Annotated in this window: 111 protein-coding genes and 1 riboswitch (2 of these 112 running past the window's edge); of the genes, 62 read left to right on the plus strand and 49 right to left on the minus strand. The window is 58.8% G+C overall.

The features are described from left to right. Together ACR0CE_RS09295 and ACR0CE_RS09300 are read right to left on the minus strand one after the other, a co-directional pair. On the minus strand, window positions 1–15 hold the start of the coding sequence (locus tag ACR0CE_RS09295; RefSeq protein WP_480546093.1) for an SGNH/GDSL hydrolase family protein. Its footprint begins 708 nt before the window's first position; 15 of the gene's 723 nt are visible here — the first part of the coding sequence; the start codon lies at window positions 13–15; the stop codon falls past the left edge of the window. Window positions 16–51: 36 nt separating this feature from the next. Beyond that, window positions 52–645 carry an HD domain-containing protein gene (locus ACR0CE_RS09300; RefSeq protein WP_480482603.1) on the minus strand — a complete coding sequence of 198 codons (594 nt, stop codon included), beginning with the start codon at window positions 643–645 and terminating at the stop codon, window positions 52–54. Window positions 646–851: 206 nt separating this feature from the next. On the opposite strand from ACR0CE_RS09300, the gene ACR0CE_RS09305 reads away from it, so the two are divergent. From ACR0CE_RS09305 to ACR0CE_RS09320, 4 genes are all read left to right on the plus strand, one after another. Then, window positions 852–1166, plus strand: coding sequence for a hypothetical protein (locus ACR0CE_RS09305; protein WP_480506832.1), 315 nt, complete (start codon window positions 852–854; stop codon window positions 1164–1166). 102 nt (window positions 1167–1268) lie between these two features. Then, window positions 1269–2657 carry an adenosylhomocysteinase gene (ahcY, locus tag ACR0CE_RS09310; protein WP_480506831.1) on the plus strand — a complete coding sequence of 463 codons (1389 nt, stop codon included), beginning with the start codon at window positions 1269–1271 and terminating at the stop codon, window positions 2655–2657. Between the two features lie 13 nt (window positions 2658–2670). Beyond that, window positions 2671–3420 carry an extensin-like domain-containing protein gene (locus tag ACR0CE_RS09315; protein WP_480832067.1) on the plus strand — a complete coding sequence of 250 codons (750 nt, stop codon included), beginning with the start codon at window positions 2671–2673 and terminating at the stop codon, window positions 3418–3420. A 137-nt stretch (window positions 3421–3557) separates the two neighbouring features. After that, complete coding sequence (locus ACR0CE_RS09320; RefSeq protein ID WP_480482609.1) at window positions 3558–3899, plus strand: DUF2853 family protein; 342 nt, start codon at window positions 3558–3560, stop codon at window positions 3897–3899. 219 nt (window positions 3900–4118) lie between these two features. Here the strand turns inward: ACR0CE_RS09320 and ACR0CE_RS09325 are convergent, their stop codons facing one another. From ACR0CE_RS09325 to tsaD, 5 genes are all read right to left on the minus strand, one after another. Then, window positions 4119–5414: a hypothetical protein gene (locus ACR0CE_RS09325; RefSeq protein ID WP_480832070.1), complete on the minus strand. Its 1296-nt coding sequence runs from the start codon at window positions 5412–5414 to the stop codon at window positions 4119–4121. A 160-nt stretch (window positions 5415–5574) separates the two neighbouring features. Next, window positions 5575–5997 carry an EVE domain-containing protein gene (locus ACR0CE_RS09330; protein ID WP_480486854.1) on the minus strand — a complete coding sequence of 141 codons (423 nt, stop codon included), beginning with the start codon at window positions 5995–5997 and terminating at the stop codon, window positions 5575–5577. Next, a complete protein-coding gene (locus ACR0CE_RS09335) occupies window positions 5997–6266 on the minus strand; it encodes a YciI family protein (protein WP_480482615.1) in 270 nt (89 codons plus the stop codon). The genes ACR0CE_RS09330 and ACR0CE_RS09335 overlap by 1 nt, the downstream gene beginning before the upstream one ends. Before the next feature lies 1 nt (window position 6267). Further along, on the minus strand, window positions 6268–7230 hold the full coding sequence (locus ACR0CE_RS09340) for an NAD(P)H-dependent glycerol-3-phosphate dehydrogenase (protein ID WP_480482617.1): 963 nt from the start codon (window positions 7228–7230) through the stop codon (window positions 6268–6270). After that, complete coding sequence (gene tsaD / locus ACR0CE_RS09345) at window positions 7227–8324, minus strand: tRNA (adenosine(37)-N6)-threonylcarbamoyltransferase complex transferase subunit TsaD (RefSeq protein ID WP_480832160.1); 1098 nt, start codon at window positions 8322–8324, stop codon at window positions 7227–7229. Before tsaD ends, ACR0CE_RS09340 begins: the two co-directional genes overlap by 4 nt. A gap of 98 nt (window positions 8325–8422) precedes the next feature. Between tsaD and ACR0CE_RS09350 the strand changes: the two genes are divergently transcribed. The 12 genes from ACR0CE_RS09350 to ACR0CE_RS09405 all read left to right on the plus strand — a co-directional run bounded on the left by ACR0CE_RS09350 (window position 8423) and on the right by ACR0CE_RS09405 (window position 20964). Further along, the gene (locus ACR0CE_RS09350) at window positions 8423–9136 is read left to right on the plus strand and encodes a uroporphyrinogen-III synthase (protein ID WP_267366542.1); all 714 of its coding nucleotides are present in this window, start codon (window positions 8423–8425) and stop codon (window positions 9134–9136) included. 54 nt (window positions 9137–9190) lie between these two features. Beyond that, window positions 9191–10363 carry a COG4223 family protein gene (locus tag ACR0CE_RS09355; RefSeq protein WP_480832072.1) on the plus strand — a complete coding sequence of 391 codons (1173 nt, stop codon included), beginning with the start codon at window positions 9191–9193 and terminating at the stop codon, window positions 10361–10363. 10 nt (window positions 10364–10373) lie between these two features. After that, window positions 10374–11867, plus strand: a complete 1494-nt coding sequence (locus ACR0CE_RS09360; protein ID WP_480832074.1) for a heme biosynthesis HemY N-terminal domain-containing protein — start codon at window positions 10374–10376, stop codon at window positions 11865–11867. Window positions 11868–11952: 85 nt separating this feature from the next. After that, window positions 11953–13041 (plus strand): MHYT domain-containing protein, encoded by a 1089-nt coding sequence (locus ACR0CE_RS09365; RefSeq protein WP_480832076.1) that lies wholly within the window; start codon window positions 11953–11955, stop codon window positions 13039–13041. Window positions 13042–13180: 139 nt separating this feature from the next. Beyond that, entirely contained in the window at window positions 13181–14014 is an 834-nt protein-coding gene (locus tag ACR0CE_RS09370; RefSeq protein WP_480482629.1) for an FAD binding domain-containing protein, read from the plus strand. Window positions 14015–14028: 14 nt separating this feature from the next. Beyond that, window positions 14029–14523, plus strand: coding sequence for a (2Fe-2S)-binding protein (locus tag ACR0CE_RS09375; protein WP_480474462.1), 495 nt, complete (start codon window positions 14029–14031; stop codon window positions 14521–14523). Continuing rightward, window positions 14520–16937 carry an aerobic carbon-monoxide dehydrogenase large subunit gene (locus ACR0CE_RS09380; protein WP_480832078.1) on the plus strand — a complete coding sequence of 806 codons (2418 nt, stop codon included), beginning with the start codon at window positions 14520–14522 and terminating at the stop codon, window positions 16935–16937. Before ACR0CE_RS09375 ends, ACR0CE_RS09380 begins: the two co-directional genes overlap by 4 nt. A 105-nt stretch (window positions 16938–17042) precedes the next feature. After that, the gene (locus tag ACR0CE_RS09385) at window positions 17043–17909 is read left to right on the plus strand and encodes an AAA family ATPase (RefSeq protein WP_480832080.1); all 867 of its coding nucleotides are present in this window, start codon (window positions 17043–17045) and stop codon (window positions 17907–17909) included. Next, a complete protein-coding gene (locus ACR0CE_RS09390) occupies window positions 17909–19099 on the plus strand; it encodes a vWA domain-containing protein (RefSeq protein ID WP_480482899.1) in 1191 nt (396 codons plus the stop codon). Before ACR0CE_RS09385 ends, ACR0CE_RS09390 begins: the two co-directional genes overlap by 1 nt. A 13-nt stretch (window positions 19100–19112) precedes the next feature. Then, window positions 19113–19925 carry an XdhC family protein gene (locus ACR0CE_RS09395; protein WP_480587462.1) on the plus strand — a complete coding sequence of 271 codons (813 nt, stop codon included), beginning with the start codon at window positions 19113–19115 and terminating at the stop codon, window positions 19923–19925. Window positions 19926–20024: 99 nt separating this feature from the next. Continuing rightward, on the plus strand, window positions 20025–20477 hold the full coding sequence (locus ACR0CE_RS09400; protein ID WP_480487916.1) for an SRPBCC family protein: 453 nt from the start codon (window positions 20025–20027) through the stop codon (window positions 20475–20477). A gap of 262 nt (window positions 20478–20739) precedes the next feature. Then, window positions 20740–20964: a hypothetical protein gene (locus ACR0CE_RS09405; RefSeq protein ID WP_267367879.1), complete on the plus strand. Its 225-nt coding sequence runs from the start codon at window positions 20740–20742 to the stop codon at window positions 20962–20964. Between the two features lie 30 nt (window positions 20965–20994). Here the strand turns inward: ACR0CE_RS09405 and ACR0CE_RS09410 are convergent, their stop codons facing one another. From ACR0CE_RS09410 to ACR0CE_RS09430, 5 genes are read right to left on the minus strand one after another with little or no spacing between them, the layout of a single operon-like run. Further along, on the minus strand, window positions 20995–21537 hold the full coding sequence (locus tag ACR0CE_RS09410; RefSeq protein WP_480487914.1) for a DUF3833 domain-containing protein: 543 nt from the start codon (window positions 21535–21537) through the stop codon (window positions 20995–20997). Next, window positions 21534–22109 (minus strand): DUF3833 domain-containing protein, encoded by a 576-nt coding sequence (locus tag ACR0CE_RS09415; protein WP_480546947.1) that lies wholly within the window; start codon window positions 22107–22109, stop codon window positions 21534–21536. The genes ACR0CE_RS09410 and ACR0CE_RS09415 overlap by 4 nt, the downstream gene beginning before the upstream one ends. 38 nt (window positions 22110–22147) lie before the next feature. Further along, the gene (locus ACR0CE_RS09420) at window positions 22148–23371 is read right to left on the minus strand and encodes an MFS transporter (RefSeq protein ID WP_480832083.1); all 1224 of its coding nucleotides are present in this window, start codon (window positions 23369–23371) and stop codon (window positions 22148–22150) included. After that, window positions 23371–23916 (minus strand): hypothetical protein, encoded by a 546-nt coding sequence (locus tag ACR0CE_RS09425; protein WP_480832085.1) that lies wholly within the window; start codon window positions 23914–23916, stop codon window positions 23371–23373. Before ACR0CE_RS09425 ends, ACR0CE_RS09420 begins: the two co-directional genes overlap by 1 nt. Next, complete coding sequence (locus ACR0CE_RS09430; protein ID WP_480832086.1) at window positions 23870–25201, minus strand: NAD(P)/FAD-dependent oxidoreductase; 1332 nt, start codon at window positions 25199–25201, stop codon at window positions 23870–23872. The genes ACR0CE_RS09425 and ACR0CE_RS09430 overlap by 47 nt, the downstream gene beginning before the upstream one ends. A gap of 152 nt (window positions 25202–25353) precedes the next feature. Here ACR0CE_RS09430 and ACR0CE_RS09435 point away from each other — a divergent pair, with 152 nt between their 5' ends. Next, window positions 25354–26079, plus strand: a complete 726-nt coding sequence (locus tag ACR0CE_RS09435) for an SDR family NAD(P)-dependent oxidoreductase (protein WP_480832088.1) — start codon at window positions 25354–25356, stop codon at window positions 26077–26079. Window positions 26080–26082: 3 nt separating this feature from the next. Here ACR0CE_RS09435 and ACR0CE_RS09440 read toward each other — a convergent pair whose 3' ends face one another. Continuing rightward, on the minus strand, window positions 26083–27735 hold the full coding sequence (locus ACR0CE_RS09440; RefSeq protein ID WP_480832090.1) for a DUF6504 family protein: 1653 nt from the start codon (window positions 27733–27735) through the stop codon (window positions 26083–26085). A gap of 66 nt (window positions 27736–27801) precedes the next feature. After that, window positions 27802–28092: an I78 family peptidase inhibitor gene (locus ACR0CE_RS09445; RefSeq protein ID WP_267364411.1), complete on the minus strand. Its 291-nt coding sequence runs from the start codon at window positions 28090–28092 to the stop codon at window positions 27802–27804. A gap of 130 nt (window positions 28093–28222) precedes the next feature. Here ACR0CE_RS09445 and ACR0CE_RS09450 point away from each other — a divergent pair, with 130 nt between their 5' ends. After that, entirely contained in the window at window positions 28223–29335 is a 1113-nt protein-coding gene (locus ACR0CE_RS09450; RefSeq protein WP_480482655.1) for an S-(hydroxymethyl)glutathione dehydrogenase/class III alcohol dehydrogenase, read from the plus strand. A 59-nt stretch (window positions 29336–29394) separates the two neighbouring features. Here the strand turns inward: ACR0CE_RS09450 and ACR0CE_RS09455 are convergent, their stop codons facing one another. The 3 genes from ACR0CE_RS09455 to ACR0CE_RS09465 all read right to left on the minus strand — a co-directional run bounded on the left by ACR0CE_RS09455 (window position 29395) and on the right by ACR0CE_RS09465 (window position 33867). Continuing rightward, complete coding sequence (locus ACR0CE_RS09455; RefSeq protein ID WP_480487904.1) at window positions 29395–30333, minus strand: DMT family transporter; 939 nt, start codon at window positions 30331–30333, stop codon at window positions 29395–29397. A gap of 153 nt (window positions 30334–30486) precedes the next feature. Next, complete coding sequence (locus tag ACR0CE_RS09460; RefSeq protein WP_480832092.1) at window positions 30487–30900, minus strand: group III truncated hemoglobin; 414 nt, start codon at window positions 30898–30900, stop codon at window positions 30487–30489. 48 nt (window positions 30901–30948) lie between these two features. Continuing rightward, window positions 30949–33867 (minus strand): error-prone DNA polymerase, encoded by a 2919-nt coding sequence (locus ACR0CE_RS09465; protein ID WP_480832094.1) that lies wholly within the window; start codon window positions 33865–33867, stop codon window positions 30949–30951. Between the two features lie 110 nt (window positions 33868–33977). On the opposite strand from ACR0CE_RS09465, the gene ACR0CE_RS09470 reads away from it, so the two are divergent. Then, entirely contained in the window at window positions 33978–34442 is a 465-nt protein-coding gene (locus ACR0CE_RS09470) for a DUF1203 domain-containing protein (RefSeq protein ID WP_480519548.1), read from the plus strand. Here the strand turns inward: ACR0CE_RS09470 and ACR0CE_RS09475 are convergent. Beyond that, complete coding sequence (locus ACR0CE_RS09475) at window positions 34439–35431, minus strand: ABC transporter ATP-binding protein (protein WP_480506606.1); 993 nt, start codon at window positions 35429–35431, stop codon at window positions 34439–34441. The genes ACR0CE_RS09470 and ACR0CE_RS09475 overlap by 4 nt on opposite strands. 87 nt (window positions 35432–35518) lie before the next feature. On the opposite strand from ACR0CE_RS09475, the gene ACR0CE_RS09480 reads away from it, so the two are divergent. Both ACR0CE_RS09480 and polA read left to right on the plus strand, forming a co-directional pair. Continuing rightward, the gene (locus ACR0CE_RS09480; RefSeq protein ID WP_267364399.1) at window positions 35519–35698 is read left to right on the plus strand and encodes a zinc-finger domain-containing protein; all 180 of its coding nucleotides are present in this window, start codon (window positions 35519–35521) and stop codon (window positions 35696–35698) included. 126 nt (window positions 35699–35824) lie between these two features. Next, window positions 35825–38626, plus strand: coding sequence for a DNA polymerase I (polA, locus tag ACR0CE_RS09485; RefSeq protein WP_480832096.1), 2802 nt, complete (start codon window positions 35825–35827; stop codon window positions 38624–38626). A 43-nt stretch (window positions 38627–38669) separates the two neighbouring features. On the opposite strand, the gene ACR0CE_RS09490 is transcribed toward polA, so the two are convergent. After that, complete coding sequence (locus ACR0CE_RS09490) at window positions 38670–38900, minus strand: DUF2798 domain-containing protein (RefSeq protein ID WP_480772997.1); 231 nt, start codon at window positions 38898–38900, stop codon at window positions 38670–38672. Window positions 38901–38953: 53 nt separating this feature from the next. After that, a complete protein-coding gene (locus ACR0CE_RS09495; RefSeq protein WP_480482667.1) occupies window positions 38954–39718 on the minus strand; it encodes a hydroxypyruvate isomerase family protein in 765 nt (254 codons plus the stop codon). A 268-nt stretch (window positions 39719–39986) separates the two neighbouring features. On the opposite strand from ACR0CE_RS09495, the gene ACR0CE_RS09500 reads away from it, so the two are divergent. Beyond that, window positions 39987–40841, plus strand: coding sequence for a DMT family transporter (locus ACR0CE_RS09500; protein WP_480482669.1), 855 nt, complete (start codon window positions 39987–39989; stop codon window positions 40839–40841). On the opposite strand, the gene ACR0CE_RS09505 is transcribed toward ACR0CE_RS09500, so the two are convergent. After that, window positions 40824–41399 carry a DUF1285 domain-containing protein gene (locus ACR0CE_RS09505; RefSeq protein ID WP_267365918.1) on the minus strand — a complete coding sequence of 192 codons (576 nt, stop codon included), beginning with the start codon at window positions 41397–41399 and terminating at the stop codon, window positions 40824–40826. The two genes, ACR0CE_RS09500 and ACR0CE_RS09505, sit on opposite strands and share 18 nt — an antisense overlap. 64 nt (window positions 41400–41463) lie before the next feature. Here ACR0CE_RS09505 and ACR0CE_RS09510 point away from each other — a divergent pair, with 64 nt between their 5' ends. From ACR0CE_RS09510 to ACR0CE_RS09525, 4 genes are read left to right on the plus strand one after another with little or no spacing between them, the layout of a single operon-like run. Further along, a complete protein-coding gene (locus tag ACR0CE_RS09510; protein WP_267365919.1) occupies window positions 41464–42471 on the plus strand; it encodes an AAA family ATPase in 1008 nt (335 codons plus the stop codon). Continuing rightward, entirely contained in the window at window positions 42468–43343 is an 876-nt protein-coding gene (locus ACR0CE_RS09515; protein ID WP_267365920.1) for a DUF58 domain-containing protein, read from the plus strand. The genes ACR0CE_RS09510 and ACR0CE_RS09515 overlap by 4 nt, the downstream gene beginning before the upstream one ends. Continuing rightward, window positions 43340–46102, plus strand: a complete 2763-nt coding sequence (locus ACR0CE_RS09520; protein WP_480832099.1) for a DUF4159 domain-containing protein — start codon at window positions 43340–43342, stop codon at window positions 46100–46102. Before ACR0CE_RS09515 ends, ACR0CE_RS09520 begins: the two co-directional genes overlap by 4 nt. Continuing rightward, entirely contained in the window at window positions 46099–48141 is a 2043-nt protein-coding gene (locus ACR0CE_RS09525; protein ID WP_480832101.1) for a hypothetical protein, read from the plus strand. The genes ACR0CE_RS09520 and ACR0CE_RS09525 overlap by 4 nt, the downstream gene beginning before the upstream one ends. A gap of 20 nt (window positions 48142–48161) precedes the next feature. Here the strand turns inward: ACR0CE_RS09525 and pbpC are convergent, their stop codons facing one another. Together pbpC and ACR0CE_RS09535 are read right to left on the minus strand one after the other, a co-directional pair. Beyond that, on the minus strand, window positions 48162–50219 hold the full coding sequence (gene pbpC, locus ACR0CE_RS09530) for a penicillin-binding protein 1C (RefSeq protein WP_480832103.1): 2058 nt from the start codon (window positions 50217–50219) through the stop codon (window positions 48162–48164). 36 nt (window positions 50220–50255) lie between these two features. Further along, window positions 50256–55682, minus strand: coding sequence for an alpha-2-macroglobulin family protein (locus tag ACR0CE_RS09535; protein ID WP_480832105.1), 5427 nt, complete (start codon window positions 55680–55682; stop codon window positions 50256–50258). A gap of 115 nt (window positions 55683–55797) precedes the next feature. Here ACR0CE_RS09535 and ACR0CE_RS09540 point away from each other — a divergent pair, with 115 nt between their 5' ends. Then, the gene (locus ACR0CE_RS09540) at window positions 55798–58056 is read left to right on the plus strand and encodes a response regulator (RefSeq protein WP_480832106.1); all 2259 of its coding nucleotides are present in this window, start codon (window positions 55798–55800) and stop codon (window positions 58054–58056) included. 47 nt (window positions 58057–58103) lie between these two features. Here the strand turns inward: ACR0CE_RS09540 and yaaA are convergent, their stop codons facing one another. From yaaA to ACR0CE_RS09555, 3 genes are all read right to left on the minus strand, one after another. Further along, window positions 58104–58874, minus strand: a complete 771-nt coding sequence (yaaA, locus tag ACR0CE_RS09545) for a peroxide stress protein YaaA (protein ID WP_480506567.1) — start codon at window positions 58872–58874, stop codon at window positions 58104–58106. A 33-nt stretch (window positions 58875–58907) separates the two neighbouring features. Further along, the gene (gene recQ / locus ACR0CE_RS09550; protein ID WP_480832108.1) at window positions 58908–60947 is read right to left on the minus strand and encodes a DNA helicase RecQ; all 2040 of its coding nucleotides are present in this window, start codon (window positions 60945–60947) and stop codon (window positions 58908–58910) included. A 78-nt stretch (window positions 60948–61025) separates the two neighbouring features. After that, complete coding sequence (locus tag ACR0CE_RS09555) at window positions 61026–61313, minus strand: YggT family protein (protein WP_170382138.1); 288 nt, start codon at window positions 61311–61313, stop codon at window positions 61026–61028. Between the two features lie 129 nt (window positions 61314–61442). Here ACR0CE_RS09555 and ACR0CE_RS09560 point away from each other — a divergent pair, with 129 nt between their 5' ends. The 4 genes from ACR0CE_RS09560 to ACR0CE_RS09575 all read left to right on the plus strand — a co-directional run bounded on the left by ACR0CE_RS09560 (window position 61443) and on the right by ACR0CE_RS09575 (window position 65263). After that, a complete protein-coding gene (locus ACR0CE_RS09560; RefSeq protein ID WP_209598483.1) occupies window positions 61443–62810 on the plus strand; it encodes an MFS transporter in 1368 nt (455 codons plus the stop codon). Further along, the gene (mepA, locus tag ACR0CE_RS09565; protein WP_480832110.1) at window positions 62807–63670 is read left to right on the plus strand and encodes a penicillin-insensitive murein endopeptidase; all 864 of its coding nucleotides are present in this window, start codon (window positions 62807–62809) and stop codon (window positions 63668–63670) included. Before ACR0CE_RS09560 ends, mepA begins: the two co-directional genes overlap by 4 nt. After that, entirely contained in the window at window positions 63643–64527 is an 885-nt protein-coding gene (locus tag ACR0CE_RS09570) for an esterase-like activity of phytase family protein (RefSeq protein ID WP_480832111.1), read from the plus strand. Before mepA ends, ACR0CE_RS09570 begins: the two co-directional genes overlap by 28 nt. Window positions 64528–64618: 91 nt before the next feature. Further along, on the plus strand, window positions 64619–65263 hold the full coding sequence (locus ACR0CE_RS09575; protein ID WP_480487882.1) for a queuosine precursor transporter: 645 nt from the start codon (window positions 64619–64621) through the stop codon (window positions 65261–65263). Window positions 65264–65600: 337 nt separating this feature from the next. Here ACR0CE_RS09575 and ACR0CE_RS09580 read toward each other — a convergent pair whose 3' ends face one another. After that, window positions 65601–66467 (minus strand): LysR family transcriptional regulator, encoded by an 867-nt coding sequence (locus tag ACR0CE_RS09580; RefSeq protein WP_480546903.1) that lies wholly within the window; start codon window positions 66465–66467, stop codon window positions 65601–65603. 256 nt (window positions 66468–66723) lie between these two features. On the opposite strand from ACR0CE_RS09580, the gene ACR0CE_RS09585 reads away from it, so the two are divergent. Together ACR0CE_RS09585 and ACR0CE_RS09590 are read left to right on the plus strand one after the other, a co-directional pair. Next, window positions 66724–66972, plus strand: a complete 249-nt coding sequence (locus ACR0CE_RS09585) for an EF-hand domain-containing protein (RefSeq protein ID WP_480482695.1) — start codon at window positions 66724–66726, stop codon at window positions 66970–66972. Window positions 66973–66990: 18 nt separating this feature from the next. Then, a complete protein-coding gene (locus ACR0CE_RS09590; RefSeq protein WP_480832112.1) occupies window positions 66991–67356 on the plus strand; it encodes a hypothetical protein in 366 nt (121 codons plus the stop codon). Window positions 67357–67404: 48 nt separating this feature from the next. Here the strand turns inward: ACR0CE_RS09590 and ACR0CE_RS09595 are convergent, their stop codons facing one another. Genes ACR0CE_RS09595 through ACR0CE_RS09610 form a run of 4 tightly spaced genes read right to left on the minus strand, consistent with a single transcriptional unit; the run spans window position 67405 to window position 70131 of the window. Beyond that, entirely contained in the window at window positions 67405–68439 is a 1035-nt protein-coding gene (locus ACR0CE_RS09595; protein WP_480487875.1) for a succinylglutamate desuccinylase/aspartoacylase family protein, read from the minus strand. A 5-nt stretch (window positions 68440–68444) separates the two neighbouring features. After that, on the minus strand, window positions 68445–69350 hold the full coding sequence (gene rimK, locus ACR0CE_RS09600; RefSeq protein WP_209505176.1) for a 30S ribosomal protein S6--L-glutamate ligase: 906 nt from the start codon (window positions 69348–69350) through the stop codon (window positions 68445–68447). Continuing rightward, a complete protein-coding gene (locus ACR0CE_RS09605) occupies window positions 69350–69847 on the minus strand; it encodes an ATP-dependent zinc protease family protein (RefSeq protein ID WP_480832114.1) in 498 nt (165 codons plus the stop codon). The genes rimK and ACR0CE_RS09605 overlap by 1 nt, the downstream gene beginning before the upstream one ends. A 5-nt stretch (window positions 69848–69852) precedes the next feature. Continuing rightward, entirely contained in the window at window positions 69853–70131 is a 279-nt protein-coding gene (locus tag ACR0CE_RS09610; protein ID WP_480832115.1) for a hypothetical protein, read from the minus strand. 96 nt (window positions 70132–70227) lie between these two features. On the opposite strand from ACR0CE_RS09610, the gene mgtE reads away from it, so the two are divergent. Both mgtE and ACR0CE_RS09620 read left to right on the plus strand, forming a co-directional pair. Further along, the gene (mgtE, locus tag ACR0CE_RS09615) at window positions 70228–71592 is read left to right on the plus strand and encodes a magnesium transporter (protein ID WP_480832117.1); all 1365 of its coding nucleotides are present in this window, start codon (window positions 70228–70230) and stop codon (window positions 71590–71592) included. A 56-nt stretch (window positions 71593–71648) separates the two neighbouring features. Beyond that, entirely contained in the window at window positions 71649–72098 is a 450-nt protein-coding gene (locus ACR0CE_RS09620) for a CBS domain-containing protein (protein ID WP_480772982.1), read from the plus strand. 40 nt (window positions 72099–72138) lie between these two features. Here ACR0CE_RS09620 and ACR0CE_RS09625 read toward each other — a convergent pair whose 3' ends face one another. Next, complete coding sequence (locus ACR0CE_RS09625; RefSeq protein ID WP_480832119.1) at window positions 72139–72477, minus strand: YybH family protein; 339 nt, start codon at window positions 72475–72477, stop codon at window positions 72139–72141. Between the two features lie 182 nt (window positions 72478–72659). On the opposite strand from ACR0CE_RS09625, the gene arfB reads away from it, so the two are divergent. From arfB to smpB, 6 genes are all read left to right on the plus strand, one after another. Beyond that, on the plus strand, window positions 72660–73079 hold the full coding sequence (arfB, locus tag ACR0CE_RS09630) for an alternative ribosome rescue aminoacyl-tRNA hydrolase ArfB (protein ID WP_480832121.1): 420 nt from the start codon (window positions 72660–72662) through the stop codon (window positions 73077–73079). 60 nt (window positions 73080–73139) lie between these two features. Then, window positions 73140–73886, plus strand: coding sequence for an SDR family oxidoreductase (locus ACR0CE_RS09635; protein ID WP_480832122.1), 747 nt, complete (start codon window positions 73140–73142; stop codon window positions 73884–73886). A gap of 82 nt (window positions 73887–73968) precedes the next feature. Further along, window positions 73969–74985, plus strand: coding sequence for a P1 family peptidase (locus tag ACR0CE_RS09640; protein ID WP_480832124.1), 1017 nt, complete (start codon window positions 73969–73971; stop codon window positions 74983–74985). 113 nt (window positions 74986–75098) lie between these two features. Continuing rightward, window positions 75099–75512 carry a c-type cytochrome gene (locus ACR0CE_RS09645; protein ID WP_480832126.1) on the plus strand — a complete coding sequence of 138 codons (414 nt, stop codon included), beginning with the start codon at window positions 75099–75101 and terminating at the stop codon, window positions 75510–75512. Window positions 75513–75712: 200 nt separating this feature from the next. Then, window positions 75713–76255, plus strand: a complete 543-nt coding sequence (gene idi, locus ACR0CE_RS09650) for an isopentenyl-diphosphate Delta-isomerase (RefSeq protein ID WP_480487859.1) — start codon at window positions 75713–75715, stop codon at window positions 76253–76255. Window positions 76256–76313: 58 nt separating this feature from the next. Next, complete coding sequence (gene smpB, locus ACR0CE_RS09655; protein ID WP_267365868.1) at window positions 76314–76790, plus strand: SsrA-binding protein SmpB; 477 nt, start codon at window positions 76314–76316, stop codon at window positions 76788–76790. On the opposite strand, the gene glpK is transcribed toward smpB, so the two are convergent. The 3 genes from glpK to panB all read right to left on the minus strand — a co-directional run bounded on the left by glpK (window position 76787) and on the right by panB (window position 80021). Next, window positions 76787–78265 (minus strand): glycerol kinase GlpK, encoded by a 1479-nt coding sequence (gene glpK / locus ACR0CE_RS09660; protein WP_480832128.1) that lies wholly within the window; start codon window positions 78263–78265, stop codon window positions 76787–76789. The two genes, smpB and glpK, sit on opposite strands and share 4 nt — an antisense overlap. 68 nt (window positions 78266–78333) lie before the next feature. Further along, window positions 78334–79185 carry a pantoate--beta-alanine ligase gene (gene panC, locus ACR0CE_RS09665; protein WP_480832130.1) on the minus strand — a complete coding sequence of 284 codons (852 nt, stop codon included), beginning with the start codon at window positions 79183–79185 and terminating at the stop codon, window positions 78334–78336. Beyond that, window positions 79182–80021, minus strand: coding sequence for a 3-methyl-2-oxobutanoate hydroxymethyltransferase (gene panB / locus ACR0CE_RS09670; RefSeq protein ID WP_480832131.1), 840 nt, complete (start codon window positions 80019–80021; stop codon window positions 79182–79184). Before panB ends, panC begins: the two co-directional genes overlap by 4 nt. A gap of 168 nt (window positions 80022–80189) precedes the next feature. Between panB and ACR0CE_RS09675 the strand changes: the two genes are divergently transcribed. The 6 genes from ACR0CE_RS09675 to ACR0CE_RS09700 all read left to right on the plus strand — a co-directional run bounded on the left by ACR0CE_RS09675 (window position 80190) and on the right by ACR0CE_RS09700 (window position 88100). Continuing rightward, complete coding sequence (locus tag ACR0CE_RS09675) at window positions 80190–81677, plus strand: ABC transporter substrate-binding protein (RefSeq protein WP_209505161.1); 1488 nt, start codon at window positions 80190–80192, stop codon at window positions 81675–81677. 65 nt (window positions 81678–81742) lie between these two features. Beyond that, complete coding sequence (locus ACR0CE_RS09680) at window positions 81743–82804, plus strand: ligand-gated ion channel (RefSeq protein ID WP_480492766.1); 1062 nt, start codon at window positions 81743–81745, stop codon at window positions 82802–82804. Window positions 82805–83053: 249 nt separating this feature from the next. Next, window positions 83054–84304: a sarcosine oxidase subunit beta family protein gene (locus ACR0CE_RS09685; RefSeq protein ID WP_480546915.1), complete on the plus strand. Its 1251-nt coding sequence runs from the start codon at window positions 83054–83056 to the stop codon at window positions 84302–84304. A gap of 13 nt (window positions 84305–84317) precedes the next feature. After that, a complete protein-coding gene (locus tag ACR0CE_RS09690) occupies window positions 84318–84605 on the plus strand; it encodes a sarcosine oxidase subunit delta (protein ID WP_267366303.1) in 288 nt (95 codons plus the stop codon). Next, window positions 84602–87547, plus strand: a complete 2946-nt coding sequence (locus tag ACR0CE_RS09695) for a sarcosine oxidase subunit alpha family protein (RefSeq protein ID WP_480832133.1) — start codon at window positions 84602–84604, stop codon at window positions 87545–87547. The genes ACR0CE_RS09690 and ACR0CE_RS09695 overlap by 4 nt, the downstream gene beginning before the upstream one ends. Beyond that, on the plus strand, window positions 87540–88100 hold the full coding sequence (locus tag ACR0CE_RS09700) for a sarcosine oxidase subunit gamma (RefSeq protein ID WP_480832135.1): 561 nt from the start codon (window positions 87540–87542) through the stop codon (window positions 88098–88100). The genes ACR0CE_RS09695 and ACR0CE_RS09700 overlap by 8 nt, the downstream gene beginning before the upstream one ends. An 8-nt stretch (window positions 88101–88108) precedes the next feature. Here the strand turns inward: ACR0CE_RS09700 and ACR0CE_RS09705 are convergent, their stop codons facing one another. Beyond that, window positions 88109–89113, minus strand: a complete 1005-nt coding sequence (locus ACR0CE_RS09705) for a GlxA family transcriptional regulator (RefSeq protein WP_480482737.1) — start codon at window positions 89111–89113, stop codon at window positions 88109–88111. Between the two features lie 263 nt (window positions 89114–89376). Between ACR0CE_RS09705 and ACR0CE_RS09710 the strand changes: the two genes are divergently transcribed. From ACR0CE_RS09710 to ACR0CE_RS09725, 4 genes are read left to right on the plus strand one after another with little or no spacing between them, the layout of a single operon-like run. Next, window positions 89377–90324, plus strand: a complete 948-nt coding sequence (locus tag ACR0CE_RS09710; protein WP_480832137.1) for an ABC transporter permease — start codon at window positions 89377–89379, stop codon at window positions 90322–90324. Beyond that, a complete protein-coding gene (locus ACR0CE_RS09715; protein WP_209505153.1) occupies window positions 90321–91136 on the plus strand; it encodes an ABC transporter permease in 816 nt (271 codons plus the stop codon). Before ACR0CE_RS09710 ends, ACR0CE_RS09715 begins: the two co-directional genes overlap by 4 nt. Next, a complete protein-coding gene (locus ACR0CE_RS09720; protein WP_480487844.1) occupies window positions 91133–92731 on the plus strand; it encodes an ABC transporter ATP-binding protein in 1599 nt (532 codons plus the stop codon). The genes ACR0CE_RS09715 and ACR0CE_RS09720 overlap by 4 nt, the downstream gene beginning before the upstream one ends. A gap of 32 nt (window positions 92732–92763) precedes the next feature. After that, window positions 92764–94215, plus strand: a complete 1452-nt coding sequence (locus tag ACR0CE_RS09725; protein ID WP_480832139.1) for an aldehyde dehydrogenase family protein — start codon at window positions 92764–92766, stop codon at window positions 94213–94215. Between the two features lie 281 nt (window positions 94216–94496). On the opposite strand, the gene dxs is transcribed toward ACR0CE_RS09725, so the two are convergent. The 6 genes from dxs to ACR0CE_RS09755 all read right to left on the minus strand — a co-directional run bounded on the left by dxs (window position 94497) and on the right by ACR0CE_RS09755 (window position 99754). Further along, window positions 94497–96425, minus strand: coding sequence for a 1-deoxy-D-xylulose-5-phosphate synthase (gene dxs / locus ACR0CE_RS09730; RefSeq protein ID WP_480832141.1), 1929 nt, complete (start codon window positions 96423–96425; stop codon window positions 94497–94499). 16 nt (window positions 96426–96441) lie between these two features. After that, window positions 96442–97308, minus strand: a complete 867-nt coding sequence (locus tag ACR0CE_RS09735) for a polyprenyl synthetase family protein (RefSeq protein ID WP_480832143.1) — start codon at window positions 97306–97308, stop codon at window positions 96442–96444. Beyond that, the gene (locus ACR0CE_RS09740; RefSeq protein WP_267363166.1) at window positions 97309–97551 is read right to left on the minus strand and encodes an exodeoxyribonuclease VII small subunit; all 243 of its coding nucleotides are present in this window, start codon (window positions 97549–97551) and stop codon (window positions 97309–97311) included. Beyond that, window positions 97548–98474 carry a histone deacetylase family protein gene (locus ACR0CE_RS09745; protein WP_480487836.1) on the minus strand — a complete coding sequence of 309 codons (927 nt, stop codon included), beginning with the start codon at window positions 98472–98474 and terminating at the stop codon, window positions 97548–97550. The genes ACR0CE_RS09740 and ACR0CE_RS09745 overlap by 4 nt, the downstream gene beginning before the upstream one ends. 69 nt (window positions 98475–98543) lie before the next feature. Continuing rightward, window positions 98544–99245: a response regulator gene (locus tag ACR0CE_RS09750; protein WP_209506983.1), complete on the minus strand. Its 702-nt coding sequence runs from the start codon at window positions 99243–99245 to the stop codon at window positions 98544–98546. Further along, complete coding sequence (locus ACR0CE_RS09755; RefSeq protein WP_209598920.1) at window positions 99242–99754, minus strand: MarR family winged helix-turn-helix transcriptional regulator; 513 nt, start codon at window positions 99752–99754, stop codon at window positions 99242–99244. Before ACR0CE_RS09755 ends, ACR0CE_RS09750 begins: the two co-directional genes overlap by 4 nt. Window positions 99755–99913: 159 nt before the next feature. Between ACR0CE_RS09755 and ACR0CE_RS09760 the strand changes: the two genes are divergently transcribed. The 4 genes from ACR0CE_RS09760 (at window position 99914) to ACR0CE_RS09775 (ending at window position 102696) form a co-directional block, all read left to right on the plus strand. Then, the gene (locus tag ACR0CE_RS09760; RefSeq protein ID WP_480506925.1) at window positions 99914–100780 is read left to right on the plus strand and encodes a branched-chain amino acid aminotransferase; all 867 of its coding nucleotides are present in this window, start codon (window positions 99914–99916) and stop codon (window positions 100778–100780) included. 109 nt (window positions 100781–100889) lie between these two features. After that, window positions 100890–101840 (plus strand): AraC family transcriptional regulator, encoded by a 951-nt coding sequence (locus ACR0CE_RS09765; RefSeq protein WP_480538489.1) that lies wholly within the window; start codon window positions 100890–100892, stop codon window positions 101838–101840. 111 nt (window positions 101841–101951) lie between these two features. After that, window positions 101952–102317 carry an SPW repeat domain-containing protein gene (locus tag ACR0CE_RS09770; RefSeq protein WP_050604526.1) on the plus strand — a complete coding sequence of 122 codons (366 nt, stop codon included), beginning with the start codon at window positions 101952–101954 and terminating at the stop codon, window positions 102315–102317. 172 nt (window positions 102318–102489) lie between these two features. Next, window positions 102490–102696, plus strand: a complete 207-nt coding sequence (locus tag ACR0CE_RS09775; protein WP_267363171.1) for a hypothetical protein — start codon at window positions 102490–102492, stop codon at window positions 102694–102696. 34 nt (window positions 102697–102730) lie between these two features. On the opposite strand, the gene cobO is transcribed toward ACR0CE_RS09775, so the two are convergent. From cobO to ACR0CE_RS09800, 5 genes are all read right to left on the minus strand, one after another. Further along, window positions 102731–103330, minus strand: a complete 600-nt coding sequence (gene cobO, locus ACR0CE_RS09780; RefSeq protein ID WP_480474573.1) for a cob(I)yrinic acid a,c-diamide adenosyltransferase — start codon at window positions 103328–103330, stop codon at window positions 102731–102733. Window positions 103331–103386: 56 nt separating this feature from the next. Further along, window positions 103387–104322 (minus strand): DMT family transporter, encoded by a 936-nt coding sequence (locus ACR0CE_RS09785; RefSeq protein ID WP_480506921.1) that lies wholly within the window; start codon window positions 104320–104322, stop codon window positions 103387–103389. A 45-nt stretch (window positions 104323–104367) separates the two neighbouring features. After that, entirely contained in the window at window positions 104368–105030 is a 663-nt protein-coding gene (locus ACR0CE_RS09790; RefSeq protein ID WP_480506920.1) for an HD domain-containing protein, read from the minus strand. Then, entirely contained in the window at window positions 105014–106114 is a 1101-nt protein-coding gene (gene aroC / locus ACR0CE_RS09795; protein WP_480482762.1) for a chorismate synthase, read from the minus strand. The genes ACR0CE_RS09790 and aroC overlap by 17 nt, the downstream gene beginning before the upstream one ends. Before the next feature lie 127 nt (window positions 106115–106241). Beyond that, complete coding sequence (locus ACR0CE_RS09800) at window positions 106242–106682, minus strand: 6,7-dimethyl-8-ribityllumazine synthase (RefSeq protein ID WP_480494934.1); 441 nt, start codon at window positions 106680–106682, stop codon at window positions 106242–106244. 130 nt (window positions 106683–106812) lie between these two features. Next, window positions 106813–106960: riboswitch (FMN riboswitch) on the minus strand. Window positions 106961–107014: 54 nt separating this feature from the next. On the opposite strand from ACR0CE_RS09800, the gene ACR0CE_RS09805 reads away from it, so the two are divergent. After that, window positions 107015–107626, plus strand: a complete 612-nt coding sequence (locus ACR0CE_RS09805) for an FMN-binding negative transcriptional regulator (RefSeq protein ID WP_480772963.1) — start codon at window positions 107015–107017, stop codon at window positions 107624–107626. Window positions 107627–107645: 19 nt separating this feature from the next. Here the strand turns inward: ACR0CE_RS09805 and ACR0CE_RS09810 are convergent, their stop codons facing one another. Beyond that, window positions 107646–108092: a c-type cytochrome gene (locus ACR0CE_RS09810; RefSeq protein WP_480482769.1), complete on the minus strand. Its 447-nt coding sequence runs from the start codon at window positions 108090–108092 to the stop codon at window positions 107646–107648. Window positions 108093–108553: 461 nt separating this feature from the next. Between ACR0CE_RS09810 and petA the strand changes: the two genes are divergently transcribed. The 6 genes from petA to ACR0CE_RS09840 all read left to right on the plus strand — a co-directional run bounded on the left by petA (window position 108554) and on the right by ACR0CE_RS09840 (window position 112868). Beyond that, the gene (gene petA / locus ACR0CE_RS09815) at window positions 108554–109138 is read left to right on the plus strand and encodes a ubiquinol-cytochrome c reductase iron-sulfur subunit (protein ID WP_267363183.1); all 585 of its coding nucleotides are present in this window, start codon (window positions 108554–108556) and stop codon (window positions 109136–109138) included. Between the two features lie 15 nt (window positions 109139–109153). Continuing rightward, complete coding sequence (petB, locus tag ACR0CE_RS09820) at window positions 109154–110485, plus strand: cytochrome b (RefSeq protein WP_267363184.1); 1332 nt, start codon at window positions 109154–109156, stop codon at window positions 110483–110485. Window positions 110486–110502: 17 nt separating this feature from the next. Continuing rightward, window positions 110503–111294 (plus strand): cytochrome c1, encoded by a 792-nt coding sequence (locus ACR0CE_RS09825; protein ID WP_480482771.1) that lies wholly within the window; start codon window positions 110503–110505, stop codon window positions 111292–111294. Between the two features lie 199 nt (window positions 111295–111493). Continuing rightward, a complete protein-coding gene (locus tag ACR0CE_RS09830; protein WP_480832147.1) occupies window positions 111494–111745 on the plus strand; it encodes a PepSY domain-containing protein in 252 nt (83 codons plus the stop codon). 5 nt (window positions 111746–111750) lie between these two features. After that, window positions 111751–112326, plus strand: a complete 576-nt coding sequence (locus ACR0CE_RS09835) for a cytochrome b/b6 domain-containing protein (RefSeq protein WP_480474557.1) — start codon at window positions 111751–111753, stop codon at window positions 112324–112326. Next, the gene (locus ACR0CE_RS09840; RefSeq protein ID WP_480487822.1) at window positions 112323–112868 is read left to right on the plus strand and encodes a helix-turn-helix transcriptional regulator; all 546 of its coding nucleotides are present in this window, start codon (window positions 112323–112325) and stop codon (window positions 112866–112868) included. The genes ACR0CE_RS09835 and ACR0CE_RS09840 overlap by 4 nt, the downstream gene beginning before the upstream one ends. On the opposite strand, the gene mtaB is transcribed toward ACR0CE_RS09840, so the two are convergent. Then, window positions 112850–113745: the 3' portion of a tRNA (N(6)-L-threonylcarbamoyladenosine(37)-C(2))-methylthiotransferase MtaB gene (mtaB, locus tag ACR0CE_RS09845; protein ID WP_480832149.1), read on the minus strand. 361 nt of this gene lie beyond the right edge of the window; 896 of the gene's 1257 nt are visible here — the last part of the coding sequence; its start codon lies beyond the right edge, outside the window; its stop codon occupies window positions 112850–112852. The genes ACR0CE_RS09840 and mtaB overlap by 19 nt on opposite strands.

Consider the following 113745-nt stretch of genomic DNA (forward strand, 5'->3'; position numbering starts at 1 on the left):
CCGTTTCGCGCTCATTTCACCATTTCCTTTAGCTGTTCAGGTTGCAAGTCGCTAAAGTAGCGCGAGAAGCACTGTGTGCCGATCTGTGTAGGCTTTCCTTACTTCGACCGGTGGTCTCAACGTAATCTCCAATCCCTCCATCACCGCTTTATCCGGGCGACCAAAGAATTTCGTCGCCTCAGCCTCGGAAAAGCCCGCGATCTGGGTGGCCTCCATCCAGGCGCTGATCTTGTCGGCTTTCTTGATCTGCCGCTTCACCGTTTTCGGCACCGCGGCTGGCAGGCCGAAGCGGATGTGAATTGCTGCCGCCAGACGGTCATCCAAGGCGCCGTAACCGGGGCCCACAGCGGATTTGACCGGCGAAATCATGTCGCCGATCACGTATTCCGGCGCATCATGTAACAGGGCTGCCAACCGCCACTTGACGGGTGTCTTGGGGGCAATTCTGCCGAAGAGTTCCTCAACCAACAGGGAGTGTTCGGCCACGGAATAGGCGAAATCGCCGCGTGTCTGCCCGTTCCAGCGCGCCACAAAAGCAAGCCCATGGGCGATATCTTCTATCTCGATATCCACCGGGGTCGGGTCCAGCAGGTCCAGCCGACGCCCCGATAACATGCGCTGCCATGCCCTGGGTTGTGTTGCCATTTTGCTATGCCTCGCCTGACCGGACGCGATTGCGCCATATTTTTGTGTTATGATGTACCTGTCTGGATCACTTGCTGCCAACAGTTTCTTGAGCATTTGTGCTTTGAAACGGCGCGCCATGATCCCGACATCAAAACCGAGGGGGGCACATGCTTCTCCCGGTGTGCTCCTCTCGACCGTGAAACGCGAAACGATAGGAGTTTGTCATGTTCAAGCGTTTATTCGCCATTGCCTTGACCTTTGGTATGGCCGCGACCGCCCCACCAGCTTTTGCCCGGAGCTGTGCAGAACGCGACGATATTGTCGCCAAATTGCAGGAAAACTACGCCGAAGAATTGGCCTTTGGCGGTTTGCAAAAGACACGCAGCGCACAGTCGGTGATGGAGGTCTGGGCCTCGAAGGAAACGGGCAGTTATACCGTTTTGGTAACCAATGCGAACGGAATCAGCTGTATTGTTGCCGTTGGCACAGATTTTTTTGAAGCGATACCAAAGATAAAAATCGAAGGCACGCCAAGCTGAAAGCGGCCACCAGGCTTCCGGTAACAGTCTTCAAAGTTGCCACCTGCCCCAAGGAATGCTAGGGGCAGCCGGGACTATGACTTACCGAAAATGGAGCGCCTGATGGCCGTGGACTATATCGTTAAAGACATTTCGCTGGCCGGGTTCGGCCGCAAGGAATTGGATATTGCCGAAACCGAGATGCCGGGACTGATGTCCCTGCGTGCGGAATATGGGGACAGCAAGCCTCTGACAGGTGCGCGTATCGTTGGGTCGCTGCACATGACCATCCAGACCGGCGTTCTGATTGAAACGCTGGTTGCGCTGGGTGCGGATGTGCGCTGGGCGTCGTGCAACATCTTCTCGACGCAGGACCATGCCGCCGCCGCGATTGCCGAGGCGGGCATTCCTGTCTTCGCCATCAAGGGTCAGACACTGGAAGAGCATTGGGATTATCTGGATAAATCCTTCCTGTTCGAAGACGGTCCGAACATGATCCTTGACGATGGTGGCGACGCGACCCTGTACATCCTGCTGGGCGCGCGTGCTGAGGCAGGCGAAGACATCATCCCTGTTCCGGGTTCGGAAGAGGAAGAGGTGATCAAGAAGCAGATCGCCAAGCGTATGGCGGCCAGCCCCGGTTGGTTCACCAAGATGCGCGACCAGATCCAAGGCGTGTCCGAGGAAACCACCACCGGCGTGAACCGTCTGTATCAGCTGGTGAAAGACGGCCACTTGCCGTTTCCGGCGATCAACGTGAATGACAGCGTCACCAAGTCGAAATTCGACAACAAATACGGCTGCAAGGAATCGCTGGTCGATGGTATCCGCCGCGCCACCGACACCATGATGGCCGGTAAGGTTGCTGTGGTTTGCGGTTATGGCGACGTGGGCAAGGGCTCGGCCGCCAGCCTGCGCGGCGCGGGTGCGCGCGTGAAGGTGACCGAAGTTGACCCGATTTGCGCGCTGCAGGCTGCGATGGATGGGTTCGAAGTGACCTTGCTGGAAGACGAAGTTGCCAGCGCGGATATCTTCATCACCACCACCGGCAACAAGGACGTGATCCGCATCGAGCATATGCGCGAGATGAAGGACATGGCCATCGTTGGCAATATCGGTCACTTCGACAACGAGATTCAGGTGGCTAGCCTGAAGAACCACAAGTGGACCAACATCAAGGAGCAGGTGGACATGATCGAGATGCCTTCGGGCAACCGTCTGATCCTGCTGTCTGAAGGCCGTCTGCTGAATCTTGGCAACGCCACAGGTCACCCGTCTTTCGTGATGTCGGCCTCGTTCACCAACCAGGTTCTGGCACAGATCGAGCTGTTCACCAAAGGTGACCAGTACGAGAACAAGGTCTACATCCTGCCCAAACATCTGGACGAAAAAGTAGCTCGCCTGCATCTGGATCGCATCGGTGTGAAGCTGACCCAGATGGATGCGGATCAGGCCGCTTATATTGGCGTCAAGCCAGAAGGTCCGTACAAGCCGGAACACTATCGCTACTGATTGTCGTCTGACGATGACACAGAATAACGGACGCCGCCGGTTTCTTTACTTGGCGGCGTTCTTCGTTTTCAGGATTTTGGTTGTGATGATCGTGCTGGGCTGCGGCGGCTGGGTGCTGTTGGCGCATCCAGAGACACCTGTGCCATCGCACTGGAACCCGTTGCGCGACCTGAAGGTCAGCGCACCGGTGACGCCGGTCACCCGATATCAACTGAACCGCACCGTGGCGGATGAAACCCAGTGTCGGGCTACGTTGGCCGAAGCGGGTGTTCATTTCGAGGCGATGGAGGATCTGGTCGTTGATCAGAATTGTGGCATTGCCGCACGCGGCCTTCTGACCCGACTGGCCACTTCGCATATCGAAGCCGTTGAAACCAGTTGCGCCACAACATTGCGGCTGGCGATGTGGGAACACCATGTCGTGCTGCCGGCCGCGCACGAACTGCTTGGAACCGGTATTGCCCGATTGCGCCATGTTGGAAGTTACAACTGCAGGCGTATGCGCACCCTGAAGGGTGAAAACAACGGATGGAGCAGCCATGCCCGTGCGGACTCGATCGATATCATCGGTGTAGAGACGACCGATGGCCGCGTGCTGACCCTGTTAAATGACTGGCAGGGCTCTGGCCCTGAACCCGCGTTCCTGCGACAGATCTGGTGGGGCGCGTGCGACTGGTTTCGTGTGGTTCTGGGCCCGGACTTCAATCGCTTGCACGCGGATCATCTCCACCTGCAAGGTTCTGGCTGGGGGTACTGCAGATAGGTCTTGCATCCTGTGAATTCCAGTCCCGGTTAAGGGGGAGGAAACGCAGTTTTTTATCCTTTTTGGCAGACCTGTGACACGTCTAATCTCGGCTATCGGTGATTGGTGCCGGATTAACGGATTAAGGAGATTAGGACATGGGCAAGCGCGACGAGCTGATCGCCAAATACGCTGAAGATCTGAAAAACAAGTGTGGGATGAACCCCGATATGGACCTGCTGACCAAGGTCACAATCGGTTGCGGCCCGGCGATTTATGACGCAGATGCGGCAACTGTTGCAGCCAGCCAGGAGTCCGAATTGGAAACCGTCAAGAACAACTTCCTGATCAAGAAACTGGGCCTGTCCGATGGTCCCGAGCTGATGGCAGCGATCAACAAAGCCATGGAAACCTATGGCATGTCCGAGCGCAACAAATACCGCGCCGTGGTCTATTACATGCTGACCAGGCATTTCGGAAAAGAAGCCGTTTACGGCTGATCTTTCCGCGCATTCCTGAAACGCCTGTCGCCTTCCCGGCGGGCGTTTTGTATTTGAGTTGTTTTTTAAGGACTTGGCGTTTGAAATGCTGGGCGCGGTTGGGCTAAGGTCAAACCGTGACCAGGACGGTCAGAACCAGACATTTCCATACGCGTGTGGTGAGTAGGGAGCACGCGGGGGTAGGGAAGGTTCTGTATCGTCAGAACCTTCCCTCATTATTCATCTGAACTCTTTTAGGATACGCGCGATAAGGTTTTCTGCGCTGTCAGGCTGAACGGTTGAATTATCGTCCGCATTTCCGCCGCTGCCTTCCAGATAAACCTCGATCCGCCCCGGGCGCGTCTTGCTGCCCGAGCTTGTGAAGTCCCGTGCGATACCCCCAAGTGCATCGGCGGCCATCGCGGCGTTTTCGGCGTCATCGGGATGGTAAAACCGGACCTGGGTTTCTCGGACCCGGTATCCCACCCGAGCTGTTGCCACCACCGTTGCCTGACCTCGGGCAAGCAGTTCCAATGCCCGGTTGCTGGTCTCTTGCGAAACTCTCGACGGTACAAAAAGCGAGACCTCCAGACCAATGGCTGGCGCCAAAAGAAGCGGTTTCACCTCGGTGTAGGGTCGATTGGCGGGTGTGTCGATCTCTTGCGGAACGGGATCATGGGCTATCTGCGACATTTGCGATAACCCGTCCTTGTTCAGCGGATTGAGATTGCGAAATCGTGGATCATACCAGGCTGGAATCGCGGCTTGAATGTCTGAAGCAGTTGCGACGGCCAACATGGGTTCCATCTGGGCAGGAATGAAAATCTTGGGCGGCGTTAAGGAAACCTCCGGCTTCGCTGTTGCCGCTTCAGGATTCGGGCCGGTTGCAAACTCGCTTTCCGGCAAGACAGCGTTTTCCGGTTCCTGGGAAGGGGTTGCACTGGATTGATCCAAAATAACCGGATCGACTGACCGGCTATTTGGCTCGTCCAAGGGTTTGCTGACGTCAGCGGGTATTGAGAGAGGCTCAGGCTCAGGGGGCCCTGAAACAAACAGATCCTCTGGCGTAGGGGTGTCTTTCGGGTCCGGCAGGCTGGTGGTTGCAGCCTCAGGCGGTTCTTCGGGGACCAAGAAGGCTTCAGAAAGCACATTCAGAACGGCCTGGTCTTCTGCGTCTGCGGATGGCCAGTCATTTAAAAGATTTGCAGCGACCCATTGCAAGGCCGCCCCACACAAAAGGGCAAACAGTACTAACGCGACCCAAGTTTTCCGTTTTTTTCTGACGCGCGGTTTGTCCAGATTTAGCGAGCGGACCCGCTCGGAAACGATCTGCTCTGTATCTGTATCATCCGGCGGGGGTGGTTCGTCTGTCTGGACAGACGTCGAAACAGGTTCTTCCGACGTCTCTTCTTGCGCCTTCGCAAGCACCGACGCGCGCTTTTCCCGCGCCTCTTTCAGGCGCGCTTCCCAGGTTTTCGTGCTTTTCGCAGCAACGGTGTTATCGAGTGTCCCGTTGCCGTTTTCAGTGTCAGACACGGGGTTCAAACTTTCAAAACATATCGAATTTATCCGAACAACACCAAGCGGTTACGACCAGAGCAATCATAACCTTCAGATCCCTACCCGGCGTAGCCCTTGGAAACATAACACCTTGCCGGACGTTTGAGAAGTTTTGCACCTGATACAGGACGGCAGGTTAATCCGGCTGCGTTTCACCCAAGGCGCAAACCACTTTCCATTGATCGTCTGTTACCGGCTGAACCGACAAACGAGAGTTTTTCACCAGCACCATGTCGGAAAGCCGTTCGTCGGCCTTGATCTGGTCCAGTGTCACGGGTTTGGAAAAGGGTCGGACGGCCTTGATATCCACGCATTCCCAGCGCTCATCATCGGTGGAACTGTCGGGATGTGCCTCGGCGCATACTTCGACAATACCCACAACCGATTTGTCCTTTTGAGAGTGGTAGAAGAACCCCCAATCCCCAATGGCCATCTGACGCATGAAATTGCGCGCCTGATAGTTGCGCACACCGTCCCATTCCTCGCCCGTGTCCCCCTTGGCCATTTGCTGTTCCCAGCTCCAGGTCGAAGGTTCGGACTTGAAAAGCCAATATGCCATCAGCCGATCACCTTTTTCCAGGGAATCAGTTCAACCGACTGGAACAATCCAGCCTTCGCATAGGGGTCATTATCTGCCCAGTTTTGCGCAGCAGCCAGATCTTCGACGTCGAGCACAACCAGCGAACCGATCATGGCGTCGCCATCCAACAGCGGCCCTGCCTGCGATACAACACCCGTTTCTTCGATATAGGCCAGATGGGCCGCGCGATTGTCCAACCGGGTCTGCAGTGCCCCGGCTTTGTCACGGGCGATGAGTGCGATCAGCATGTTATTCCTCCTTGAGTGGGCGATTGAGCAGGTTTTGGATGGCCTCGGTCACACTGTAGGCACCATGGCTCAGATCCGCCACAGTTGTACTGATGGGCATGTCCAGCCCTTCCTTGACGGCAATCTCTGACATGGCGCGCGCGGTGGCGACGCCTTCGACGGTAGTATGTTGGTCAAATGGTTGGCTCAGACCCAAACTAAGGCCAAAACGGTAGTTTCGGGACAGTTCTGAGGAGCAGGTCAACACCAGATCCCCAAGCCCGGACAAACCCATCAGGGTGTCAGAGCGCGCGCCACGCAGGGTGGCAAAGCGCTGCATTTCCGCAAAACCGCGAGTCATCAACGCGGCCCGGGCGCTGTCCCCCAGCCCCGCGCCGATTGCTGCGCCGCAACCGATGGCCATGATGTTCTTCAGCGCCCCACCAAGTTCAGCACCTATGGTGTCAGTGGTCCGATAGAGGCGCAGGTTTGCAGTGGCCAGTTTGGTCTGCAATGCTTTGCCAAGATTCGTATGACCGCAAGCCAGCGTTAACGCAGTGGGCAAACCGCGCGCTATGTCATCAGCAAAACTGGGCCCTGTCAGCAAAGCGATCGGGGCGTCGGGGACAACATCCCTGATGACCGCAACGGGCCCGAGGCCAGAATCCAACTCTATCCCCTTACAGCAAGCGACCAGTGTCTTGCCGCGCAGCACCGGGGCGTGATCCTGCAAGGCGCTTCGCAATTGCTGCATGGGAACGGCCAAAAGCAGAATGTCAGCCTTCGACGCCTCAGCGATATTTGCGGTTACGGCGATGTTCGTGGGTAAGGAAACCCCAGGCAGCCGGGTGGAGTTTTCGCGCGTCTCGTACATCTGCCGCGCCTGATCGGCGTTTCTGGACCACAGCGTTACTGGCCCGTTGCCTGATAGCGAGATCGCCAAAGCGGTACCAAACGCGCCGGATCCCAGGACAGATATGTTCATGCCTTGGCCCCTTTCTTACCGCTGCCCAGCATGGCCGGGCTGCGTTGATCCAGCGGCCAGCGGGGGCGGGCAATCAGGTCCAGACCGTCGCGCGCGCCGGTGCGAAAGCGTTCAAGACCCGCATAGGCAATCATCGCGGCATTGTCCGTGCACAAAGCCAGCGGAGGTGCAGTAAACCGAGCGCCTTGCTGGGCACAAACAGACTCTAACGCTGTCCGAATGGCCGAATTCGCTGCCACCCCACCTGCGACCGCGACAACGGGATCAACAGGGTTGTGATCAAGGTACAGATCAATCGCGCGGCGGGTTTTCTCGGCCAATGTGTCCACTATGGCCTGCTGGAATCCTGCGCATAGATCAGCACGGTCCTGACGGGTCAGCCCACCCTTGTCGGCCACGATCTGGTCGCGCATCCGCATCAACGCTGTTTTCAGCCCCGAAAAAGACAAGTCACAGCCGGGCCGGTCCAGCAGTGGCCTGGGAAAGCGGAACCGCTGGGGATTACCATCACGGGACTCAGCCTCGACAGACGGGCCGCCGGGTTGCGGCAGGCCCAGCAGGCGAGCGGTCTTGTCAAAGGCTTCCCCTGGCGCATCGTCGATGGTGCCGCCCAGGCGGGTAAACTGCTCGGGGCTATGGGCGATCAGGTATTGGCAATGGCCGCCCGACACCAGAAGCATGAGGTAAGGGAAGGCGATGCCGTCCGTCAGGCGGGGTGTCAGGGCGTGACCGGCAAGATGATTGACGCCAATCAGCGGCAGGCCCGTGGCGGCGCTCAGCCCTTTGGCACACATGACACCGGACATGACCCCTCCGATCAGACCGGGCCCGGCGGTGACAGCAATGGCGTCCATGTCGCGAAGTGACAGACCGGCGGCCTCCAGCGCCTGCACGACGCAGACATCCAGCTTTTCGGCATGCGCACGGGCTGCAATCTCGGGCACGATACCGCCAAAGGCGCTGTGCAGATCGGTTTGACCGTGCACCACAGAAGACAGGATTTCGGCTTTGGCACCTTCGGTCTGGCGCACGACGGCTGCGGCTGTGTCGTCACAGCTGCTTTCCAAACCCAATACGGTAAGTGTTTGCACCATCACCCTGATCCGTTGCATCATGTATATACGGCGGGGTATCACCCTGCGCGGATGCAAACAATCCTGAAGGGTCAAGGCGCCAAACGTTGTTTTTGTTGATGACCCGCCCTCGCTCCGCCTCGGAAAGGTTTGTCGAGCAGCTGCCAACCGGCGTCAGATCCCGGGTTCAGGTCCTCTATTCGCCGATCATGGAAATCCGGCCTCTGCCAGTTGCGGTGGATACCAAAGGTGTAAAGGGGTTGATCTTTACATCGGCCAATGCGGTGAATGCGGCGGTCTCGAAAGGTGTTGATCGCACTCTGCCGGCCTATTGCGTGGGACCCGCAACAACCGGTACCGCGAAAGGGTATGGGTGGCAGGCCAAGATGGTTGGAACCACGGCAGAAGAATTGGTCGGGCATCTGCTCAAGCATCGGCCCAAAAGCCCCCTTTTGCACCTGCGGGGTGAGCATACACGGGGCAATGTCGCTGGCAGCCTGACCGAATCTGGTCTGACCGTTCGGGAACAGCCGGTCTATCAGCAGCGATTGTTGCCGCTAACACCCGAGGCAACCGAGGCCGCCAGAGGAGATCTGCCTATTATTGCTCCGCTTTTCTCGCCGCGTACGGCGCGACATTTTGCCGATATCTGGGCCGGATCAGCCCCCCTTTGGCTGGTTGCGATCAGCCAGGCTACGGCTGATCCCCTTTATTCCTTGGGCTATGAGCACTTGAAGATCGCAAAACATCCGACACCGAAGAAAATGCGTAAAGCTGTTAAAAAGCTTGTGAAACATGTGTTGCGGGTTGAGGGAGGCGAGGTCCCCGATTAACTTAGCCTGGGCTGTTATTCATCTGAATTTGGATTCGATAAGGGGAATATTGCGGTGGCTGGTAAGAAGAAATCCGATCAAAAGCCGGTGGAACCCCTCCTAGCGGATGATGCAGTTGAAACTGATCTGCGGCAGGACGATACGCCTGTTGACCCGGCTGAACCTGTAGAAGAAGACCTGTCCGAAGCCGAAGCCGAAGCCGAAGCCGAAGCCGAAGCCCCGGTCGCTGAAAAAACCGTCGAACGCGTAGTTGAAAAACGCGGCGGTTTCGTTCCGGCCCTGTTGGGGGGCGCGCTGGCTGCCGTTGCAGGTTTCGCGCTGGGCAACGGAGGGCTGTTGCCAACCAGCCCGGACACCTCGGGAGCGCTGGCAGAGCTGGAAGCAAAGCTGACGGAACAGTCGGACCAGATCGCCAAGCTGTCACAGGCGCTTGCAAACGGCTCTGATGTGTCTGGACTGGCAGATCAGGTCAAAGCATTGTCGGACAAGCTGACACCGGTTGAAGGTGACCTGAGCACGGTAAAATCCTCGGTTGATGCGCTGTCCGGTGAGGTCGCGCCATTGACGGACCGGATCGCCGCGCTGGAAAAAGCCCCGATCGCCTCTACGGCCTCACCCGAGGCAACCGCCGCGTTTGAGGCGGAACTGAAGAAACTTCAGGACTCGCTGGCCGCTCAACGGGCTGAAGTCGAAAAAATGGTTTCGGACGCTCAGGCTCTTGAAGCGAAAGCCTCGGCAGAAGCACAAGCCGCAACGAATGCTGCCATTCTGGCGCGTCTGCGTGGGCAGCTGGACACCGGCCAGCCTTTTTCGGAATTGGTTGCTGAATTGAAGGCGGGCGGCGTGAATGTGCCGGACGCTCTGTCCGGCCCGTCGGAAAAAGGCGTGGAAACTCTGACCGCGCTTCGGGCGTCGTTCGAGCCTGCGGCGCGATATGCATTGGCTGAGGCGCGCGAGGCTGACAAAGGAACGGGTTTGGTCGCCTTCCTGCAACGTCAAACGGGTGCCCGTTCCGTCACGCCTCAGGAAGGTGATGGTCCAGACGCTGTTTTGTCGCGCGCGCAGGCTGCGCTGGCAGATGGCGACCTGACCAAAGCGTTGAACGAACTGAAATCACTTCCCGAAGTGGCGCAGGCTGCGATGGCCGATTGGGAGCAGGCGGCCGGGGTACGAGCCGCCGCCGTTGACGCCGTGAATACGCTGGCTTCCAGCCTGAACTCGAACTGAAGGACCTGCCATGCTGTGGTCATTGTTTAAGATCCTCGTTTTTGTTGCGATTATCGGCCTGCTGGCGCTGGGCGGTCACTTCCTGATGCAAACCAGCGGTGGGGTGCAGATCACCGTCGCGGGCACGGAATTCACCCTTGGGCCGCTTCAGTCGGTGATTGCGTTGGGTGTTCTGGTGCTTGCCGTCTGGCTGTTCTTCAAACTGCTCAGCCTGTTGGTTGCGACGCTCAAATTCCTCAACGGCGACGAAACCGCCTTGTCGCGTTATTTCGACCGCAGTCGGGAACAGCGCGGCTATCAGGCGCTGGCCGATGGGTTGATGGCGTTGGCCTCGGGCGAAGGGCGCATAGCCATGACCAAGGCCAGTAAGGCCGAAAAGCTGTTGAACAAGCCGGAACTGACGGATCTTCTGGTGGCCCAGGCTGCCGAGATGACGGGTGACACCAAGAAAGCTTCGGACACCTACAAGAAACTGGTGACAAACAGTGCGACCCGGTTTGTCGGGGTGCGTGGTATCATGAAACAGAAGCTTGCCGAAGGGGATGATGAAACCGCCCGCAAGCTGGCCGAAAAGGCACTGGCCATCAAACCGCGCCACGAAGAAACACAGGACGTACTGCTGAAATTGCAGACCAAGGCGCAGGATTGGGCTGGTGCCCGGTCGACGCTGACTTCCAAGTTGAAAGCAGGGTATCTGCCGCGCGATGTTTTCAAACGCCGCGATGCGGTTCTGGCGCTGTCCGAAGCCAAGGGAATCCTGGATGAAAGCGCATCTGTAGAGCAACAAGAGCGCGCGATCGAAGCCAATCGCCTGTCGCCTGATCTGGTTCCCGCCGCCGCCATGGCAGCCCGCGCGTATATCGCCAAGGGCAAGTCGCGGGCAGCGACAAAGATCCTGAAAAAAGCGTGGGAGGTTCGCCCACATCCGGATCTGGCCCATGCCTTTGCCGAGATCGCGCCGGATGAAACTCCGGAACAACGGGTCAGACGATTCACGGCACTGACCCGCACCCATCCTGAAAACATGGAAACTCGTTTGATCCTGGCCGAGCTGAACATTGTGGCCGAAGACTTTCCCGAAGCCCGCCGTGCCCTGGGTGATGTTGTCGAAAGACAAGGTGATGCGCGCGCCTATACATTGATGGCTGCTGTTGAGCGCGGCGAGGGTGCCACGGACGCCGTTGTTCAAGGTTGGCTTGCCAAGGCACTGAACGCGCCGCGCGGCCCGCAATGGGTGTGCGACAACTGTCATGACATTCAACCCGAATGGGGACCTGTCTGTCAGAACTGCCACAGCTTCGATACGCTCAGCTGGCAGACACCACAGACACCCGAGATTGCAACAGCAACCGGGGTTCACATGTTGCCGCTGATCGTCGGCGCACTTGAAAACCAGACCGAAGAACCCGAAGCAGTCGAGCCTGCGGAGGACGATGATGTGGTTGAAGTCTCAGTGGATGCCGTAGAGGTCGCGGACGACGCAGAGGCTCAGAAACAGGTCTGAGCCCTGCTGTTGCTAACTGTGAATTGTCGCAATCAATTCGGTTTGCTAACGTCATCCTCGCGTCGGGGAGGGCGTTCAAATCCAAATGCTGGACTACTCTCACAACACTTGGTTGGTGGTGGCTTCGCTTGCCGTGGCGCTCATGGCCGGGTTCACGGGTCTGTACCTGACACACGGCGCGTCAAGGCTGGATAGCCAGCGGCGCAAGTTCGTGGTGGCATTGGCCGCTGTCATTCTGGGCGGCGGCATCTGGTCGATGCATTTCGTGGCGATGCTGGGGCTGCAACTGCCAATTCTGTTTTACTATGATGCCCTGATCACTCTGATGTCGGCACTGGTCGCGATCCTGATGGTCGGGCTGGCGTTGCTGCTGCTGCATTTCCGGCCTCGCTCGGTTCAGACGATGATCGGATCTGGTGTGATTGTCGGGCTGGGCATCGTCGCGATGCACTTTGTCGGGATGGCTGGTATGCAGCTTTGCCGCCCCGTCTATGACATTTTCGATGTTGCTCTGTCAGCACTGGCATCAGTAATCTTGTCGGTGGCTGCAATTTGGGTGGCTTATGGCAACCGGACACAACGGAACATCCTGCTTGGCACGGTTTGTTTCGGGCTGGCGGTGTTCACCATGCATTTTGTTGCCACGGGCCTGACTGATTTCGTCGCGAGCGACAGCCTCGGCGGGGCGGGTCCAGCGCTGGATAATCAGGTTTTGGCAATGGGGGTGACGGTATCCGTCTTTCTGATCTGTGGTGCTTTCCTGTTGACCGGTATTACGTTCATAGAGCCAAAGCCCGTGACTGCACCTGCCTCAGGACCTGTGTCGGAACCCACCCCAATGCGCGCTGGTGTTCCGTATGAGCGCGAAGGCCAGACTTTTTTTGCGCATCCCGCGCGGATCGCCGCAATTCGGGCCGAAGGGCATTACACGGTACTCTATATGGATGCAGAGAAACTGTTCTGCCCCTGGTCGATCACCGATGCGGAAACGCGGCTTTTGCCCGAAGGGTTCCTGCGGGCGCATCGCAGTTATCTGGTGAACCCGAAACACGTCTCGCGATTTGAACGTCACAAGGACAACGGCACCTGTTATTTCGATGGTGTTGACGCGCTGAGCAAGGTGCCGGTCAGCCGGTCCCGCCTGACAGATATTCGCGAGGCACTGGGGGTCTAGGCGCAACTCGTGCAGTTCTTTCGCATTTCGTGAAACAAGCCGCGCGCTCCGTTTTCCTTAACTGGATCAGTTAAATCCGCCGTTCTTTCCTTACCTCAGGTCCCCCAAGGCATATCGCCCGGACCCAGGGAGGAAAAACATGATACCAGCCGGCTTTGAGTATCACCGGCCAGGCGACATTGCCTCGGCCATCGGCATTCTACAGGAATATGGTGACGAGGCGCGCGTGATCGCGGGCGGGCATAGCCTGATCCCGATGATGAAGCTTCGCATGGCCGAGATGGGTCATCTGGTCGATCTTCAGGCCATTGAAGAACTCAAGGGGATAGAGGTCGGGCCTGACACCGTTACTTTGGGTGCGATGGTCACGCAGCACGAGCTGATCACCCACAGCGGTCTGGCCGAAGCCATTCCGTTGATCCGCGAGGCGGCGCTTCAGATTGCGGATCCGCAAGTGCGGTACATGGGCACTGTCGGTGGCAATGTAGCCAATGGTGACCCGGGCAATGACATGCCGGGTCTGATGCAATGCTTGAACGCCGCGTTCGAGTTGTCCGGCCCGGACGGGAACCGGACAGTTGCCGCGCGTGATTTTTATGAGGCCGCGTATTTCACCGCCCGCGAAGACGAAGAAATCCTGACCCGGATTTCGATCCCTGTACCGGGTGCAGGCGTGGGGCAGGCCTATCAAAAGCAAAAGCGCAAGATAGGAGATTATGCGACCGCCGCCGCGGCTGTGATGGTTGGCAACGGTCAGGCCTCGGTTGCGATGACCAATCTGGCCGACACGCCCATCTGGTCGGATGAGTCCAGCACCGCGCTGGCCGGGGGTGATGTCGAAGGGTGCGTTGCCGCAATGCTAGACGCAATCGATCCGGTCGCTGATAACCGCGGCCCCGTCGAATTCAAGAAACACGTGGCAGCCGTGGTGCTGCGCCGCGCCATCGACCGTGCGCAAAGCCGCGCGGGCTGAGGGGGAGGGAACCAATGTCGAAAATGCATGTCAAACTGACCGTAAACGGCAAGCAGGTTGAAGGTCTGGCCGAGCCGCGCACGCTGCTGATCCACTTCCTGCGGGAAGACCTGAAAATCACCGGCCCACATATCGGGTGTGAAACCAGCCACTGCGGTGCCTGCACCGTGGATATCGACGGCAAGTCGGTCAAATCCTGCACCGCCTTTGTAGCGCAGGTAAACGGTGCTGAGATCACAACCGTTGAAGGCCTGACCAATGATGATGGCAGCCTTGGAGTGTTGCAGGAAATGTTTCGCGAACATCACGGGCTGCAATGTGGGTTCTGCACGCCGGGCATGATCACCCGGGCGCATCGTCTGCTTCAGGAAAACCCGAACCCGACCGAGGAGGAAATCCGTTTCGGCATGGCCGGAAACCTGTGCCGCTGCACCGGATACCAGAATATCGTCAAGGCGATCTCGGCCTCGGCTGATTTGCTCAATGCTCAGAAGGAGGCCGCGGAATGAACGACCAGACTCTGACCCCCGAAGAACGCGCTGCCAACCTCAAAGGTATGGGCTGCGCCCGAAAGCGCGTCGAGGACGTGCGTTTCACCCAAGGCAAGGGTAATTACGTTGATGACATCAAGCTGGACGGGATGCTGTTTGGCGATTTTGTGCGCTCTCCCTATGCTCATGCCCGTGTCGTCAGCGTGAACAAAGAGGCCGCTTTGGCACTGCCCGGCGTGATCGCCGTTTTGACCGCCGAAGACCTGTCGCCTTTGGGATTGCACTGGATGCCGACATTGGCCGGTGACAAGCAGATGGTGCTGGCCGATGGCAAGGTGCTGTTCCAGGGCCAGGAAGTTGCCTATGTTGTCGCCGAAGACCGCTATGTCGCGGCGGATGCCGTTGAATTGGTCGAGGTCGAATACGAAGAGCTTCCTGTCATCACTGACCCGTTCGAATCGTTGAAGTCGGACGTGGTGCTCCGCGAAGATCTGGAAGGTCAGACCGAAGGCGCACATGGGCCGCGTAAGCATCACAACCACATCTTTACGTGGGAACAGGGCGACAAGGACGCGACCGAAGCTGTGCTGGCCGAGGCAGACGTGGTCGCCGAAGAGATGATCTATTACCACCGCACCCACCCGTGCCCGCTTGAGACCTGCGGTTGCGTGGCGTCGATGGACAAGGTGACTGGCAAGCTGACTCTGTACGGGACGTTCCAGGCTCCGCACGCGATCCGCACGGTTGTGTCGCTGATTTCGGGGTTGGCCGAGCATAATATCCGCGTGATCAGCCCCGATATCGGTGGTGGGTTTGGCAACAAGGTGGGGGCCTACGCAGGCTATGTGTGCTCGGTGGTGGCCTCGATCGTTACCGGCAAGCCGGTGAAATGGGTCGAGGACCGGATGGAAAACCTGATGTCCACTGCCTTTGCGCGCGACTACTGGATGCAGGGGAAGATTGCCGCCACCAAGGATGGAAAGATCACTGGATTGTGGTGTCATACCACGGCAGATCACGGCGGTTTCGACGCGTGTGCCGACCCGACCAAATTCCCTGCCGGGTTCATGAATATCTGCACCGGGTCTTATGACATCCCGACTGCCTATTTGGCGGTGGATGGCGTCTATACCAACAAGGCGCCGGGCGGTGTGGCCTATCGCTGTTCCTTCCGCGTAACCGAAGCCGCCTATTTCATCGAACGCATGATCGAGGTTCTGGCCATCAAGCTGAACATGGACGCGGCCGAGTTGCGTCGGATCAACTTCATCAAGGCAGATCAGTTTCCCTATCAATCCGCGCTGGGCTGGGAATATGACTCGGGCGATTATCACACGGCCTGGGACAAAGCGCTGAAGGCTGTGAACTATGAGGGTCTGCGGGCGGAACAGGCGCAGCGGATCGCGGATTTCAAGGACGGAAAAACGCGCAAGCTGCTGGGCATCGGCCTGACGCATTTCACGGAAATCGTCGGAGCCGGACCGGTGAAGAACTGCGATATCCTCGGGCTGGGGATGTTCGACAGCTGCGAGATTCGCATTCATCCGACCGGATCAGCGATCGCGCGGCTGGGGACGATCAGTCAAGGGCAGGGCCATGCCACAACCTTTGCCCAGATCATCGCCAGTGAAATCGGCCTGCCCGCCGATGACATCACGCTGGAAGAGGGTGACACGGATACCGCGCCTTACGGGCTTGGGACCTATGGATCCCGGTCCACTCCGGTCGCTGGCGCGGCCACGGCAATGGCGGCCCGCAAAATTCGGGCAAAAGCCCAGATGATCGCGGCCTATCTGCTGGAGGTACACGACAATGACGTCGAATGGGACGTGGATCGCTTTGCTGTCAAAGGCGCGCCGGAGCGGTTCAAGACCATGAAGGAAATCGCATTCGCCGCCTATAATCAGGCCATTCCTGGGCTGGAGCCGGGTCTGGAGGCCGTCAGTTACTATGACCCGCCCAATATGACTTATCCGTTCGGAGCCTATATCTGTGTCATGGAGATTGACGTGGATACTGGTGAATGGGAAGTCCGGCAGTTCTATGCGCTGGATGACTGCGGTACTCGGATCAACCCGATGATCATCGAGGGTCAGGTCCATGGCGGTGTGACCGAGGCACTGGCTATCGCGATGGGGCAAGAGATTGCCTATGATGATATGGGCAATGTGAAGACCGGTACGCTGATGGACTTCTTCCTGCCAACCGCGTGGGAGACGCCGAACTATACCACCGACCATACGGTGACCCCGTCCCCGCACCATCCGATTGGGGCAAAGGGTGTGGGGGAAAGCCCGAATGTCGGCGGTGTGCCTGCGTTCTCGAACGCAGTGCATGACGCGTTCCGGCATTTTGGCTTGGTGCAGAGCCATATGCCGCACGACCACTGGCGGATCTGGAAGATTGCCAATGGTCTGGGGATGCATGGGTGAATGGGGTCGGACCGGCTGTTGCCGGTCCGACCGGACGGAGCGGACTCTGCCCCCTCCGAACCTCCCCCGGGATATTTATGGCCAAATGAAGATAGGATCCTGGTTTTGACCTTTAAAGATGTGCAGAACGGGCTGGCCGCGCAGGGCTATGTTGCCGATGATCGGTTGGCCATGGCGCTGCATCTGGCGCAGCAACTTGGGCGCCCTTTGTTGCTGGAGGGGCCGGCGGGCGTGGGGAAAACCGAAGTGGCCAAAGCGGTGGCAGCATGGCGCGATACACGATTGATACGTCTGCAATGCTACGAAGGTCTGGACGCCAGTCATGCCATCTATGAATGGAATTATCAAAGACAGCTATTGGCGATAAGGGCGAGCGAAGCGCAAGGCGGCGTCGCGGAGGCGCAGCTGTTTTCGGATGAATTTTTATTGAAAAGGCCTTTGTTAGAGGCGATTTTGGAGGCGAAACCGCCGGTTCTGTTGATTGACGAGATAGATCGGGCGGATGAGGAATTCGAAGCCTATCTTCTGGAAATCCTGTCAGACTTTCAGATCACCATACCCGAGTTGGGAACTGTGCAGGCACATGTGCGGCCTGTCGTCATTCTGACGGCCAACGGGACGCGGGATTTGTCGGATGCGCTGCGCAGAAGGTGTTTGTACAGCTTTCTTGACTATCCTTCGAAAGAGACCGAACAGGCAATCCTGCGGGCGCGACTGCCTGAAATCGAGGGGATTCTGGCGCGTCAGATCATCGGGGTTGTACAGGCGCTGCGTCAGGAAGATCTTGAGAAGAAACCGGGCATCGCAGAAATGCTGGATTGGGCAGCGGCCCTATCCGGGTTGGGTGTCAATGATCTGGTCAAATCCCGCGAAGACGTCCAGGCGACGCTGGTGTGTTTGCTGAAAACTGCCGCAGATTACAGTGTGGCACCGCCCGAGGTGATGGATCGCCTGATCGGAAAGGTCGCGTGATGCAGGTTACCCGCTTTCCTGCCCGGGCTTTGGGCCTTACCGACCGCATGTCGGGTTTCATAGCGCATCTACGCATGAATGGCATGCAAATGGGGGCGTTGGACGCGGGGGACGCGCTTGCCGCCCTGTCCGAAGTGGATGCAACGGATGCCAATCAGGCCCGACAAGCCATGTGCGCGGTATTGACCGGAGAAGCGGAAGATTGGCGCCGGTTTGATGAACTGTTCGATGCTTATTGGTTCAACGCTGGCGTACAGCGTTCGGGAACAGCGAAAAACAAGCATGTGCGGGTGCAGTCAGCCAAGCCAATGATCTGGCAGACCAGAACTCAGGGTGAGGACGAACCACGATCCGGGTCGGCGCAAGTGACCACTACGCCTGACTGCGGTGAAGGGGAAGCCGAAGGGGTGGACGGCAAGTTGATCGCCACGCGAACGGCCAACCTGTCACGCCGGGACTTGCGAGAGTTGATGGATGAAGAGGCCCTAAAACAGGCTGAAACAGCCGCGCTGACCTTGGCGCGGGCATTTCGGGACAGGCGATCGCGCCGCCGGAAACGGGCGTTGCGCGGGGCTGTTCTGGATATGCGCCGAATACAGCGCGCCAGTCTGGCGCGTGGCGGTGAGCCGCTGGACCTGTATCGCCGAGCGCGGCCACCGCGCCCGATGCGGATTGTGGCATTGTGCGACGTGAGTGGTTCGATGACCGCGTACTCACGCGTGTTTCTGGCCTTCCTGAAAGGGTTGATCGGCAGCGGGATCAAGGCGGATGCGTATTTGTTTCACACACGATTGATGCGGGTTACAGATGCGTTGCGCGACCATGACACCCTCCGGGCTGCGGGGCGATTGTCGCTGATGGCCGAAGGCTTCGGCGGCGGTACCGATATTTCCGGCAGTCTGGAGCGATTTCTGTCGGGATACGGCGCGCGGGCACTGAACGGGCGTACTGTCGTCCTGATCCTGTCGGACGGATATTGCAGTTCTGATCCGCAGGCTCTGGGGGATATGCTGGCGCGTATCAGGCGCAAGGCACGCCGGATCGTCTGGCTGAACCCCTTGAAGGGCTGGAAGGACTATCAACCTATTGCGGCAGCGATGCAGGCGGCTGAACCCTATCTGGATGCGCATTTGCCGGCCAATACACTGGATGCATTGGCAGCGCTTGAGCCGCAGTTCCAAAAGCTGTGAAAGGAGTCTGACCTTGGCGAATTTCGACATTTTTGACACCATCGATCAGCTGCGCGGAACCGGAGAGGCCTTTTGTGTGGCGACGGTTTTGCGCACGGCGGATGCGACCTCGGCCAAAGCTGGGGGGAAGGCGGCGATTACCCAGGCGGGTGAAATCCTGGGGCATCTAGGCGGGGCTTGTGTGCAGCGCGCAGTCCGGGCCGCGGCGCAACAAGCTTGGGCGTCCGGGGCACCGCAGATTATCCGTGTCAAACCTTCGGAAAAGGTGGTGAACATGACGGATCCCGATGGTGTTCAAACGTTCAAAAGTGGGTGCCCGTCCGGTGGTACAGTCGATCTTTTGGTCGAACCCTATCAACACGCGCCCCGGCTGGTGATTTTCGGCGAGGGGTTGATTGCCAAAGCTCTGGCAGCGCATGGATCGCTGGCCGGATTTCGCACGGCTGTCGAGGATGGGCTTGATATTGCTGGAAACCATGTGCGGTTTGCCTTGGCACATGTCGATGCGCTGGGTGTGGAGCCGCGGGACTTTGTCGTGGTGGCTGCGCAGGGGCGCAGCGATGCATCCGCTTTGAAGGCTGCATTGGAAACCGATGCGGCACGCGTGTCGATGGTGGCCAGTCGCCGCAAGGCAGCTACGCTGACTGCAAAGCTTATCGCCCAGGGATTGGACCCTTTGAAAGTTGCGCGCCTGAAATCCCCGGCGGGGTTGGACATACATGCCATAGATCCGCATGAGATCGCCCTGTCGATTTTGGCCGAGATTGTGATGTGGCGGAACGGTGAAAAGGCAGCAAAGGTGTCGCATGATGAAAAGCTTGCTTGAACACCTTTGCCACATGTGGCCTGCGTGGCTGGCTCAAAGGATAGAAACGGCTGCAATGCGCCTATTTCCAAGATGTTGTTGAACAAAGGAAAGACCTGAATGGAACTGACTGATGAAATCCGTATCGCAGCGCCACGCGACGTCGTTTACCGCGCGCTTAACGATCCCGACATTTTGATGGAATGCATCCCGGGATGTGAGGAACTGACGCAGAAATCACCAACCGATCTTGAGGCGAAAGTTGTTCTGAAAATTGGCCCGGTCAAAGCGCGCTTTGCGGGTGAGGTCACATTGGACACGGCCAATGCACCAAACGGGTTCTCTTTGATGGGTGAAGGCAAGGGCGGGGCGGCTGGATTTGCCAAAGGCGGCGCAGACGTTTCGTTGACCGAAGAAGGTGACGAAACCGTACTGAAATACACGGCGAAGGTTGATGTTGGTGGCAAGATCGCTCAGCTCGGCAGTCGGCTGATTGCGGGAACCGCCAAGAAGTTGTCGGCAAAGTTCTTTACGCGGTTCGGAGAGATCGTGTCAGAGCAGTCGACTGCATGATCCGGGGCGTTCCATAGCCGAGAGGTTGTCAAAGCATGGACCACTGACGACAAGGCGGGGGAACCCGCCATCAACCGAAGTGTGGCAATCGGCGGTGACTGCAAATACTCAGTCAGGACAACACCCTTCAGCGAGAGCTGCGAGCACCCCTGTCAACGGGGGGTTGAAAATCGGGTTTTGCCCATAAAAAATTGGCTTTTCCCGAAATAACCGGTAGATTTTCTGCAAAAGGTGGAAAACACCGGAGGCAGTAAGAGAGCAGATGTCACAGGCAAAAACTCGTGTTTTGCGGACCACGATACCTGCCGGTCTTGTCGGCAAACGGGACGGTCTTTTTTTCTTGTGGGGCGAGATTGAGCGCGCCCGTTTGAAAATTGAAGACGGAGCCCACCACGACTCTGCAACGCCAGATGGGCCAAATGTAAACATGGCAGACGCAGCAAGGCGTCTGGTACAGGTGCCGGTGGACGAGTTCATATTTTATTGATGGGCAACGTCTGGATGGAAATAGCGGAATCTATTCTTTTTCAAAGATCAGGATAACTTCGCCGAGGCGTATGCCAAAGCGTGAGACGTAAGCGCGGTTTAACAGACGGTCCTCGGTCAGCAGCCACATCCAATCGTCAAAACTGACGCGCATCGTGCCATCCTTGACAGGCAGGTCAATCTTGTATTTCCAGTTGAAGGTGTCGCCCCTCTCGGTCCCGCTGGCGGTTCCCAGCACACCGGGCGCAGTACCAGTCCACGTGTCATCGCCAGTCTTTGTCAGCGTCCAGATGCGCTGTTCGGTTGCGCCGTCGTCGTAGATAAAATCCTCGACCAGTGTCAGGGTTTCCCCGTCCCATGTGCCGTCGATATCGACTTCAAATCTGCGTGGAACATTCCCCAGTACATCCTGAAACTGCCCGTAAGCCACGGTCTTTCCGTCGAAGAATTCCTCGAGGTTCAGCTGCCGTTCAGACAGAAAGGTTGTCGGAACCTTCGGTTTGCCAGAGCAGGCAACCAGAAGTGCAAAGCTTGCGACGGAAACGCATGTAATCAGAGAGCGACCTGTGATCATTGCACCAGCCGCCTTTCTGAAGTGGTGCTATACTCATTTGCGCCACCTACGTGGATCGGATGTGATTTGGGGGTCGGGCGCATTGTTGCAACGAGCTCAGCAACCTTGATGCCAAACTTACGCATCTCGGAACGATTCATGATGACGCCCTGTTCTGTCAAATACATCCAGTCTGTAACATCCAGCGTGTGTCCTCCTGCGTCCTTGGGCAGAATGATCCTGTAGGTCAGCTTGATCGTTGCGCCGGATATCGTGCCGTGACCTTCGCCAACGATATCCTCTGCCGTTGCCGTAAACGTATTTCTGGTGTCCAGCGTCAGATACCACTTACGGTTCATCTTTTTGCCGTTTGAGTACGTGAAGAACTCGGAAAGTGTGCCTGTGTTCCCATTCCACTCACCAACCATGCGGGCCACAAAGCTGTTCGACATCCTGCCATTGGGGCCATAGATCAGACCTTCGGACAGGATTTCACCGTTCAAATGCTTCTTCAGCGAAAAAGTGGGCCCGGTACCGGCATAGTCTGACGGGCTCTGCGCACGAAAGCTTAGCAGTCGGGCGCGGACAAACATTGCAATCAGCAGAGCCAGCAGGATGATGGCGAAAGCATTCACTTGCTTGTGACCTCGGTTGGCAGGGTCAGGACCATTCCAAAGGCCCCAAGTTTCAGGATGCAGGGCAGCACCGCGTAGGCGAGATTGAGTGTATCAAGCGCTTGGGCGGAATTGGTTTGACCGGGGGTGAAGCCACTGCGCTCCAGCAATGGCAGGGTAAAAAAGGCTGCCAGGGCCAGGCCCAGCTTGCCAGCAAAGGACCAGATACCAAACGCTGTGGACGCGTTAAGACCGGCTCGGGTCAATGTGACCGAAAACATGGCGGGCAGCACGACCATATCCGCGCCCAGAGCGGCACCCGAGGCGAGGCAGATCACCGCAAAACCGGTGAGGTTCCCAGCGCTCAGTGTGGCGGCACCGATAAACCCCGCGATGGAAAGCGGCATTGCAATCATCAGTGTCTGTTTCGAGCCAATTTGGTTACTGAGCTTTGCCCAAAGCGGCACGCTTACGCCTGCGCTGAGGAAAAACAGGATCAACAGCGGCCCGGCTTTACCCGGCAATTGCAATCGGTCCTCTACGAAAAATAGAAACAGGGTCGATGTAATGGCCACGGGTAGGCTGTTGATCAAAGCCAGCACCAAAAGGCGCAAACCTCCGGCCTGGCCCAGGCTTGAGAAAGACAGGCCGGATCCGGTGATTGCGGGCCGCCGCCAGATCGGAACGGTCAACAAAAGGGTTGCGACTGATAGCAGACCCAGAAACAGACCAAACGCGGGATAGCCTTGCGCGTGAGCTCCGGCAGCAACAAAAAGGGCAGGGGCACTTGCCGCGATGATAACGCCTGTCAGTTGTCCGCCTTCCCGATAAGCGGCGAGTGTCATCAACTCCTTCGCGTCAGCGCGTTTCGCCAGCGTCGCACTTCGCCCGTAGAGCAGGATAGTCCCCAGGCTATAAGCCGAAAACAACAGCATCAGAAGAACAACCAGCGTCAGCACATCTGTTCCCTGTTGCAGGCTGAACAGCACCGGGAATCCAATGGCAAGGCCGAGTGCTGCCATGGACGCAAAGACAAGCTGGCCACCGGGCCATCTGTCTATCGCCCAACCGATCAGTGGGTCCTGTACCAGATCGACCAATCGGATCATCAGCAAGACGGTGCCAATCACCCCCAGTCCAATGCCCAGATTCACCGCCGCAAAACGCGGTAGATGAATGTATAGCGGGATGCCCGCCGCAGCGAGCATCAGCGCGTATAAGCTGACCCGAGGGTAAAGCATCAATTTCCCTGAAGCATTTGGGTGAAGGACGCCGACCGCGTGTTTTCGCCAAGAAAAACCGACATGAAACTGCGTTTGATGCCCGGATATGCCATTGTGCAGGTCTTTCGACCGTTCAGCCAGAAACTGACCTTGTCTGGCCCGTCGGACACCGCCAGATAGCTGTCACCCTTGGTGACACCTTTAAAACATACATCCAGTTGGTCGCCAATCGGGGCAGGGTGGCCGACGCGTTTCATCTCGTCGAGCGTCGAGTTGACCAGCGCATTCTTCTTGATGCTTTTACGGTATGTCAGCTGAAGCCCGAAATCTTCACTCCAACTAAATGACGCACCTTTGGGTGTGTAAAGTTTGGCGTCGTAGATCGGAAACCCGAGATAGCGGAAGGTTGCAGTGCCAAGAAGCTGTGCACCATCCAACTCTTCCGTCACAGGCGAGGCAATCAACCCAGTGGGGGCCAGCAAGGAAAGGCTCAGAAGGCTCGCGCGCAACATCCCGCTATTCGGCGGCAACAGAGATGGCCGGATCTTGTCCAAGAATGGCATATTCAGCTCCGATCGTTTGCGGGGTGCCATTTATCCGCTCAACAACATGCATCGCGCTGGCGATCCCGTCTTCGTGAAATCCGTGCCGGTTATACGCACCGGCGAACCAGGTTCGGTTCTGTCCTTGTATTTCGCGAATATGCCCCTGTGCTTTCAGGGCGGTTTTGTCGAATACCGGGTGGGCAAATTCGACCTGATCATAGATTTTATCCTCAGGAACCTCTGTCGAGGCGTTCAGCGTCACAAAAAGCGGGTCGTTGTCCGGTATGTTCTGCAGTCGGTTCATCCAATATGTAACGCCTACGTCTCCGGCCTGTGATCGATAGGTCCAGCTGGACCAGCACGCACGCCGCTTTGGCATCTGGCCAGGATCACAATGCAAGGTGGCAGTGTTGGGTTGGTACCGAATTGCGCCCAGCGCAGCGGTTTCCGCCGGGGTGGCATTCCCGCCCAAAATGGCAAGCGATTGGTCAGAATGGGTGGCCAGGATGATCTCATCAAACTGATCCACCGCACCCTGACTGCGAACCGTAACACCTGTCTCACTCCGGGAAATGTTCTGAACCGGACTAGCCAAACGGATTGCTGCCCCGCGTGCCCGTAGGGCGGCATCGATCCGGCGGACATATTCGATACTGCCACCTTTTACTGTGTACCACTGGTGTTGATTTGCGCGGCCACTGGCCAGAAGGGCGTGATTTCGAAAGAACTGTACCAATGAGCGTGCAGGGAACTGATCCACCAGCTCAACCGGAGTTGACCAGATCGCCCCACACATGGGCATCAGATAGTTGTGGCGGAACCAGTGTCCCAGCCGAAGCTGATCCACCAGCTCACCAATCGTGGTGTCGTCGTCTCTTGCAGCCTCCGGAGCCTTTTTGCCAAAGCGCAGAATGTCGGCAATCATCTTGTAATAGGCGGGGCGCGCAAGATTGCGTCTCTGCGCGGTCAGGGTGCGCAGATTGTTCAACCCATATTCGATACGACCATTGTCGATTGTCGCGCCAAAACTCATTTCGCTTTCGATCACGGGAACATTGAGCTGATTAAAAAGTCGGGTCAGAAAAGGATAGGTTGCGTAGTTGAAGACGATGAAACCGGTATCCACCGGTTGATCGCCGTTCTTCCCGGCCATGACAGTGCGGGCATGGCCACCTAAACGCGGTTCCGCCTCATAGAGGGTCACGTCGTTGTTTTCTGAAAGGTAGTAGGCGGCTGAAAGGCCTGAAATACCTGCACCAATAACCGCGATTTTCTTCCGTACACCCTGGGTTTCGTCGAACATTCCAGCCTCGTTATGTGGTTCTTAGAATGAAATACGCGGGGTAGGTGCAGTTGGATCAATCCGGTTGGAAGTTTTACCAGAGGTGCGATCCCGTTTGATCCAATTGCGTCACGGGCCCGTAGAATATGAAACATGACTGAATCGGCCCGCGCATGAGCAGCATTGACGGAAAAACCTATTGGATCATCGGCGCAAGCGAAGGTTTGGGTCGTGCTTTGGCTAAGGCGCTAAGCGACAGGGGCGCGCATTTGATCTTGTCGGCGCGTAGTTCTGAACGTTTGGCCGACATCTGCTCCGAGCTTCCCAATGCCCGTGCGATCCGGTGCGATGTCACTGATTTAGACTCTGTTCGCGGGGCTGTGGCCGAGGCGGGTCTGGTCGATGGGCTGGTTTACAATGCCGGCGCGTATGACCCCGTGCGCTCGGCGGATTGGGATACAGAGGCGTCGCTCAGGATGGGTGATGTAAACTATCTGGGTGCTTTGCGTGTGTTGGGTGAAACCGTCCCGGACCTTGTTAAGGCAGGTCGGGGGGATATTACGCTGATCGGGTCGCTCGCGGGCTATCACGGGTTGCCAGCGGCCATCGGATATGGGGCCAGCAAGGCGGCATTGATTTCCCTGGCGGAAACGATGCGCCATGATCTGGCGGGCACCGGCGTGACCGTGCGGATCATTAATCCCGGCTTCATCAAGACCCGTCTGACTGAGAAAAACAGCTTCAGGATGCCCATGCTGATGAGCCCCGAGGATGCGGCGGGTCGTGTGGTCAAGGCGATGTCGCGGCGCCGTTTTCGTACGGATTTTCCTGCACCATTCTCGTGGTTTATCCGTCTGATTGACTATCTGCCGGATCTGTTGGTGTACCGAGGGAAATAGACCCTAACCAAACTGCCCGTGACAGAACCAGCCTGCAGACATGGTTCCGCCATGGCCGTAAAACAGCCACAACCGCTCGCCCTGCTGTGTCACCACAACCCAGTAGTCCCGCACGCCGCTGCGCCAGTTCGGGTCATCCAGCCACCATTCCGGTGCGATCCGTTCCGGGCCGGTGGCCTGCGCCAGCTGCCAGTTACGCCCGCGCCAGCGAAAGGCACTGGGCACGTCAGGGGTTTCCGGTGCCATCACCGGCTCAGGCTGCCACATCAGCAGGGGGCGGGGGCGTGGCGGCGCAGGCCAGTCGCGGGCAGGTTCCGACCATGCCGCCGCCAGCGTTTGCGCCGTTTTCTCAGGGATGTGCGAGGCCGCGGGATGGCGCCGGGTGATCGCCTCAAGCCCCACCCGCGCGCCCAGCTTGCCGATCAGGTCATCCACGGCGGTATTGCCCGCCAGCCGGTTACGGGCCACACGGCGGGCTTCGGCATGGCCGGCTACGGTGCGGGCGTGGATGGGTTCCGTCTGAACCGCCTCAAGCCGCAGCATGTCGATGCCGTAGCCTGCGTCGATCTTGTCGATTTTCATCTCTAACAAAGGGCGAATGCGATACTTATCGTAAGTTGGGCGGGCCAGACCGACCTCGATAATCTCAGCCGCCTGATCGGCGCGGTGCGCCTCCAGCCGCAGGGTGCGGGCACCGCGCCCCTTTTCTTCCAGCTTGGTGCAAAGCGTTGGCAGAACCCGATCAACCGCAGCCATGACATCCTCAACCAGACCAATCGGGTTGGGCAGGGTCATCCGCACCGCGAAATGGTGCGGCGGGCGGGCGGGCGAGACAGGCTCGGGCGCGCTGCCCATGGCCTGATCCAACCGCAGAACCAGCCCGCGTCCAAACCTCCGCGCAAGGCTGGCGCGGGGTTGACCCAGCAGATCGCCGATGCGGCGCAGGCCCAGACGGTTCAGCTGCACGACAACCTGATCTTCCAATCGCAGCGCGGCGATGGGCAGAGGGCTGAGTGCGCCATAAGATTGCCCCGGCGGCGCGATCCGCGCGCCTCCACCCAGGGCCCTCACTTGCGGCGCGGTGCCGCCTTTGGTCCAGTGCCGCCGTTTGCCCGCCCGGGCGCGGGTGGCACGGGCCTCCTGACTGATGGCGTCGCCATTGCGGTCGGATGTGGCCGCCTGCCCCGCATAGCGCGCCAAAGCCCAGGCTGCGCCCAGCGTGTCGGCGATACCCATTTGTACGCTGAGACCCATATCCGCGCAGTCGGTTTCAAGAACGTTCAGCAACGCCTCCTCTCCGCCAAACAGATGGGCGCAACCTGACAGATCGACGATCAGCCCGTCCGGGGCCTCTTCGGCCACCCATGGGCTGAACTTTCCCGCCCAGCGACGCAACGCGGCCAGGAACGCGGCTTCGGCCGGGGCGTTACGGTGCCGCGTGATCAGGTTGGCACACATGGCATGAGCATCCCGCACCGGCTGGCCGATACGCAGCCCGGCAGCCTGCGCATCGGCATTCACCGAGGTAATAACCTGCATGTTCGACTGTTCGGCCACGATGGCCAAAGGCCCGGTATGCAGCCCCCGCGCAGCGCGGATCAGCCGTTCAGCCCCCAGACGGGGGAACCATAGCGAAAGTATTCGGCGTTTGGGCATTTGCAGGCATCACAATGTTCTTACTTTGTTCTTAAATGAGAATCGATGCCTGAGTCGAGTCCGCCCTTATCCGCAGGTCAGCCGCAGGATGATCCCGTCGCCATTCACGTACACGTTCAGCCGGTCGATGCGGTAATCCTGTGTGGCGATGCCATCCGGGCCCAGCACGCGCGACCGTGCGGGCAGGTTTGCCTGAATGTTCGAAACCGGCTGGCCAACGGTATCGGAAAAATCTTCTCCCTGACAAAAGGCCAGATCGACCGGGGCAGGTTCCGGCGGCAGCAAAGCGTCTTCGGGCGCGGGCGGGGTTTCAGCACAGGCCGCCAGAAAGAACAGGATCGGGAAAAATCGGTGCATTGGCGTTCCTCATTCTGGCAATGTCGTTTCTGCAATATCAATTAATTAGCCAACCTGCCATGAAAGCACGGTTGAAAACACCCTGTAATTGACGCAGGGTCGGGGCAAAAGTGACAGGGAGATAAGTAGCATGCGTACCCGTGCCGCCGTCGCCATTCAGGCAGGCAAACCTTTGGAAGTGATGGATGTGAACCTCGAAGGCCCCAAGGCGGGCGAGGTTCTGGTCGAGATCAAGGCCACCGGTATCTGTCATACCGACGAATTCACCCTGTCGGGTGCCGACCCCGAAGGCTTGTTCCCGGCCATTCTGGGCCATGAAGGCGCAGGCGTGGTGGTCGAAGTGGGTCCGGGCGTAACCAGCCTGAAGCCGGGCGATCATGTGATCCCGCTTTACACGCCGGAATGTCGCGAGTGTGAATACTGTCTGCACCCCAAGACCAACCTGTGTCAGGCGATCCGGGAAACCCAGGGCAAGGGCCTGATGCCCGATGGCACCTCTCGTTTCTCGACCTCGGATGGCGATCCGATCCTGCACTACATGGGCTGCTCGACCTTCTCGAACCACACAGTTCTGCCTGAAATCGCCCTGGCCAAGGTGCGCGAGGACGCGCCGTTCGACAAGATCTGCTATATCGGCTGTGGTGTCACGACCGGTATCGGCGCGGTCATCAACACCGCCAAGGTGGAAATCGGCAGCCGCGCAATCGTGTTTGGTCTGGGCGGTATCGGCCTGAACGTCATTCAGGGCCTGCGTCTGGCCGGAGCAGACCAGATCGTCGGCGTCGACCTGAACCCCTCCAAGGTGGAAATGGCCACCAGGTTTGGCATGACAGACTTCGTGAACCCGTCTGAAGTTGAAGGCGATCTGGTGCCGTATCTCGTCAACCTGACCAAGGGCGGAGCGGATTATACGTTTGACGCCACAGGCAATGTCGGCGTGATGCGCGCAGCACTTGAAGCAGCGCATAAGGGATGGGGTGAGTCGATCATCATCGGTGTGGCACCTGCAGGGGCCGAAATCTCGACCCGGCCATTCCAGCTGGTTACCGGTCGTTCATGGCGCGGTACCGCGTTCGGCGGCGCGCGTGGGCGCACGGATGTGCCCAAGATCGTCGACTGGTACATGGAAGGCAAAATCGAGATCGACCCGATGATCACCCACACCATGGGTCTAGACGACATCAACCACGGCTTTGACCTGATGCATAAGGGCGAAAGTATCCGTTCGGTGGTTATCTACTAAGAGAAAATCCACAGTTTTCCAACCAAGGCGCGCTGATCGGCGCGCCGTTTTTGTTGGACCTACTTTCCAGGCCGTGACGCCCCGGTATCTGAACGCGGCGACCGAACCCGCAGAACCGGGGTGTTGACCGAGGTGGTGTTGGCCCGGCTTTCTCGCCAAACAACATAGACGCCGGACGCGATGATGATGCTGGCACCGACGGCGACCCAGATGTCAGGGCGCTCGTCGAAGAAGATCATTCCAAACAGTGTTGCCCAGATGATCTGGCTGTATTGGCTGGGGGCGACGACACCGGCGGGTGCGGCGCGGTAGGCCAGAATGATTAGGTGTTGCGCGATGACCGAGAACACCCCAACCAGCGCCATCATCGCCAGATGAAGCAGGGAAGGCGGCTGGTATACAGCCGGTTGGGCAAGGCTCATCACGACGATAGCCAGCAGCATCGGATAGAGGATCAGCACGGCCGAGCGCTCCTCCTTCCCGATCTTGCGCACCAGGACCGAGGCAAAGGCGCTGCAGAAGGCGGCCATCAGGGCGGCCATGTGGCCCAGTGTGATATCCGTTGCACCGGGGCGCAGAACGATCAGGACGCCGATCAGGCCGACACCAACCGCAGCCCAGCGCTGGACGCGGACCACTTCACCCAGTATCGGGATCGACAGCACCGTGACGATCAACGGGAATGAAAACAGCAGGGAATAGACCTCGGCCAGTGGCAGAACCGAAAACGCGTAAAACGCGCAGGACATGGCCGTAACCATCAGGCCCGAACGCAGCAATACCAGCCATGGGTGATGCGGCAGAAAGTTTCCCGTCGTGCGGTCGGTCAGGATCGTGACGGCCATTGGAACGAACGAAAACAGCGTGGCAAAAAAGATGATCTGCATCACTGAATAAGTGCCGCCCAGCACCTTGATCAGCGCGTCGTGGCTGGCAAAGACGGCAAATCCCAGAAATGCATAGCCAAGCCCCCGCAGGGTGTTGTTTTGAGCACTCATCGATCCGGCCTCGGCCTATGTTGGTATGGTGACGATACATCATAGCAGCGCAGGCAGGGTTCCCGGCTGTCCGTAGTGCTGCTTAACCCTATTCCGAGGGCGCGAATAGCCCTTATTTTATCGCTAACATCGCATGGCCGCCATGATCCGGGATCATCGCAGGATCGGCGGCGCGTCTTTGGGCTGTCGCGCGGATTGGACACCTGCCTTCATGCCGACACCGATGCGGCGGGCCAAGGCGACCCACGGGGTGGCCGTTTCAGCGGGCAGCGTTCGGGTGGCAACCTCTTCGAACAGATCCAGCCAATGGGCAAAAAATTCCGGTTTCACATCGGGCCGTTCGATATGGACCCGTTGCGGATTGCCGTCATAGCAGCGCTCATACAGGATGGCATTGCGCCAGAAGGCGGCGATCTTGTCCTCATGCGCGGGCCAGTCGGTGACGTGGTTTGCGAATACGGGCCCAAGAACCGCGTCTTGCCGGATACGGGCATAAAAGGCGCGAACTTGCGCGTTGATCTGCTCGGGCGTCGCGGGAAAGCGCGGGGGAAGGATGGGTCTGGTCATGACGGCCTGAATTTCGACTCTGTTTTTGGCAGATAGGGTGTTCCGGCGTTACGGAACAGAGGTGGTTTTGTCGCGCCCATCCGGTGTCAGCAGATGCCGCAGCAGGGCCACCGGGTGCGCCCGCAGGCTGAGGCGGGTGGCGACGTAATCTTCGACCACCTGCTCGCCCAGCGCCATCTGTGGCAGGTAAGCCTTGGGTTCATCCAGCGCCTCGCCCTCCAAGTCCTGCGAGAACAGTGGCAGAGGTTTGGCGGTGGCAATTGCCTTGGCTTGCCACAGCGCCTCGCGCCGGGTCAGATCGCAAGCGGCGAAGGCATCAGCCTCGGCCAGCCGTTCGGTCACCGATGGCCCAAGGCCTGCGCGGCGCCAGACATCGTCGACCTGGGTGTAGCCGTTGCCGCGTGCGGCGGTCAGCCAGCTGGCGTCTTCTTCGCTAAGCCCCTTGACCTGGCGAAAGCCCAGCCGCAGGGCCAGCCCGCCATGGCCATCAGGCTCCATCACATTGTCCCAAAAGCTGGCATTGATGCAGACCGGGCGCACCTGTACCCCATGTTCGCGCGCATCCCGCACAATCTGGGCCGGCGCGTAGAACCCCATCGGCTGCGAATTCAGCAGGGCGCAGGCGAAGATGCCCGGATGGTGGCATTTGATCCATGCCGAGGCATAGACCAGCAGCGCAAAACTGGCCGCGTGGCTTTCGGGGAAACCGTACGAGCCGAAGCCTTCGATCTGGGAAAAGCAACGTTCCGCGAAATCCTGTTCATACCCGTTGCGCTTCATCCCGCGCAAAAAGAGCGCGCGGAACTCGCTGACATTGCCATGTTTCTTGAAGGTCGCCAGCGAGCGGCGCAGCCGATCGGCCTGTTCCGGGGTGAAGCCCGCGCCGACAATGGCGATCTGCATCGCCTGTTCCTGAAACAACGGCACGCCCAGCGTTTTGCCCAGCACCTCGCCCAGCGCGTCCGAGGGGAAGCTGACCTCCTCCTCTCCGTTCCGGCGGCGAATATAGGGGTGGACCATGTCGCCCTGAATGGGGCCGGGGCGGATGATGGCAACCTCGATCACCAGATCATAGAAATTACGCGGCCGCATCCGGGGCAGGAAGTTCATCTGTGCACGTGATTCCACCTGAAACACGCCGATGCTGTCCGCCTTGCAGAGCATGTCATAGACCACCGGATCCTCGGGCGGCAGGGTGGCAAGGGTGTAGCTGGTCTGATGATGCTGGCCGATCAGGTCAAACGCCTTGCGGATGCAGGTGAGCATCCCGAGGCTGAGGACATCGACCTTGAGGATGCCAAGGCTGTCGATATCGTCCTTGTCCCAGCAGATGACCGTGCGGCCCTCCATCGTGGCGTTTTCGATGGGGACAAGCTCATCCAGCCGACCCTCGGTGATGATAAATCCTCCCACATGCTGCGAGAGGTGGCGGGGAAAGCCGTCGATCTCATAAACCAGCATTAGAGTCTGTTTCAGGCGCCGATCTTCGGGGTCGAGGCCAATTTCGCGCATCCGTTGTGCCTCAAGCCCCGAGGCCGAGAAAAAGCCCCAAAGCTGTGAGGAAAGCGCCGAGATCGTATCTTCGGTCAGGCCCATGGCGCGTCCAACCTCGCGAATTGCGCGTTTGCCGCGATAATGCACGACAGTGGCGCAAAGGCCTGCGCGTTCGCGGCCATAGCGGTCATAGATGTGCTGGATCACCTCTTCGCGGCGTTCATGTTCGAAATCGACGTCTATGTCTGGCGGTTCATCGCGCGCCTCGGAGACGAAGCGTTCAAACACCATGGTGCCCATCTCGGGGCTGACCTCGGTGATGCCGAGGCAAAAGCAGACGACCGAGTTGGCCGCTGACCCGCGCCCCTGGCAGAGGATGCTGCGAGAGCGGGCGAAATGGACGATATCGCGGACGGTCAGGAAGTAGGGTTCGTATTTCAGCTTGCCGATCAGCGTCAGCTCATGCGCCAGCATTTTTTTCGCCTTTTCGGACGCCCCGGCGGGATAGCGCCATTTGAGCCCCTCATGCGCCAGACGGTGCAGGCGCTGGGTCGGGGTTTCCTGTTCGCTGCCCTCGCTGGGGTATTCATAACGCAGCTCATCCAGCGAGAACTTCAACTCTTCGCTGAGCACATGGGAGCGGGCAACGGCACCTTCATGACCCTTGAAGATGCGTAGCATCTCGGCCTCGGAGCGCAGGCGCTGTTCACCATTGGCCAAAGCGTCCCGGCCCAATGCGTCCACTTTGCGGCGCAGGCGGATGGCGGTCAGCACATCGCCCAGTTTGCGGCGGGTGCCGTGATGCATCATCGGTGTCGCGCTGGCGAGCGTGAGGATGCCAAGCTGTTTTGCCTCAATCTCTAATAAAGAGAAATACGAACCATCGGCGCCATCATACCGAGGGTGCATCAACAGATGCATCCGCCCGGCAAAGCGGCGCGTCAGCTGCTGCGCCTGTGTCCGCCACGCGCCCGCGCCGCCTGGAGAGCCCGCTGTCTGTGGCCACAGCAGCAGGTGGAGGCCATCGGAAAATTCGAGCAGGTCAGACAGGTGCAGGATGCAATCGCCTTTCTCGGCGCGCAGGCGACCCCTGGACAGGATGCGGCACAGGTTGGCCCAGCCCTGTCGGTTCAGGGGTAAGGCGGTGACAGTGGGCGCATCGGTGAAGATCAGCCGCGCCGCCGGGATCAGGCGGGGAACCGCGTGGATGGGATAGGAGGGCGGCTTGGGGATGTGATCGGGGCAGGGTGGACCGATGGATGTGTTCTGCGCCTCCCACGCCAGCCGTTCGCGGACCTTGCGGGTGATCTCGCGTGCTTGAGTATGGGCGCGGACGATCCCGGCGACCGAGTTGTCATCGGCAATCGCAATGGCAGGCAGACCCAGGGTGACGGCACGCTCCATATACTCCTCGGGGTGCGAGGCCCCGGTGAGGAAGGTAAAATTCGACGTGATCGACAGCTCGGCATACATGGCGATTCCATATTATATTCACGTTTTGTTCTTTTTCGAGTCCTTTGCGCAGGAAACGGGTCGATTGGGTCCGGTCACACGGGCATGGTCAGCAAAAAAGGAGATCCGAGATGTTCAAAATCACCGCTTTGCCCACAAACGATGTACGCGCTCTTCAGGCGGGTGGCCCGGATGCATATGGTTCAACGCCGGAGCGCGCTGTGTCGACGGGTACAGGTAACCCGTGCCGCCACTGCCTGCGACATATTCCAGAGGGCGATGAGATGCTGATATTGGCGCATCGGCCCTTTTCAGAGACACATCCCTATGCGGAAACCGGCCCGATCTTTCTGTGTGCAACACCGTGTGAACGGTACGAGGAAGACGCGCTGCCCGAAATTCTGACCAACTCGCCCGACTATCTGATCAAGGGCTACGGTGCGGATGACAGGATCGTCTATGGCACCGGGGCGGTCACGCCGACGGACCAGATCGGCGCAAAAGTCAGGGAAATCTTTTCCCGATCCGACGTCGCCTATATTCACGTGCGGTCTGCGCGGAATAACTGCTATCAGGCGCGAATAGACCGCGCCTAAAGCTTGACCCGGTGGATGCCCCGGCGTGGCTGATCCTGATCATCCGCCGGATGATCCTCGGTACGGGACGAGGTCAGGGCAAGGAATACATCCTCAAGATCGGCCTCTTCGGTGCGGACGTCGCGGATGCGGATATTCGCGGCGCGCACCGATTCCAGAACCTGCTCGGCGCTGGTCTGGATGTTGCGGTATTGCAGGACAAGGCTGCCATCATCGCGGAGAGCTGCCTCGACGCCTTCTGACACAGGCAGATCAATGATCGGGCTGTCGGGCACAATCACCATGGTGCGGCTGTCCATGCGGCCCAGCAAGTTGGCCGTGCTGTCCTGCGCGACCTTTTCGCCGTGGTTGATAATGGCGATCTCGTCGCACATCTCCTGCGCTTCTTCCAAGTAGTGGGTGGTCAGGATGATGGTCATGCCCCGTTCGTTCAGCTTGCGCACATTGGCCCAGAGCATCTGGCGCAGTTCGATATCCACACCTGCTGTGGGCTCATCAAGCACAAGGATTTTCGGGTGATGCACCAGTGCTTTGGCCAGCAGCAACCGCCGCCGCATCCCGCCCGAAAGAGTGCGTGCATAGGCCTCGGCCTTGTCGCTTAGACCGACCAATTCCAGAATCTGATCACTGCGCCGTTGGGATTTCGGAACGCCATAGAGACCGGCCTGAACCTCAAGCGCGCCGCGCGGGGTGAAAAACGGGTCGAGGTTGAGCTCTTGTGGCATTACACCGATGGCCGATCGCGACTGGCGTGGACTCTGATCCTGATCGAAGCCCCAGATCGCCACGCGACCCGCCGATTTCACCACCAGACCAGCCAGGATATTGATCAGGGTCGATTTTCCGGCACCGTTCGGACCCAGCAGACCAAAAACCGAGCCGCGCGGGACGGTCAGGTCAATGCCTTTCAGCGCATGCTTTTCGGGCTGACCCTTGCCACCGCGATAGGTTTTGCGCAGCCCTTCGATCCTGATTGCCGCGTCGCACATGTGGCACTTGCCCCCGGTTTGATCATCGCTCATAAACGCACCTAATACATGCCCGCGTGGCCGACAACCGAAGAAGGATCGCCAGCCGTGACCATCGAAGCGCCGGAAACCAAGATCGTCGAAACCGCCCGTGTTGCCTGTGATGGCGGCGAAGGTGCGTTGGGCCATCCGCGCGTGTGGCTGCAAATTCCAGAAGACGCAGGCTGGGTTGAATGCCCCTATTGCGACTGCAAATATGTTCTGGCCGGGCATCAGACTGACGCCTGAGCCTGTGTTGCCCTGTGTGGGCATTGAGTATTTATGAAAAGATGAAGTTTGCGGCTGCGGTGCGGGTGGCTCTATCGTTGCGCCCGTGGCATTAGTGTTTTCGCAAACGATCAGAGAGGGCGCGAAATGACCACGAATTTCGGAAAAGGGTGTCACCTGCATCTGATCGACGGATCGGCCTTTATTTTCCGGGCCTATCATGCGCTGCCGCCACTGACCCGCAAGTCGGATGGGTTGCCGATTGGGGCTGTTTCGGGCTTTTGCAACATGCTGCAGAAATATGTCGAGGGAAACACCGGGGCAGATGCGCCGACCCATGTGGCGGTGATCTTTGATAAAGGTTCTCATACTTTCCGGAACGATCTTTACGACCTCTACAAGGCCAACCGCGAGGCGATGCCCGAGGATTTGCGCCCACAGATGCCGCTGACCCGCGAGGCGACAAAAGCGTTCAACATCGCCTGCAAGGAGATGGAGGGTTATGAGGCTGACGACATCATTGCGACGCTCGCCGTTCAGGCGCGGGATGCAGGTGGCCGTGTGACCATCGTGAGTTCCGACAAGGACTTGATGCAGCTGGTCGGGGACGGCGTCGAAATGCTGGATGCGATGAAGAACAAACGCATTGACCGGGATGGCGTGGTCGAGAAGTTCGGGGTCGGACCGGAACGTGTGGTCGATGTTCAGGCGTTGGCCGGTGACAGCGTCGACAATGTTCCGGGGGCGCCGGGAATCGGGGTCAAGACGGCGGCTTTGCTGATCAACGAATTCGGCGATCTGGAGACCCTGCTGGACCGGGCAGATGAGATCAAGCAGCCTAAACGCCGCCAGACCCTGATCGAAATGCGAGACCAGATCGAGCTTTCGAAGAAACTGGTTCAACTGGACGAGAATACTCCGCTGGATTTCACCTTGGACGACCTTGAAGTGAAGGACCCCGATGCGGACACGCTGTTGGCGTTTCTGGCTGAGATGGAGTTCCGCACCCTCACCAAGCGTATCGCTGACAAGCTGGGGGTTGAGGCTCCGGTGATTGCCGACGCCCCTGCGCCAGCGGTGGAAGCGGCCGAGGCCGAGGTGATCCCGTTTGACAGCTCGAAATACGAATGCGTGCGTGATGCAGCGGCCCTGCAAAAGTGGATTGACCAGGCCTATGAGCGTGGTTGGGTTGCTGTAGACACAGAGACCACGGGCCTGAACGAGATGATTGCCGGTCTGGTGGGTATTTCGCTGTGTGTCGAGGCCGGAGAAGCCTGTTACATCCCGTTGACCCACCGCGATGGATCAGCGGATGATCTGTTTGGGTCGGATGCTTTGGCCGAGGGGCAGATGCCATTGGAAGAAGCCCTGAGGCTTTTGAAACCGATGCTCGAGGACCTGTCGGTCCTCAAGATCGGGCAGAACATGAAATATGATGCCAAGATCTTCAGGCGGTATGGCATCGACGTGGCACCCATCGACGATACGATGCTGATGTCCTACGCCATGCATGGCGGTGAGCATGGGCATGGGATGGACACCCTGTCCGAGCGTTATCTGGGCCACACACCAATCCCGATCAAACCGCTGCTGGGGTCGGGAAAATCGGCAATTACCTTCGACAAGGTCGCGATTGACGAGGCCACGGCTTATGCCGCCGAAGATGCGGACATCACCTTGCGTTTGTGGCAGCTGTTCAAGCCGCAATTACACCGGGCGCAGGTGACCACGGTCTATGAGACGCTGGAACGGCCGCTTGTGCCGGTGCTGGCCGAGATGGAGATGCATGGCATCAAGGTCGACCGTGATGTCCTGAGCCGAATGTCCAACGCATTTGCCCAGAAAATGGCCGGGTTAGAGGCTGAAATTCACGAGTTGGCCGGAGGAAGCTTTAATGTCGGGTCGCCTGCTCAGCTGGGCGAAATCCTGTTCGACAAAATGGGTCTGGAAGGTGGCAAGAAAGGCAAGACCGGCAAATACTCGACCGGCGCTGATATTCTGGAAGACCTCGCAACCGAGCATGAACTGCCGCGCCGTGTTCTGGACTGGCGGCAGCTGAGCAAGCTGAAATCGACCTATACCGACGCGCTGCAGACCCATATCAACCCCGACACAGGTCGGGTGCATACGTCTTATTCGATCACCGGAGCAAATACAGGGCGTCTGGCCTCGACCGATCCGAACCTGCAAAACATTCCGGTGCGGACAGAAGAAGGGCGGCGTATTCGTGAGGCTTTCATCGCCGAGCCGGGCAATGTGTTGGTAAGCCTCGACTACAGCCAGATCGAGTTGCGGATTCTGGCCCATATCGCCGATATTTCGGCTCTGAAACAGGCATTTTCGGACGGTTTGGATATTCACGCCATGACCGCGTCCGAGATGTTTGATGTGCCGTTGGATGAGATGACGCCTGATATCCGCCGTCAGGCAAAGGCAATCAATTTCGGTGTGATCTACGGCATCTCGGGCTTTGGTCTGGCCCGAAACCTGCGCATTCCGCGGGCTGAGGCGCAGGGCTTTATTGATCGTTATTTCGAACGTTTCCCAGGCATTCGCCGTTATATGGACGACACAGTCGAATTCGCGAAAGAGCACGGCTATGTGCAAACTCTGTTCGGGCGCAAGATTCACACGCCCGAGATCAATGCCAAAGGGCCACATGCCGGGTTCTCGCGCCGCGCAGCGATCAATGCGCCAATTCAAGGTACGGCGGCGGATGTGATCCGGCGCGCGATGGTGCGAATGCCCGATGCGATCAACGGGTTGCCTGCCAGGATGCTGTTGCAGGTTCACGACGAGTTGCTGTTCGAAGTGGCCGAAGATGCAGTGGATCAGGTGATCGACGTGGCCCGAGACGTGATGGAGGGCGCTTCGGATCCTGCGGTCAAACTGGATGTGAAGCTGGTCGTGGATGCCGGGAAGGGTGCAAACTGGGCCAAGGCGCACTAGCGGCGTTGTTCATCAGTCCTCGGCGGGCTGTCCTTGCAGCGGGTCAGCCCTGCGGCCTGACCATACGGTTCACCATTCGTTGCACGGACGGGCCAAACAGCAGGATTACGGTGAAGGCAATGGGCCAGCAAAATGCCCAGGACGCCATCCAGTCGCCAACTGTGCCGGGGTTAAACCCGATTGCTTTGACCGTCGCGATCCCCGTTACAATCAAGGACATGAGGCCGGACATGATCAGGCTGAAAATGGCACGGGCATAGCGGGCTGGTATCAAGGCAGGCATCCTAATGGTCGCAATGCCCTTGATGTGCGGTATCTGAATGAAAATTACCAGTGCAAGTCCCGCATCCAGTCGAGTGTGTCGCAGGTGCGTTGAGTTGAGGGTGTGTATTCCGCGCTGATCCAGCCGCTATAACCTGCCGCGTCCATGGCCGAGAACAAGGCCTTGAAATCCGTTGGTCCGCGACCCGGTTCCGTGCGATCCGGGGCTGCGCCAACTTGGGCATGGACCACCTGCGGATGAAAGCGGTCCCAGACAGCCAGCGCGTCGCCATGGATCATATGGGCGTGAAAGCTGTCATATTGCAGGCCGACATTCGGGCGATCCACCTGGTTGAGCACCTCTGCTGCCAGATCGTAATCGTTCAAAAAATATCCGGGCTGTGAAACCGGGTTGAGCGGCTCGATGGTGAATTGTTGCTGTGGGGCGAAATCGGCGGCCCATTGCAGATTTTGCACAAAACAACTCAATGCATCCGGCCCGGTAGCGTATCCGGACATGATGTGGATCAGGCCGGGGCGTAGCACCCTTGCATATCGCAGGACACGGCGAATGTCCGACTGGAACCGCGATTGACCATCGGGGATTGCTGCGTAACCCGGCGCACCGCCGGTGTAGTTGGGCGGTGGTGCGTTGATCAGCACAAGCTCCAACCCGTTGGCAAGCAAGGCGCGGCGGGTTTCCGTCGCGGCGATGTCGTAAGGAAACAAGACCTCGACCGCTGTGAACCCGGCATCTGACGCAGCCTGAAACCGCTCCAGGTAAGGCATTTCGGTAAATAGCAGTGAAAGGTTGGCAGCAAATCTGGGCATGAGCGGTCAGTGGTTGTGTTGATCCGACCATAACCAAGGGATGATTTTCGGGGAAGGGATCGAAAACGACAGATTGTCGAAAATCGACCAGATCGCTTGCTCCGAATCAGCAAGGGTCCGCACAGCGCGGCGCGTCATTACGGGTGCCGCATTAACAAAAGGTCCGAATCCAATGGCGATGAGCCCGGAACCCGTACGCGGGGCAACTACCGCTATGTCTGGTGGCCGAAACCCTGCGTTGTCAGGGAATGGGTTGGCGGTTGCCTCCATGATTACCTGGGCGGCGGGGTTCCCGGCGGCGGAAGTTTTGCTGCAAACCTGGCCCCCTGTTGCATTGCTGACCGCGCGCCTGGCGCTGGCGATCGCCGTTCTGATACCGGTCTGGATCCTGCTGGATGGCCCCAGCAGAGTGTTACGCGCAAGATGGGGCCGGGCGATGGTTGTCGGCGGCTTTGGTTTTGGCTTTGCCATGTTTCTGCTGATCGTTGCGCAGAAAATGACGGACCCGGTGACAGTCGCGATCATTGCATCCTGCGCGCCTTTGCTGGCAACGGTACTGGAGCTGATGGCAGGAACCCGACGGCTGAAGTGGACCTTTGCGTTGGGTGTTCTGGTGTCGGTTCTGGGTGGGCTGATTGCAACCAGCACCGCCGCGCCCGAACAGCTGGGGCTGGGCGCGGTTCTGGCGATCCTTGCAACGGGCCTGTTTTGCTGGGGCAGCATGGCCACTGCGCGCGACTTCCCCGAACTCAGTCAGATCGGGCGCTGTACAATTACTTTCGTCGGTGGGTTGCTCATGGCCGCAGTGCTGAGTTTTGGGGCGGCCCAGCTGGGCATGGATGTGCTGCCAACCGCCGCCATTGATGGGCAGCAATGGGGGATGCTTGGGATCTATGCCTTGATATCACTGGGGCTCAGCCAAGTGTTGTTCATCTCGGCCGTGGGAAAGCTGGGCGTGGCGCTGGCTTCGTTTCACATCAATATCGCCCCGTTTTACGTGATGCTGATCATGCTGATGCTGGGGGAAGACTGGAACTGGACCCGTGCGCTGGGCGCGGGCGTAGTCGCCTTGGCCGTCGTGCTGGCCCAGGATCGCGCTCCACGGTCAGCCAAGATCGGCTGAAGGGATCAGCGGGAAGAATTGCCCACCTGACCAGACACCAAACCAGCCCTCATGGTGGCCGCCAATCTCGACAAGGCGATAGAAGCTTTTGCGATCTATGCGCGCTTCGAGGTTCGTGCGGATCAGTATGTAGGGTGACGGTTCTTCTGTTTCAGGATCGATTACAATCCGGATTGGATGCGCGGGCCCTGCAACAGCGATGTCGTCCACTTGTGTGCGAAAGGTCAGGTCTTGCGTCCGACCTTCGCCGGTTTGCTCGAAATCCACGGCGATGAACGGCGCGTCCTCGACAGTGATTCCCACCTTTTCAACCGGCGTGACCAGATAGTATTTCCCGTCTTCTTTCTTAAGAATTGAGGAAAAAAGCTTCACAAGCTCGAACCGATTGATGGGCGAGCCTAAATAACTCCATGTACCATCTTTTGCGACACGGATGTCCAGATCGCCACAAAACGGAGGATTCCACAGGTGAACGGGCGGTAAACCCCGGGTTTTGGCGGCTTTTACCGATGCGGCCAATCCGTCGGGCGAGGGTTTCACAGGTTTTTGTCCGCTCATTGCTTTTGCCATTTCCTCTCAGCGCGATACACTTCAATCATATTCGTCCACGGAAGGGAAAGTCATGAACGAACCTGCCGACCTCGTAGCCGAGATCGAAGCGCTGGAAAACAAGCTGCAAGAGGCCAAGGCCTCGATCACCCGCCGCTTCATCGGGCAGGAAAGGGTCGTTGACCTGACCCTGGCTGCGCTTTTGTGCGGTGGTCACGCCCTTCTGATCGGTCTGCCGGGCTTGGGCAAGACGCGTCTGGTTGAAACCCTGTCAACGGTGATGGGGCTGCATGGCAATCGCATTCAGTTTACGCCCGACCTGATGCCAGCCGATATTCTTGGATCTGAGGTGCTGGATACGGCCGATGATGGCAGCCGCCATTTCCGTTTCATTCCAGGCCCGATCTTCTGTCAGCTGCTGATGGCGGATGAAATCAACCGCGCAAGCCCGCGAACGCAATCTGCGCTGCTGCAGGCGATGCAGGAGCGTACGGTGACAGTAGCCGGTGAGGACCGTTCCCTTGGTGTGCCATTCCACGTTCTGGCCACGCAAAACCCGATCGAACAGGAAGGCACCTATCCCCTGCCCGAAGCGCAGCTGGACCGGTTTCTTGTGCAGATCGATGTAGAATACCCCGACCGCCAGACCGAGCGGGATATTCTGCTGGCCACGACCGGTGTTGACGAAGACGAAGCACATCAGATTTTCAGCAAGGAAGAGTTGCTGGCTGCGCAGGTCCTGCTGCGTCGGATGCCGGTCGGGGACTCGGTTGTCGAGCTGATCCTTGATCTGGTGCGGGCCTTCCGCCCAGAAGAAGCGGGTGTATCCGAACGGGTTGCTGAAACCGTCGCGTGGGGTCCTGGGCCACGCGCTGCACAGGCGCTGATGATGACGGTTCGGGCACGTGCGATGTTGCAGGGGCGTCTGGCACCCAATGCCGAGGATGTGCTGGATATGGCGCGCCCGGTGCTTAGTCACCGGATGGCTCTCAACTTTGCGGCACGGGCACGCGGCGACAGTTTGGCCGACCTGATCGACTCGACTGCTGTCGGGTTGATCCGGACCGAGGCGGCAGCGTGAATGCCGCGCTGACCCTTCGCGAAAGATCCGAGGCCGAGGCATCGCGGCTGCCGCCCCTTTTGGCGCGGGCCGAGCATCTGGCGGGCACCGTTCTGCTGGGTGACCATGGACGGCGGCGCTCTGGCATGGGGGATGATTTCTGGCAATACCGCCCAGCACAGATCGGGGACAGTCGCCGGATGATCGACCACCGCCGCTCGGCGCGTGGAGATCAGCAATATGTGCGGGAACGCGAATGGCAGATCGCGCAATCGGTAATGCTTTGGGTCGATCAGGGGGCGTCGATGCGGTTTGCGTCCGACAAATCGTTGCCGACCAAGGCGGATCGCGCCCGGCTATTGGGACTGGCAACGTCCATCCTGCTGGTCCGCGGTGGAGAGCGTGTTGGCCTGACAGGCACGACCTTGCCACCCCGGCGTGGCAATGCGCAGATCATCCGGCTCGCGCAAGCCTGGTCCGAGGATGATCAAACGGATTACGCCCCGCCTGAACATCGCGCCATGATCCCGCATGCCCGTGCCGTGTTCATTTCGGATTTTCTTGGTCCAATGGACGAAGTTGAACTGGCCCTGACCAAAGCCGCAGACCGTGGTGTTCGCGGCGTAATCCTTCAGGTGCTGGACCCGGGCGAAGAGACATTTCCTTATCGTGGGCGTACGATTTTCGAAAGCGTCGGGGGGTCCGTCCGGCACGAAACGCTCAAGGCGGCAGAGCTGCGGGACCGCTATCTGCAACGCCTCGCCCACCGTAAGGATGCGCTGACGCAGCTTTGCCGGGCGACTGGCTGGCAAATGGGCCTGCATCACACGGGCGATAGCGCGCAAGCGGCTCTGTTGTGGATATATCGTGCGCTGGACGGGGGAACGCGATGACGGTTCTGGCGGGCATCGGCTTTACCGCTCCATGGGTGCTGCTGGGTCTTCTGACCCTGCCGATCCTGTGGCTGATCCTGCGCGCGGTGCCGCCGGCGCCGATCCGTCGGATGTTCCCGGCGGTGACGTTGCTCTTGGGCCTGAAGGATGACGAAAGCGTTTCGGACCGCACGCCGTGGTGGCTGTTGCTGCTGCGGATGCTGGCAGCTGCGGCGGTGATCATAGGTCTGGCCGGTCCGGTTCTGAACCCGTCGCGGGATGAGATCGGGTCCGGGCCGCTGCTGATGGTGCTGGACGCCAGTTGGGCAGGCGCGACCCGATGGCCCGCCACGCTGGATCAGATCGATGCGCAACTGACCGAGGCTGGTCGCGCGGGGCGCACAGTGGCTATCCTGCGCCTGACCGAACCAGAAACACCCGTTTTTCAGGCGGCCGAGGCATGGCGAGGGCATTTGCCGGGATTGATGCCCAACCCATGGCAGCCGACCGAACCTCAGATCGCACAGACCATTGCGGCACTAAATTCAATTGATGGCGGGTTTGATACCCATTGGTTCAGTGACCGGCTGGATTACGCGGATCATGCGGCGCTGGTCTCCAGCTTGCAGGCTCGTGGCGATGTGGTGGTTTATCAGGCGGCGTCCCGGCCCATGGCGATCCTGCCTGCCGCTTATCAGGACGGGTTGATCCAATTGACAGTGCAGCGCGCAGGCCCCGGACCCGAGGAACGTGTGACTGTATTGGCACAAGGGCGCGACCCGGCCGGAACGGCGCGTGTGCTACATTCAGTGGAACTGACCCTGGAAGCCGGGAACGCTTCGGCGCAGGTCGATCTGGCGCTGCCATCCGAACTCCGCGCGCGGATCACGCGGTTCGAAATCCAGGGCCAAAGGTCTGCCGGGGCCGTGACCCTGACCGATGACAGCCTGCGTCGGCGCGAGGTCGCGCTGATTGCCGGGAGTTTGAACCGCGAAGGTCTGGAGCTGCTGTCACCCCTGCATTATCTGACTCAGGTCCTGAGCCCCACGGCGGATTTCGTCGATGGTGGCCTACCCGAAGTTCTGCCCGCCAATCCGGATGTCATTGTTCTGTCAGATGTGGCCCAGATGTCGGAACCGGAAAAGGCGGACCTGATTGAATGGGTCGAACAGGGCGGTTTGTTGCTGCGCTTTGCCGGCCCGCGCATGGCGGCCAGCGATCTTGGGCGTGACACCGAAGACACCCTGCTGCCTGCACGGCTGCGCAGCGGTGGGCGATCTGTCGGCGGCGCGATGAGCTGGGGTGAGGCCAAGACCTTGGCACCATTCCCCGAAACCTCGCCCTTCTATGGACTGGACATCCCTGATGACGTGGTCGTTTCCACTCAGGTCATGGCACAACCAGACCCTAACTTGGCGGATCGCGTAATTGCCTCACTGTCTGACGGCACGCCTTTGGTGACTCGTAAGGCGTTGGGGTTGGGGCAGGTGGTGTTGTTCCATGTGACCGCCGATGCAGAATGGTCGAGCCTGCCACTGTCGGGCCTGTTCGTTGAAATGCTGGATCGGCTGGCCGTGGCTTCGGCTGCAAAGTCCCGGCAAGAGGCTCAGTTACTGGGAACAACATGGGAGCCGGTACAAATCATGGACGGATTTGGCACCTTGTCAGATGCCGGAACCCTGGCAGGTGTCGACGGGGTTGAACTGATATCGGGCCAGATCGGGCCGGAACTGCGTCCGGGTCTTTATGAAAGTGGCAAGCAGAAGCTGGCGTTGAACGTCGTTTCGGAAGAAACTCAGCTGCGCCCTGTTGTCTGGCCCGCGAATGTGCCGATCAAAGGGCAGGAGGTCAGTACGGAAACGCCACTGGGCGGTCTGTTGCTCAGCCTTGCACTGATTTTGCTGACAGTCGATGTTATTGCATCGCTTGCTTTGTCGGGCAGGTTGGGTTTGGCCCGAACAACGGTCTTGGCGTTGACCGGTGTCCTGTTGGTACCCGAAGGTCACGCGCAAACGCCTGAGGACACCGAGTTTGCATTGGCTGCGACCCACGAACTGGTATTGGCGCATGTCCTGACTGGCGATGCGCAGGTAGATGATATTGCGCAAGCCGGGTTGCGCGGGCTTGGCCAAACCCTGCTCTATCGCACATCGGTTGAACCCGCAGACCCCATCGGTGTTGATCTGGAACGGGATGAGCTGGCGTTCTTTCCGTTGCTTTATTGGCCGATCTCAGCGAACCAGTCGCAACCTTCAGCCGAGGCCTATGTCAAGCTGAACGCCTATCTGCGGTCCGGAGGGATGATCCTGTTTGACACACGTGATGCGGATATCGCCAGTTTCGGTGCCTCCAGCCCAAATGGCCGCAAACTGCAACAACTGGCCGGACCGCTGAATATCCCTGCATTAGAGCCGATTCCGCGTGATCATGTTCTGACACGCACGTTCTACCTGTTACAGGATTTTCCGGGCCGATATTCAGGCACCGAGGTTTGGGTTGAAGCCGCGCCGCTGGATGCAGAACAGATCGACGGGATGCCTTTCCGCAATCTGAACGACAATGTGACGCCGGTGGTCATCGGCGGCAATGACTGGGCCGGTGCCTGGGCGGTGGATCGCAACGGGCAGGCGCTGTTACCCGTCGGGCGCGGTTATGCCGGGGAACGGCAACGCGAGTTGGCCAATCGTTTTGGTGTCAATCTGGTGATGCATGTGCTGACGGGGAACTACAAATCCGATCAGGTTCACGTGCCCGCCCTTCTGGACAGGTTGGGACAATGACAGGAACCGTCATCTTCGATCCGCTGATCCCGTGGGCGATGCTGCTTGTCGTGGGTATGATTGCCGTGGCCGGAGTCGTTCTGGCTTTGTGGCGTGGATTGTCGGGATGGGCCTTGCGTGGGTTGGCGGCGCTGGTGATCATCGCTGCGCTGTCCGGCCCGGTCTATCAGATCGAGGATCGTGCACCTCTGACAGATATCGTTCTGATGTTCGAGGATGAAAGCGCCAGCCAGGCGCTTTCAGACCGGGTGGAACAAACGGCTATGGCCGCAGAGGATTTGGCCACCGAGATCGAGGCACGCGACAATACAGAACTGCGCCGCATCCGGGTCGGCGATGGTGAAGGCGATGAGGGCACGCAGATCATGGCAGCCCTGAACGAGACCCTGGCCGAAGAGCCGCGTGCGCGTATTGCCGGTATCCTCGTGGTGTCCGACGGGATAGTGCATGATGTCGATCAGGCCCCGGATCTGCCCGCACCGATGCACCTGCTGCAAACCGGGCGGGAAAGCGACTGGGATCGCAGGCTTATTGTCCGAAACGCCCCTGCTTTCGCCATCATTGGTGAATCGGTGACCTTGACCCTGCGCGTCGAAGACAGCGGAGCTGCCCCCGCAGGTGCAACATCTGCACCGTTGGAAATTTCGGTGGATGGGGGCGAGCCCGAGCAGTTCAGCATTCCAATCGGTCGCGATGTCGAACTGCCCGTCACATTGCCCCATGGCGGGCGCAACGTGATCCAGTTTTCCGTTCCTCAGGCTGAGGGCGAGTTGACCGACCGCAACAACACGGCCCTGATCCAGATGAACGGCGTAAGGGACCGCCTGCGCGTGCTGCTGGTCTCGGGTGAACCGCATCCGGGTGGTCGCACGTGGCGTAACCTGTTGAAATCCGACAGTTCTGTTGATCTGGTGCATTTCACCATCCTGCGCCCGCCTGAAAAGCAGGATGGTGTGCCGGTGGACGAGCTGTCGCTGATTGCCTTCCCGACGCGTGAGTTGTTTCTGGAAAAGATCAACGATTTCGACCTGATCATCTTTGACCGCTACAAGCGGCGCGGGATTCTGCCTGCGATCTATCTGGACAATGTCACAAGCTACATCAACGAAGGCGGCGCGGTCCTGGTTGCCGCCGGACCTGATTTCGCCGGTGCCGACAGCATCTTCCGCTCGCCCCTGGCGCCAGTTCTGCCAGCTCAGCCAACCGCGCGGGTGATCGAGGAACGATATGTGCCGATGGTCAGTGATCTGGGGCATCGTCACCCGGTCACGACCAACCTTGGAGAATCCGAGGATTGGGGGGCGTGGTTGCGACAGATCGACGTGAAACATCGCTCGGGCGACGTGCTGATGACCGGGGTCGAGGATCGTCCGCTGCTTGTCCTGAACCGTGTCGGCGAAGGGCGCGTTGCGATGCTTGCGTCTGACCATGCCTGGCTTTGGAGTCGTGGCTTCGAAGGAGGGGGTCCGCAGCTGGAGCTGTTGCGCAGGCTGGCCCATTGGATGATGAAGGAACCGGAACTGGAAGAAGAGGCGTTGTGGGCCGAGGCCAACGGTCAGTCCATGCGCATCATTCGTCAGACGCTCGGGACAGAAGTCGGCCCGGTAACAGTCACCTTGCCGAATGGCGAGACGTTGGAGATTACTTTGAAAGAGGTTTCTCCGGGTCGGTTTGAAGCGCAGTATTACGGCCCCGAGATCGGCCTTTATCGTTTGCAGGAAGGCGACCACATGGCTGTGATCGGCCTTGGCCCTGCTGCACCGAAGGAGTTCGAGCGCACCATCGCGACTGGTGATGTCCTTGAACCGGTGCTGGCCAGGTTGCGGGGCGGTGTGATCCGGTTGGAAGATGGGCTGCCGTCGATCCGCAACGTACGCGCCGGACGCCCCGCCGCCGGTCGGGGTTGGATCGGTCTGACCCCACGCAACGCGTATGAGACGCGGGATGTCACGCAGGCCGGGTTGCTGCCGCCCTGGCTTGTCTTGCTGCTGGCTGGAGGCTTTCTGCTGGGCGGTTGGCTGCGGGAAGGGCGGCGTTAACGCTGGCCCATTGCTGTTCTTTAACGGGAACCGGGCGCGCTCTGGTCGATCCGGAACGAGGCCCGGTCGGATTGGCCCTGTGCATCCACCACCACAAGTGAGGTAAATCCGGGTCCGGGATTGGGAATTTCGAATTCTCGCTGCCGTTGCCCGGTCAAGACAGGCACGCCGTTGGTCAAAACGGAAAACGGCCCGACACCACCGCGTAGTTTCACCGTGAGAGGGCTCCCGAAAGTCTCTAACACAGCGTTTTCTGGTGGAAACAACAGATCAGGTGCGGTTTGGTCCGTTTCGAAAGCCGCCGCGCGGGGCCGGAAACGTTGCAACGGTTGCGGCAATTGCGCCGCGCCAACCAACAGTGTTGATGGTGGCGGTGGGCGCAGGGGCGTGAGTTCGGGTTTCAGCAGGCCGAAAGCCTCGGTCAGAAGCGGCGCGGCAACGTCCCCTCCGAATGCGCCGGGAACAGGTGTGCCATCCGCGCGTCCCAGCCAGACCCCGATGACATGCTGCCCGTCAAAACCAATGGCCCAGGCATCGCGGTGCCCATAAGAGGTTCCCGTTTTGAAGGCCAGCGCCCCTGAAGTGCTGCCCGTGGGTGGTGTGATCCCGGATAGGATATCCGCAATCTGCCATGCTGAGGTTTCGGACAAAACACGAGAGGTGAGCCGTGCATCAGCCAGGGCGTCATGGCGCAGAATCGGGCCTTGCCCACCAGCGGCCAGCGTCACGTAGATCTGCACAAGATCATGCAAGCTCAGACCGACGCCACCCAAGGATATTGCCAATCCGGGTGTACCACTGCTCAGGCGCGGTTCTGATCCTGCTGTCCGCAGTGCTGCCATCACGCGCGCAGGGCCCAGCTCGTGCGTCAGGCGCACGACAGGGATATTCAGCGACAATTGCAGCGCGTCCCGAACCCTTACATCGCCCCGGAAAACGCCATCGAAGTTTCGCGGGGCGTAACGCCCGAACATCACCGGGCTATCGCGGATCAGGGTTTCCGGATGGGCCAGCCCCTGATCGAATGCCAGCCCGTAAACCAGAGGTTTCAGCGTCGATCCGGGCGACCGCACGGCTTGGGTCATATCCACGAACCCTTGTCGTGCATCCTGATACCCGGCTGACCCGACCGAGGCCAAAATCTTACCGTCGCGATGATCTGCCACGATCAGCGCAGCGGACACGTGCGGCCCGACGCGCGCGGCGGCCCGAGCGACCACAGTTTCCAACCGGGCTTGCACCCCTGCATCCAGGGTCAGATCAAATACACCGGTTGCACGGGTTTGGCCTTTCACGCGGTCGGTCAGATGGGGTGCAAGGCGCGGAAACGGGATCATTTGATCAGGAATGGTTTCCGTCAGGGCTGCGTGCGTCTCAGCCTTGGTCAATACGCCGTGGCGCTCTAACCTGCGCAAAATCCGATCACGGGCAATTTGGGCTGTCTCGGGTCTGCGATCCGGGCGCCGCGCCTCCGGGGATTGCGGCAAAGCGACCAGCAGGGCCGCCTGTGCGGCGGTCAAACGGGTTGCTTCTTTGCCGAACCAGGCGCGGGCACCGGCACGGATACCTTCCAGATTGCCGCCATAGGGGGCATGGGTCAGGTAGAGGTTCAGGATCTGTGTCTTGCTCAGCTGCCGTTCCAGCGCCAATGCGACCCTAATCTGGCGAAATTTGCCACTCCAACGCCCGGTCGACCCATCTTCGATCAGCCGCGCGACCTGCATGGTCAGGGTTGACCCACCCGAAACCGCGCGCCCATTCCAAAGGCTTTGCCCGGCTGCGCGCAGCAACGCGACACGGTCCACGCCCGCGTGGGTCCAGAAACGTTTGTCTTCGTACCGGACCAGCATAGCGGTGAAGTTGGGATCGACCGAACCGGGCTGTAGCCTCCAGATGCCATCTGCAACCGGAAACACGCGCAGGAGGTCACCGTTACGATCCCGCATCTCGACCGAAGTTTCAGTCAGAACGGGCGGCAGCACCGTGGCGTCGACCCAGCGGTCGACACCATCCCGCGCCAACGCCGCCAGATAGAGAGCACCGGCCAACGCAAATAACAGGCGCGGCACCCTAGGCATGAGAGCCGCCCAAACAGGGGTATGAACGATGTCCGGTCACTGCACCTCGACCCGTCCCGTCGCCGTTCGCGCACGGTTCTGGGGGCGGTACATATCTTCGACCGAGGCCGCCGGATGGTGGAACACGCCCGGTGTGACGGCACGGGCGACATAAGCCAGCGTCACGGTCTGGCGTCCAGACAGGTCAACCGCAGCCAGGAACCTGTCCGAGCGGAACTCGGTATGCGTGGCATCAGACAGATCCAACCAGTCCAGCGACCGTACATCGCCCGATCGCAGCAGGTTCGGGTTGTCGATCTCGATCCCGGCGGCAAGAGGATCGTCTACCATCAGACGCGCCCCACCGCTTTCAAACGGCGTGACCGTCAGAACCGTGACAAACCGATCCCCTACGGCAAAGCGGCTTGCGTCAATCAGATCACCGTCCATCGAATAATACTGCCGTTCGATAGCATAGCCGGTGCCACCTGCCTCAGGCGGATCTTCGGGGATTCCGGTCACCGTCAGGGTGATATCGGTGGCCTGACCGTCGGTCGCAGTGATGTTGACCTCTTCCGCCTGCCCGGATTGCAGAACCTGAACAAAGGGGCCGGAAACTGACACGCCGTTGACCGTCAAGCCGGACCCGGAAGGGTCTGACACTAGCGCGTGCGCTGCTAGCAGGGACCACGCGGCCTCTTGTGTGGACAGGGGCGTTCGGCCCGTGCTTACCCGTTGGATCAATGCGTTGCGGTCAATCGCCTCGCTGCCTGCATCTACGGCCAGGGTCAGCAGGCCCGCCGCATCCCGCAGGCGGGTGCCGTAATCCGCGCGCCAGTGGTTTTCCTGATCGTTCGGCTCCTGTTGCAGCATCCGCGCCGCACGGGCGAACATCGCGTCTGCGCGGGTCTGGTCCCCGTACGACGCCAGCGCAGCGCCCAGTTGTGCGGCGGCCAACGGCGTGTCGAAAGCATCCCCTTTGACATCCGCATAATAGCGCAGATCGCCCATCGCCGCCGCGCCTTCCCGCGCCAGAACCATCAGGGCATAGGCAATATCCTGACCACCTTCGTCGAAGTCCGGCGCATAGTTGACCCGATTGCGCAGGTTATCCATGGCCTGCGCAAAAGCCCGATTCGGCACCGGGTTCCCCTGCGCACGAGCGCGCGACAGGAAATCGGTCACATAGGCGTCCAGCCAGAAATCACCGCTGCCTGCGCGCCACAGGCCAAAGGCACCGTTTGCAGCCTGACGAGTCAGAATGCTTTGGATCGAATCCGTGATGCGCTGATCCACCTCCGGGCCATTCCCCAGCCCCGAGGCCTGCGCGACGGATGACAGGTAAAGCAGCGGCAGTGCCTTGCTGGTGATCTGTTCGGTGCAGCCATAGGGGTAATGGTTCAGCTGATCCAGCAGGCCTGGCGTGTCAAATTTGGCCAACGCTCCGGCTGACAGAATGGCCTTGGCCGAGCCAGGTTGAAACCCATCAAAAACATCCTGCGAAAACAGAAAGCTGTCCCCCGCACCCAGCGCAAAGCGCCGCGTCCGGGCAATTACGGGATCGTTGGCCCGCACCGGCATCCGCAGGGTTTGCGACAGATCGCGCCCGTCTGGCGTGGTGATGGAAACGCTGATCTCTGGATCGCCAATGACATGGGCTGTAACAGGGATGTCGAACACCGCTTTACCACCATCCTCCAGCTGAAAGCGTGCTGGTACCGGGCCTAGTTCCAGCCCACCAGTGGTGGTCAGGCCAAGCGCTATGTCTCCGGATGCGCCATCCGCATGGACGATCTCAAGACGCATCCGGCTTTGATCGCCTGGGGCCAGAAACCGCGGCAGACTGGCCGTAACCACCACCGGGTCGCGGACGATCATGTCCGCCTCGGCCTGCCCGACGGCTTTTTGTGACCACGCGACGGCCATCAGTCGGACCGTACCATTGAAGGCGGGCAGGGGGATGTCGACCTCAACCTTTCCATCCGCACCGACCTGAACCGGGCCGCTGAACACCGCCATCAGATCTTGCGTCGGTGGCGGGGATTGGCGGCGCATCCCGTTGTCATTGTCGCCGCCAGAGCGAACCGTACCCATCGCTCCGTTCATGCCGTCGATCAGCCGCCCGTAAACATCTCGCAAGTCCACGCCCAGCCGACGTTGCCCGAAATAGTACTCTTGCGGGCTTGGACTTTCGAACCCCGTCAGGTTGAGGATGCCCACATCCACAGCAGCAAGGGTCAGCCAGACTGGATCATCGCTTGCAACATTTTCGACCCTAACAAGGGCCTTCTGTGTTTGACGGGGCGAGGTAACCTCGGGCACCTCAATGGCAACCGACAGCGTGCGATCCGAAGGATCAATGGCAGCATAGGCGACGCCCATGGCGCGTGCCGGGTTCTGACCGGCCGCAACATCCATCGGTCGGATCACCGTGGCTGTGACATAGGCACCTGCACCCCAATCTTCTGTCACCTCTATCGGGATAACTGTCTCGCCCTCCTTTACGGCAACCATCTGGCGATGGATCAGTCGGTTCGACAGCACTTCGACTTGGGCGATACCTGCCATGCGCGGAACGATGCGCAGCTGTGCGGTTTCCCCGGCGCGATAGCTGTCACGATCCAGCGACATCTCAAGCCGGTCAGGCGTGGCCGAAGCATCTGCGGCCTGATACCAGCCTGCGTGGAAATCGACAGCGGTTTCCGTAAAGGGGCCATCAATACGTTGGACCACCAGTTCATAACGGCCCCAGTCTACGGGCTGGGACAACGTCAAAGGATCAGTGGCGGCGTCAATCTCTCCGGTGGCAACGCGAGTGCGTCTGGTTGTCGGTTCCCAATTCCAGTTTCCGTAAAGCTGATACCATTGATACCGCGTTTCGATCTTGTTCAGCGTCCAGCGCAGGCGCATCGGGCTGGGGCTCAGGTCGGGTGCAAGGCCAATGATCTGAAACGCTGCCTCGGTACCTTCGGGGATTACGTCCTCGAACAGGGGTTTGACACCGATCACAGGTTGCGGCGGCAGGACAGGAACGCTCAGGCGACGTTCAACAGGGCGGCCCGAGCCGTCAGCCAGTCGCGCAATAACCTCGGCTTCAATTGGTTTCCCTTCCGTCTCTAACAAAGGGATTTCAACGGCAATAGATGCTTTGCCGTTTGCATCTGTGCGCATGTCACCAAGATAGGTGCTTTTGATCGATGTCTCGGCGTCATAGCGGCCAAAGCGATACCCGTCGTAGCCCGGCACTGTGTCCGCCGGGCGTGCGATAACCTGACCGTCGATGCTCAGGTCCGACCCCGGCGCACCAAACAGATAGCGCGCGTCGATCGAAAGCGGAGGGCTGTCGCCAGGACGCAGGGGCGCGTCCGGCAGGGTCAGCTCAAAATCTATACGTTCCGGCAGGAAGTCTTCTACCAGCACTGTTTGTCGCGCCAGCGCATCGCCTTTGGGATCAGACTTGATCTCGATCCGCCAAGCGCCGCGTGGTGCATCCTCTGCAACAGGCAGGGCAAAGATATGCCCCCCGGCGACGCCGCCATCCGAGACGGTTCGGCGGTATTCCACGCCGTCAGGGCGATACAGGATCGCAATCAGGGGCAGGCCCTCGATAGCCTGCGCCTCACCATCGCGCGACAAGGCGGTGAGGTGGATCACCTCTCCGGCTCGATAAGCGCCGCGACCCGTGGCTAGAAAAACATCAACCGGCCCCGCAGGTGCACGCCCTTCAACACCACGATCTGACAGGTCAAAGGCAGGATCGGTCAAGGATAGAAAGCTGAAGTCACTGTCCCCGGTCGATGCCATCACCAGCGCGGGCGCACTGGCACCCTTGCCCCGCGTCAGGCCGGGATCGAACCGGACATAACCCGATTCATCCGTTCGCGCTTGGGCGATGACCGCATTTGCGCTTGTGACCAGTGAAACCTCGACACCTTCACGGGGTGCCGCGTCGCTCAACCCGCGCACCGTGACGTGCAACCCGTCGGTGCCAAGCACGCTGCTGATCCCAAGATCGGACAGAACAAACCATTGCGTCGCGCCCGGGTCGTCATAGGGATCAGCCCCCGGAACACGGGCGGTCAGAGCATAAATACCGGCGGGCTGATCCGCGATCGCCTCGGCCATGGGCAGGCGCGCCGTCATGGTCTGGTTCAGTTCGTTGGCCACTTCGGCGATGCCAGTCCAGATATCCTCGGCAATTTCATCGGAAAATTCTGCTTCCTGCCATTCACTAAGCGGACGACCGAAGAAATCCTGCTGCACCGCGCGCAACAGGTTCCGGTCGCTGACCCTCCGCAGGATCAGGTTCAGCTCGGTGACGTTGACCGTTTCAACGGGCAACGCAGCATCAGCGGATTTCGGCAGAACGTAGCTGCGCCCGGGAAACCGGACCGAAGGCGCCCGGTCGCGCACGTAATGGGCAAGCTCAACATTGCGGTTCAGCGCCTCGCCCGAGGCGGAGGGCAAGCCTTCGCGTAGCGTCAGGCGATAGCGCTGACCATGGGCGACACCGCCAACGCACAGCTGCCTGCCCTCAGCCTGTACCACCAACCCGTCATCGTTGCGCTGGACAAACGGATCATAGTCGACCCCCGCCTTGACCAACGGTTCCGAAAACTCGACGCAGATCCGCGGCGCGGCGGCGTCGCTTTCGACAGAACTGTCGACCACGCGAAACCCGTATTTCCCGATGGCATCATTCAGTGCGGCCAGTACATCCTCGCGCGGTTGGATTTGCTCGGCCAGCCGCAGCACCGGGATCATATCGCGCCCACGCTCGACCTCCTCCAGGGCGCGGGCCAATGTCATCAGGGCGGCAATCTGCGTGCCGGGAGCGTCCGCGCGCAGATAGCCATTGGTTGCGGCATTCAGCGCACGGTTGCGCAGGTCGCGCCTTTCACTCCAGTCCGAAGAGTTTGTCTGCAACAACAGGCGCGCGTATTCCACCCACAGATCAGGCGCATCGCTGAGCGATACGGCCACACCAGTCCAATTCATCACCTGCCGCGGGCTGCTCGCGCTGCGCGCCGCGTCCAGAACAGCCTGCAGGTCGTTACCCTGTGCCATATGCAAAAAGCCCAGATCGCGTGCCTGATCTGCGGCCTGCTTCAGGTCAGCAGTACCAAGTACATTCAACGCATTTGCGCGCGTTTTTGCCAATGTTTGGATCTGATCTGGAGTAAGCACCTTCTGAGCAGACACAGCCCCCTGATAGGTCTCTTGCCGGTTTACACCGCTTTTTGGAAAACAGGCATTGGATCGGGTGTTGTAGGTGAACGCGGTGCAAAGTGTATTGGCGGAACAAGCCTGAATGCAGGACTTCAGATCGGTATCGAAAAGGGCGTCCAGATCCGAGCCATAAAAATCTGCGTCCCGTGTCGTGATGTAGCGGAAATCAGGCACTGCATCTTGCGCCTGGGTGGCGCCGGGCAGGACCAAAAGTGAAAAGACGTAAGTTATTGAAATAAAAACAAAGCGGCGCATGGTGCCCTCCTCTTTGGGCACAGCGTTGCATGGTGTACGCCTGTTGTGCAACGGCTTAAACAGTTTTTCATCTTCCATCGGGATGCTGGGAGCAGAGCGTTCTGGAATCAATCAAATGAGTCTTGCACATAAATTGGCACAGGAACGGCGCGCGCGTTTGGCAGCTGAACGGATGCTGGCCCTGAAACAGGCCGAGCTTTCGGCAGCCAATCGCAAACTGGGTCAACATGCCATGGCGTTGACCAAACGAATTGGCGAAACGCAGGCTGAGGTTGAAACCGTTCGGGATGAAAACGAAAAGGTCAAATCCGATCTCTGCGTGGCCAACGCCAAGATCGAGGTTGCCGAACGCCGTTTGTGGCACTCGATTCAGACAATTCAGGACGGATTTGCCTTTTTTGACGGTGACAACCGGCTGATCGGCGCAAACACCGCGTATCTGAGCGTTTTTGAAGGCCTGGACGAGGTCGCGCCGGGGATATCATACCCGCGTATTCTGCATTTGCTGACGTCAGAAGGTATTGTCGATATCGGGGATGAATCTGCGGAAGACTGGCAGGACAGAATGCTGGCCCGCTGGAGCCGCGCCAACCCGCCACCAATCGTCATGCAGCTTTGGAACGGTCACTATATCCGCCTGATCGACCAGCGCGGCAGCGGTGGCGATATGGTGAGCCTTGCTCTCAACATCACGGCGTCGGTCCGGCACGAAATCGAGCTTAAGGCGGCGCGCGAGAGGGCCGAAGCAGCAAACCGGGCCAAGTCGGCCTTTCTGGCCAATATGAGCCATGAAATCCGCACCCCGATGAACGGCATCGTTGGCATGTCCGAATTGCTGGACGAGACACCGTTGGACGAAGAGCAGCGGCTATACGTCAACACGATCCGCAATTCGGGTGAGGCGTTGCTGGTCATCATCAACGACGTTCTGGATTATTCCAAGATTGAGGCGGACAAGCTGACTCTGCACCCCGAACAGTTCGATCTTGAACGTTGCATTCTTGAAGTTGCGATGCTGCTACAGCCCAGCGTGCGCGATAAGGGGCTGACATTGCTGGTGGATTACGACTTGTTCTTGCCAACCCTTTTTGTGGGCGATCCTGGTCGGATACGGCAGGTTCTGACCAATCTGGTCGGCAACGCCGTCAAGTTCACCTCCGAAGGCTACGTGCTGGTCCGGGTGACAGGGGTGCCCAACCCGGATGTGCAGATCTGCGACATCCATATCGCGATTGAAGACACCGGAATTGGCATCGACGCCGAGAAAATCGATCACATATTTGGCGAGTTCAATCAGGTCGAAGACGAGCGCAACCGCCAGTTTGAAGGCACCGGGCTTGGCCTTGCCATCACCAAGCGGCTGATCACCTTGATGGGCGGCTCGGTCTGGGTTGAAAGCGAACCGGAACAGGGATCCTGTTTCGGTTTTCGCGTGACACTGCCCACGGTAGAAGGCCCGCAACCCGAGCCTCCGAACCTGGCGGATTGTTTGAAACATGTCCTACTGGTCGAAGATCTTGCCGTGAACCGGGCCATTCTTGCCAAACAGCTTGGGCGACTGGGGGCTGAGGTGACGGTTTGCACGTCGGGGACCGAGGCGCTGTCACAGATGAATGATCAGATTGATTTGGTTCTTTGTGACCACGATCTGCCGGATATGGATGGCCTGGATCTTGCGGTCGCGCTCAGGGATCGCGGGTGGGGTGACATTCCGGTGGTCGTGATGTCTGCAAGCCCCGGTTTGATTCACGCGCATCCTGCCCGTGACCTGATCGACGGTGTCTTGCAGAAACCCATCCCTCGGTCCGAGTTGTATGGCAGGTTGATGGCCCTCGACGGCTCATCGTTGGAAAGGGGCCCTTTGGATGTGGTTAAAACAGTCTCTAAAAAGCGAGATTCTGAATCTGCGCACCCCCGACGCATGAGGATTCTTGCCGCAGAAGACAACCGCACCAACCAATTGATCCTGAAGAAGATGGTCAAGGATCTGAATATCGATCTTCGCTTTGCCTCGAATGGGATTGAAGCGGTTGAGATCTATCAGGCGTTCGAGCCAGATCTGATCTTCATGGATATTTCAATGCCGAAGATGGACGGCAAACAGGCAACAGCGGAAATTCGCAGGCTCGAGGTTGCAACCGGTCGCCACGTCCCCATCGTTGCCCTGACGGCTCATGCCATGGCCGGGGATGATCAGGGAATTCTGTCAGCGGGCTTGGATCACTACCTGACCAAACCGCTACACAAGAACCGCATTCACCAGATGATCCTGCAACACCAACCCGATTGCGTCTGCGCGGTCACAGACACCATACCCAGCGTCAAAATCCGGCGTGAGCGGGACGAAATCCCGGATCCGACCTCGTCAGGCTGACACTTCAGGCGTTTGCCATCGGGATGCAAGTTCAAGTGACCTGGGTTTCAGGCCGAATATGGTCTGACGAAAACGGGCTTATCCACTTCCGACAGATCAGGGCGGTATTCATAGCCGCCACTGTCGAAGTCCAGCAGTCCCTTAGGATCGGTCAGGCGGTGCTGGATGATATACCGCGCCATGGCGCCGCGTGCCTTTTTGGCAAAAAAGCTCACGATTTTGGGTGTTCCGCCCTTATCTTCCATGAAGACCGGTGTGATGACGCGCAGGTTCAGGGCGTTCATATCCACCGCACCGAAATACTCCTGACTGGCACAATTCACCAGAATGTTGCTGTTAATCTCGGCACCTTGTGCATTCAGTGCCTTACTCAGCTGATCGCGCCAGTATTCATAAAGGTTCTTCCCTCTTCGGGTTTTCAGTTTGCTGCCCATCTCAAGCCGGTAGGGCTGGATTGCGTCGAGTGGCCGCAACACACCATAAAGGCCGGAAAGGATGCGCAAGTGGTCTTGCGCCCATGACAGCTCGTCTTCGTCCAGCGAAGCAGCTTCAAGCCCTTGATATGTGTCGCCAGCAAAAGCAAGCGCGGCCGGGCGTGTGGCCTTGGCGTTAGGTGCATCCGAAAAAGCGCGATACCGTTCGCGGTTCAGGCGTGCCAGATCGTCGCTCAGGTCCATCAGCTTTTTCAGATCACCCAGTGTCAGGTTGCGGGCGGTTTTGGACAGCCGGATCGCATCATCCTGAAAGTCGGGCTGCGTTACCCCTACACTCCGCTCGGCCCAGTCCAGCCGTTTGGCCGGGGAAATCACGATCAGCATATCCGCCCTCTTTCTTGCCTGCTTTGGGGGTATCTAGCCCGCCTCACGCAGCACGTCCAGAAAAGCAGCGCCAAACCTTTCGTGACGCCGATCACCCAGCACCTGCGCAATCCCACGGGGATCGTCTGGGCGCAGTTGCGCGACCTTTGCCAATTGTGAGGCCGAGCAGGTCAGGGGCTTGTCGATCCCGTCCGGTCCGCGCGACAGCAAGGACTGAACTTCCATCAAGCGGTCGTAAATCTCACCCTGATTGCGGCCAGCCAGCTTTCGCCGCGCCGGATGAACGTTTTTTACCGCCCCTGCGATCACTTCAAGGAACGTGTCGCCATAGCGTTCCAGCTTTTTGGCCCCAACACCGCCGATCCGGGCCATATCGTCCAGCGTTACAGGGCGCTTTTCCGCCATCTCGATAAGCGTACGGTCCGGAAAGATGACATAGGCCGGAACACGTGCAGCTTCGGACAGGGCACGGCGTTTGGCCTTGAGCGCGGATAGCAGCGGGGCGTCTTCTTCGGACACCATTGCCTTGACCGCAGGCCGACGGACCGCATTGCGCAGCGTATCCTTGCGCAGGTTGATTTGCGTCTCGCCTTTCAGAATTGGTTTGGCCGCTTCGGTCATGCGCAATGCGCCGTGACGTTCGGGGTCGGGGCGCACCAGATCGTGGCCCATCATCTGGCGGAAAATGGCTTGCCATTGCGGGCGCGTCCAATCCTTTCCGATGCCAAAAGTGGACAAATCCTCGTGGCGGCGGGCGCGGGTTTTGTCGGTCTCGTTTCCCAGAAGGATGTCGATCAAATGGCCTGTCCCGAACCATTCCTCGGTCCTAAGGATCGCGGACAGGGCCATGCGTACCGGAGTTGTGCCGTCGAAAACTTCGGGCGGGCTGTCGCACAGATCGCATTTGCCGCAGGGTCCTGTGGCCTCGCCAAAGTAACCCAACAATGTCTGGCGGCGGCATTCCAATGCCTCGGCCAGACCCAGCAAGGCGTTCAGGCGCGCATGATCGGCCATGCGCCGCTCGGGCGGCGCCAAACCCTCGTCAATCTGTGATCGCCGCAGGCGAATGTCATCGGGGCCAAACAGGGTCAGCGTTTCGGCCGGGCCGCCATCGCGTCCGGCGCGTCCGATTTCCTGATAATAGGCTTCGATTGATTTCGGCAGGTCCGCATGGGCGACCCAACGGATATCGGGTTTGTCGATGCCCATGCCAAAAGCCACGGTTGCGACCACGATCAACCCGTCCTCGCGCGCGAAACGGGTTTCGACAATGCGGCGATCTTCGGGGTCCATCCCGCCGTGATAGTGGCAAGCCGAGTGCCCCTCGGCGCGCAGGGCCTGAGCAATCACCTCGGTTTTATTTCTGGTGCCGCAGTAAACGATACCGGACTGGCCTTTGCGCGCATCTGCGAAATCAAGGATCTGCTTGCGCGGTCCGTCCTTTGCGGCGAAAGCCAGATGAATGTTAGGCCGGTCAAATCCGCGCAGAAATTTGCGTGGCTCAATGCCATCGAACAGTTTTTCGACAATCTCATCCTGCGTTTCGGCGTCCGCCGTGGCGGTAAACGCGGCCAGCGGAACCTTCAGGGCGCGCCGCAACTCTCCGATCCGCAGGTAATCAGGGCGAAAGTCATGCCCCCATTGACTGACACAATGGGCTTCGTCCACGGCGATCAGGCTGACGTTGATCCGACGGAGCATCCCAAGCGCAGACCCGGCAGCCAGACGTTCGGGTGCCATGTAAAGCAGCTTTAGCCGCCCGTCCTCCAGAGCGTCCCAGACGGCCTCGGTTTCCTCGGGCGTGTTGCCGGATGTCAGCGCACCGGCCTCGACCCCGGCCTCTTGCAGCCCCCGCACCTGATCACGCATCAGGGCAATGAGCGGAGATATAACGACCGTCACGCCATCGCGGAGCAGTGCAGGGAGTTGAAAGCAAAGAGACTTCCCGCCACCTGTGGGCATGATCGCCAGCACGTTTTCACCTGCCGTCACGGCGTCGACAATCTCTTCCTGCCCGGGGCGGAAGGCGTCGAATCCAAAGACATCTCGCAGCAAGGGTGCGGCGTCGAACATATGCGGGGGTGCCCTGTTTTAAGGTTTATCTGCTCTTAAGACAGGACAATCACATACTAAGATTCAGTGAACAAGTGGTCAGTAGAAATAGGGCGCGTTGTTGATAAGGATGATCCGCAAGGCATAGACGCCGATCAGCACCACCAGCGGGGTCAAATCCAACCCACCCATATTGGGTAGAACGCGGCGGATCGGCCCGTAAATAGGCTCTAATATCCGATTTAATCCGTACCAGATTTGTGCAACCAGTTGTTGGTGGAGGTTGAGCACCTGAAAGTTGATCAGCCAGCTCATGATCACATGGGCCAGAATGATGAACCAGACAATGTCCAGGATCAGCAGCAGGATTTGGATCAGCGACAGCATGGGATCTCCGTTTTCTTGTTGGACGAGACCTAAGCACCCTTTCAGCAAAGAGCAAGTAGGCTGAACTCTGCGCTTGCGAATTGCCCCAAAGCCCCGTCTTATGACCGCAACAAGAAAACAGGGGCAGAAATGGCAGAAATATCCAAGCGCAGGCGTATCTGGGGCTGGTGGTTCTTCGATTGGGCCAGTCAGCCCTATCACACTCTTTTGGTAACGTTCGTGTTCGGCCCTTACTTCGCGGGCGTCGCTGCGGAATATTATCTGGCATCCGGCCTGGACGCGGGGTCTGCGGATGCACAGGCGCAGGTGGTCTGGGCCAACTGCATGACCATAGTTGGTTTGATTATTGCCTTCGGTGCACCGCTGATGGGGGCGATGGCCGATGTGTCTGGTCGGCGCATCCCCTGGATATTCGCCTTTTCCGTGATGTACGCAGTAGGTTCCGGCGCGCTTTGGTACACGATGCCCGATGGCTCGAACATGTGGTTGATGCTGTCTGCCTTCGGTCTGGGTTTCATCGGCGCGGAATACGCCCTGATCTTCATCAATTCCCAACTGCCCGATCTGGGTGATGACAGCGAAGTGGGCGAAATCTCCGGCTCGGGCTTTGCCTTCGGCTATTTCGGCGGCCTGATCTCGCTGGCGATCATGCTTGCGCTGTTTGTGGAGCAGGCCAACGGCAAAACGCTGATCGGGATGGACCCCTTGTTTGGGCTGGATGCGTCGCAACAGCAGGGTACGCGCTTTGTTGGGCCGTTTACCGCCGGATGGTTCATTCTGTTCATGGTGCCCTACTTCCTTTGGGTCCATGACGACGAAACGACAAACAAAAAGGGCAGCGTTGCCGAGGCGCTGCGGCTGTTGGCAAAATCAGTGTCTAACCTGCGCCATCGCACCAGTTTGGCCAGTTACCTGGGCTCATCCATGTTCTATCGGGATGCGCTGAACGGGCTTTACAGTTTTGGCGGCGTCTATGCCCGGCTAGTGTTGGAATGGGACCTGATCAAGATCGGTGTTTTCGGCATCGTCAGCGTTCTGGCTGCAGCGGCATTTTCCTGGGTGGGCGGCAAGCTGGACAAGAAATATGGTCCCAAGCCCGTGATTATCGTTGCGATCTGGGTGTTGATCCTTGTCTGCATCACCATCGTTTCAATGGACCGGTCCCAGATATTCGGTATCGCCATGTCCGAAGGGTCGGGCTTGCCGGATATGGTTTTCTTTGGTTGCGGTATCCTGATCGGAGGCATGGGCGGCATTCTGCAATCCTGTAGCCGGTCGATGATGGTCCGGCATACGGACCCGGCAACCCCCGTCGAAAGCTTTGGCCTTTATGGTCTGTCGGGTCGTGCCACCGCCTTTGCTGCGCCACTTCTGATCGGGATCGCCACCACGGTGACAGGAAGTGCTCGTCTGGGGGTGTCACCCATCGTTCTGTTGTTTATTCTGGGTCTATTCCTGATGCGCTGGGTGAGACCGGAAGGGGATCAGAGCAGATGATAATAAAACGTTTTTTGGTAATTTTGGCGGCGCTTGCTTTTGCAGGCACTGCGACGGCAGAACCGCTGGCAAAGCAGTTGTTCGGGGCGCAGAAACAAGGTTCACAGCAAAAACCGGCCGCTTTCGGCAGTTATTCGCGCGGATGTGCTGCGGGGGCAGTTCAACTGCCTGAAACGGGGCCTACTTGGCAGGCGATGCGCCTGTCGCGTAATCGCAACTGGGGGCATCCGCAGACGATTGACTACGTGCAGGACCTCAGCAGGTTTGCAGCCAGTCAACCGGGATGGAACGGTCTCTATATAGGGGATATCAGCCAGCCACGCGGCGGGCCGATGACCTCGGGCCATCGCAGCCATCAGCTGGGGCTGGACATCGATATCTGGATGCTGCCGGGCGAAAACATGCGCCTGAGCCGCAAGTCACGCGAAAACATCTCGTCCATCTCTCTTCGTCGTTCCAATGGCGCTTACGTCAACGGCAACTGGACCAAGCAGCATCATGCACTGTTGCGTGAAGCGGCAAAAGACAAGCGTGTGGCCCGGATTTTCGTGTTTCCCGGGGCCAAGGTTCAGATGTGCGATGACGAAAAAGGCAATCGCGCCTATCTGCGGAAAATCAGGCCCTGGTGGGGGCATCACTATCATTTCCACGTGCGCCTGAACTGCCCCAGAGGGTCAAAGGGTTGCGTGAATCAGGACGCCCCCCCCAAGGGCGATGGCTGCGCCGAGGCCCGGCAATGGGTGCAAAACATTTTGAACCCGCCGCCACCCGATCCGAATGCACCGCCGCCGAAGAAACGCCGGGAATACGTTCTGGCCGACTTACCGCAACAATGCTCCGCCGTTTTGCAATCCAACTGAGTGCTGCGCTGATCCTTGCCCAGGTGGCTGCTGCGCTGGATGTGAAATCTGCGGCCCACCTGAACAGTTTCGCGTGGCACTATCCAGCAAGTTGGTTTGGCGGATTTTCTGCGCTTCACGTCTCGGATGACGGACGCCAGATGATTGCGCTTAGCGACCGGGCGCGGATCGTGACTGCGCGGATTGAGCGGCGCGAAGGCCGGATCGCGGATATTCACGTACTTGGTCAATGGCCGGTTCTGTCCAGCAATGGGCATGTCATGAAAGGCGGCGTCGGCGATTCCGAAGGCATCGCGGTGACGCCGGGTGGCAGCATTTTCATCTCGTTCGAAGGGGTGCATCGTGTCGCGTTTTACGCCGCCCCAGGCTCCAGCGCGCGCGTGTTACCACGCCCGAATGCGTTTCGGGACCTCGCCGACAATGGTTCGTTTGAAGCTCTGGCCATTGATGGGCGCGGCTGGCTTTACACTTTGCCGGAAAAGAACCGAACCGCAAAAGGGGACATTCCGGTTTACCGTTGGAATGGCGACACATGGTCGACCCCGTTTGTTCTGCCACAGCGCGGCGGTTTTAAACCCGTTGCCGCGGATTTCGGTCCCGATGGGCGGTTTTACGTTTTGGAACGCAAGGTATCCTTGGTCGGTTTCCGATCACGACTGCGGCGATGGGACGTGGTGAACGAGAAACCAGGCGCCGAGGAAACCCTGTTCGAAACCGGAACGGGCGCGCATGACAACCTCGAGGGATTGTCGGTCTGGCGCGACGGGCAGGGCCGGTTGCGCGCCACAATGATTTCGGATGACAACTTTCTGGCGTTGCAGCGGACCGAACTTGTGGAATACCTGCTGCCCGATTGACAGGGCGCAGGCAAAGGTCTAAAGGCACGGCTTGCCTTGGGACGGTCCCTTGGCCAAGTCGCCGCTACCTTGTCAAAACGGGCATCAAAACATGCAACGTAACTTCATTCCCGGCATTATTGCCATGGCCACCATTGTTGTGGCGTCGAACATTCTGGTCCAGTTCCTGATCCTTGACGGGCTGCTGACTTGGGGTGCTTTCACCTATCCGCTGGCCTTTCTGGTCACAGACATCATGAACCGCGTCTATGGCGTGGGTCCGGCCCGCAAGGTCGTGTTTGCCGGCTTTGTCACCGGTGTTATCTGCTCGCTCATCGGCAGCCAGATCATGTTGCAGGGTGACGGGTTCACCTATGCTGCTGTACCGCTGCGCATCGCCGTTGCATCGGGAACCGCCTTCCTGATCGCGCAACTGACGGATGTCACCGTGTTCAATTCCCTGCGCGGTGGTCGCTGGTGGCGTGCGCCGCTGGTGTCGACGCTGGTGGGATCTGCACTGGATACCGCGATCTTCTTCACCCTCGCCTTTTCGGCCTCGGTCGCCTTCTTCGGTGCCAATGCTGACGCCGCAATTAATTGGGCGTGGGAGCCGGTACCCTTCATGTTGTCCGGCCCGGTGGCACCGCTTTGGGTGACGCTGGCTTTTGCGGACTGGTTGGTGAAGCTTTCACTGGCCCTGATCGCCCTGATCCCGTTCAAGGTGATCGTTGCGCGGCTGACTGCGCAGCCTGTGTAAAAAAACGCTTTGAGAATGGCACAACTTGTGGCACGCTTCTTTTCAACCGCAACAGATAGAAAAGGAGGTGATCCAGTGTCAAGAAAGAGATTGGAGAGAGGTGTCGGAACAACCGGGGGGATCGCCCGTTAGGGCAGCCCTTGGCGGAGCGCTCGCTCCGGCTGGTCGATTGATCTAACCGACCCGACCTCCTGAACTTTCGAAGGGCCGTCCCGCTGGGGCGGCCCTTTTTGTTGCCGTCACCCACTGGGGGTGTTCAATACTTACCATGCGCGGAGGCTGGCTGCGTTTGACGCAGCATAAAGCTTGGTCGCGGCAACGGCGTGAATACGTGTCGTCAAAGCTTCGGTGTCTGGCCGCGTGCACTTGATGTCTGGCAAAGCTGCCGCGCGGCCTGACCCGGATATCCTTCTTCCTCACTTTCATCGAACACGACATAGGCGGCATAAGCGAATCTGGGTGCCATTTCGATCAACTTGAGCCAGCCTTTGCGAAGTTCCGGTTCGACAACGCGCCGTGGGAAGTATCCGGCCGAGGGAACCGACCGAAGATATTGCAGGCCGAGGGTGCCAATGCCCAGCTGAAGGCGCGGTGCATCAAGTTCCGGAAAGTTCAACATATGATCGGCGCGAAACTCCGGGCCCCAGTCTATCAGGACATAAGCGTTGCCCAGATCAGCGGGCAGGGCTTCCGGGCCGCTGCTGACAAGAACAAACTCGTCCTCGAAAAGCTGGAGCGCGGACAAGCCCGGTGCGTTTCGCGGCCGGTACATGATGGCAAGACCCAGGCTGCCTTCCTCGATTTCGCGCGTGAGTGTTTCCGACGAGGCCGCTGTCGCCCGGATGGCGACGTCAGGGAGTGCCGCCATCAACTCGGGCAGGGCGTTGATTAGATAGCCGTCCCAAAGGCTTGGTGTTGCGCCGATTTCCAAGGCGGCTGCCATCGAAGCAGGCAGACCGGCATCCAGCTTAGCCTGGGTCCACGTTCGCACCAGAACCTGCGCATGTTTGAGGAAATGCCGCCCGGCAATGGTCAGGGTCGCACCAGACTTGCTGCGTTCAAAAACGGGCTGTCCAAGCTGTTGTTCGAGCGTTCGAATCCGCATGCTGACAGTCGATTGCGTAACATGGACCTTGTCCGCTGCGTCAAGAAAAGTACCGGTTTCAACGACCGCAAGGAAAGTTCGGGCGAGCTCAATGTCCATCGTTCAACTATTTGAATATTCGATATTATGGGTGATATAAATTCGTTATTCAACGCTATGCGGATGTGCGATATATGCTGCGTAGCGCGAAAGTGCCCCCACCGGATCGGACCGCCAATCAATAGTTTACATCGTATAGTGGACAACCCGATCTGCGGAACAGGTGCAATCTGTCTGCCGTAGATAAGCCTCCGACACCCAAGCGCTGCACCAACCCCTCAATGGGTAAACCGCCCATTCCCTGATGGAGAACAAAATGAGTCGAGTTTCTGTTGTTGCTCTGCTCGCGTCATTCCTTGCCCTTCCGGCCGCTGCCTTGCCGGTAGGACTGGACACGGACGGTGATGGTCTGGCTTCGCTGACCGAGCTACAGACAAAGTATCCCGATATTACCAGTGAGAGCTTTGCCGAAATTGACACGGATGCCGATGGTTTCGTCAATGACGAAGAAATGGTCGCTGCGGTCGAGGCAAAGTTGCTTCCTGAACCCAAAGGTGACGAATAAGCCAGGGTTGCCAAGAACATGAGAAACCCCTCTCCACCCTACAGGTGGATGCTTGCCGGGATGGGTATCTGGTTAGTGCTGTCCCCATTTGTACTGTTCAGCCAGAAAACCCTAGCTCACGGTTCGTCTGACCGTGAGTCGCTCGCCTTCATGACGATCGGTATTGGTGTGTTGGTCATGTCAGGCGCTAGCGGCCGGGGCCACCTTCTCGCACGGGTGGCTCCGGTATTGGCGGTCGGGGCATTGCTGATCGCCGCGCCCGAGGTGCTGAATTTTACCGGTCATGGTGTGGCAGTGGCAAATGCTTGGCTCACGGGATCTGCGCTGATCGCGCTCGCCGCTTGGGAGGCGCTGGCGAGTAACAGATTGCGTGCGATCCTGTAGGCTGGCGCGGGGCAGGCAACTGCCCCGCGTTTCTTTTGGCTCCGGCGTCTAAATGATCTCGTCCTCATCGAACATCGGATCGCCGTCAAGCTGGCTGGCAATTGTATCGACCCGCATTTCGACATCCGAGCCGGTCGTTTCCGCAATATGAAACAACGCGTCACCTTCATGAACGACAGGCAGATTAGTGCGCCCCACGATGATACCCGTGGTTTCGCAGATGATATCGGTCCTGAGTTCTCCGAACGGGTCGGAAATGCGTCCAAGCAGGTCACCGGCGGCCACGTATTCTCCGGTCGCTTTGAAAGTCCGCAACAGGCCACCGGCGGGCGCGCGCATCCATGAGCTTGACCGGACATGGACAGGCTTTTCGCGCACAGCGGCGATGCCACGCTTGGCAACCATGCCCTTTGCGTTCATCACCCGAAGGATGCCTGCAACCCCCGCCCGCGCAGACAGTTCGTCGAAACGCAGACCCTCACCGCCCTCGAACAGCAGGATATCCACACCACGCTCTTGCGCGGCCTTGCGCAGTGACCCGTCGCGCAGCTTTGAAATCATCACCACGGGCGCACCGAAGGCATCCGCGTATCTAAGGGTGACATCCGAAGCCGGAGAGACGCGGATCTGCGGCAGATTGGTGCGATGAATCGCGGCAGAATGAAGATCGATCCCCAGGTCCGACCGCTCGACGATCTCGGTCATGAAAAGATGCGCCAGCCGACCGGCCAGCGACCCCCCCTCGCTGCCGGGGAAGGAACGGTTCAGGTCGCGCCGGTCGGGAAGGTATCGGGAATGTGTCATGAAACCAAAGGCATTCACGATCGGGATAACCAGCAAGGTACCCGCAAGCTTGTCAAGCTGTGGCGCCCGAAGCAGCCGCCGTGCGATTTCCACGCCGATCACCTCATCGCCGTGAACGGCGGCACTGACAAACAGGACCGGTCCGGGGCGGCGACCGTGAACCACGTGTACTGACATGCTTACCGGCGTATGATCCGACAGTACGCTAACCGGCAAATCCAGAGTGGTTCGTGTGCCGGGCGGTACGCGAAAACCTCCGATTTCAAAGGGACCGCGCATCAGCTCTACCCACGGCCTCGAGTCTTCGTGTTGCCTTTGGCTGCATTCTTTTCGAGAAACTCGATGATTTTGCCCGCGACATCAATGCCGGTAGCCTTTTCAACACCTTCAAGCCCGGGCGAAGAGTTTACTTCCATCACCACGGCGCCGTGATTGGCGCGCAGCATATCGACACCGCACACATTAAGACCCATGGCCTTGGCCGCACGCACGGCTGTCGAGCGTTCCTCGGGCGAGATTTTGATAGGCTTGGCGCTGCCACCGCGATGCAGGTTTGATCTGAACTCGCCCTCAGCCCCTTTTCGCTGCATTGCCGCGATCACCCTTCCACCGACCACAAGCGCACGAATATCCGTGCCGCCTGCTTCCTTGATGAACTCCTGTACCATGATGTTGACCTTGGCGCCGCGAAACGCCTCGACCACGGATTTTGCCGACCGGTTTGAATCCGCAAGCACCACGCCGATGCCTTGCGTGCCCTCCAGCAGCTTGACCACCAGCGGAGCGTCCCCGGCCAGTTTGAGGACTTCGTCGGTCTGTTTCGGGTCATGCGCGAAGGTGGTGACCGGCAATCCGATCCCGTCCCGCGCCATCAGCTGCATGGATCGCAACTTGTCGCGGGATCTGCCAATCGCAACCGACTCGTTGAGCGGAAAGACACCCATGATCTCGAACTGCCGCAACACGGCCAGCCCATAGAATGTGACCGAAGCGCCAATCCGCGGGATCACCGCGTCATAACGCCCAAGCTTTTTGCCGTCGTAATAAACCTCGGGTCGACGCGACGCGATATTCATGTAACAGCGCAGTGTGTTCACAATATCCAACTGGTGCCCGCGTTGTTCAGCAGCCTCTTTCAGACGCTGGTGGGAATACAGGTTTGGGTTCCGGGCAAGCATGACAAATTTCATTAGCGTCGTCCCTCTGCGTCCTTGGATCTTGTCTTGCTCTTCATCTTTTTCGGGTCTTTTCGTGCATCCAGAAGATATGAATGGCCGGGATCGACTAGGATTCCGCGCCTTCGAATGGCCGTACGGCCAAGGATCAGATCAAACTCCATCTTCGCACGGTTGGCCAGCGAAACGTCGATCAGCCAGCGATGTCGCCCAAGCAAAAGCTGTGTTCTGACAATCAACCGCCGTTCCGGAATGCCGCCTGTGTTCTTGATTTCCCGCTCGTCTACAACTCGGGTGCGCACCCGGCCCGATGAACGGCGGTTATGGACCGGGATCATGAACTCGACCCATCGTTCACCATCAACCTCGAATACGGTCTGGTCCACGGCATGCAGGGCTGCGGTTCTGGCGCCTGTGTCTATCTTTGCGGGAATATGCTCAATCCCGAACTCGGGCAGGCTGATCCGTTCGCGCCATCCTATGACTTCGGGGTATCCTGTTTTCTTAGCCATGGCGACTAAGCCACGCAGTCATCATTGGCGCGCCGGTAATTCACAAACGAATTCGCGCTCATCACAACGTAAAAACTATCCATATCGATTAACACATACCCAAGTTCAAAAAGTGCGATCGACAGGGCGCGGATATCTGCTTCATACAAACGCCTGCGCCCGGCGATCCGACGCACCAGCTTGTCCGGAATGCGATACCGTCCGCTGGCCTTGCCGCCAAACTCCTGATCGTACAAGACGGCCAGACGTTCGGCTGCGGCGGATGTCCAGTCATTTTCCTGCATGCACTTTCTTACAAATCAAAAATTTTTTTGTCTATAGGCAAATAATTTCTGCTATATCGGCGTAAGTTAAGAATCTATACCCCCACAGGTCGGCGGATGAGCGATACGGACTCCTTACCAAAGGAAACAGGGACGCAGCTTCAGCTGGCGTTGGAAAATCGCGACGGGGCGGCGCTGGCAGACCTGCTTGATCCGCTTTCGTTAAGCGAAGCACTGCGGGAATTGCTCAACCTGCCCGTTGACCAGCGAAGCGCCGCACTCTCGTTGCTGCCACCGGAACGTGCTGCAGAACTGGTCGAAGAAGCGCCAAACGCACTGGCGGTCGATCTTGTCGAACACATGGTGTCCGATCAGGCCGCCGAAATTATCCTTGAACTGGATTCCGACATTCAGGCGGATGTCATCGGGGAACTTGAAGATGCCGATGCAGAAGCGATCCTTGCCCGGATGGACCCGGAAGATGCGGCGGATGTCCGGCGGCTGGTCGAATATGACGACGATGTCGCCGGTGGTCTGATGGTGGCCGAAGCCTTTACCTTTTCCGATGGTGATACAGTCGGAAAGGTTCTGCGGCGTTTCGCTCATGAAGAATACGATCTGGAACGTTACCGTGGCCAGCACCCCTACGTTTTGAATTCCGATGGCGTGCCTGTCGGAGTGCTGTCCTTACGCAGCCTGCTGTCCACACGGCGAAGCATCAAACTCACCGATATCATGGTGCCCCCTATCACGGTTCCGGCCGGCATGCCACTGGAAGAACTGGAGGACCTTTTCGATGAGCACCCTTTTCTTGGGTTGCCGGTTGTCGAAACGGACGGGAACCTTGTGGGTGTCGTTTCCCGTTCTGCCGTGGATGAGGCCCTGCTAGAGCGCGCGGAATCCGCAAGCCTGAAACGTCAGGGTGTCTTTGGGGACGAACTGCGATCGATGCCCTTGCCGCTCAGGGCGCGGCGTCGGCTTCAATGGCTGTCGGCCAACATCGTGCTCAACGTGATCGCGGCCAGCGTGATTGCCGCCTATGAACAGACCCTTGCCGCCGTGATCGCACTGGCTGTGTTCCTGCCGATGGTCTCGGATATGAGCGGTTGTTCCGGCAATCAGGCCGTTGCTGTCAGCATGCGCGAGCTTTCGCTTGGTCTGGTTCGGCCCATTGATGCTATGCGGGTCTGGTTAAAAGAGGTCTCGGTCGGCATCATCAACGGCTGTGTCCTTGGCCTGCTAATCGGACTCGTTGCCTGGATGTGGAAAGGAAACCCGTTTCTGGGTTTGGTGATTGGCGGCGCGCTGGGCCTGAACACGATCATCGCGGTATCGATCGGTGGCGTTCTGCCATTGTTGTTAAAGCGCATCGGTCAGGACCCGGCGGTCGCCAGTGGCCCTTTGCTGACAACGATCACTGACATGGCGGGTTTTTTTCTGGTCCTGAGCCTTGCAACGGCGATGATGCCGCTCCTGAATTAGTGTTTTTCATGCGCCCTGATCAACACAGGGGTCGGGCGCTCAACCACGAGGAAGACATGACGATCTCAAGCATTGTCAAAACGCAGAACCTGAAAAAGCCGCCATTTTGCGACACTGACACAACGGTGTTCGATGCGGCCGTCACCATTGCGTTGCTGGACGTGAATGCGTTGGCGGTTCTCAGCGATGGGAAGCTGGTCGGGATTATCACGGATCATGACGTGCTGCTGTGCCTGGCGGATTCCGGCTCGGCTTTCTACAAGCAGACAGTGGGTGACTGGATGACGGAAAAACCTGTCACCTGCGCGCTGGGTTCGAAGCTGTCCAATGGTCTTAATCTGATGGCCAAGCACAAAATCCGAAATCTTGTCGTAACTCAGAATGGAAAAGCAATTGCCGTCGTGAGCAGCAAAGAAATCCTGGCACGGGTGCATGAGGAAGACGAGCTGGAGCTGAAGGTGTTGCGTGATATCGCCCGCGGTGCTCAAGGCCAGTCAATCGCCTGACACCTCGGTTCCATGTCTGCTCGCTCTCAACTCAGGGCCGCTACGGAAGGTCACTGTTGAAGATGGAAATGCTGACTTTCCAGGTGCCATCCTTCTGGCGTTTCAGGACGTTCACAAACTTCCCTTTTTCCGGCGGATCAGAGTCAGCAAATGCAAAGGATCCGACCTGATAGGCGGTATCGCCATCGACACCGAAATCGATCAACTCATTTGTATGTGTTCCGCCGATGTTTTCCTTCATTCTTTCCTTATAGGCTTCGATGAACGCCTCGCGCCCGCGCAGCAGGGCTCTCTGGGCGCCAACAACATGACGTCTTCGGTAACGAACGCAGCTGACGCGAACAAACGTCCCGGCCACCGCCAGGATTCTGAATTGCACGACCTGCCAAAGCAGGCTTGATCGCAAATATGCGCTGCGTTAGGCACCGAAGATGAGGAGACTTGACGAAATGCTATGCCGCAATGGGTTGTGCCCACCCGCATCTCGCGGGCACCCGACGGCTCGGGTCGGGATCGCGACCCTTCCTTTTCATTCGCCCAAGTATCCAAGCTGACACTGCCATGCTGTACATCACCGATGATATCGCGCTGCAAGATTGGGAAATGACCGAAAGCTTTGTGCGGTCGTCCGGTCCCGGAGGGCAGAATGTCAATAAGGTGTCGACCGCAGTCGAGCTGCGCTTCGAAGCCGCGCGCTCGCCGTCCTTGCCCGATCCGGTCAAAGCCCGGTTAAAGCGACTGGCCGGGCGACGCTGGACCAAAGACGGCGCAATCATCATTCAATGTGAGGAAACACGCTCGCAGGCCCGCAACCGTGAAATCGCGCGCGCTAGGCTGGCAGAACTGATCTCCCGCGCGCTGGTCAAACCTAAACGGCGGATTGCAACGAAACCGACCTATGGTTCGGTCAAGCGTCGGCTCGCCGCGAAAAAGGCGCGTGGCGACGTCAAGGCGCTGCGGGGCAAGGTGTCTGAAGATTGATCTGGCATCTTGCCGGGGCGTTGATAGTCTGGCCCGCAAAGGCTGCAAAAGGGCAACGTCATGAGGCTGGAGGGAAAAACCGCAATCGTCACCGGTGGCGCATCGGGGTTCGGTGCGGGGATCGTGAGGAAATTCCTGACCGAAGGCGCACGCGTCATGATCGCGGACATCAATGGTGACGCAGCCGCTGAGATGGCGGCGCAACTTGGGGCCGGGGCATTGGCGCATCAGGTCGACGTCGGCGACTGGGCTTCGGTTCAAGTGATGGCGGACACGGCACTTGCCGCCTTTGGGGCGCTCGATATTCTGGTAAACAATGCAGGTGTCACCCACTTGCCAACCCCTCTGGAAAACGTCACCGAGGATGATTTCGACCGGGTCTTCAACGTGAACATGAAGTCCGTCTATCTGACCGCCCGGGCATTTGTTCCCCATATGAAGGCGCGCGGCGCGGGCGCAATTCTGAACGTGGCCTCGACAGCGGGCCTGTCACCGCGCCCGAATCTGAACTGGTACAACGCGTCCAAAGGGTGGATGATCACGGCAACTAAAACCATGGCGGTCGAACTGGCCCCAACCGGCATTCGCGTGAACGCGATCTGCCCAGTGGCGGGCGAAACACCGCTGTTGAAATCTTTCATGGGCGAAGACACGCCCGAGATTCGCGCCAAATTTCTGGCGACCATCCCGCTGGGACGGTTTTCAACACCCGAAGACATGGCCAACGCCGCCTGTTTCCTGTGTTCAGACGAGGCCAGCATGATCACCGGCACCGCGCTCGAGGTCGATGGCGGCCGATGTATCTGATCCGCTCTTCATCTGGCCAAAAATATCCCCGCCGGAGGCAGCGCGCGCCCGCGCGCTTCCCCGCTCCAATCCCGAGCTCAAGATGATCCCTGGACCAAGAAACCTGATTACCGATGTCCCCGGCCTGAAGGTTGGAAACGCCCAGGACCATACGCTGAAGTCCGGGACCACGGTTCTTACGGCAGATAAACCGTTCGTTGCGTCGGTCCATGTGATGGGCGGGGCACCGGGTACGCGCGAAACCGATCTGCTTGCGCCTGATAAAACCGTCACAGGGGTGGACGCGCTGGTTCTGTCCGGCGGATCGGCCTTTGGACTCGACGCCTGCTCGGGTGTTTCAGATGCGATGCGGGTCGAGGGGCGCGGATTTCCCGTCGGGTCCGCTAAGGTTCCGATCATTCCCGGTGCGATCCTGTTTGATCTGCTCAATGGCGGTGCAAAGGATTGGGTGGAAAACCCCTATCGTGCGCTGGGGCGGGCTGCTTATCTGGGCGCTTCAAAAGAATTTGATTTGGGGTCCGTCGGGGCAGGCACCGGGGCGTTGGCCGCAATGCAGAAGGGCGGGCTTGGCTCTGCCTCGTCCATTCTGCCTGATGGGGTCACGGTCGGGGCCCTCGTTGCGGTGAACCCGCTGGGCAGTATCACAACACCGGGTGACCGGCACTTTTGGGCGGCACCCTTTGAACAAGGTGCAGAATTTGGCGGGCTGGGTCCCGATATGTCGCCGGATCAAAGCCGGATCCGCCCCAGCCGCAAAGCGATAGCCATGAGGCCAGCGCAACCCGAACAGACAAACACGACCATCGCCATCGTTGCCACGGATGCCGCATTGACCAAACCCCAATGCCAAAGATTGGCCGTTGCCGCCCACGACGGAATTGCCCGGGCGATCCTTCCCGCACACACACCCGGCGACGGTGATCTGGTTTTTGGAATCAGTACCGGCGCCCGCCCCATCGCATCCGAAGCCGATCTCGCTTTGATCGGGCACGCGGCTTCGCTGTGCCTGTCCCGCGCCATCGCGCGGGCGGTTTATCTGGCGACCCCGGCGGAAGGAGACCTGTTGCCCTGCTGGACCGCTGTACATGACTTAAGTTAAGGACACACCATGTGTCGCAGTGGCACTGTAGATGCGCGCGGCAATCCGCGCGTTGACACTTTTATGCGCCGGGGGTCCATTCGGTGCAGACAATTTGTATCGGAGCACAAGCTATGAATCGTATCCTCACTATCGCAATCGCTGGCCTGCTGGCGCTGCCCGCCCATGCCGAAGGCGATGCCGAAGCCGGTGAGAAAGCTTTCAACAAATGCAAGTCCTGCCACATGATCGCTGACCCGGCCGGAGAAGTCATTGTCAAAGGCGGAAAAACCGGCCCCAACCTCTTTGGTGTCGCCGGCCGCACTGCCGGAACCTACGAAGACTTCAAATATGGCGACAGCATCGTCGCAGCTGGTGAGCAGGGTTTGGTCTGGGATGAGGCCTCCTTTGCGGAATACACGCAGGACCCTAAGGGCTTCCTTAAATCGTATCTGGACGACACCGCTGCCAAGTCGAAAATGACCTTCAAGTTGAAAAGCGGCGGTGAAGACGTCTACGCCTATATCGTCAGTGTATCAGGCGAATAAACGCTAGCATTGTGCACCCACGCACAAGGACCAAAGGCCGCAGCCCCTGCGGCCTTTGGTGCGATTGATACCAGTGTAGAACAGCGCCACTTTGGTATCTGACGGCAAACCGCAGAGTGTGCCGCAACGCCAAGCCGACCCGGCAACAGCTAAACCCAACATCAGCGCCCGTCAGGCGGATTGGCAACAGGAGAGGACAGATGGGCATTATGATCCCGGCTTGGGTCAATGGTGAATTGACTCCGGTAGACAAACTTGAAGCTCACGAAAAGGGCCTCAAGCACAAGGCCGTGTCGGTGTTTGTCGTTAGGGGCACCGAGATTTTGTTGCAGCGTCGGGCGCTGGGCAAGTACCACACGCCCGGCCTGTGGGCGAACACTTGCTGCACACACCCCGACTGGGACGAAAGCTCGTCAACCTGCGCCGTGCGCCGTTTGAACGAAGAACTGGGGATCACAGGTCTTTATCCTGAATACCGTCACCGTTTGGAATACCACGCCGATGTTGGGAACTGCATGGTGGAAAACGAAGTGGTCGACGTTTTTCTGGCCCATGTGCGCGGACCGCTGAAAATCGCGCCTGATCCGGACGAAGTCATGGATATCCGCTGGATCGACTACCATGACCTGTTGGCCGAAGTGGCCCGCCACCCGGATCGGTTTACACCGTGGCTCAAGATCTACCTGCACAACCATGCGGACACGATTTTCGGCCCGGACCTGATCATTTCAGCTAAATCCTGAGGCACTCCGAAAATCCCTGCCTTGCAAGGGCGGCTCAAGCCGCCTAAATCAACGCGTCATGGCCAAGCAGAAGACAGACCCGAATTACAAGGTAATCGCCGAAAACCGGCGCGCCCGCTTCGATTACGCAATCGAAGAGGACATTGAATGTGGCATCATCCTGCAGGGGTCCGAGGTCAAATCCCTGCGCGCGGGCGGCTCGAACATCGCCGAAAGCTATGCCACGGTCGATGACGGAGAACTGTGGCTGGTCAACAGCTATATCGCGCCGTATGAGCAGGCCAAGATGTTCAAGCATGAAGAACGTCGCCGCCGGAAACTGCTTGTATCCCGCAAGCAGATGTCGAACCTGTGGAACGCAACGCAACGCAAGGGCATGACGCTGGTGCCGCTGGTTCTGTATTTCAACCACAGAGGACTGGCCAAGGTCAAAATCGGCATCGCCAAGGGTAAGAAAACCCACGACAAGCGCGAAACTCAGGCCAAGCGCGACTGGTCACGGCAAAAGCAGCGCTTGTTGAAAGATCACAGCTAGAACGCCATCGCCGCCTGAACCGCCCGTTGCCAGCGATCATAGGCCGCGTCGCGTTCGGTTTGCTCTTGCGTTGGCTCGAACCGCCGGTCCAGCGCCCATGTTTCGGCAAAACCGGCCTGATCCGGGTAAATCCCGGCTTTCATACCTGCCAGCCATGCGGCGCCAAGGGCGGTCGTTTCCTGCATAACCGGGCGATCCACCGGGGCACCCAGACAATCTGAAAGACCCTGCATTGTCCAGTCAGATGCACTCATCCCGCCGTCGACGCGCAGGATGACATCCGCCTCGGCCCCCCAGTCGCCCTGCATGGCGTGCCACAGGTCGCGGGTCTGAAAGGCGATGCTTTCCAGCGTGGCGCGGGCAATCTCGGCCCGGCCGGAATTGCGTGTCAGCCCGAACATCGCACCGCGGCAATCCGGCTTCCAGTAAGGCGCTCCGAGGCCCGTGAACGCCGGCACCAGAATCACATGCTGGTTCGGGTCGGCCTGCGCAGCCAGGTCGCCGCTTTGCGGGGCCGAATCGATGATCTGCAACGCGTCGCGCAGCCATTGCACGGCGGCCCCGGCGATAAAGATCGACCCTTCCAGCGCATAGGTGCGCTGACCGTCCAATTGGTAAGCGATTGTTGTCAGCAGGCGGTTTTTCGATTCAACTGGCTGCGCACCCGTGTTCAGCAGCGCGAAACAGCCCGTGCCATAGGTTGATTTCATCATACCGGGCTGGAAACAGGCCTGACCGATGGTGGCTGCCTGCTGATCGCCTGCCACACCCAGAATGGGGATGTTCCCGCCAAGCAAGGTGGTTGCGCCGAAATCCGAGGCGCAATCCTGCACATTCGGCAACATTTGAACGGGTACATCCAGCAATTCGCAAATCTCAGCGCTCCAGGCGCCTTTGTGAATGTCGAACAGCAGGGTGCGGGCGGCGTTGGTGGCGTCAGTGGCATGGACACGACCTTCGGTCAGACGCCAGATCAGGAAACTGTCGATGGTGCCGAACAGCAACTCTCCGGCCTCTGCCCGCGCGCGTGCGCCTGAAACGGTGTCCAGCAGCCATTTGACCTTGGTGCCCGAGAAATAAGGGTCCAGCAGCAGGCCGGTCTGGGCGGTGACGTCATCTTCACACCCGGCTTGCTTGTATCGGGCGCAGATTTCGGCGGTGCGGCGGTCCTGCCAGACAATCGCGTTATGGATGGCCTTGCCGGTCTGCATGTCCCAGACCACGGTGGTTTCACGCTGGTTGGTGATACCAATACCCGTGATCTGGTCAGCCGAAACACCGGCGCTTTCCATCACCTCGCGACACACATGCATGACGCTGGACCAGATATCCTCGGGGTCGTGTTCAACCCAACCTTCTTGCGGGAAATGCTGGGGGAACTCCTGCTGAGCGGTGCCAACACGGTTCATCTGCCCGTCGAACAGGATCGCGCGCGAGGACGTGGTGCCCTGATCAATTGCCAGAATAAAGGTCATGTCCGCTCTCCCCGGTGTCATTTTGCGCGACTTTAGCGCAAACAACGGCGCCGGGGCCAGAGCAGAAATCAGACCGGATCGACGGGAATATTGTCGATCAGGCGGACGCCATCGGCCCAGGCCGTAACGAACAAGCGCGCGGGTTTGCTGGCATTGGGCAGGCTTTCCAGCGTCTCGGCGCAGCGCAGATCGATATATTCCACTTCGGTAAAACCAGCGTCCAGCAATGCGGCTTTTGCGTCTTGCGCCAGCGCCGCGAAATCCTTGCCAGCGGCAAGCTTATCTGCCACCCGCCGCATGATCTCGTTCATGCGGGACGCGACCTTTACACCCTCAGGCGACAAAAGCAGATTGCGCGACGACATTGCCAGCCCAGAAGGCTCGCGCACGGTTGGGCAGCCGACAACCTCGATGGGAATGTCCAGATCGCGGGCCATGCGGCGCACCACCAGCAGTTGCTGATAGTCTTTTTCCCCGAAGTAGGCTCGGTCCGCCTGCGTTTGCAGGAACAGTTTGGCCACTACAGTGGCCACGCCTTCGAAATGGCCGGGGCGAAACGGGCCTTCCATCATGTCGGTCAAACCGGTCACGGATACCGTGGTGGAAAAGCCGTCGGGATAGATTTCCTGAGGGTCCGGCACATAGATCGCATCCACGCCATAAGGGGCCAGCTTTTGGGCGTCTTCATGTTCCGTGCGGGGATAGTTCGCCAGGTCTTCGGGGTTGTTGAACTGCTTGGGGTTCACAAAGATCGTCACGATCACCCGGTCACAGTTCTCCTTGGCGGCCTGCGCCAGCGACAAATGCCCTTCGTGCAATGCGCCCATGGTTGGCACAACGCCGATAACGTCACCCGCGCGGTGCCATTCTGTCGTCTTGGCCCGCAGTTCCGCCAGCGAGCGCAGGATCGGCGCGGTCACGTCTTTGGTCCTTTCGCCGAAGCCTGATCAGCAAACACATGTTCGCCCGCCGGAAATGTTCGCGCACGCACTTCGGCCGCGTAATCTGCGATGGCGGCTTCGGCCAACGGGCCAAGCTCGGCATAGCGTTTGACGAATTTGGGTTTGAAGGCGGTGAAAAAGCCAACCATGTCATCGACGACCAGAATCTGCCCGTCACAACCGGCGGACGCTCCGATTCCGATGGTGGGGATGGCAACCTGTTCGGTGATCCTGTCGGCCAGGCCTTGGGGCACTTTCTCAAGCACCACGGAAAACGCACCGGCCTCGGCCACGGCGCGGGCATCTGCCATGACGGTTTCGGCCTGTTCGTCGCGCCCCTGCACCTTGTAGCCGCCCAGCGTGTTGATCGATTGCGGGGTCAGACCGATATGCGCCATCACCGGGATGCCGCGCTTGACCAGAAAGCGGATGGTTTCGGCCATCTCGGCACCGCCTTCCAGCTTGACTGCCCCCGCACCGGTTTCCGCCATCAGCCGCGCCGCGTTGCGAAACGCTTGTGCCGGGCTTTCCTCATAGCTGCCAAACGGCATGTCGATGACCATCATCGCCGTGCTCAACCCGCGTGCGACGGCCTGACCGTGCAGGATCATCATCTCCATCGTGACACCAAGGGTGGATTCCAGCCCGTGCAAAACCATCCCGACGCTGTCCCCCACAAGAACAAAGTCACAATGCGTGTCCATCAGGCGCGCCATAGGCGTTGTGTATGCGGTCAGCGAGACCAGAGGCACGCCGCCTTTTCGGGCGCGAATATCTTCGGCGTTCGGGGCCTTTTTGCGGGCGGTGGCGCTCATGGTTGGCTCCTGCAGGGCTTATGTTGCAGTGCGGCATAGCAGATCGGCCGGGGCCAAAGAAACCCCGGTTGCGCGAACATTCCCTTGATTGACCTCAGGTTTAAAGGAACACTGCCGATAAAACGGCCCGGAAAACATGGGCGCAGATTTTCAGTTGGGAGAGTTCACATGACAAAACACGTGCTTCGAACATTCGCGTCGACCGTGGCGATTGGCGCCAGCCTGTTGGCGACGCAGGTTTTGGCCAAATCCGACATCACCATCGCCATGCAGTTGGAACCCCCGCATCTGGATCCGACCAGCGCCGCAGCTCAGGCCATCGATTCGGTTGTCTACACCAACATCTTCGAAGGTCTGACCCGTTTCATGGGCGACGGCTCGGTCGTGCCCGGCCTTGCGGAAAGCTGGGAGATTTCCGAAGACGGCAAAACTTATACCTTCAAACTGCGCGACGGCGTGACCTTCCATGACGGCACGACTATGGATGCCGAGGATGTCAAATTCAGCCTTGACCGGGCCACGGCCGAGGACAGCGCCAACGCGCAGAAAGCTCTGTTTGCAGGGATCGAAAGCGTCGAGGCCGTGGATCCGCTGACGGTCAGGATCACCCTGGCCGATCCGAACGGCAACTTCCTGTTCAACCTTGCCTGGGGTGACGCGGTGATCGTCGCGCCCGAAAGCATTGAGAACATCAAGACAAACCCGGTTGGCACAGGTGCATTTACCTTTGGCGACTGGGTTCAGGGCGACAGCATAACACTGAACCGCAACCCCAATTATTGGGGCGATCAACCGGCGTTAGAGACTGCGACGTTCAAATTCATCTCAGACCCGACCGCCGCTTTCGCGGCCATGATGGCCGAAGACGTGGACGTGTTCGACAACTTCCCGGCACCGGAAAACCTGCCCCAGTTCGAGGCTGACCCGCGGTTTCAGGTTCTGGTTGGATCGACCGAGGGGGAAACGATCCTGTCCACCAACAACAAACAGCCGCCATTCGATGATATTCGGGTCCGGCAGGCGTTGGCCCATGCGATTGACCGGCAGGCCATCATCGACGGCGCCATGTTCGGGTACGGCACCCCTATCGGCACGCATTTTGCGCCACACAACCCCGCTTATGTCGATCTGACGGGCCAGTCCGCGTATGATCCCGAAAAGGCCAGGGCTTTGCTGGCAGAGGCGGGATTTGAAAACGGGTTCGAGACAACTCTGCACTTGCCACCGCCATCTTATGCGCGCCGGGGCGGTGAAATCATCGCCGCACAGCTGGCCGAGGTCGGCATCACGGCCGAGATCATCAACGTCGAATGGGCCCAGTGGCTGGAATCGGTGTTCAAGGGCAAGGAATTTGGTCTGACCATCGTCAGCCATACCGAACCGATGGATATCGGCATCTATGCGCGGCCCGACTATTACTTCCAGTATGACAGCATCGACTTTCAGACGCTGATGGAGACGCTGAACACCACCACCGACCCCGAGGAACGGACCCGTCTTCTGGGTGAGGCACAGCGCCTCATCTCGAACGATTATGTCAATGGGTACCTGTTCCAGCTGGCCAAGCTAGGCGTCGCCAAGGCCGGTGTTCAGGGCCTGTGGGAGAACGCACCGACTGCGGCAATCGACCTGACCGCCATTTCCTGGTCTGAATGACATCAGTTTGCTGGGCCTGCTTATCGGGCCCAGTTTCACCATTGCGAAATGCGTTTCTAACGATCATGAAAAGCTTGTTTGCAGGTTTCGTTCTTTTGCTTTTCGCGTCTGTCCTTCCAGGCGCTGTTTTTGCGCAGGGCTTGTTCCAAGGGCAGCAGGATACGCTGGTGGGAACCCCGGACAACCCGCTGAAAGTCGGGGTTGGTATCAAGATCGACCAGATTACCGGTGTCGATCAGCAATCCGAAAACTATGGTGCCGTGGTTGTACTGCGGTTCGAATGGACAGACCCGGAGCTGGCGTTTGATGCGGAAAGCCTTGGTCGTGATTTTCGGGTTTTTGAACCGCCCGCTTTCGTGAAATACGCCGCTGAGCTGGATGTGGTAACCCCGGCTTTTGTTATCCATAACCAACAGTCCAATCGATGGATTCATGAATCCGCAGTTGCCGTGCGTCATGACGGTCATGTGACTTTTGTCGAAAAATCCTCGCTGACCTTGCAGGCTCCGCATTTCAACTTTCGCAAATACCCGTTCGATACGCAGGAATTTCACTTCGAGGTCGTATCGGTGTTTCCTTCGCAATTCGTTCACTATCACTCGCTTGATGAATACTCCGGCCTGGGTGATATGCTGGGCGAAGAGGAATGGATACTTGGCAATGCCAGGGCTCTGACGTCAACGACGACCGGTTTGTCAGGAAACGAAAGCGACCGGGTCGAACTTGTCTTCGAAGGCACCCGGCACCTGACATATTACACCATCCGCATATTCCTGCCGATGCTGGTGCTGATCACGGTAGGATGGGCGCTTTTCTTTCTGGATGAATACCGAAAACGGATCGAGATCGCAGGCGGCAACCTGTTAGTCTTTGTGGCCTTCAACTGGGCCATTTCCGCTGACTTGCCCAAGCTTGGCTATCTGACGTTTCTGGACTTCATTCTGCAATGCATGTTCCTGATGACAGGAACGATTATCGTCTTCAGCGTGATGTTGCGTAAATTGAAAGTTTCCGGTCGGGAAGAGACGGCCAGAAAGCTCGACAATTACGCGATCAAATGGATTTACCCGTTGGGATATGCCGCCATCATCGGCTATGCCGTCGTTGTCTTTCTGATGACGTCTTAGGCGCTGAACCCCACAACTATGTGGTTCTGAAATCGCGTGTATAGCTTTGGCTACCGGCTGTTCTGACCCTTGTCGGCGCAGCAGGACGGCGTGGCGGACACCGCGCGCTGAAAGCAACAGTAACAAAAAATCGCAAGATTAAGCATGCACCGCTGATTGTCGTGGTGTCTGATTCAACACAACAGATGTCGGATTCTAGAGTATCCAAATTCGGTTTTTTCGCGGATTCTGAAAAAAAAGGTCCGATTCATGCGATACTCTGGTTTCAAAGTCATCAAAGAGGCTCTTACCGGGCACAAAGGGTGGACACCGGCCTGGCGCGAGCCGGAGCCCAAGCCACATTACGACATTGTGATCATCGGCGGTGGCGGTCATGGCCTTTCAACGGCGCATTACCTGTCAAAGGTATTTGGCCTCCGCAATGTGGCGGTGATTGAAAAAGGCTGGATCGGTGGCGGCAATGTCGGGCGCAATACAACCATTATCCGCTCGAATTATTTGCTGGACGGCAACGAACCTTTCTACGAGTTCTCGCTGAAACTGTGGGAAGGTCTTGAGCAGGACGTAAACTATAACGCGATGGTCAGCCAGCGCGGGATCATCAACCTGATCCACACAGACGCCCAGCGCGACGCCTTTACGCGACGTGGCAACGCCATGATCCTGAACGGCGCGGATGCCGAGCTGCTGGATGCCGAACAGGTGCGCAAGGAATACCCGTTCCTGAACTTCAACGATGCCCGGTTCCCGATCAAGGGCGGGCTGGCCCAGCGGCGTGGTGGCACGGTTCGGCACGACGCGGTGGCCTGGGGATATGCCCGTTCAGCAGACAGCCAAGGTGTCGATATCATCCAAAACTGCGAAGTGACCGGTTTCCGGATCGAAAACGGAAAATGTCTGGGGGTTGAGACGTCGAAAGGGTTCATTGGCGCAGGCAAGGTTGGCTGTGCCGTGGCCGGAAATTCGGGGCGTGTCATGGGCATGGCGGGTATGCGGTTGCCAATTGAAAGCCATGTCCTGCAAGCTTTCGTGTCAGAAGGTCTGAAGCCGGTTCTGCCCGGGGTGATCACTTTTGGCGCGGGGCATTTCTATGTCAGCCAGTCCGACAAGGGCGGACTGGTCTTTGGTGGCGATATCGACGGGTACAATTCGTACGCACAACGCGGCAACCTGCCCGTGGTCGAAGATGTCTGCGAGGGCGGCATGGCCCTGATGCCGATGATCGGTCGCGCGCGCCTGCTGCGGATGTGGGGCGGGATCATGGATATGTCCATGGATGGATCGCCCATCATCGACCGGACCGGCATCGATGGCCTCTATTTCAACGGCGGCTGGTGTTACGGCGGGTTCAAGGCAACTCCGGCGTCGGGGTATTGCTTTGCGCATCTGCTGGCAAAGGATGAACCGCACCCGACCGCAACCGCCTACCGGTTCGACCGGTTCCGCACTGGTCGCATGATCGACGAAAAAGGTATGGGCAACCAGCCCAACCTGCACTGAGGGGAGCAGCACCATGATCATCCATCATCCCTTGCTGGGCCCGCGTGACAGTTCCGAATTCGTCTATCTGGGAGACGCTTCGCTGATCAACAGGCCCGATTGGCAGGCCGAAGATGCGGCCGAAGCGTTTTTTGACTACGCCTATCTGCGCGACAATCCAGCTGGCGAACACCGCGAGTTGTGGTTCCACGAGGGGGGCGACCGATCCTGGCTGGTCGTGACCCGCAATACCGCGACACATGAGATTTCCAAAGTGGAACTGGCCCGTGACGTGGCCCGGGCACAGGGGCGCTCCAAATGACTCAAGACAACAGGCTGAGCGGCGGTCAGATCGACCGCACCAAAACCCTGAACTTCAAATTCGACAACCGCAGCTACACTGCGCATCCGGGCGATACGCTGGCCTCGGCCCTTCTGGCCAATGGCGTGCGCCTGATGGGCCGGTCGTTCAAATACCATCGCCCGCGTGGCGTGTTGACTGCCGGTTCGGAAGAACCCAACGCCCTTGTCGAGCTGCGCACCGGTAATCGTCAGGAACCCAACACCCGTGCCACGACTGTTGAGATGTTCGAGGGGCTTGAAGCCCATTCCCAAAACCGCTGGCCCAGCCTGAAATTCGATGCTCTGGCAATCAACGACAGATTCTCGACCTTTCTGACGGCGGGGTTCTACTACAAAACCTTCATGTGGCCTGCCGCGTTCTGGGAAAAGCTGTACGAGCCGATGATCCGCCGCGCGGCCGGTCTTGGGTCATTGTCGATGCAGGAAGATCCCGATGAGTATGACAAGGGGTTCCGGCATTGCGATCTGCTGATTATCGGCGCGGGTCCAGCCGGATTGATGGCGGCACTGACTGCGGGCCGGGCCGGTTCCGAGGTCATTCTTGCGGATGAGGATTTCGCACTTGGTGGGCGGCTCAACAGTGAAACCTTTTCGCTGAACGACGGCGATGCGACCGAATGGGTTAAGCAGAGTGTCGCTGAACTGTCAGCAATGCCCAACGTCCGCTTGATGCCGCGTACGACCGTGATCGGTGCCTTTGATCACGGCATCTATGGTGCAGTTGAGCGGACGGGCGATCATCTTGCTTCTCTGCCTTCCGGTAAACCGCGCCAGATACTCTGGCGCATCTACGCCAAACGCGCCCTGTTATGCGCTGGCGCGACCGAGCGGCCCATCGCGTTTGAAAACAACGACAGGCCTGGCATCATGCTGGCAAGTGCTCTGCGCACCTATGCCAATCGGTTTGCAACCACGGCGGCGCAACGTGTCGCCATCTTTACGAACAACGATGACGGCCACCGCACAGCTGCGGATCTGCACGCAAAAGGTATCAGGATTGCTGCCGTCGTCGACGTTCGTGACGACGCTCCGACCAGCCATGACTATGAGGTTCTGCGGGGCGCGCAGGTCAGGGACACCAAAGGCCGACTGGGGCTGACCTTTGTCGAGGTTGAGCTGGCAGACGGGTCGTCGCGCACGCTGGACTGCGGGGCGCTTGGCGTCTCGGGTGGCTGGAACCCCAACGTGCATCTGACCTGCCATCAACGAGGGCGTCCCGCGTGGAACGACGATCTGGCGGCCTTTGTCCCCGGAGCGGACTTGCCGCCTGGGCTGTCCGTCGCGGGGGCGGCAAATGGTGTGATGTCCACCCATGGCGCCCTGCAATCCGGGGCAGAAGGCGCGGCGCAGGCGCTGGGCCTGAAAGGCCCGCTGCCCGATCTGCCTAAGGCCGAGGATACCCCGATCTCGCAGACACCGTTCTGGTATGTTCAGGGTTGCAGCCGCGCGTGGCTGGATCAGCAGAACGACGTGACCGTCAAGGATGTGAAGCTCAGCCATCAGGAAGGGTTCCGTTCGGTCGAGCACTTGAAACGCTATACCACCTTGGGCATGGCCACCGATCAGGGCAAGACCTCGAACATGGGCGGGCTTGCGATCATGGCCGAACTTGCAGGTAAGTCCATTCCGGAAACCGGCACAACGATCTTCCGCCCGCCCTATACGCCCGTTCCGATTGCAACCTTTGCTGGTCGGATGAAAGGCAAAGAGTTTCATCCAACCCGCCTGACCCCGTCACATTACTGGGCCAAGGAACGCGGCGCGGTGTTTGTCGAGGTCGGCAATTGGCTGCGCGCGCAGTGGTTCCCGCTGCCCGGTGAAACCCATTGGCGGGAATCCGTGGACCGTGAGGTGCGCCAGACCCGTGCCTCGGTCGGGGTGTGCGACTGCACCACGCTTGGAAAGATTGATGTTCAGGGTGCGGATGCGGCGGATTTCCTGAACAGGGTCTATTGCAACGGATTTGCTAAACTGGCCGTCGGCAAAACCCGCTATGGGCTGATGTTGCGCGAAGACGGAATTGCGATGGATGACGGTACCGCCGCGCGTCTGGCCGAGGATCATTTCGTGGTCACCACCACAACCGCGAATGCGGTCAAGGTCTACCAGCATATGGAATTTGTCCGGCAATGCCTGTTCCCGGACATGGATGTACAGCTGATCTCGACCACCGAAGCCTGGGCACAATACGCGGTAGCCGGGCCCAATTCGCGCAAACTTCTGCAAAAGATCGTGGATTCCGAGTTCGACATCTCGAACGAAGGCTTCCCGTTCATGGCTTGCGGCAACATCACCGTATGCGGCGGGTTGCGCGCGCGGTTGTTCCGGATTTCCTTCTCGGGCGAATTGGCCTTTGAAATCGCGGTGCCATCGCGATACGGCGACGCGCTGATGCGGCGTTTGATGCAGGAAGGTGAAGAGTTCGATGTCATACCCTACGGCACCGAAGCGCTGGGCGTCATGCGGATCGAAAAGGGTCACGCCGCAGGCAACGAGTTGAACGGAACCACCACCGCCCTGAACCTTGGAATGGGTCGGATGGTATCCAAGAAAAAAGACAGCATCGGTTCAATCCTGTCCGAGCGTGAAGGGCTGAACGAACCAGATGCTTTGATGATGGTTGGCATCAAGCCTGTGGACGCTGGCGACAAGGTAACCGCCGGAGGGCATCTGATGAATGCCACGGGTCCCGTGGATGCTGCCCATGATCAGGGCTATGTCACATCGGCGGCATTTTCGCCGTCGTTGGACAGCCATATCGGCCTTGGCTTCTTGAAAAACGGCGGCACACGTCAGGGTGAAAAGATGCGCCTTGTGTCGCCAGTGACCGATCTGACGGTCGAGGTTGAAATCGTCTCGGCCCATTTCGTCGACCCCGAGGGAGAACGGCTCCGTGCATGATCTTGTAGCAATAACCGCGCTGGGTGGAACCGAACCCAAGATCGACAGGGTCGGAAGCGTGACCTGTACCGAAACTCCGGGTGTGGCGCTGGCTTCGGTCGCCGCTCGGCTGGGTCGGGAAGACAAGACCCGGAGCGCCGTATCCCAATTGATCGGCGCGGAAACGCCTGCCGTCGGGCAATTTACCGGCGGGCCGATCGTTGCCTTCTGGACCGGGCCTGATCAATGGATGATCGAAGCGCCCTTTGAGACACATGAAGATCTGGCGCATCTGGTGAAAAAAAGTACTGGGGATAACGCATCGGTTTCCGAACAGACAGACGCATGGGTCAGGTTTGATCTGGACGGAGAGGGCGTGTTGGCAGTGCTGGAATTGCTAAGCAGTCTGGATTGCCGAAAAATGGCGGCCGGTGCCGCATCCCGCACGTCTATCCATCACCTGGGGTGTTTCGTCCTGTGCCGTACTTCTGGTTCGTTCAGCGTCTACGGGCCAAGATCATCTGCCGGGTCACTGCATCATGCGATTGTGGCCGCAATGAAATCGGCGCTTTGAAGGCAAGATCAGCTTGAGGGCAGAGGGGCGTTGTCTTCGACTCGAAACCGGTTGATCCGTCGCCGGTCTTCGCTGGGGCTTAAACCAAAGGCAGACCGGTAGTGTGTCACCAACGGCGTGACCGAGCTGTATCCGATGGCCGCAGCAATGTCGGCAATAGGGTCTTTGGTATAGACAACCATCTGACGGGCCGCCTTCATCCGCATGGAGCGGAAATAATGGCTGGGGCTTTGCCCTGTGGCCTGTTTGAAGGCGCGCTCGATCTGGCGGGGGGTGACGCCCGTTTGATCCGCTATGTCCGCGATCGAGATCGGATTGCCGATACGGCTTGCGAACAGGTCGACACATCGGGCCACAAGCGGCGGCAGCTTTTCACCCGTGGCAGGTTTGCTTGCACTGGGCACCTGTTGCTGAACACCTTCCCCTCGCATCATCGGATGCTGGAACCAGCAGGCCACCTCATGCGCGACTTCGCCGCCCAACCGGTCCTGAATCAGATGCAGGGCCAGATCAAACGCGGCCGCCGCCCCGGCCGCAGTGTACCGCGTGGCATCCGACACGATCACTTCGCGCCGTGCATCGATCTGTGGAAACTCGGCCAGAAACGCGGCTTCGTAACACCAGTGCACCGATACCGGATGGCCGGTCATGACCCCCGAGCGCACGAGCGGGAAAACGCCGCCGCTGATACCGCCCAGAATTGTCCCGTGTCGTGACAAAGCCCTCAACGCACCATTCCCCTGGGCAGGGTTTCTGAAGCCCGAGGTCGGACTGCTGAGCAGGAACAGAATATCAATCGGCTTACAGTCTGCGAGGTTGCGTTCAGCCTCAAAACGCACATGAGCGCTGGAGCTGACCTTTCCCCCGTTTTCCGCCACAAGAGACCAGCGAAATGCCTCTTGCCCGGCGATCTCATTTGCAGCGCGCAGCGGTTCGATGACCGAGGTCAGGCAAGCCATCGGAAAGCCATCGAACAGCAGAAACCCGATCTCAATTCTATTTTCTGTCAGCATGAGCGCTACACTATCAGTAAATCCTGGTTCGGCCCGGATTGCTCCTTGGCCGCTCTGGCCTGCGGAAACGGTTCGAACAAGTGTAGCAAAACACGGAACGTGCGAAATCGAAAAAACGCGCAACAAACATGGTGAAAATCGGGGTCAGGTCCTGCATGCGGATTAACAGGCGGAAAGGGACAAAGGTTGCGCAGCGCCATTTGCCGGTCTGCCGGTGCCGTAGATGCTGGACCCGTGACGGCTGAGACCCTAACGTGGCCTCAATGCTTCGCTATACCCTTAAACGACTGATCTCATTGCTTGTCAGCCTTGCCGTCGCCTCGGTGGTTATCTTCGCCGTGATCGAAGTCGCGCCGGGGGACCCGGCATCGTTCATGTTGGGTGTCAACGCGCAGGAAGATACGCTGGCCGCGCTGCGGGCTGAACTGGGTTTGGATGGGTCAAGGGTACAACGGTATTTCAACTGGGTCGGGGGGATGGTTGCCGGGGATTTCGGAACCTCTTACACCTATCGCACACCGGTGTCGCAGATGATTGCGGACCGGCTGTGGGTATCGCTGCCCTTGGCTTTGTATGCGCTCACGCTGTCCACGCTGATCGCCTTCCCCGCCGGGATCTATGCTGCTGCGCGCCGGGGTAAGCCCGGGGATCTGGCGGTGATGGGGGCGACTCAGCTTGGTATCGCGGTGCCGAATTTCTGGTTCGCGATGATGCTGGTGCTGATCTTCGCCATTAACCTGCGCTGGTTCAATGCCGGTGGGTTTGTTGGCTGGGGAGAGGGCCTTTGGGCAGGGCTGCGCTCGCTGACCTTGCCCGCCGTTGCGCTGGCCCTTCCTCAGGCCGCGATCCTGGCCCGCGTCATGCGATCCGCGTTGCTGGACATTCTGGGTGAGGATTTTATGCGCACCGCGCGGGCCAAGGGATTGTCACGGCGTCAGGCCCTGTGGCGGCACGGGGTGCGGAACGCGCTGATCCCGGTGCTGACGATCATCGGCTTGCAGTTTTCCTTCCTGCTGGCCGGGTCGATCATCATCGAACAGGTGTTTTACCTGCCCGGCCTCGGGCGGTTGGTGTTTCAGGCCATTTCGGCCCGCGATCTGATCGTGGTTGAATCGGTGGTGATGCTGCTGGTCTTTGCCGTCATTACCGTGAATTTTCTGGTGGATCTGGCCTACGCAGCCGTTGACCCAAGGCTAAGGAGCAGGTCATGAGCCGCAACCTGATCCTTGGCGCCGCGCTGTCGTCGCTGGTGGTGCTGGCGGCGCTGATCTCGTTTGTCTGGACACCCTACGACAATGCCGCGCTGGATATCCCCAACAAGCTTCAGGCGCCCGATGCACTGCACTGGTTCGGGACGGATCACTTCGGTCGGGACATGTTCTCGATGATCATGGTCGGAGCGCGCACTTCGATTGCGGTGGCGCTGGTGGCCGTGGGGATCGGCATGGCGCTGGGCGTACCCCTTGGCCTGACAGCCGCTGCGCGCAAAGGGTCGTGGCTGGATGAGGTGATCATGCGTGGCAACGATCTGGTCTTTGCCTTTCCCTCGCTGGTCATCGCCATCCTGATCACGGCAGTGTTTGGTGCCGGGGCCATCAACGCGATCATTGCGATCGGTATTTTCAACATCCCCGTCTTTGCCCGCATCACCCGCGGGGCTGCTTTGTCGCTGTGGGAGCGCGAGTTCATCCTTGCCGCCCGTGTGTCGGGCAAAGGCGCAGCACGGATTTCAGCCGAACACATCCTGCCCAATGTCGCCAACTTGCTGATCGTTCAGGGCACCATCCAGTTTTCACTGGGTATTCTGGCCGAGGCGGGTCTGTCCTATGTCGGTCTGGGTGCGCAGCCGCCGACGCCCAGTTGGGGCCGGATGCTGGCGGACGCGCAGACAATGGTCAGTTTTGCCCCGCATTTGGCTCTGATTCCGGGCCTGGCCATCATTGTCACCGTGCTGGGTTTGAACCTGCTTGGCGACGGTCTGCGCGACTGGCTGGACCCAAGGATCAGGGTGGCGCGGGCATGACGTTGCTGCAAGTCGAAAACCTGTCCCTGTCGATCCACGGGGTACCGATCCTGAAACAGGTCAACTTGTCCATCGACCCGGGCCAGATCGTGGCGGTGACAGGTGAAAGCGGCTCGGGCAAATCCATGACAGCACTGGCTGTGATGCAGCTTCTGCCAAACGGGGCAACGGCAGACGGCGTAATCCGACTGGATGGCACTGACCTGCTTTCCGAATCCGAGGCCGAGATGTGCGCCTTGCGTGGCGCGTCCATCGGGATGGTATTTCAGGAACCGATGACGGCGCTCAACCCGGTGAAAACAATCGGCGATCAGGTGATGGAGACCATCCTGATCCACAAGGCGATGCCTCCTGCTCAGGCCCGGACCCGCGCCGCAGAGGTTTTGACCCGGGTTGGCCTGCCACCCGACAGGTTTCCTCTGTCGCGCTATCCGCATGAGCTGTCGGGCGGGCAGCGTCAGCGTGTGGTCATCGCAATGGCCATCGCATTGCGCCCAAGGCTATTGATCGCGGATGAGCCGACTACGGCGCTGGATGTCACCACGCAGGCGCAGATCCTTGATTTGCTGAAAGGGCTGGTTCGCGAATATGATATGGGCCTGCTGATGATCACCCATGATCTGGCTGTGGTCTCGGACATGGCCGATCAGATTGTCGTCATGCGTCACGGCGAGGTCGTCGAAAGTGGCGCGACGCGAAACCTGTTTCGAGATATGCAGCACCCCTATACCCGTATGTTGTTCGAAGCTTCGGGTCATCAGGTCACCCTGCCTGAACCTACACAGCAACGCCCGCTTCTGGAGGTTTCGCAGGTCGTCCGGGATTACCGCCTTCCCCGCAAAGGTCTGCTGGATGCGCCGCGCCACCACCGCGCGGTGGATGGTGTCAGCTTTACCCTCAACCGAGGGGAGCGTTTAGGGCTGGTGGGCGAGTCCGGTTGCGGAAAATCGACCCTAACACGGGCTATTTTAGGGTTGGAAGAGATCCAATCCGGTCAGATTATGCTGGATGGTCAGCCGGTTTTCACCGGCCACAGGCCCAACCTTGCGGTACGTCGCAAGATGCAGGTCGTGTTTCAGGACCCCTATGGCAGCTTCAATCCCCGCCACCGTGTCGCGCGCCTGATTACAGAACCTTTTCACCTGTTGGAAACGCCACCAAAGGGGTCCGAACGCCAGGACCGGATTGCAGAGATGCTGACGGCAGTGGGCCTCGGCCCTGATGATGCGGGCAAATACATTCACGAGTTTTCGGGCGGGCAACGCCAGCGGATCGCTATTGCCCGCGCTCTGATCATTCGGCCGGAACTGATCCTGTTCGATGAGGCGGTTTCAGCCCTCGACGTATCGGTGCGCGCCCAAATCCTCGATCTGCTTGCCGAACTCTGCGAGGCTTATGATCTGACTTACCTGTTCATCAGCCACGATCTGAGTGTGGTGCGCACCATCACCGATCATGTTCTGGTGATGCAATCCGGACGAATTGTCGAACATGGCAAGACCGAACAGGTATTCTCGGACCCGCAGCATCCCTACACGCAAACCCTGATCGCCGCCGCGCCCCAATTGCCTGAAATCGGGAAGTTATTGGCGTAAAACCATTTGTTAGAGCCTGAACGGAGGCCAAAATGACCCAACCACTCTGGTTTGATCCCACCCTGTGCCTGATTGGCGGAAACTGGATACCTGCGACATCAGGCGACTCATTGCCTTTGACCAACCCGTCAGACGGGACCGAGATATGCAGGATTGCACGCGGCTCGGGTGTGGATATTGACGCGGCGGTCGCCGCCGCCAGATCTGCGCTAAAGGGCGACTGGGGGCGCAAGACGGCCTTGGAGCGCGGCCGCATCCTGACCCGGCTGGGTCAGCTGGTGCTGGAACGGGTGGACGATCTGGCGCGGCTTGAGGCGATGGATGTGGGCAAGCCCCTGACGCAGGCCCGCGCCGATGCCATCGCGCTGGCGCGCTATTGTGAATTCTACGGCGGTGCAGCGGATAAGGTGATGGGTGAGACCATTCCCTATCTCGATGGCTACACCGTCTATACACTGCGCGAACCCCATGGGGTGACGGGCCACATCGTGCCCTGGAACTATCCGATGCAGATCATTGGGCGCTCGGTCGGGGCCGCGCTGGCCATGGGCAACGCCTGCGTTCTGAAACCGGCAGAGGAGGCCTGCCTGACCGCGCTGGCCTTTGCCCATCTCGCGCAGCAAGCGGGTCTGCCAGCAGGTGCGCTGAATGTTGTGCCCGGCCTGGGGGCCGAGGCCGGTGCCGCATTATCCGGGCATCCGGGGGTCAACCATATCTCGTTTACTGGTTCGGTGGCCACGGGTGCATTGGTGCAGCAGGCCGCAGGGCGAAACGTTGTGCCTGTGACACTGGAACTGGGCGGAAAATCCCCGCAGCTGGTTTTTGACGATGCCGATTTGGATGCCGCCCTGCCGTTTCTGGTGAATGCGGGCATTCAGAACGCAGGACAGACCTGTTCGGCCTCGTCCCGCATTCTGGTACAGCGCGGCGTCTATGATCAGGTCAAATCCCGCATGGCCGAGGCCTATGAACAGCTCAGCGTTGGACCCGCGATGCAGGATCTTCGCGTTGGACCGCTGATTTCCGAGCGGCAAAAGCAGATCGTAAACAGTTTTCTGGACAAAAGCGCCGATCTGACCATTGCGGCAGAAGGGACGATCATAGTGGAGGCGCCGGAAACCGGGGCTTATGTCCGGCCCACCTTGTTTGCGGACGTGCCACCGGATCACCCGCTCGCCCGTGATGAAATCTTCGGCCCGGTCCAGGTTCTGATCCCGTTCGACACCGAAGAACAGGCTCTAATGATAGCCAATAGCACTGACTACGGTCTTGTCGCCAGCGTCTGGACACGTGACGGTGCGCGGCAGATGCGGTTGGCAAAAGGGCTGCACGCGGGTCAGGTGTTCCTCAACAACTATGGGGCAGGTGGCGGCGTTGAACTACCTTTTGGCGGCGTGGGCAAATCCGGCCATGGCCGCGAGAAAGGCTTTGAGGCGCTTTATGGCTTTTCGCAACTCAAGACAGTGGCTGCCCATCACGGGTAACAGCGCCCCGGTCTGTCAGATCAACGTTTCTTTCGCGCATATGCGCGAAAGAACAATCTCCTTGATCTCTTTAAGGGAATGGGCAACGGACAATCCAAAGGGCGGTTGGTATCAGTGATTTGTCGTCTCAAGTCACTTTTGAAGCAAAGACCGTTCGGGTCAGGACCCGAAAATCGCAATGAAGGACCCGGGTGGCGCTTGGCATTCCCGCTCTGTTCTGGATTGCCGGCCCCCTGCTTGTAAAAGTGTCGAAACCAAAAGCGGGCGTCTCAACGCCGCTATTACGCGCGCTTTTCACCAATCGAGGTTACGCCCAGAACATCCAGCACCCTGGCTTCGATCTGCTCGGCATTCATACCCGCAACGGCATACATGTCCGCGGGGCCGGCCTGATCGATGAAGATGTCAGGCAAGACCATCGAGCGGTATTTCAAGCCCCGATCAAAAACACCCTCATCCGCCAGAAGCTGTGCCACATGGCTGCCAAACCCGCCAACAGCGCCTTCTTCGATGGTGATCAACGCCTCATGATCTGCAGCCAGATTCAGGATCAGATCGCGATCCAGCGGCTTGGCAAAGCGGGCGTCGGCGATGGTTGGGCTAATGCCTTTGGCGGTCAGAGACTCGGCTGCTTTCTGAACTTCAGCCAGCCGCGTGCCAAAAGACAAAAGTGCGACGCGCGCGCCTTTCCGGATCATGCGGCCTTTGCCGATCTCCAGTACCTCACCGCGTTCGGGCAAGTCCACTCCGACACCTTCGCCGCGCGGATAGCGGAAGGCAATCGGCCCTTCATCATGCGCGACAGCGGTTGCCACCATGTGCATCAATTCCGCCTCATCCGCGGCGGCCATGACGACCATGCCCGGCAGATTGGCCAAATAGGCAATATCGAACGACCCGGCATGGGTGGCACCGTCAGCCCCCACCAAACCTGCGCGGTCAATGGCAAACCGAACGGGCAAGCGCTGGATTGCAACGTCATGCACAACCTGGTCGTACCCCCGCTGCAGAAAGGTCGAATACATGGCGCAGAATGGCTTCATCCCCCCTGCCGCCAGCGCAGCCGAGAAGGTCACGCCGTGCTGCTCGGCAATCGCCACATCGAAACAGCGCGACGGGTACCGTTCGGCAAACAGGCCCAATCCGGTACCATCTGGCATCGCGGCAGTCACCGCAACGATCTTATCATCGCGCGCGGCCGCATCCACCAGCGCCTTGCCAAAGACAGACGTGTAAGAAGGCGCGTTTGAAGGGGCCTTTTTCTGCTCGCCCGTAACCACATCGAATTTGGCTGTCGCGTGGCCTTTGTCGCGGGCCTGTTCGGCTGGTGCGTACCCTTTGCCCTTCTTGGTCAAGACGTGGATCAGGATCGGCCCGGTTGCCCGCGCCTTGACGGTGCGCAGAACCGGCAACAGCTGATCCAGGTCATGCCCATCAATAGGCCCGAGATAAGAAAACCCGAGCTCTTCGAACAGGGTTCCGCCCACGGCCATGCCTTTCAGCATTTCCTTGGCGCGTTTGGCCCCTTCGCGGAACGGTTCTGGCAAAAGTGAAACAGCGCCCTTTGCGGCGGCTTTCAGATCGTGGAATGGCGCCTCGGCGTAGATTCGGGACAGATAGCTGGACAGGGCACCAACAGGGGGGGCGATGCTCATCTCATTGTCATTCAGAATGACGATCAGGCGTTTCTTCAGGTGACCTGCGTTATTCATCGCCTCAAAGGCCATGCCTGCGGACATCGATCCATCACCGATCACGGCAATGGCGTCGCCCAACCCTTCAGGGGTTACACCGCCCAGATCACGCGCCACGGCAAAACCCAGTGCAGCACTGATCGAGGTGCTGGAATGCGCGGCGCCAAACGGGTCATAGGGGCTTTCACTTCGTTTGGTGAAACCGCTCAGGCCATCTTTCATGCGCAGCGTGCGAATGCGGTCACGCCGTTCGGTCAGGATTTTGTGCGGATAGCACTGATGGCCCACATCCCAGATGATCTTGTCGCGCGGCGTGTCGAAAACAGCGTGCAGCGCGGTTGTCAGTTCCACAACACCCAGACCCGCGCCCAGATGCCCACCGGTCACAGAAACCGCCGAAATCGTCTCGGCCCGCAATTCCTGCGCAACCTGATGCAGCTGCGCGTCCGAGAACCGCTTGAGATCAGCGGGGCGGTTCACAAGGTCCAGCAGGGGCGTTTTGGGGCGGTCAGACATTTGGCGCGTTCCTGGCTTAGCTGTCCCGGGCAATAACGAAGCGAGCGGCTTCCTTCAAGGTTTCTGCCGTTGGGCCATACCCGTCCAGTGCGGCGCAGGCCTGATCAACAAGTTCACTGGCGCGGGTTCTGGCAGCATCCAAACCCAGAAGCGATACGAAAGTGGCCTTTCCCGCATCCGCATCTTTCTGAAGACGTTTGCCTGCCTTTGTCGCATCACCTTCAATATCAAGGATGTCGTCTGCAATCTGAAAAGCAAGACCAAGGGCCCGGGCATATTGGCGCAAGGGCTCTGGATCCGCTTTCGCCAGACGCGCACCCGCACAGGCGGACCATTCGATCAAAGCGCCCGTTTTGCCGCCCTGAAGCCGTGTTATCGCATTCAGCGTCAGAGGTTCAGAAGCGGTTTCCGCCGCGATATCAAGCGCCTGCCCCAAAACCATACCTTGCGCACCGCTTGCCCTGGCCAGTGTCAGTGCCAGATCAGCGCGAACGTCTGCATCTCCAACCTCGGGCCGGGTACACAGCTCAAAGGCCAGTGTTTGCAGCGCGTCCCCGGCAAGTACAGCCGTGCCTTCATCCCATTTCACATGCACCGTGGGGCGTCCGCGCCGCAGATCGTCGTCATCCATGCAGGGCAGATCGTCGTGAACCAGCGAATAGGCGTGCAGGGCCTCTATCGCGGTCGCGGGCCAGATCGCGCGGGACTCGTCGATTTGGTGCAGGCGCGCACTTTCCAGAACCAGAAACCCGCGCAGCCGCTTACCGCCCCGGGTGGCGTAGGCCATTGCCCGTGTCACATCCAGATCGTCCAGCGCGCCCATTATCAGGTCAAAATGATCCTGAAGGCGCGCCGCGTCCTGCGCCAGTCTTTCCTGAAACATTTACTGACCTTCGACAGGTGTGGTCCCGGTCGGTTGGCCATTCGCGTCCAGAGTGATCGCGGCCACTTTTTCCTCGGCCCGCTTCAACTCGTCCTCGCAACGCTTTTTCAAAGCGGCCCCGCGTTCATAAAGCGCAATCGACTGATCCAGCGCCACGTCGCCGCGCTCAAGCTGACCAACCACGGTCTCAAGCTCTTTCATGGCCTGCTCGAATGTCATCTGCTCAACTGGGGTATCGGTCATCGTGCTGCCTTCATCAGTTCTTCCACATGGGCGCGTGTCGCCTCGGCCAGTGCGTTCAGATCATACCCGCCCTCCAGAGTCGAGACGATACGGCCCTGACACACCTCATCGGCTATCCCGCACAGCTCTGCCGTGATCCAGGCGAAATCGCCAGTCGACCAGTTGAGATTGGCCAGAGGGTCGTCCTGATGCGCATCGAACCCGGCCGAGATGATGATCAGCTCCGGCCGGAATGCCCGCAGGCGCGGAAAGGCCTGCGTTTCATAGGCGGATCGCATCTCAGCCCCGCCGGTGCCCGGGGCCAGCGGGATATTCAGAACGTTATCGTAAGCGCCTGCCTCGTCCGGGCGGCCTGATCCGGGCCATAACGGCATTTGCTGGCTGGTGATCACAAGGGCCCGATCTTCATCCCACAGCAGGTCCTGCGTGCCGTTGCCATGATGAACGTCGAAATCGACCACAGCGACCCGCTTCAGCCCGTGGTAATCCAGCGCGTGTTTCGCAGCCAGCGCCGCGTTGCCAAACAGGCAGAACCCCATGGCTTTCTCGGCTTCGGCATGGTGCCCAGGCGGGCGAATGGCACAAAAGGCGTTCGGCGCCTCACCGCCCAAAACCAGATCAACGGCGCGCACTGCCGCACCCGCCGCGCGATAGGCCGCATCCACGGAACCCGGCGACATGAAGGTGTCCCCGTCGATCTGCGCAAACCCGTCAGTGGGGCGCGACGATCTGATGTCGCGGATATGGCTTTCGGGATGAACACGCAGCAAATCATCGTCTGCCGCCAGCGGAGCGGTCACGCGCTTCAGATCCAGCCCCTCCAGCGCGTGCAGGATATGCTCCAGCCGCGCCACCTGTTCCGGATGACCCTGGGGTGTGACATGTCCAAGGCAATCGGCATGTGTCAAAAGGGCGGTTTTCATCGGGATCCCATCTTCATCTGGCTAAAAAATATCCTCGCCGAAGGCATTAATCGCCGCGCAGCGGCCCATTCAATCGGGCGCCAGCATATAGCCCGCGCCCCGGACTGTCTGCAGATACCGGGGCTGTTTCGGGTCCTGTTCGATCTTCCGGCGCAGGCGGGTGATCTGCACGTCCACGGCACGTTCTTGCGCCTGTCCTTTATCCCGGCCCAGATCTTCCACCAGTTTTGCACGGCTGATCGGCTCGCCCGGTTGGGCCGAGAAAATTTTCATCAGCTGGCTTTCGGTTGCGGTCAGGCGGACCGGCATTTCACCCTGCCACATCTCACCGCGTTCAATGTCATACCGGATGGGACCAAGATGCAGGATCTTCGCCGCTGTTTCCTCGGCCGGGGTTTCCGGCATTCGGCGCAGGATCGCATTGATCCGCAGCAACAGCTCTTTCGGCTCGAAAGGTTTGGCGAGATAATCATCTGCCCCGGCTTCAAGCCCTGCAATCCTATGCTCGGTCTCGCCCTTGGCGGTCAACAACAGGATCGGTGTCGTATGGGTGTCACGCAGCGATCTGGTCAGGCTGACGCCATCTTCGCCCGGCATCATCACATCCATGACGATCATGTCGAAATCCAATCCCGACAGAACCCGCCGCGCATGGGCCGCATCCCGTGCCGCTGTCACCAGAAACCCGTTTCGCATCAGGAATTTCTTGAGCAGATCGCGAATGCGTTCGTCATCATCAACAATCAGCAGATGGGCATCCATTTCGCTCATGAACTCGTATCCCGCAATTTCGTATAGGCATGACGCATATCAGCATCCATCATTGCTTCAAGTACTTTGCGAAACCCGGCCACGGCCTCGGGACCGGCATCCTTGAAGGCTGCGCGCATTCTTGTTCGTTGCGCATCTGACAACGTGGCCTCCAACGTTTCGCCCTTTTCCGTCAGAAATAGGTGCCGTTCGCGTTTATCCACGGTTCCGACCCGGCTTTCCACCAGACCATCCTCGATCAATGTCCGAAGAACCCTGTTCAGAGACTGTTTTGTAACCCCGAGGATCGCCAGCAAATTGTTCACCGTGGTGCCCGGAGCACGGTTGATAAAATGGATCGCGCGGTGATGGGCGCGGCCATAGGCCATCTCGGACAGGATACGATCAGGATCCGCGGTAAAGCCGCGATAGGCAAAGAACATGGCCTCGATCCCCTGCCGCAACTGTTCATCCGTCAAAAACAACAGGCTTTCGCCCCCATATCGCGGGGCTGGGCGGATTTCGGACATATCATGCCTCATTCGTTACTCGGGTTTGACTTTATGTCAGCGTTATTGACATTCCAAGGGCGGAGCGGTATCGAATCGCAGTTTTTGCGCAACATTGTGTCCGCATCGGACCTAAGTAGCGCAACAATCGGAAATTTAACCCGGTTCAGGAGGTTTCGCATGGCGGGGTATGATGATCGTGACGGTGTCATCTGGATGGATGGTAAGCTGGTGCCCTGGCGCGATGCCAATGTGCATATTCTGACCCACGCAATGCACTATGCCTCATCCGTGTTCGAGGGCGAACGGGCTTATAACGGCAAGATTTTCAAAAGCCGCGAACATTCCGAACGTCTTATCGCCAGCGCCGAGGCGCTGGACATGCCGATGCCTTACACCGTCGATCAGATTGAAGCGGCCAAGGAAGAGACCCTGAAAGCCAGTGGCCTTCAGGATGCCTATGTCCGCGCATTGGTCTGGCGCGGGTCTGGCGAAGACATGGGCGTGGCGTCGGCCCGCAACCCGGTACGGATGGCCATCGCGGTCTGGCCCTGGGGCGCCTATTACGGCGACGCCAAGATGCAGGGCGCAAAACTGGACATCGCCGAATGGAAACGCCCCAGCCCGGAAACCATCCCGGTTCACGCCAAGGCGGCGGGCCTCTACATGATCTGCACCATTTCCAAACACAAGGCCGAAGCCAAGGGATGCTCGGACGCGCTGTTCATGGACTGGCGTGGTTACGTGGCCGAAGCAACAGGTGCCAACGTGTTCTTCGTTAAGGATGGAGAGGTTCACACCCCGCTGGCGGATTGCTTCCTGAACGGCATCACCCGTCAGACCGTCATTCAGATGCTGAAGGATAAAGGCATCACTGTGCATGAGCGGCGCATCAAGCCCGAAGAAATGGCTGATTTCGAACAGTGCTGGCTGACCGGAACCGCGGCCGAGGTCACTCCGGTCGGGCAAATCGGAGATTACACTTTCGAAGTCGGCGACCTGACCCGCGAAATCGCAGAAGATTACGAAAAACTGGTCCGCTCGTAATAACTTGCAAAACCCCGCTTCGGCGGGGTTTTTGTTGCAGATCGTGCAAATTGTCGTGCAAAGCGTTCCGTGATCTGGACGATCGGATCAGTTCCCGTATCTTCACCCCATGTTGGACCTTCTCAGCGATATTCTCACCCGTCTGTCCCTGCGTGGCACGTTCTACTTCCGCACCTCGTTCACACCACCTTTTGGTATTCAGGTGCCGGAATTCGAAAACGTCGCGCGGTTTCATTTTGTTCAACGGGGTGAGCTCAAGGTCCATGTCTCATCCACCGGGGAAACGTTGCGGCTGCGGCAGGGGGATCTGATCCTGATCCCTCATGGGGCGCCACATGCGTTGTTGTGTGCCGAGGTCAGGCCACCGGATGCGCTCCCTCTGGAGCAGGTTCTTGAGATTGCCGGCTACAAGGGCGATGGCGTCCTTGTCTATGGCGGTGCAGACGAGGACCGGGACACGCAACTGATCTGCGGTCATTTTTCTTTCACCGGCCCGGCAGGGCGAAAAGGCACCGGGCATATGCTGATCGACCGCCTGCCACCCTACATCCTGATCGAGAATTATGGTGAAGAGGCCGGATCGTGGATGGAATCGACCCTGCGCATGATCGGATCCGAAGTGTCCGGGGCCCGTATTGGCGGCGATCTGATTGCGCTCAAGCTGTCCGAAGTTCTGTTTGCGCAGGCGATCCGAACCTATCTGGAACGGCAAAGCCCGCAGGACACCGCCCTTGCGGGCTTTGCGGATACGCGCATCTCACGCGCTTTGACGGCGTTCCACCAAGCGCCAGCGCAAGACTGGAGCGTTGCAACACTGGCACGCGAATCCGGCATGTCGCGCACAGCCTTTTCTCAGTTATTTGCCCAGAAGATGGGCACGACGCCGATGCAATACCTCACCGACTGGCGCATGCAGATTGCGTGCCATGGCCTAACAGAGGCACGATGGAACGTCGCAGATGCAGCAGCCGAAGTTGGATATGCCTCTGAGGCCGCGTTCTCCCGTGTTTTCAAGAAGCAGGTCGGCTTGTCACCAGCCGCATACAGGTCCATGCACTAAAGCGCCAAGAATTCTGTACGATCTGCAGGATTTTTGAAACGATCGAGAATTCAGCGTTCGGGTCAGGCTTTCTATCTTTCTTTCATCACTGATTGAAAAGAGGAAAATCTTATGTCCCTGCGTTTCGTTACCCGCTCTGTCCACGCGTATCTGGACTACCCGGTTGCCATTGCCCTGATGACACTGCCATTCCTGCTGGGATTGGGTCAGTCCAACCCGCTGGCGCTGTGGCTTTCCGTTGTCACCGGCGTCGCCGCCTTTGTCCTGACGGTTCTGACCGACCATCATTTGGGAATTTGGCGCGTTCTACCCTATAAATTTCACCTTGCCGTGGACCTGATTGTCGGCATCACTTTTCTGTTTGCACCCAGTGTACTGGGGTTTTCAGGATTGGATGCGGCGTTCTACTGGCTGAACGGTGCGGCTGTGGTTCTCGTCATCTCGCTCAGCGCGCCCGAGCAGGAAGTCGCTGCCTGAGCGCTGTTCCTCAGCACTGGCAAATTTGTCCAAATACTACCGAAATAGCTGAGCCGCCCGTTTTGCAAATCGGCGGCTCAGAGCAGAGAAGCGTGTTGACCGGTCGGGCGAATTTACTTGAAAAAGCCGACTGAATTCATCAGATTTATCCCTGCGCGGGGTGAGGTCACAGATGACAGACACGCTTGACGAAATCATGGCCCGACATGATGCGCTGGTTGCGTGCGGGTGCAATTGTTGCGAAGGCGACTATTGCGCCTATGCCGACCGCCAGAACCGGGACACAGCAACCGCTGAAGAAGCCCGCACACAAGGCACCGCCCATCAACGCAAGTCGTTGCGATATATTTTTGAAACTGTGCGAAGCGGCAGAGGATAGCAGCGCAGCAGTTTAGGCTGCGCTGTTGCAAGGTTCAGAAATCCACCCCGCGCTGGGCTTTGATTCCCGCCTGGAACGGGTGTTTTTCTTCGGTCATCTCGGTGACCAGATCTGCATAATCACGCAGCGCCTGCGGTGCGTCACGGCCTGTCAGGAACACACTCGTCTTGTCCGAACGCGCGTTCAGCCCGTCTATCACCTGCTCGACCGAGAGATATTCATAGCGAAGCGCGATGTTGATCTCGTCCAGAACCACCAGATCGTATTCGCCACTTGCCATAAGGGCGCAAGCCTTGTCGAAGGCGGCGTTGGCGGCTGCAATGTCGCGCTCGCGGTCTTGTGTGTCCCAGGTAAACCCCTCACCCATCGTGTGCCAGGTGACCAGATCACGTTCTTCGAAGAAACGGCGCTCGCCGGTTTTCCACTTGCCCTTGATGAACTGCACCACGGCGACCTTCTGACCCCAACCAAGCGCGCGGATGACCACGCCAAAGGCCGCAGATGACTTGCCTTTGCCCTTGCCGGTATTGATCAGAACAAGGCCGCGTTCGGGGTCGACGGCCTCGGACACTTTCTTGCGGTGCTGGGCCTGCACCTTTTGCATCTTTTCCTTGTGATCCTGCGCGTCGCTCATTGGGGAACCTCTTTGATTGTCCGGCCCAACCTAGGGAAAGAATGCAAAAGGTAAAGTCACGCTTTGGGGTCCGTGACAGAACGCGCCTTGCCACGCTCCAGCCCAAGCTGGTGTTCGCGCCAGATCACAACAACATTGCCTGCGATCACCAATGCGGCCCCGATCAGGATCGCAACGGTAGGCAATTCATCAAACACGAAATAACCGATCACAATCGCAAAGAGCATTGTTGCATAGTCATAAGGTGCCAGCATCGATGCCTGTCCAAAGCGATACGAGGACGTGACCAAAATCTGCGCTACTCCGCCAATTAACCCCATGGTGATCAGTATTAGAGCCTGAGACAGAGTTGGCATTGTCCATCCCCAGATGGCCGTCAGGGCTGATAGCAGCGTCGCTGTCAGCGAGAAATAGAACACGATTGCAGCAGGGTGATCGACCTTGACCAGTTGTCGGATGTGGATCTGCACGAAAGCCCGGGCAAAGGTCGCAACCAGTACACACAGCGCCCCGATGGTCGCAGCCGTTTCCATCTGAGTGGTGCCAAGTCGGGGCCAGATCATGATCATCACGCCCAGCAACCCAAGTGCCACGGCACCGATGCGAATCATACGAATGCGCTCACCCAGCATCACTGCGGCCAAAATCAGGGTGAAAATCGGTGTGGCGTAACCGATTGCAGTGACTTCGGGCAGCGGCAGCAGGCTAAGGCCGGTGAATGTCAGCCCCATGGCGCTGGTGCCCAGAACACCGCGCCAGAAATGACCCATGGGTTTCTTGACGACAAAGCCTTGCGCCAGCTCTCGGCGCGCGATCAGCCACAGAATGATGACCGGAATAGCAAACAGGGACCGGAAGAACACCAGTTGGCCCGGCGGGAATTCGTCAGATAAGGCTTTGACCAGCGCCGACATCGACGTGAAAAGGAACAGCGCGCCAAGCTTCAGCGCCACAGCCAGCAAAGGTCGATGCGATGTTAAGGGTTTTGTCATCGGCGCGACCCTGCGCCTTTGCAGAAAAAAGATCAACGGGGTGGATCAGGTGATGGTCCACGAGTTCGGGATCGATGCGCCGATTTCCGCTGCAAAATCCTCAAGGAACTGAAACATTCGGCCCACCCTCGCCTGCGCAATCTGTTTGCCGGCATCCGTCAGCATATCGTCCGGCAGGGTCAGCAGTTTGACCTTCCAGTGATCAATCGAATACCGCAGATCGTCCAGCGGGCGCGCCTCTGCGAATGGGTCAGCCGGATCATAAAGGACACGACCCAAAGCACCCGATACAGAAAATGTGCGCGCAATCCCGATGGCCCCCAAGGCGTCAAGGCGATCCGCATCCCGTAGGATCCGGGCCTCGAGCGTTTCGGGTGGGATGTTGGCCGAGAAGCTATGGGCCGCTATCGCATGTTGCGCGGCCTGAACCTGATCGCCGGAAAAGCCCAATTTTGCCAGAATAGGCCCTGATTCAGCCGCTGACTGGCGTGAGGCAAACAGTCGGTTCGGGTCATTCTTGGGTAGGTTGACCAGATCATGAAGATAACAGGCTGCCAACAGGACGGGGATGTCCGCCTGAGCGTCTGCAATGGCCTGAGCATTGGTCCAAACACGATCCAGATGGGCCAGGTCATGGGCCGGATCAGTTTCCATACGTTGCGCGACAACGGCACGCAAACGCGCGCGCAGATCAGCCGATCCGTCCACGGTTTTCTCCGATCTGACCACGGTGCAGCAGTAGGTGGTCCAGGATGACACAGGCCATCATCGCCTCACCGACAGGGACAGCGCGGATGCCAACACAGGGGTCATGACGGCCCTTGGTGATGATCTCGGTCTCTTCACCGGATTTTGTAATGGTTTTGCGGGTGGTCAGGATCGAAGAGGTCGGTTTTACCGCAAAGCGCACGACAATGTCCTGCCCGGTCGAGATGCCGCCCAGAATCCCACCTGCGTGGTTTGAGCTGTATTGCGGACCATTCTGACCCATGAAGATTTCGTCGGCGTTGGCTTCGCCAGTCAGTTCGGCGGCAGCCATGCCTTCGCCGATCTCGACACCTTTGACAGCGTTGATCGACATCATCGCAGCCGCAAGATCAGTGTCTAACTTGGCGTATATCGGCGCCCCAAGCCCTGCGGGGACACCGCGTGCCACAACCTCGACCACGGCCCCGACCGAGTTGCCGGATTTGCGCAGGTCATCCAGATAGGTCGCCCAATCCCCGGCCGCCTGTTCATCAGGCGCCCAGAACGGGTTCTGTTCAATCTGCGCCCAGTCGAATTTGGCGCGGTCGATCTTGTGCGGACCGATCTGGGTCATGTAGCCGGTGATCTGCACATTCGGCGCAATCTGCCGGATGGCCTCGCGCGCCAGTCCACCCGCGGCCACGCGCGACGCGGTTTCCCGGGCTGAACTGCGCCCACCCCCGCGATAATCGCGGATGCCGTATTTCTGCCAGTAGGTGATATCGGCATGGCCCGGACGGAACTTGTCCATGATGTCGCCGTAGTCTTTCGAGCGCTGATCGGTGTTTTCGATCATCAGTTGCACGGGCGTGCCTGTAGTTTGGCCTTCGAACACGCCAGAAAGGATCTTGACCTGATCCGGTTCGCGCCGCTGCGTTGTGAACTTGTTTTGCCCCGGTTTGCGCTTGTCCAGCCAGTGCTGGATCATCGCCTCGTCAATCGCAACGCCCGGCGGGCAACCGTCGACAGTGGCGCCCAAGGCGGGCCCATGGCTTTCACCCCAAGTGGTGACGCGGAAAAGATGGCCAAAGCTGTTCATCGACATGGGGCGTGCTCCTTTGCGGATCGTGATTAGCGGGCAAGGCCCCCGGCCTCAAGCGGATTTGGCCGTTGACGGTTTGAACGCCGCCCGTCGGGCGGCGCATTTTTGAGTATTTTCGAAAAGATGAAGATCAGGCGGCCTGCGCGACTTTCGCACGGGTTTCCGAGATCATCAGCGCGGCCTGAGCCGCTTCGCGCCCTTTTTGTACGAAATGGTCGCGGTAGATCGCATTGTGATGATCAGTTTCCTGATATTGGTGCGGGGTCAGCGAGACCGAAAGGACAGGAACCCCTGTATCAAGCCCGGCGCGCATCAGGCCATCGACCACGGCCTGCGCAACGAAATCGTGCCTGTAGATGCCGCCATCAACGACAAAGGCAGCGCAGGCGACGGCGGCATAGCGCCCGGTCCGGGCCAGATCACGGGCCAGCAGGGGCATCTCGAACGCGCCGGGAACGTCGTAGACATCGACTTGTTCCGAGGGGACGAGTTCGAGGAAGCCGTCGAGCGCGCGGTCAACAATATCGGAATGCCAGTTGGCTTTTACAAAAGCATAGCGGGTGTGTGTCATCATGATCTCCTTTCAGTTTGGTGGCCTGCTGGCAGTCGCGAGAACCGGTTCCCACTTTTCGCTGCCAGCCCGGCATGACACGTCACCCAAGGCGATCACGAGCAGGCGCGCCGTGTTACCGGCGCGGCTTGCACGTTCTCTTTCATCCGGACTTTGACCGTCGGCTCTGGCGTCTCACCAGATCTGCTGACACCCCGAAAGCCGGGGCCGCTCGCGGGCTTACGGGCCGTGGCCCGCACACCGCCGGTGGGGAATTCCACCCCGCCCTGAGAACGAGGCGGACCTTGCCAAGAACTGTCCGACGCTGCAAGAGATTTGACAGGAGGACACTCATGCACCCTAACCCCGTTTTTCGCGCCGAGGATCGTGCGCGTCATGTTGAACTCGCCCGCGACCGGGCGTTTGGCGTTCTGGCACTCTCTGCGGAAGAGGGCCCGTTATTAAGTCATGTCCCGTTTTTGTTGTCCGAAGACGGATCAATGGCTGACCTGCATCTTGTGCGCTCGAACCCTGTCGTGCGTGCGCTGCACGAACCGCAGCGCGCAAAGATCGCGGTGCAGGGGCCGGATGCATATATTTCGCCCGATTGGTACGGTGTCGAAGATCAGGTTCCGACATGGAATTATGTCGCCGTACACCTGATCGGAAAGCTTGAGCTACGCCCGCAGGACGAGTTGCGTGACGTACTTGACCGCCAATCTGCATTCTACGAAAAGCGGCTGCTGCCCAAGGCCCCATGGGTCACGGCAAAAATGTCCTCGGACGCGCTGAACAAGATGATGCGCATGATCGTTCCGTGCCGCATGCAGGTTGAAGATATTCAGGGCACGTGGAAGCTTGGTCAAAACAAACCCGAAGGTGCGCGAAATGCTGCCGCTGATCAGGTGTCCTCTGGCTTTGGCAGTGAAATCGCCCAGCTGGCCGCCTTGATGCACAAGGCTTAACCAGCATCAGGCGCCGGGTTTACTGGGGGCTGAAGGTAGCCAGATAAGCGGCAATGTCGTCTGCACCGGTCTTGAGTTTGACGCTCATGTTCGGACGGGCAGTTTCGTCATCCAGAAATTCCTTGATGAAGCCGATCGGATCCTGCGCATAAGCAACGATGTTTTCCTCGGTCCAGACCAGACCCGCTTCGCCGGCACGGATCATGTCATCCGTGAACATGCCGATCGGCAGGCGCTCGCTGCCATAGCGATAATCGTTTTCGGACCCGGCCACGCGACCGACGACGCCATACAGATTCGGGCCGGTGATTCCACCTTTGACCAGAACTTCACCATCCTTGATGATCGCATGACACGAAGAACAACGGTTATATATCGCCTCACCTTTCGCGGGGTCGCCCGCGGCAAGGGTCTGAGAGGGCAAGGCCATTGTGCACAAGGCAGCGGCCAGAATGATCTTTGACATTGGGGTCTCCTTGCAGGAGTTCGCACGCCATTTGCGCTGTCCTTTATTCGCGCGGAAAGTGCAACAGGTGAGGCGCGTGCAATTTGTAATTTAAATCATCTATTTAGCGAGTATGTTTTTGCTGAAAACAATCCCCGTTTCGAAGTCTTGATTATGTACCTTTTGGGCGCAAATCATCGGCACCCAGGACAGGCTTCAAATACCCAACCCGGGTGGCGGAAGGCGGGGTGCGAAAGCGAATCAATGACGCATGAATCGAACTTGCCAACAAAGTCGCACGCGAGATTCACCAAAAAACACTCTCCGCAGCTGCTGGAAACGACACATGCGGCGTATTGCGCGTTTATGAACGCTGGACGAACACTATTCTCCCCGATAGTAAGCGCGGTTAAGACACCGCATTCGTGCGGTGCGCGAGCTATTTGCCCGTCCGCGGGCGCCAGACAATCGGAGATAACCTCGTGTCCCACGCAGAAGACCACGAAGGCACCCGCAGAGATTTCCTGTACTACGTCGCTGGCGGCGCAGGTGTCGTTGCAACGGGTGCAGCCGTATGGCCCCTGATCAACCAAATGAACCCATCGGCAGACGTTCAGGCGCTGTCCTCGATCCGTGTGGATGTGAGCGGTGTTGAGCCGGGTACGCAGCTGACCGTCAAATGGTTGGGAAAACCCGTCTTTGTCCGTCACCGCACCGGTGCCGAGATTCAGGAAGCTCAGAAACAGGACGCCGAAGGTGTTGATGCGCTGCCCGATCCGCTGGCCCGCAACTTTAACCTGAGCGCCGATGCCCCTGCGACCGACGCAAACCGTGTGATGCCGTCGCCGGAAGGCGAAGCGCCGGGTGCATGGGTCGTCCAGATGGGTGTTTGTACCCACCTCGGCTGTGTGCCTCTGGGTGATGCAGGCGACTTTGGTGGCTGGTTCTGCCCCTGCCACGGTTCACACTACGACCTTGCTGGTCGTATCCGCAAAGGCCCCGCGCCTGAGAACCTGCCCATTCCGCCCGCAGAGTGGGTGGACAACGGCACAATCAAACTCGGCTAAGGGAGACCCAAACTTATGTCCGGAATTCCCCACGATCATTACGAGCCGAAGACAAACGGCGAGAAATGGCTGAACAGCCGCCTGCCGATTGTTGGCCTGCTGTATGACACCCTCATGATCCCGACCCCCAAGAACCTGAACTGGTGGTGGATCTGGGGCATCGTTCTGGCGTTCTGCCTGGCGCTGCAAATTGTCACCGGTATCATTCTGGTGATGCACTATACGCCGCATGTCGACATGGCATTTGCCAGCATCGAACACATCATGCGCAACGTAAATGGCGGTTACTTCATCCGCTACCTGCACATGAATGGCGCATCGCTGTTCTTTGTTGCGGTCTACATCCACATCTTCCGCGGCTTGTTCTATGGCTCATACAAAGCCCCGCGCGAGATCACGTGGATCGTCGGCATGCTGATCTACCTGATGATGATGGGCACGGCCTTCATGGGCTATGTTCTGCCATGGGGTCAGATGTCCTTCTGGGGTGCGACTGTGATCACCGGTCTGTTTGGTGCCATTCCGTTTGTGGGTGACGCGATCCAGACCTGGCTGCTGGGCGGACCCGCGGTGGATAACGCCACGCTGAACCGCTTCTTCTCGCTGCATTACCTGCTGCCGTTCATCATCGCGGCTTTGGTCGTGGTACACATCTGGGCCTTCCACACCACGGGCAACAACAACCCCACAGGTGTTGAAGTGCGTCGCGGCTCGAAGGACGAGGCGAAGAAAGACACGCTGCCGTTCTGGCCGTATTTCGTGATCAAGGACCTGTTCGCGCTGGCCGTGATCCTGGTCGTGTTCTGGGCCGTTGTCGGTTTCATGCCGAACTATCTGGGCCACCCGGACAACTATATCGAAGCCAACCCGCTGGCGACACCCGCACATATCGTGCCTGAATGGTACTTCCTGCCGTTCTACGCGATCCTGCGTGCCTTTACCGGTGAAGTCTGGGTTGTTCAGTTCGCCAGCTTCATCACCGGTGGTATCGTTGACGCCAAGTTCTTCGGTGTTCTGGCGATGTTTGGTGCGATCCTGGCCATGGCGCTGGCGCCCTGGCTGGACACGTCGAGCGTGCGTTCGGGCAAGTACCGTCCGATGTTGAAATGGTGGTTCTACCTGCTGATCATCGACTTCTTCGCCCTGATGTGGCTGGGTGCGATGCCTGCGGAAGAACCCTATGCGACCTTCTCGCTGATCGCATCGGCCTACTGGTTCGCCTATTTCTTCGTGATCCTGCCGATCCTTGGTGTGATCGAGAAACCTCTGGCCCAGCCCGAGACCATCGAAGAAGACTTCAACGCGCATTATGGCAAGGCTGACGCCGACGCCACGCCGGCCGAGTAAGAAGAGGGACCGGAAACATGTTCAAGAAACTTGCAATCGGCGCCGCGTTTGCTCTGGCCCTGACCCCTGCTGCTTCCATTGCAGCAGGTGGTGGTGAGCAGCATATCGAAGATTTCGCCTTCTCGTTCGAAGGCCCGTTCGGCACCTGGGATCAGCATCAGCTGCAACGCGGCCTGCAGATCTATACCGAGGTCTGCGCGGCTTGCCACGGTCTGCAATACGTGCCGCTGCGCGATCTGGAAGCGCTGGGTTACTCGGAAGAAGAAGTCATCGCATACGCTGCTGGCAACTTCGAAGTCTTCGACCCCGAGCTGGACGATTTCCGCCCGGCGATCCCCACCGATCACTTCCCGGCCAATACCGGCGTCGGCGCTCCGGACCTGAGCTTGATGGCAAAGGCGCGGGCTGGCTTCCACGGGCCTTATGGTCTGGGCATCAACCAGCTGGTCAAAGGCATGGGTGGCCCGGAATACATCGCCTCGCTGCTACACGGCTACACTGGCCACGAAAAAGAAGAAGCGGGTGCAGTGCTCTACGAAAACACCGCCTTCCCCGGCGGCTGGATTTCGATGGCGCCTCCGCTGGCTGACGAGCAGGTCGAATTCGCGGACGGGCACTCGAACACGGTTGAGCATATGGCCGAGGACGTTGCCGCATTCCTGATGTGGGCGGCCGAGCCAAAGCTGACAGACCGCAAGAACGCAGGCTTTGTCGGTGTCATCTTCCTGACTGTTCTGTCGGTGCTGCTGTACCTGGTCAACAAGCGCCTCTGGGCACCGCACAAGGGCAAACTCCGCAAGGAAGATTGATCCGATCCGTCCTGCCGGATTTTACTAAATCAGCCCCCGCGCCGTTAGGTTGCGGGGGTTTTCTTTTTCCAAGCCTCCATCAGCGCGCGCTTATTTGACCGAAATAAGCGCCGGGTCAATGGATTGGCCAGCTTCACAGGCGCACATCAGCCACAACGGCTGATCAACTGCCGTTTGTCTGAAACACGGAGTCACGACAATGAAACTTCCTATTCTTTTTGCCTCAATTCTATTTGCAACGCCGGTATTGGCACTGGATCTCGCACCCGATGCCGAGCTTGGAAAGTCCGAAGCCGAAATTCGGCAAACGCTGACAGGCATGGGATTCGATGTCCGCAAAATCGAGGCGGAAGACGGCAAGATCGAAGCCTATGTCGTCAAGGATGGTAAACTGGCCGAGGTTTACGTTGATCCCGCAAGCGGTAAAGTCGTCAAGATTGAGGATCAGTAACCAGAATGTCCGAAACAGAATTGATGCATCGTGGGCGCACAGGCGCCCACGAAGTTCAGGTCTGGGATCCTTTGGTCCGGCTGGTTCACTGGGTCGTAGCATTGTGCGTTCTGATCAATGCGGCGATATCCAATCCCGAGGGCGCGTTCCACGAATATGTGGGCTATGTCGTGCTGGCTTTGGTCTTGTTGCGGTTGCTTTGGGGGTTAACGGGTCCGGCTTTTGCCAGGTTTGCAGCCTTCCCTTTCAGCCCCCGTTCGGCACTCAACCACCTGCGCGACATGGGGCGGGGTGACCAAAGCGTGCACCTTTCACACAACCCTCTGGGGGCCTTAATGGTCTATAACCTCTGGGCGACACTGCTGGCTTTGTGTGTGACAGGGTTCATGATGGGGACAGTTCGGTTCTTTGGCATCGAATGGGTCGAAGATCTGCACGAACTGGCCTTCAACTGGCTGATGCTGTCTGTTCTGCTGCATGTTGCCGGGGTTGTCATTGATCAGAGGCGAACAGGTGTCGCTTTGGCAAAAGCTATGATAACAGGGCGGAAGAATATACCTGAGGATTGGTCAACCAAATGATCAAATGGATCAGCAGCCATTGGCGGCCCGGCGATGCAGACGCTCACCGGGCTGTACTTATGTCGATAATGATCGTTGTTCAGGTACTTTGCGTGGTGTTTTACCTTGGCGACGTTGCTCTGGATTTGAAGGAAGGCGAGGGGCCTTCTCATGTAAGTCTTGAGGCTTTTGTCGCATTTGTTTTGCTTGCCGGAGTTGTTTTTTTCATGATTGAACTTCGACGCCTGCTGGCAAGGGTGGAACAGACCAAGCTTGGCCTACAGGCCGCGCAGGGTGAAATGAGCGTCGTCATCAACACGTTCTTCGACCGTTGGGGACTTACCACCGCCGAGCGTGATGTGGGTCTATTGGTTCTGAAAGGGCTGGATAACGAAAACATCGCGCGCATCCGGGGGCGGGCCGTAGGAACCGTGCGCGCGCAGACCGCCTCGATCTATGCCAAAGCCGGGGTTGACGGGCGTGCGCAGCTGATAAGCGTATTCATGGAAGAATTGCTTGTCGCAGATGGCGAGGCTGCGGACCTTCAGACAACCAAACTGTGATCATTCGCCCCAATGGCTCGGGCGGTTACGATCTGACCTTCGGGCTGAGGTGCATTGAACGAAACCTCGGTGAATTGTTCCGTCCGCCCCATATGCGGGTTCTCCATCAGGATCCGGTGGGTTTTACCGACCTGATCTGACAGGTGTTTCCTGACCTGAACGTCCCCAGCCGCACGCAGACGGGCTGCGCGATACTTGATTACATTGCCGTTCACCTGCTGCGGGATACGAGCCGCTGGAGTACCTTCGCGTTTCGAATATGGGAAAACATGCAGCCAGGTCAGATCGCAATCGGTAACCAGTTTCAGCGAGTTCTCGAAATGCGCTTCGGTCTCGGTCGGGAAACCTGCGATGATGTCGGCACCAAAGGTCATGTCGGGGCGCAGTTTCCGAGCCTCTTCGGTAAACCGAATGGCATCGTCGCGCAGGTGGCGACGTTTCATGCGCTTGAGGATCAGGTCGTCGCCATGCTGTAGCGACAGGTGCAGATGCGGCATCAGGCGTGGTTCGGTTGCGATGGCCTGCATCAGATTCTCGTCCACTTCGATCGAGTCGATCGAACTGATCCTCAGGCGAGCCAAATCCGGCACCAGCTTCAGGATGCGCATCACCAGATCGCCCAGTTTGGGCTGTGCAGGCAGATCGGCCCCCCATGAGGTCAGGTCGACGCCAGTCAGCACCACCTCATGATAGCCCCGGTCCACCAGCCGCTTGATCTGATCCACCACAACACCGGCAGGCACGCTGCGGGAATTGCCCCGGCCATAGGGAATGATGCAAAAGGTACAGCGGTGATCGCAGCCGTTCTGAACCTGCACATAAGCGCGTGAGCGTGTGCCAAACCCGTCGATCAGGTGCCCGGCCGTTTCGGTGACAG

This window comes from Ruegeria sp. L11 (genome assembly GCF_056531755.1).

Coding starts and splice junctions, on each gene's coding strand:
- ACR0CE_RS09300 (WP_480482603.1), bottom strand. CDS start 645: ATGGCAACACAACCCAGGGCATGGCAGCGCATGTTATCGGGGCGTCGG.
- ACR0CE_RS09305 (WP_480506832.1), top strand. CDS start 852: ATGTTCAAGCGTTTATTCGCCATTGCCTTGACCTTTGGTATGGCCGCG.
- ahcY (WP_480506831.1), top strand. CDS start 1,269: ATGGCCGTGGACTATATCGTTAAAGACATTTCGCTGGCCGGGTTCGGC.
- ACR0CE_RS09315 (WP_480832067.1), top strand. CDS start 2,671: ATGACACAGAATAACGGACGCCGCCGGTTTCTTTACTTGGCGGCGTTC.
- ACR0CE_RS09320 (WP_480482609.1), top strand. CDS start 3,558: ATGGGCAAGCGCGACGAGCTGATCGCCAAATACGCTGAAGATCTGAAA.
- ACR0CE_RS09330 (WP_480486854.1), bottom strand. CDS start 5,997: ATGGCATATTGGCTTTTCAAGTCCGAACCTTCGACCTGGAGCTGGGAA.
- ACR0CE_RS09335 (WP_480482615.1), bottom strand. CDS start 6,266: ATGCTGATCGCACTCATCGCCCGTGACAAAGCCGGGGCACTGCAGACC.
- ACR0CE_RS09340 (WP_480482617.1), bottom strand. CDS start 7,230: ATGAACATATCTGTCCTGGGATCCGGCGCGTTTGGTACCGCTTTGGCG.
- tsaD (WP_480832160.1), bottom strand. CDS start 8,324: ATGGTGCAAACACTTACCGTATTGGGTTTGGAAAGCAGCTGTGACGAC.
- ACR0CE_RS09350 (WP_267366542.1), top strand. CDS start 8,423: ATGACCCGCCCTCGCTCCGCCTCGGAAAGGTTTGTCGAGCAGCTGCCA.
- ACR0CE_RS09360 (WP_480832074.1), top strand. CDS start 10,374: ATGCTGTGGTCATTGTTTAAGATCCTCGTTTTTGTTGCGATTATCGGC.
- ACR0CE_RS09365 (WP_480832076.1), top strand. CDS start 11,953: ATGCTGGACTACTCTCACAACACTTGGTTGGTGGTGGCTTCGCTTGCC.
- ACR0CE_RS09370 (WP_480482629.1), top strand. CDS start 13,181: ATGATACCAGCCGGCTTTGAGTATCACCGGCCAGGCGACATTGCCTCG.
- ACR0CE_RS09375 (WP_480474462.1), top strand. CDS start 14,029: ATGTCGAAAATGCATGTCAAACTGACCGTAAACGGCAAGCAGGTTGAA.
- ACR0CE_RS09380 (WP_480832078.1), top strand. CDS start 14,520: ATGAACGACCAGACTCTGACCCCCGAAGAACGCGCTGCCAACCTCAAA.
- ACR0CE_RS09390 (WP_480482899.1), top strand. CDS start 17,909: ATGCAGGTTACCCGCTTTCCTGCCCGGGCTTTGGGCCTTACCGACCGC.
- ACR0CE_RS09400 (WP_480487916.1), top strand. CDS start 20,025: ATGGAACTGACTGATGAAATCCGTATCGCAGCGCCACGCGACGTCGTT.
- ACR0CE_RS09405 (WP_267367879.1), top strand. CDS start 20,740: ATGTCACAGGCAAAAACTCGTGTTTTGCGGACCACGATACCTGCCGGT.
- ACR0CE_RS09410 (WP_480487914.1), bottom strand. CDS start 21,537: ATGATCACAGGTCGCTCTCTGATTACATGCGTTTCCGTCGCAAGCTTT.
- ACR0CE_RS09415 (WP_480546947.1), bottom strand. CDS start 22,109: ATGTTTGTCCGCGCCCGACTGCTAAGCTTTCGTGCGCAGAGCCCGTCA.
- ACR0CE_RS09420 (WP_480832083.1), bottom strand. CDS start 23,371: ATGCTTTACCCTCGGGTCAGCTTATACGCGCTGATGCTCGCTGCGGCG.
- ACR0CE_RS09425 (WP_480832085.1), bottom strand. CDS start 23,916: ATGCCATTCTTGGACAAGATCCGGCCATCTCTGTTGCCGCCGAATAGC.
- ACR0CE_RS09430 (WP_480832086.1), bottom strand. CDS start 25,201: ATGTTCGACGAAACCCAGGGTGTACGGAAGAAAATCGCGGTTATTGGT.
- ACR0CE_RS09435 (WP_480832088.1), top strand. CDS start 25,354: ATGAGCAGCATTGACGGAAAAACCTATTGGATCATCGGCGCAAGCGAA.
- ACR0CE_RS09440 (WP_480832090.1), bottom strand. CDS start 27,735: ATGCCCAAACGCCGAATACTTTCGCTATGGTTCCCCCGTCTGGGGGCT.
- ACR0CE_RS09445 (WP_267364411.1), bottom strand. CDS start 28,092: ATGCACCGATTTTTCCCGATCCTGTTCTTTCTGGCGGCCTGTGCTGAA.
- ACR0CE_RS09450 (WP_480482655.1), top strand. CDS start 28,223: ATGCGTACCCGTGCCGCCGTCGCCATTCAGGCAGGCAAACCTTTGGAA.
- ACR0CE_RS09455 (WP_480487904.1), bottom strand. CDS start 30,333: ATGAGTGCTCAAAACAACACCCTGCGGGGGCTTGGCTATGCATTTCTG.
- ACR0CE_RS09460 (WP_480832092.1), bottom strand. CDS start 30,900: ATGACCAGACCCATCCTTCCCCCGCGCTTTCCCGCGACGCCCGAGCAG.
- ACR0CE_RS09465 (WP_480832094.1), bottom strand. CDS start 33,867: ATGTATGCCGAGCTGTCGATCACGTCGAATTTTACCTTCCTCACCGGG.
- ACR0CE_RS09470 (WP_480519548.1), top strand. CDS start 33,978: ATGTTCAAAATCACCGCTTTGCCCACAAACGATGTACGCGCTCTTCAG.
- ACR0CE_RS09475 (WP_480506606.1), bottom strand. CDS start 35,431: ATGTGCGACGCGGCAATCAGGATCGAAGGGCTGCGCAAAACCTATCGC.
- polA (WP_480832096.1), top strand. CDS start 35,825: ATGACCACGAATTTCGGAAAAGGGTGTCACCTGCATCTGATCGACGGA.
- ACR0CE_RS09495 (WP_480482667.1), bottom strand. CDS start 39,718: ATGCCCAGATTTGCTGCCAACCTTTCACTGCTATTTACCGAAATGCCT.
- ACR0CE_RS09500 (WP_480482669.1), top strand. CDS start 39,987: ATGATTACCTGGGCGGCGGGGTTCCCGGCGGCGGAAGTTTTGCTGCAA.
- ACR0CE_RS09505 (WP_267365918.1), bottom strand. CDS start 41,399: ATGAGCGGACAAAAACCTGTGAAACCCTCGCCCGACGGATTGGCCGCA.
- ACR0CE_RS09510 (WP_267365919.1), top strand. CDS start 41,464: ATGAACGAACCTGCCGACCTCGTAGCCGAGATCGAAGCGCTGGAAAAC.
- ACR0CE_RS09520 (WP_480832099.1), top strand. CDS start 43,340: ATGACGGTTCTGGCGGGCATCGGCTTTACCGCTCCATGGGTGCTGCTG.
- ACR0CE_RS09525 (WP_480832101.1), top strand. CDS start 46,099: ATGACAGGAACCGTCATCTTCGATCCGCTGATCCCGTGGGCGATGCTG.
- pbpC (WP_480832103.1), bottom strand. CDS start 50,219: ATGCCTAGGGTGCCGCGCCTGTTATTTGCGTTGGCCGGTGCTCTCTAT.
- ACR0CE_RS09535 (WP_480832105.1), bottom strand. CDS start 55,682: ATGCGCCGCTTTGTTTTTATTTCAATAACTTACGTCTTTTCACTTTTG.
- ACR0CE_RS09540 (WP_480832106.1), top strand. CDS start 55,798: ATGAGTCTTGCACATAAATTGGCACAGGAACGGCGCGCGCGTTTGGCA.
- yaaA (WP_480506567.1), bottom strand. CDS start 58,874: ATGCTGATCGTGATTTCCCCGGCCAAACGGCTGGACTGGGCCGAGCGG.
- recQ (WP_480832108.1), bottom strand. CDS start 60,947: ATGTTCGACGCCGCACCCTTGCTGCGAGATGTCTTTGGATTCGACGCC.
- ACR0CE_RS09555 (WP_170382138.1), bottom strand. CDS start 61,313: ATGCTGTCGCTGATCCAAATCCTGCTGCTGATCCTGGACATTGTCTGG.
- ACR0CE_RS09560 (WP_209598483.1), top strand. CDS start 61,443: ATGGCAGAAATATCCAAGCGCAGGCGTATCTGGGGCTGGTGGTTCTTC.
- mepA (WP_480832110.1), top strand. CDS start 62,807: ATGATAATAAAACGTTTTTTGGTAATTTTGGCGGCGCTTGCTTTTGCA.
- ACR0CE_RS09570 (WP_480832111.1), top strand. CDS start 63,643: ATGCTCCGCCGTTTTGCAATCCAACTGAGTGCTGCGCTGATCCTTGCC.
- ACR0CE_RS09575 (WP_480487882.1), top strand. CDS start 64,619: ATGCAACGTAACTTCATTCCCGGCATTATTGCCATGGCCACCATTGTT.
- ACR0CE_RS09580 (WP_480546903.1), bottom strand. CDS start 66,467: ATGGACATTGAGCTCGCCCGAACTTTCCTTGCGGTCGTTGAAACCGGT.
- ACR0CE_RS09585 (WP_480482695.1), top strand. CDS start 66,724: ATGAGTCGAGTTTCTGTTGTTGCTCTGCTCGCGTCATTCCTTGCCCTT.
- ACR0CE_RS09590 (WP_480832112.1), top strand. CDS start 66,991: ATGAGAAACCCCTCTCCACCCTACAGGTGGATGCTTGCCGGGATGGGT.
- ACR0CE_RS09595 (WP_480487875.1), bottom strand. CDS start 68,439: ATGCGCGGTCCCTTTGAAATCGGAGGTTTTCGCGTACCGCCCGGCACA.
- rimK (WP_209505176.1), bottom strand. CDS start 69,350: ATGAAATTTGTCATGCTTGCCCGGAACCCAAACCTGTATTCCCACCAG.
- ACR0CE_RS09605 (WP_480832114.1), bottom strand. CDS start 69,847: ATGGCTAAGAAAACAGGATACCCCGAAGTCATAGGATGGCGCGAACGG.
- ACR0CE_RS09610 (WP_480832115.1), bottom strand. CDS start 70,131: ATGCAGGAAAATGACTGGACATCCGCCGCAGCCGAACGTCTGGCCGTC.
- mgtE (WP_480832117.1), top strand. CDS start 70,228: ATGAGCGATACGGACTCCTTACCAAAGGAAACAGGGACGCAGCTTCAG.
- ACR0CE_RS09620 (WP_480772982.1), top strand. CDS start 71,649: ATGACGATCTCAAGCATTGTCAAAACGCAGAACCTGAAAAAGCCGCCA.
- arfB (WP_480832121.1), top strand. CDS start 72,660: ATGCTGTACATCACCGATGATATCGCGCTGCAAGATTGGGAAATGACC.
- ACR0CE_RS09635 (WP_480832122.1), top strand. CDS start 73,140: ATGAGGCTGGAGGGAAAAACCGCAATCGTCACCGGTGGCGCATCGGGG.
- ACR0CE_RS09640 (WP_480832124.1), top strand. CDS start 73,969: ATGATCCCTGGACCAAGAAACCTGATTACCGATGTCCCCGGCCTGAAG.
- ACR0CE_RS09645 (WP_480832126.1), top strand. CDS start 75,099: ATGAATCGTATCCTCACTATCGCAATCGCTGGCCTGCTGGCGCTGCCC.
- idi (WP_480487859.1), top strand. CDS start 75,713: ATGGGCATTATGATCCCGGCTTGGGTCAATGGTGAATTGACTCCGGTA.
- smpB (WP_267365868.1), top strand. CDS start 76,314: ATGGCCAAGCAGAAGACAGACCCGAATTACAAGGTAATCGCCGAAAAC.
- glpK (WP_480832128.1), bottom strand. CDS start 78,265: ATGACCTTTATTCTGGCAATTGATCAGGGCACCACGTCCTCGCGCGCG.
- panB (WP_480832131.1), bottom strand. CDS start 80,021: ATGAGCGCCACCGCCCGCAAAAAGGCCCCGAACGCCGAAGATATTCGC.
- ACR0CE_RS09675 (WP_209505161.1), top strand. CDS start 80,190: ATGACAAAACACGTGCTTCGAACATTCGCGTCGACCGTGGCGATTGGC.
- ACR0CE_RS09680 (WP_480492766.1), top strand. CDS start 81,743: ATGAAAAGCTTGTTTGCAGGTTTCGTTCTTTTGCTTTTCGCGTCTGTC.
- ACR0CE_RS09685 (WP_480546915.1), top strand. CDS start 83,054: ATGCGATACTCTGGTTTCAAAGTCATCAAAGAGGCTCTTACCGGGCAC.
- ACR0CE_RS09690 (WP_267366303.1), top strand. CDS start 84,318: ATGATCATCCATCATCCCTTGCTGGGCCCGCGTGACAGTTCCGAATTC.
- ACR0CE_RS09695 (WP_480832133.1), top strand. CDS start 84,602: ATGACTCAAGACAACAGGCTGAGCGGCGGTCAGATCGACCGCACCAAA.
- ACR0CE_RS09705 (WP_480482737.1), bottom strand. CDS start 89,113: ATGCTGACAGAAAATAGAATTGAGATCGGGTTTCTGCTGTTCGATGGC.
- ACR0CE_RS09710 (WP_480832137.1), top strand. CDS start 89,377: ATGCTTCGCTATACCCTTAAACGACTGATCTCATTGCTTGTCAGCCTT.
- ACR0CE_RS09715 (WP_209505153.1), top strand. CDS start 90,321: ATGAGCCGCAACCTGATCCTTGGCGCCGCGCTGTCGTCGCTGGTGGTG.
- ACR0CE_RS09720 (WP_480487844.1), top strand. CDS start 91,133: ATGACGTTGCTGCAAGTCGAAAACCTGTCCCTGTCGATCCACGGGGTA.
- ACR0CE_RS09725 (WP_480832139.1), top strand. CDS start 92,764: ATGACCCAACCACTCTGGTTTGATCCCACCCTGTGCCTGATTGGCGGA.
- dxs (WP_480832141.1), bottom strand. CDS start 96,425: ATGTCTGACCGCCCCAAAACGCCCCTGCTGGACCTTGTGAACCGCCCC.
- ACR0CE_RS09735 (WP_480832143.1), bottom strand. CDS start 97,308: ATGTTTCAGGAAAGACTGGCGCAGGACGCGGCGCGCCTTCAGGATCAT.
- ACR0CE_RS09740 (WP_267363166.1), bottom strand. CDS start 97,551: ATGACCGATACCCCAGTTGAGCAGATGACATTCGAGCAGGCCATGAAA.
- ACR0CE_RS09745 (WP_480487836.1), bottom strand. CDS start 98,474: ATGAAAACCGCCCTTTTGACACATGCCGATTGCCTTGGACATGTCACA.
- ACR0CE_RS09750 (WP_209506983.1), bottom strand. CDS start 99,245: ATGAGCGAAATGGATGCCCATCTGCTGATTGTTGATGATGACGAACGC.
- ACR0CE_RS09755 (WP_209598920.1), bottom strand. CDS start 99,754: ATGTCCGAAATCCGCCCAGCCCCGCGATATGGGGGCGAAAGCCTGTTG.
- ACR0CE_RS09760 (WP_480506925.1), top strand. CDS start 99,914: ATGGCGGGGTATGATGATCGTGACGGTGTCATCTGGATGGATGGTAAG.
- ACR0CE_RS09765 (WP_480538489.1), top strand. CDS start 100,890: ATGTTGGACCTTCTCAGCGATATTCTCACCCGTCTGTCCCTGCGTGGC.
- ACR0CE_RS09770 (WP_050604526.1), top strand. CDS start 101,952: ATGTCCCTGCGTTTCGTTACCCGCTCTGTCCACGCGTATCTGGACTAC.
- ACR0CE_RS09775 (WP_267363171.1), top strand. CDS start 102,490: ATGACAGACACGCTTGACGAAATCATGGCCCGACATGATGCGCTGGTT.
- cobO (WP_480474573.1), bottom strand. CDS start 103,330: ATGAGCGACGCGCAGGATCACAAGGAAAAGATGCAAAAGGTGCAGGCC.
- ACR0CE_RS09785 (WP_480506921.1), bottom strand. CDS start 104,322: ATGACAAAACCCTTAACATCGCATCGACCTTTGCTGGCTGTGGCGCTG.
- aroC (WP_480482762.1), bottom strand. CDS start 106,114: ATGTCGATGAACAGCTTTGGCCATCTTTTCCGCGTCACCACTTGGGGT.
- ACR0CE_RS09800 (WP_480494934.1), bottom strand. CDS start 106,682: ATGACACACACCCGCTATGCTTTTGTAAAAGCCAACTGGCATTCCGAT.
- ACR0CE_RS09805 (WP_480772963.1), top strand. CDS start 107,015: ATGCACCCTAACCCCGTTTTTCGCGCCGAGGATCGTGCGCGTCATGTT.
- ACR0CE_RS09810 (WP_480482769.1), bottom strand. CDS start 108,092: ATGTCAAAGATCATTCTGGCCGCTGCCTTGTGCACAATGGCCTTGCCC.
- petB (WP_267363184.1), top strand. CDS start 109,154: ATGTCCGGAATTCCCCACGATCATTACGAGCCGAAGACAAACGGCGAG.
- ACR0CE_RS09825 (WP_480482771.1), top strand. CDS start 110,503: ATGTTCAAGAAACTTGCAATCGGCGCCGCGTTTGCTCTGGCCCTGACC.
- ACR0CE_RS09830 (WP_480832147.1), top strand. CDS start 111,494: ATGAAACTTCCTATTCTTTTTGCCTCAATTCTATTTGCAACGCCGGTA.
- ACR0CE_RS09835 (WP_480474557.1), top strand. CDS start 111,751: ATGTCCGAAACAGAATTGATGCATCGTGGGCGCACAGGCGCCCACGAA.
- ACR0CE_RS09840 (WP_480487822.1), top strand. CDS start 112,323: ATGATCAAATGGATCAGCAGCCATTGGCGGCCCGGCGATGCAGACGCT.